The organism is Streptomyces malachitofuscus (assembly GCF_055571035.1).
Window position 1 is genome coordinate 1 of record NZ_JBVIGA010000002.1, and the last position, 115,343, is coordinate 115,343.

The window sequence follows — 115,343 nt, forward strand, 5'->3', positions numbered from 1 at the left end:
TTCGAGACAGCCATGCCCAGGACCAGTGCCGCAGCGGCATGACGCCCTCACGGGACGTCACCGCCCCCGCTTGACAATGTCATTGGGATTCTCCCAGCACCTTCTCTACGAATCCGAGGGACTCTCGCGGAGTGAGAGCCTGACTTCGGATGATCCCATAACGCGCAGAGATGGACCGCACTTCGTTCCGGTCAGTGACTAGGATGCTGCGACCTTGTACCTCCAAGTACGCGATCTGTTCGCCCTTCTTCGGCGTGATCAGCGTGAAGGGGCCATCAACACCAGCGTTGTCCTCCTGGTCGTTCGGCATGACCTGGATCTCGACGTTGCGTCGGCGTCCGATGACCAGGATGTTCTCGAGCACGCCGCGCAGCACCGACCGGCCGCCGAACGGCTTGCGCAGCACGGCCTCTTCGATGACGAAACTCACCAGAGGCGCGGGCCAACGCGCAAAGGTTTCCTGACGCGACAGCCGTGCCGAGACGCGCTGCTCGATTGTGTCCTCGTCCAGCAGCGGTCGCCGCATGGCAAGCAAAGCGCGTGTGTACTCCTCGGTCTGGAGAAGCCCCGGTACTGCCTGTACGGCATAGAGGAAGAGCTCGTGGGCTTCGGACTCAAGCCGTGCCGCGTCCCTGAAGAAGGACGGGTACTGAGCCTTCGCCACCTCCTCCTTCAACGCCGTAAGAACCCCACCCGCCCCCAACACCTCATCCGCCTGCTCGATGAACTGAGGTTGCGGAATCCGCCTCCCCTGCTCAATAGAAGCAACCGTCTCCCCCGAGTACCCCACCCGCTTCCCGAACTCCGCCCGCTCCATCCCCGCCCGCGTCCGCAGCAGCTTCAACTGCCGTCCGAACGCGGTCACCACGCCCGTCCCGGGCTCATCCTCCGGCCGCCGCTGCTGCCGTACCGTCGTCTCCTCGTCCCGCACCCCGGTCACCACCCTTGCCGCCGCTCCCCGCGTACCGTTCCGTACAGCGCCCGCGCCACCCCGTACGAACCCCTGGAAGCAGCGCGTCACCACTGGTCACGCTATGCCACAGGACGCCACCGTGAGTGCATGAACGTCACACAATCACCCCTCACGGTGCACCAGTTCGCAATGCGCTTCAGCTCCACCCCGCGCGGCGCCCGCCTCGCCCGGCGCATGTGCGAGCACTGCCTGGACGCCTGGGGCGTGCCGTACGACAGCGACGCGCACGACGTCGTCACGCTCGTGGCCGCGGAGCTGTGTGCCAACGCCGTACAGCACGGGCACGTCCCGGGCCGGGACTTCCACGTGCGCCTGGCCGCTGACCCGGCCGCCCGCACCGTACGGATCGAGGTCACCGACACCCGCGACGAACGCCTCCCCCACCTCCCCACCACGCCACCGGAGGACGGTGAGAGCGGGCGCGGTCTGCTGCTCGTCGCCGCGCTCGCCGACCGCTGGGGCTGCTCGCCGCGTGCCGGAGGCGGACCGGGCAAGACCGTCTGGGCGGAGTGCACCGCTTACCCCGCCTGACCTGATCACGCAACCAGCACCCGTCCTGGTTGGACGCACACGCCCTCGCCCGGAAGACTGATCCCCGACCACAGCGCAGACCTCTTCGGGCACTCGACGCGAGCGGGGGCGGGACCTGGTGCCGGACGGCGTACGACGGATCGCGGGACGCTACGAACTGCTGGAGCAGTTCAACCACGGCGGTATGGGTGACGTCTGGCGCGGCTACGACGCCGTACTGGACCGGCCGGTGGCCGTGAAGCTGATCCGGCCGCAGGCGGTGACGTCCCCGCACCTGGCGGAGGAGTTCGAGAAGCGGTTCCGGCGCGAGGCTCGCGTCACCGCGCGGATCCAGCACCCGGGTGTGCCGCAGGTGTACGACGCGGTGCTGGACGAGTCGTACGAGCAACTGTTCCTCGTCATGGAGCTGGTCGACGGCGTCCCGCTGACCGCGTACGTGCGGCCCGACCAGCAACCGCCCCTCCCTCTCAGCTGGGCAGTGTCCGTGGCGGCGCAGGTGGCGACCGTGCTGTCGTACGCGCACGACGTGCCCGTCGTCCACCGTGACCTGAAACCGAGCAACATCCTGGTCGCCCGGGACGGCACGGTGAAGGTGCTGGACTTCGGCATCGCGGCGATTCTGCGGACGGACGTCACCAAGCTGACGGCGACCGGCAGTCCGATCGGGACGCACCAGTACATGGCACCGGAGCAGGTGCGCGGCGCCCGGGTCACGCCACGCACGGATCTGTACGCGCTCGGCTGCGTGCTGCACGAACTGCTCTGCGGTCGGCCGCTGTTCGCCGGGGACAGCGAGTGGCAGCTGATGATGCAGCATGTCAACGCGGCTCCGGTGCCGCTGCGGCAGGTGCGTGCCGACGTACCGGAGGCCGTGGAGGAACTGGTCCTTCACCTGCTGCGCAAGGCGCCCGAGTCACGGCCGGCGGACGTGCAGGAGGTGTACGAGCGGCTCCGGCCGTTCCTGCCGGCACCCGGTGCGGAATCCGCTCCGGCGGAGGCCGGTCCCGCCGGGGCGCCCGATCCGACCGGCATCTTCCGTCGGCCCTACGCGCCCCGCTCGCGCAGCGCCACCGGGAGCGCGCGGCCGGCCGAGTCCGCTGCCGCCGCGCCGGACGCGCCGCCCGCCGTCCCCGCGGCCGAGCGGGAGGCGCTCCGGGAGCAGATCCGTGAGGTGTACGCGCACTACGTCGCCCTCATGGAGGAGGAGCGGTACGCGCAGGCGTCCGAGGTGGTGGACGAGATGATCGAGCCGGCCGCACGCGCCCTGGGCTCGGAGAGCAGGGCGGTCCTGCGGCTGCGCACCTGGCGGGCGGTGAGCCGGCAACTGGCCGGTGACCACCGGGCGGCGCTGCCCGAGTTCGAGGCGCTCGCCGACGCCTACGCGCGCGTCGGTGGCCCGAGCAGTCAGGAAGCCCTGGACAGCCGCGCCCAGGCGGCGCGCTGCCGTGGTGAACTCGGCCAGGTCACGGAGGCGTTGGCCGGTCTGAACAGCGTGCTCGACGCCGTCCGCGCCGTCGACGGCGACGTGAGCGCGAACGCGGTGGAGCTGCGCCGCGACATCGGCATGCTGCTGCTGGCCCAGCAGCGGGCGGCGGAGGCGTACGACGTCCTGGAGCCGCTGCACGCGGACCTGTGCGTGGTGTACGGCCCGGACGACGAGCTGACCGCCGAGGTGGCGGAAACCCTGGCGGTGATCCGTCTGGATCTCGACGGCGGTGCATCGGGATCTTCTCCCTGACCTGGCCTTCGTCTCTGTCCCCGCCCGCACGGACGACTAGGATCCACCCATGCCGCGACTCGCCTTCGACATCGGCTTCTTCACCGAACTCCCCAAGCTCCAGCCGCCGGTGAGGAAGGGGGTGCTGGACGCCTGGGAGAAGTTCGACCGGCTCACCCTCGATCAGCTGTTCAAGGACCAAGGGCTGAAGCTGGAAAGTCTGTCGAAGGCCAAGGACAAACAGATCCGGACGATCCGTATCGACCAGTTCTGGCGCGGTGTGGTGCTCGCTCCGCCCACCGGGGACACCTTCGTCCTGCTGCGGGTCCTGCCGCACGACAAGGCCATCGCCTGGGCGATGAAGCAGAAGTCCAGCATCAACGAGGTCACGCGCGCGGTGGAGATCCGGGACGCGGCGACCCTGGACGAGATCACGCCGGCGTACGAGCGGGTGGCGGAGTCGTCGCCGAAGCCGCGGCTGTTCGCGAAGTTCTCCGACGGGGACCTCACCGCGCTCGGCATCGACGCCGAGACACTGCGGCAGGCGCGGTCGCTCGTCGACCAGGAGCAACTGGACGTCTTCGCGCCGCTGCTGCCGCAGGACCAGCGGGAAGTGCTCCAGTATCTCGCCGCGGGGTGCACGGTGGAGGAGGTCTGGCAGGACATCGTCGCGCCCGCCCTCCAGGCATCCACACAGCCCGTGGACACACGGGACTACGAGACGGCGATCCAGCACACCCGGGCCCGTATCGCGCTCGTGACGGCCCCCGAGGAACTGCGGGACATCCTCGAGAAACCCTTCGCGGCCTGGCGGGTCTTCCTGCACCCCTCGCAGCGGAAAGTGGCCTACCGGGCGTCGTACTCGGGGCCGGCGCAGGTCACCGGCGGGCCGGGCACGGGCAAGACCGTGGTCGCGCTGCACCGGGTCAAGCACCTGCTCGGGCATCTGCGCGACGGCGACCGCATCCTGCTCACGACGTACACGAACGCGCTTGCCAACGCTCTCCGTGCGGGCCTGGAGTCCCTCGTGGACGACCCGGAGCTGCGCGAGCGGGTGGACATCTCGACGGTGGACGGCTTCGCCAGCCGTGTCGTCGCCGAGGCGCCGGACGCGGTGGCTCTGCGGCCGCTGATGAGCAACGAGGAGGTGAGCCGGTGGGGCAAGGCGGCGAAGGCGACGGGCTTCACCGGCAGCGCGCAGTTCCTCGCGCAGGAGTACCGGCATGTCGTCCTCGCTCAGGGCATCACCACCCTGGCCGAGTACGAGGCGGCGGACCGGCGGGGGCGCGGCAGCAGACTGACGGCGGCCGAGCGGCCGCTGGTGTGGGAGACCGTGGAACGGTTCACGGCCGGGCTTGCGGCGGACGGGTGCCGTACCTGGCTCCAGACGTGCGCGGAGGCGGCGCGGCTGCTGGAGGCGAAGGGACCGCAGTACCGGCACGTGGTGGTGGACGAGGCGCAGGACCTGCATCCGGCACAGTGGCGGCTGCTGCGCGCGGCCGTTCCGGCCCGGCCGGACGACTTGTTCATCGCGGGCGACCCGCATCAGCGGATCTACGACTCGAAGGTGTCGCTGAAGTCGCTCGGCATCAAGGTGACCGGGCGGTCGGTGAAGCTCCGCAAGAACTACCGCAGCACGCAGGAGATCCTGCGCTGGTCCACGGCCCTGCTGGTCGGTCGGCCGATCGCCCAGCTGGAGGACGAGGGCCGCAACGAGACCCTGCTGGGCTATCGCTCCGCCCTGCACGGCGAGGGCCCGGTGGTGCGGGGCGCTGCGAGCGAGGAAGCGGAACTGGACGCACTCGTCGACCAGGTGCGGGCGTGGATGGACGCGGGCGTCGGTGGCGGGGAGATCGGGGTGAGCGCCCGGTTCAACAAGACGTGCGCGAAGGCGGTGGCGCGTCTCAAGGACGCGGGCATCCCCGCGGCGAAGCTCCGCTCCGCCGATGCCGCCGACAGCGGGGGGACGAGCGTACGAGTGGGCACCATGCACTCCTTCAAAGGGCTGGAGTTCCGCTGCGTCGCGGTCATCGGCGTCAATGACGAGGCGCTGCCGTTCGCGAAGGCGGTCACGCCGTCCGACGTGGACTCCAAGCAGCACGAGACGGACCTGATGTCCGAGCGCTGCCTGCTGTTCGTGGCCTGCACGCGCGCGCGGGACAGCCTCGCCGTGTCCTGGACGGGCACTCCAAGTGCCTTCCTGACCGAGGTCGGAGCAACCACCGTCTGATCCGTCGGCGCCGCGCTACTCCGCTTTTTCCAGCACGTCAACTCAGTGATCGGCATTTTCCTACCTCAACGCGCCAAATGCTAATTTCCGTCACGCACCCATACGGACGGACCAGGCCGCAGGACCCGAGAGGGGCAGAGCCCACGTGCACATCGCGCAGATTTTGGACAAGGTCGACACCGGAGACATCGCGCTGCCCGAGTTCCAACGCGGCTATGTATGGACACGCGACCAAGTGCGCGGCTTCTTCCAGTCGTTGTACCGGGGCTACCCCATCGGCGGATTCCTCACTTGGAGCACCAAGGCCGAGACGGCGCAGACCCGGGGCGAGAGAACGGCGCAGGACGGCACGATCCACCTTTTGCTGGACGGTCAGCAGCGGGTCACCACGCTGTACGGAGTGACGCGTGGCAGACCACCGCGCTTCTTCGAGGGCAAGGCCGACACCCTGAGCGGTCTCCACTTCAACCTGAACACGGAGGCCTTCGAGTTCTACGCGCCCGCGAAGATGAAGGGCCATCCGGTGTGGGTCGACGTGACAGCGCTCTTCCAGGGCGGCCTCGGCAGCCAGTTGCTGGCGGTGACCCAACTCGCCGCAGGTGATGCGGAGCTCCAGGCCACCTACATCGAGCGGCTGAACCGCATTACGCAGATCAAGGACCGCAACGTCCATGTCGACGAGGTCACCGGCGACGACAAGGGCATCGACGTCGTGGTGGACATCTTCAACCGGGTCAATTCCGGCGGGACCAAGCTCTCGAAGGGCGATCTGGCCCTGGCTGCCATCTGCGCGGCCTGGCCGGAGGCCCGCCCCCGGATGAACGAGGCCCTGAGCACATGGTCGGCGGCCGGGTTCGACTTCAAACTGGACTGGCTGCTCCGCAATGTCAACGCCGTGCTGACCGGTGAGGCTCAGTTCTCGAAACTGGCCGACGTACCGGTGTCCGACTTCAGGATCGGGCTCGCGGAGACCGTCGACAGCATCTCCTACCTCCTGAACGCTCTCGGCGGGCGGCTGGGGCTCGATCACGGTCGCGTCCTCGGTGGTCGTGTCGCCTTCCCGGTCATGAGCCGGTTGCTGCACCATCACGGCGGTGCGTTCCCCGACGCGATGACCCGTGACCGGCTCTTCCACTGGTACGTGCAGAGTTTCCTCTGGGGCCGCCACGGCGCTGCCACCGAGACCGCCCTCAACCAGGACCTTCAAGCTCTCGACGAACGTGGCGTCGACGGACTGGTCGACGTGCTGCGTCGCAGCCGTGGGGGCCAACTCGTCGTCAGGCCGGACGACTTCGTCGGGGCGAGTATGGGTGCGCGCTTCTATCCGCTCCTGTACATGCTGACCCGTGTCTACGGTGCTCAGGACTTCGTGAGCGGCGTGCCGTTGCGGGACGGGATGCTCGGCCGGCTCAGCTCACTGCAGGTCCACCACATCTTCCCCCGGGCGCGGCTCTACGAACACGGGTACAGCCGGGCGGAGGTGAACGCCGTCGCGAACTTCTGCTTCCTGACCCAGGACACCAACCTGAAGGTCGGCGCCCAGAGGCCCGCCGAATACCTCGCGGAGATCGAGGACCGTATGCCGGGCGCGTTGTCGTCCCAGTGGATTCCCCTGGACAGGGACCTCTGGAAGGTCGAGAACTACACGCACTTCTTGACCGCGCGTCGTGAACTCCTCGCCCGGGCGGCCAACGAATTCCTTCAGGCCCTCCACGACGGGCCTTCCCCGCTGGACGTCGCCCAGTCGGCGTCGGTTCTCATTCCCCGTCAGTCCACACCCGTGGCCACCGGTGCGCAGACGGGTCCCGAAGCAGACGTCCCAGGTCTCGCGGAGTTGCTGACGGCACTCGACGAGGCCGGGTTCGCCAGGCCCGAGCTGGACAGCGAGGTGAGTGATCCCCGTACGGGAGCCGCGGTCGTCGTCGCCGCCGCGTACTGGCCACAGGGGTTGCAGGAGGAGGTGGGGACGCCCGTGGTCCTGGCTCCGGACACCTCTGCTGAGGAACTGGCCGCACTGGAGGCCGGGGACTACCGGGTCTTCCACAGTGCCGACTCGCTCCGCCAGTTCGTCGATCACGTTCGCGCAGCACGTACCGGCAGTTGACCGGCCTACCGCGCCGAGCCACGGTTCATGCCTCTCCCCGCGGAGGGCGACCGTAGGCTGGCGCCGAAGAAAAAGGGGAGACGATGACAGACGACCGCAAGGGCACGATTCCGGTGTGGACGCTGGCGACCGGTGATGTCCGGGTGCCCGCGCTGACCGGTGACGGGCCGATGACGGCTGAGCGCCTGGCCGAACTGCGCACGGTGCTGGCCGGACTGGCCGAGGAGCCGATCGCCACGCTCGAAGTGCACCCGCTGCCCGACCAGCTCGACCGAGGCCGAGGCATCCCGCTCGATGCCGCGAGTCCCCTGGCCCAGCATCTGTCGCAGCTCATCACTCAGTCAGCGCGTGGTTCCTCCTCGTCGGCGCCGACAGCGACGGCTGTCGGCGAAGGCCTGTACCGCATGGTCATTCCGGCGAAGGTCGCCGCCCGGGTCGGTCAGGGCCTCCTCCGCCCGATGGCGGCGAAAGGGGCGGCCGGTGCCATCCGCGGCCCGCTGGTGGACTCGGCGGGGAAGATCGCCGGCGGCTGCACCTTCGTGCCGGCCGGTCAAGCGGCGGCTGCGGGCGCGGTCGGTGGAGCCGGTGCGACAGCCGGGGCAGCGGTCGGCGGCAGCGTCGCGCTCACCGTGGCCGCGCCGCTCGTCCTCATGGCCGTGGCGGTGGGGGTGAGCGCACACGCCGACGGCCGGCGTCAGCAGGCGATCGCCCACATCACGGAACTGCTGGAACAACTGCAGGAGCGGGAGCTCGAACAGGAGCACAGCGCGCTCGACGGCTGCCGCGACGCCATCGGCAAAGCCACCGCCGTTCTGCTCGATCAGGGCAAGCCCGGTGTCTCGCTGGGTCTGGATTCGGCCGTGCATGCGATCAACTCGGCGCTGGGCGCCGCCGATCGTCGCCTCGCCAAGTGGCGGAGCGCACTCGACAAGCTGCCCGAGGGCGAGCCCGTCGATCTCGGCACGCTGACCAAGGCGTTCCCCGGCATCGACGACAACGGCGGCATCTTCCGCGCCCACCTCGAACTCGCCTCCCTGGCCATCGCCTTGAAGCGGCGGGTCGTCGTCCTCCAGGCCGTCGAGCACGCCCAGTCCGACCCCGGCAACCTGTTCGAGAGTTTCACCCGCGCGCTCAAGGCCGACCAGCAGCGCCTCGACGAGCTGGAGTCGGGCATCGCCGGTGTGCTGGTCCGTCTGTCGACGCTGGAACTGGCCCGCCCGCAGGGCTTGCGGCCCGTCTTCACGACCGCCGAGGTCGACCGTCTGATGCGCGCGGCACACCGGATTCGCCGGCTGGGCGACGGCGTCGTGGTCGACGGCCGTGCGACGGACGTGGCGATCGAGATCGCCCGTGACGAGGACGGCTCGGTACTCGTGTTCCCCGCACAGCCCGCGGCGGCGTAGGCGCGCCCACACCCGCGTCTGCCCGGCCGGAAGGAACCGGGGAGTGTTCGTGGCAGGTGGCCGGCTCACATGGCGTCGGCCGGCCACCACGTTGGCTGCCACCGTTGGAGCACGTCAGTCGTCCGCGGGGCCGGCGCGGGCGCCCGCGCCGTGGTCAGGCCCCGGGCAGCGGGAACAGCATGCACGTGCTGGTGGCGTGGGCGAGCACACGGTCCGTCGCGTCGAGCAACTGGGCCTGGGCGAGGGCAGTGCTGCGGCCGCCGTGGACGACCGTGCCAATGGCGCGGACCCGGCCGGTGTCCACCGTGATCCGTCGGAGGAACTTCACGTTCAGATCGAGTGAGGTGTAGCCCATGCCCGGCGGCAGGGTGGACTGGACGGCACAGCCCGCCGCCGAGTCGAGCAGGGTCGCGTAGATCCCGCCGTGCACGCTGCCGATGGGGTTGTAGTGCTCCTCGCCAGGGAGGAGGGAGAAGACCGCGCGTCCCTTCTCCACCTCGTCCAGGCTCATGCTCAGCGTCCGGCTCACGGGCGGCGCGGGCAGGTTTCCGGCCTGCATTTCACGCAGGAAGTCCAGCCCGGAGGAGAGTCCCACGGCGGCGGCCGAGACCGCGGGATCCTCCCAGTCGTACGTGCGCGTCCGTCCCACAGCCCAGCTCCTCCCGATCTGACTTTCGAAAGCGAAGCTAGCCGTGTCACAGCTGGCTGTCAATCACGAAGTCAGGCTTCTACGATGGCGGTATGGAGTGGCTTGAGACGAGCACGGAGAACTGTCCGGTCCAACTCACGCTCGGCGTGGTCGGCGAGAAGTGGACCCTGTTGATCCTGCGCGACGCCTGCAACGGAGTCCGCCGCTTCGACGAGTTCCGCCGCCACATCGGCCTGTCGGAAGCCGTCCTCAGCGACCGTCTCCGGAAGCTGACCGCCGCGGGCGTCCTGCGCGCCGTGCCGTACCAGGAGCCCGGCAGCCGTGTCCGCCACGAATACCGCGTGACGCGCAAGGGCTGGGACCTGTGGCCCGTCCTGGTGGCGCTCAAGCAGTGGGGCGAGACGCACATGGGGGAAGGGGAGGGGCCGGTCCTCGATCTGCGGCACGAGGAGTGCGGGACCCCCGTACGCGTGGTGGTCGAGTGCGAGCAGGGGCACACCGCTCTGGCCCCCGACGAGGTCACCGCGAAGCCGGGCTCCGGGGCCCGACCGCACGCCGCCTGAACCACGCGCGACCTCACCGACCGCGTTGAGGCCGACCGCCTACGGGCGCGGGCTCTCCGCCACATCCGCAAGAAACACGATCCCGTCCGTGCGCGGCAGATGAGCCGGGTCGAACGGCGCGTAGCCGAACCACGGGGATACCCGGAGCGCGGGGCTCGTGTCGCCGAGCGCGGCGGACAGGCGGGCGGGGTCGATGACGCAGCGGTCCTCTGGGAGGGCGTACAGGAACCCTTCGAGGGTGTCCGGGGGCGGTGCGTCCACCCCGCGGTGCCGGATCGTGCCGAGCGCGGTGGCCAGGAAGGCGTACTGGTCACCGAGGTGCGCGCTCACGAGGGCGCCTGCGCTCCACCACTCCAGGCGCGGATGGTCCCACATGCTCATCGAGCTCTTGTCCCGCTGGAGGTGGCTGTTCTGGGCGTGGACCAGTACCGGGCCGCGCGCGGCGAGGGCGAGGAGGTTGCCGGACATCATCGCGTCCCGCGTGGCCAGCAGGCGTGTCATGCGGGCGGGTGAGGGGTCGGCCATCCAGAAGTGGTAGCGCAGCAGTCCGGTGGCCGTACGCCCGTACAGGCGCGCCCGGTCCCAGTCGTCCCGTGAGGTCACCGTGAGCAGGTGGGGTGTCTGTGTGTCGAGCAGCGCGACGATGTCGTCGGCGAGCAGCCGCAGTTCCTTGGCCTCGGCGGACCGGCCCACGGACCGGGAGGGGTCGGTCATCACGGCCTCGTCGGTCCACGGCTCGTCGGTGCCGAGCAGACGGTCGAGCGTGTCCGCGGTGCACGGAAGCAGGTCCGGGTCGACGTGCGCCGCGAGGTAGTCGTGGAGGGCGGTGAGGCTCTGCCTCGGGCTCGCGGCACCGGTGATCTCCAGCGGGCCGTCCATGCCCGCGAAGCGCAGCTGCTCGGACGCGGGGTGCTCCTCGTTGTACTCCCGCATCCAGCGGACGAGTGCGCGGTTGGCCGCGGACGCGCCCCACCCGTGGCTGAATCCGTGTTCCATGACGTCGTCGAGGCTGCCGGTCCCGGTGGTGACGTACGCGTCCACGACCAGGCCCCTCAGGCAGTCGGTTTCGAGCGCGAGCGTGCGGTAGCCCTCCTGCTGTTCCACGAGCTGCCGGAAGAGCCCGTTGCGTAGGTGGAGCAGTTCGTCCTCGCCGTGGGTGGGCTCTCCGAGGGCCAGTACCTGTGGGCGGGACGGAAGCAGCTTCATCACGGCTGCGGCGTCGACGGAACGGGCGAAGTCCTTGCTGTCGGTTGCCATGGATTCAACGGTATCGTTGAACTTTCGGTGGAAACTTGTGCGGGACAGTGGCGGGCGGCATGGGGCGTAACCTTCAAAGTGTCGGGAAGCTCAGGCCGGTCGACCTGGCACGACGCCACGGTCTGTCCACGCAGGCCGTCAGGAATTACGAGGAGGCCGGCATCCTTCCCCCTGCCGGCCGCACGGTCCACGGCTATCGCACCTACACGGAGCTGCACGCGCAGGCCCTCAGTGCCTTCCTCGCTCTGGTGCCCGCCCACAGTCACCGGACGGCGACGGCGGTCATGCAGGCCGCGAACCGGGGTGCGGTCGACGACGCGCTGCGCCTGATCGACGAGAGCCACGCCGAGTTGCTCGAGGACCGGCGCACGCTTCAGGCCGTGGAGAGTGCTCTGCGCGCCCTCTCGTCGGAGAGGCGGTCCGAGCGCGACACCCCCACGCCCCGCTCCGGTCGTACGTTCATCGGCCCGTTGGCCCAGGAGCTGGGGGTCCGGCCGGCGACCTTGCGCAAGTGGGAGAACGCCGGACTCGTACGCCCGCGCCGAGATCCGGTGACCGGGTACCGGGTCTACGACGACGCCGACGTGCGCGACGCACGGCTGGCGCATCAACTCCGGCGCGGAGGTCACCTGTTGGAGCAGATCGCCCCGCTGATCGCGCAGGTGCGGGAGGCGGGCGGACTGGAGCCGTTGGAGGACACGCTGCGCGAGTGGCACGGCCGGCTGTCCGCCCGTGGACGGGCGATGCTCGCCGGGGCCTCGGAACTGGACGCCTACCTCCGCGCGCGCGAACAGGTCATCGAAAGCGGTGCTCGGGAAAAGCGTTCGACAGACCGACGCTCCCCTCGGTGTGATGGCCCGTGACCGCCCGCCGTGCGCAGCGGGCCGACCACAGGAGCCGCCTTGGCAACCGCTGACGTCGCGGACACCCTGCCCGAGATCGATGAGGCGCTGGTCAGGCGCCTGGTCGACACCCAGTTCCCCCAGTGGGCCACACTGCCACTGGACCTGCTCGACCCAGCCGGTTCCGACCATGTGATCTACCGCCTGGGCGACGAGCTGTCCGTGCGGCTGCCCCGTCACGCCGGTGCGATCGGGCAGGCACGGAAGGAATCCCACTGGCTGCCCCGGCTCGCCCCGCACCTGCCCCTGACGATCCCGGCACCGGTGGGCGTGGGCGAGCCGGACTTCGGTTATCCGTGGCCGTGGGCGGTGTCCCGTTGGCTGGACGGGGAGGTGGCGACCGTCGAGGCCCTGGGTGACTCGGCGACGGCCGCCGTCGCGCTGGCGCGGTTCCTGGCCGCCCTGCAGCGGTTCGCCCCTGAGGACCTGTCCGTCGCTCAGCTCCCCGACGAGCTCACCGGCCGGCCGTTGTCCGACCGGGACCGCGCGACGCGGTTCGCCATCGACCGACTCGGCTCCGTCTTCGACGGGCCCGCGATGACCGCACTGTGGGACGAGGCGCTGAACGCCCCGGGGTGGAGCGGTCCCCCGGTCTGGTTCCACGGCGACTTCCACACCGGAAACCTGCTGACTCGCGAGGGACGCCTCAACGCCGTCATCGACTTCGGCGGTCTCGGTGTCGGTGACCCTGCCCCCGACCTGATGATCGCCTTCACGCTGATGACGGCCGACAGCCGGGCCGTCTTCCGCGACGCACTCGGCGTCGACGAAGCCACCTGGCTGCGGGGGCGCGGCTGGGCCTTGGCCACCGGTCTGAACGCCTACTCCTCCTACGCCGCCGTCAATCCGGTCATCGCCGCCCAGACCACGCGGCAGATCACCGCGGCCCTCGCGGGCTGAGTAGGCGTGCAGGGACCACCGCCGCTGCCCTGTCTCAGAGGCCCGCCCGCTCCAGCAGCACCGGAAGCGCCCCCGGCTTCACCTTCTGCACCGACCGCACCTGCCCGAGCCCCAACTCGTCGCGGCTCACGGGGGCGCGGCACAGCGCCTGCGTCGCATCGTTGAGAAGGGTCGCGCCGACCAGGTAGGAGACCTCGGGGTCCTCCGGGTCGTCCCAGGGCTCCTTGTCGACTTCGGCAACGGCGGCGACCGCCGACTCCGGGTGGGTGAAGAAGAACCAGAGGCGGTCGCCGATCTCCATACGGTTGCGACGGCTGAGCCAGAGTTCGAGTGCGGGCTCCTCCTCCGCCAGTCGGCGCATCGTCTCCTTGTCCGACGGCTCCTCGTCGAGCGTGTCCTTGTTCGGATTGAGGATGTAGATCCAGTCCGCCACTACTCCCCCTCGGGTCGGCACCCACACATCGCCATGGAAGCCCGCGTGCCATCAGGCGCTGTCCGCAGCGGGTTTGCGCACCCCATGGTGCCAAGTCCCTCCTCCGACCGCAGCATCCGGTCCTTCCCATGCATCCTCGAGCCTCAGCGGTGCACGCCCAGCGCCCCGAGCAACATCGGGAGTGAGGCGTGCAGTTCGCGTTCCCAGTAGGGCCAGGCGTGCGTGCCGGGGCCGTAGAAGTGGGTGGTCAGGTGTTTCGCGCCGACGCGCCTCAGCTCCGCGGCCAGGGCGTGGTTCTGGCGGTTGAAGTCGGCCTCCAGGGCGCTGGTGCTGCCCGGCGCGTCCAGGGGGCCGGTGGTGCCGTCTCCGCAGGAGAGGTAGACGGGGGTGTACTTGAGGCGCTTGGCCAGGTGGAAGGGGTCGTGCGCCTGCCAGATGCTGCGTTGGGCGACCGGGTCGCCCCAGACGCGCAGTGGGTCGTTGCCCTGGCCCGCGAAGAAGCCCATGATGCGGTCGACCGACTCGTCGTTGAGCAGCGGGTGCGCGGAGCCGGAGTAGGCGGCGGTGGCCTTGAACATTCCGGGGTGGCGGGCGGCGTACAGCAGGGCCCCCTGGCCGCCCATCGACAGACCGGCCACGACGCGGTTGCGGCCGGCGCCCCAGTCGCGCTCCAGGAGGTGCCGCAGCTCCACGGTGTGGAAGGTCTCCCAGGCGGGGTCGCCGCCCTCGCCGTGGTTCCACCAGTCGCTGTACCAGCCGTTCCAGCCGGCCTCGGGCATGACGACGAGCACGTCGCGCAGGCTGTCGAGGGCCGCGACGTCCGTCCTGGCGGTCCATGACGTGTAGTCGCCGCAGCAGCCGTGCAGGAGCCAGAAGGTGGGCCAGTGCCGGCGTCGGTCGGCGGGGTTCCAGCCGTCGGGGGTGAGGAGACGGACGTTGACCGTCCGGCCGCCCAGGGCCGCGGAGCGGACCGTCAGGTCGAGCTGGCGGTCCGCCACCTGGGTCACCGCGACGACCTCGGCGCCGTGCGGTCCCGCGGCACCGGGGGCGACGGTCGGAGTGTCCGTTCGGAGTGGGGCGGCGGCGAGTGCGGGGGTGGTGGGCACGAGGATGAGGAGGAGGACGGCGAGGACGAGCCGGATGCGGGCTCGGAGGGTCAGGACGGCGGTCACGGCGGCTCCCTGCGGTGCGGTGCGTCGCTTCATGAACGGTTCGACCGGGCTCGGGGACGGACTTGCCTCGGGGAAGGATCCACCACCGGAGCGATCTGCGACAGGGGGGGGTGCTCTCTTTCCGGAGGGGGCGTCCTGAGCCGTGGGGCAGGTGGGGCAGGTGGGGCAGATTCTTCCTTGCTGCTGCGTACAACCTTTTCCTGTCGTCGCAGGTCACCTCCGGTGTGGGCCGTGGCCGGAATCAACCTGCCGCGTCCCTGGCCCGTCGACACCCCCGTTACTGAGGAAGCCCTCGTTGACCGACAGCACCACCCCCCGCCGGGAGGGACCGGCTCCCGTCCCGCCCTCGGCCGCCCCTTCCCCGTCGGAGGTGCGTGCGGAACGCCGCCGGCTCGTCGAGTCGATCGGCGCCCTCCGCCGCCTCCTGTCCAAGCGCCGCGCCTTCGAGGTCGCCGACCAGCGGCGCCTCCAGCACGAGACGAAGCAGCGCAGGCGCGTCGAGACCGCCCACGGCGAGAAGCTGCGGCGCATCGAGGAGGAACGGGCCGTCCAGGAGGCCTCGCTGAACCACCGGATCGGCGCGCTGGACGGAGAGCGCGAACGCCGAGAGGGCCAGGCCCTGTCCGTCCTGCGCGGTCAGTCCGTCGAGCGGGCCCTCGGCAGCACCTACCTCAACGCCCGCGAGGTGAACGGCATCGGCGAAGGCCTCGTCCGCAGCCTGTCGGCGCAGGGCATCAGGACCGCGGCCGACTTCTACGACGTGAGCTGGGGCAAGGCACCGAACGGCAAGGGCGGCGACGTCCTCTACATCCACCGCGCCAAGGGCGGCAAGGTCCACATCAACGGCATCGGCGAGCACCGTGGCCGTCCGCTGCTGGCATGGCGCCGGGCCGTCCTCGCCCGTGCGGAGGCCCGCGCCCCGCGCAAGCTGCCCCCGGACGAACGGCACCGCATCAGCGAGATCATCGAGGACGAACGGAGCCGTCTGCGCCAGGAGCTGGCAGAGGTGCCGGAGACCGCCGAGACGGCCCGCGCGGATGCCGTACGGCTGCACACCGAGGCCCTCGTCCTGCTCGACGGCGCCGCGAGCGAGGCGGCGCGGCTCGCCGCCGAACGCCGGGCGGAGTTCGACACGATGGCCGAGGACCTGAGGAACCTCCAGGACCGGCTGTCCGCCCACATCGAGGCGTACGGCGATGTCGGCCGCCGCGTCCGCCGGGCGCAGAAGCGGGCACTCCGACCGGTCACCGAGGTGCCGTCGTCCCTCCCCGGCATTCCCTCGCCCCGCACTCCGGGCGACGCGGCGCCGGCGGTCGGTCTCGTCAAGGTCACCGGCCAGAACGGTCACCGTCCGGTTCCGGGCGTGCGGGCACACCCCGGCTGGCTGATTCCGGTTCTCTACTTCGGCCTGACGGCCGTCGTGGGTGTGGGTGAGATGGGCGGCAACACGGCTCACCCGTACACGATGGTCGCCTCCCGGCTCGTCGCCCTGGCCGCCGTGGCCGAACTCCTGCGGCTGTGGCTGCCCCGGGTACGCACCCGGTCCGCGGGTCCGATGCCCGACGGAACCGGCCGGCAGACCTCCGGCGTCTTCCTGGCGCTGACGGCGACCGGCATGTTCGAGGACGAGACGTCCGATGTCTTCGGGGCGGCCTGCGTCGTATCGGTCCTTGCCGTCGTGCTCTTCCTGGCGGGGACCGTCAGCCGCATGGTGAAGACGGACGACCGCACCGGCGAGCGTTCCGCTGAGTCCACCTGACCCGACTGGGAGCCCCTCATGACCGAGAGCACGCCCGAGAGACCGGACACCACTCCCCCGCCGCCCCCGGCGGCACCGCCCACTGCCACCCAGGCCTTTCCCACACCCGCCCCGGTCACCGCGACGGGCCGCCGTCCGACCAGGCGCCTCCTCATAGTCGTCTGCGTCGTCGCGTTACTCCTCGCCGGCGGCGGAGTCGCCTGGTGGGCGCTGGCCGACGACGAAGATCCCATCGACCATGTCGAGGTCTCGGGCGGCAAGCTCATCACGGACGACGGTGACGCGTACGAGGACTGCGACGACACCGACGACTACTCGTACAACGACTGCGACGCGGACACCGACGAGACCTACGAGTTCGTCTACAAGATCACCAACGAGGGGGACGGACCCGCCAACTACTCCGTCATCGTCAACGCCTTCGACGAGGACGGCGACTTCGTCGGCCAGACCTACATCGGGTCGACGCATCTGGCCGCCGGCAAGACCGATGCCGACAAGAGCGAGTTCAACGAGTACAGCGAGTTCGAGGACAGGCGTGAGCTGTCCGACATCGCGTCCGTGAAGGTCGCCTACGTGGAGCGCGTCGCGCTGGCCAACTGAGCCGGCGGGCCCGGCGGCTGTCGTCACGCAGCGGCAGTCGCCGGGACACCGGGGCGCGGGAGTGCCCGTAACGCCAACTCCTAGGCCCCTAGGGGTTGAAAGTATCTGCCTCCCCTGTCAGGATCGTGGGGACGCACAGGGCAAAAGGCGCTGTGCGCAGTCATGTTGGGGGACATCATGATTCACATCGCGCTCGGCTCCATGCGTTACGTCAACCCGCAGGAGGACCAGCTGGGCCGCAACCACGTCGGCTGGGACCCGGCCATGGACGACGAAGCCCTGTTCCAGGCCAACCGCGGCTGCTGGGTGCTCGGGGAGCGGGCCGAGAAGGAGCAGTACGCCCTGCTGTCCGCCGAGGGCCAGGTCCGTATGGCCATCGAGATCGACCGGCTGGTGCCGGTGGCCGGAGGGCGCAAGGCCATCGAGGGCCGGTTCCTCAAGCCGGGCGACGAGGTGTACGACGCCTACGTCGGGGGTGAGCCCCCGGTGGCCGCCCACCGCAATCCGATCGCCTACTTCGAGTCGTCCCACGACGCCCGCATGTGTCAGTGCGGCTGCGGGGAGTCCGTCACCACCGGCTGGTTCCTGATCGGACACGACCAGAAGGCCCTGCACGCCAGGGTCTCCAAGATCGGCTCGGTGCGCGAGTTCATCGACTGGTTCGACAACACGTACGTCGAACCGGCGGCAGCATCCGAGTAGCCGCCCGGCGGACCGGGGTCACCCCACGTCCGGTCGAGCGCCCGTCGTGGCGGAGGCGATGCTGCGGTGCCGGGCGGCGCCGTGGGTGAAGTCGGGGACGGTCGAGGTGCCCTCGCGCAGGTCGTCCAGGAACTGGTGGTAGGCGTGGGCGACCGCGTAGGCCGCCGCGTCGGCGCGCGGGTCCAACTGCGGGACGCGGACGTACGATTCCGGCACCGTGAGGGGAGCGAGGCCGGTGGACGTGCCGCGGCCGCCCTCGAGGGTGAGCGGGCTGAGCTGGGGGTGGCCGACCGGGGCGGTGAGGACGAGGTCGCCCTCGGTGCCGTTGATCTCCCAGCGGAAGTTGGTGCCCCGGGACATGCCTCCGCGGTAGTGGAAGCTGACCACCGCGCCGCCGGGGAGCCGTCCCGAGGCCACGACCTGGTCGGCGGCGGTCATGGGCACCGGCTGCCCGCTCCCGGTGTCCACGGCCGACGTGCGGCGCGACGCCAGCCGGATCCGCAGGTCCTCGGGCTCCCCCAGCACGGACGCGAGTCCGTCGAGGGCGTGACTGAACGGAATGGTCAGCAGGGTCGCGCCGTTGGCGGCGTCGAGCATGTAGTGACCACCGGGGCCGACGGTGGCGCCCCAGGCGCCGCCGGACCCGACGACCGTCGTGGACAGCACCTCCCCCACGTATCCGTCGGCCACGAGATCCCGTACGTGGGCGAGGGCGGGGTGCAACCGTGCCTGGAGTCCGACGGCGGTCGGCACGGCGCGGCTGCGCGCCAGCCGGGCCATGTCCTCTGCCTCCGCGAGCCCGTTGCCCAGCGGCCATTCGCACAGCACGCTCTTGCCCGCGCTCAGCGCCGTGTCCACCAGTTCCCGGTGGTGCGGCACCTTCACCGCCACAACCACGAGGTCCACTTCGTCGCAGGCGGCCAGCTCGGCCGCGGTCCCGAAGGCGCGGGGCACGCCGTGCTTCCGTCCGGAGCGCTCCGCCGACTCCCGCGAGCTCGCGCTCAGTGCCCTCAGCTCGTAGCCCGGGACGGAACGCAGGGCGGGCAGGTGAGCACGCTCGGCCCAACTCCCCTGCACCCCCAGTCCGATGATGCCCACTCCGATCGGCTTCTCCGACCGGGCCAGCTCGGCGAGCGGCAGGGGAGATGTGTTCATGACTCGCAGCCTTCTTCACGTGGAGACGCCCCGACGCACGTGCGGGCGGACGGCGAGGCGCCGCCTGTTAGTGTTGACATCTCAACACTAGGAAGGGTGCGTTGACATGTCAACACGCGGCGACGGGGCCGGCGGGCCGGACGAGTCCATGGGGTACACCGCACCAGGGCCCGTGGACCTCTGGTCCGCCTTCAAACGCGCCCACGAGGTCGTGCGCGCCCGCGTGATCGCGGACACCGCCGAGGCGGCGGACTTGTCCGAGGCGGACCTGACGATCCTCGTCAGCCTCGACAAGGCGGGGGGCACCCAGCGCCAGAGCGAACTCGCCACGGCGCTCGGCTGTGACCGCACACGCGTCTCCCACCAGCTCACCCGCATGGAGAAGCGCGGACTCGTCACGCGCGAACGCGCCGCCGGTGTCACGGTCGTCCTCACCGACGCCGGGCGTCAAGCCGTCGTAGCCGTCCGCCCCGGCCTGGAGGCCGCCGTGCGCCGCCACTTCACCGACAAACTCTCGGCGCAGGAGATCGAAACGCTGAGCTCCGTGCTGCGCCGGCTGTAACCGCCGGAGCACGGTCCCGGCGGCTACAGCCGACCGGGGCAGGATCAGCGGCCCTGCGCCTCCGCCGTCCGCCGGTCCCTGCCGGGGAGGATCAGCAGCGCGTCGCCGACCGGGCGTTCTCCCGCCGCGTCCGACGGGTCGTTGATCACCTGGCCTTGCGCCACCATCGTCGTCGAGCCGCCACCGTCGAGGTTGACCGCGTCGCGCAGACCGAGGGAGCGGGCGACCCCCGCCGCCTCGGTGATGCTCAGGCCGAGGGCGTCGGTGCTGCGGCCGTCGGCGGTGACGAGCACCGTGCGGCCGGCTCCGTCGACTCCGGCCAGGGTGCGCGGGTTGCGCTTGTGCACCCAGCCGTAGTACCAGCTCGGGTCGCCCGGACGCACCATGCCGTCGGTCCTGGGGGTGACGTGGAGGCGGCCGTCGCGGACCAGTTCGGGGCCCGCGTTGACGATGTTCGTCCCGCGGGACGGCGTGACCCGGTGTCCGCGGTCGTTCAGCAGGGTGGTGGTGATGCGCAGGCGGCCGCCCGGTCGCGCCAACTCCGCCAGTTCGGCGACACGTTGACCGGTCGCCTGGACGGAGCTGCCGCCGGGCGGGAGCGGCCCGCCGCGCGGGGAGCGCAGCTCGACGACCCGGTCGCGGGAGTCCAGCACGGCTTCCGTGCCGTCGCCCTGCGGTGTGCTCGTGCCGTAGTCGGGTGTGAAGGCGATGAGTTGGTCGGGGTTGCTGCACGTCACATCGTGCAGCGGCAGCGCGGTCGGGGTGTCACCCTCGCTACCGCCGCAGTTCCTGATCAGGCCGGGTACCCGGTTGATGCCGTTCAGGGACAGCGAGCTGCGGCCGGCGGTGACGCGGCCCTGCCAGGTGAGGCGGGAGACGTCGGTACGGCGGCCGTCGTCGTGGACGATCAGGGCGGGGCGTGCGCCGACCGGTTCGCTCAGCAGGCGGCCGTCGTACACGCCGACGCCGGCCGGGTCGCCAGGGGCGCCCGCACGGGGGTCGAGGACGAAGAAGCCGGCGTTGACCGCAGCCGTCGCGCCCGCGGCGGCGGACAGTTCGCTGGTGGTCTCGCGGGTCTCCAGGTCGGGGCCGTAAGAGGCGTCGAGGGTTCCGCGGAACCTGCGCGGGTCGACGGTGAGGACGTCGACGCGCCAGGGGCCGCGGTCGGTGGTGACGCCGTCCCAGCCGGTGTAGGTGACCGATCCGGTGAATCCGGCCGCTCTCAGCCGTGTGCGTTCCGCCGTCGCGGCGGACTGCGCGTCGAAGGTGCCGATGCGGACCCGCCAGCCCAGGGTGCCGCCCGCGTAGTCGGCCGTCCTCGGTGTCGTCACCCGTTCCGCCCGCGCCTCGAAACCCTGGTGTCGCAGGTCTCCGGCGAGTTCGTCGGCGCTCGCCCTGTCCTTGAGGGTGGTCGGGGGTGCGTCGGGGTCCGGTGAGGTGTCACCGCCGGGGATGGACGCCTCGACCGTCCAGTGGTGTGCCGGGTCGACGGCCCCGCGCACGATACGGGTGAGGGTGACGCCCGGCTGCAGGGTCCGCGTCGTGCGGGTCTCCGCCAGGTCGGACGCGCCCAGGGGCAGCGCCGGGGGGCCGCCGGATGGCCGGGAGTCGGCGGATGCCTGGACCGGCAGTACGGTCAGCGACACCGCCAGGACGGTACCGAGGACGGCGCCGGCGCCGTGGAGTCTCTTCGTCAGCTGCACACGCGTCACTCTCCCACCCCGCACCGACAGGGACACGAACGGTCACTTGACGCACGGTGGACAAGTATCGACCGGTTCCGCCGCACGTCAAGGGCGCCTCGCGGGGGCCGGGTCCGCGTCCGGACGGCGTTGTCAGTGGTCGTCGATAGATTCCTTTCCGTCCCGCCGGTCCGGCGAGGACATCCCCTTTCGCATGCATGGGAGATGGTGCGTTGTCCGTACGGGAGAGGTCGAGCACGGCGCGGGTGGTGCCGTCCGCGCGGCCGCGGAAGCTTGCCAAGGTGCCGTTCGTCGAGTTGGCCGACGGGCGGTTGCAGGGGGTGGTGTCCAGTGGGTCGGACATCGGGCGGGTGTACGTGTCGTCGGTCGCGGCGGGGACGTACGCGTTCGCGTGCAGCACCAACAACAACCGGCCCTGCGGCGGGGCGCGGGGCGGTTTCTGCAATCACATACGCGCGCTGGTCGACGAGGCCGTGCTGCAGTACGGCGTCGCGCGTGTGGCCCGGTATCTGAAGGCCGAACTCACAGGTGAGGACCCGGACGCGCACACCGTCTTCAGCGCCATGTCCTCCACGCGGCCCGCGCAGGGGGACAGTTCGGCGGCGGCTCAGGTGTTCAGCCGGTTCCTGCGGCATCTGGCCTATCTCGAACTCGCGCCGACCACCGCCCCGTTGCCCGAGATGCAGTGGTTCCCGACGACGAGGGCGGTGGCCTGATGCGTGCCGATCTGCTGACCGACGCCGTAGAGGGGCTCGACGAGGCGCTCGCCGCCGTGGACGGTTTCGACGACGCTCTCGTGGAGGGCCTGCTGCGTCCGCAGCCCGACCAGGCGGCCGGTCTGGCGGGGATCGCCGACGCCGTCGCAGGGTCGCCGCTGGCCGGGCGGGTCGCCGAGGCGGCCGAGAAGACGGCCGCCGGTGCCGCCGGCGAGGACCACTTCGTCGCGCTCGCCGCCGCGCGCACCGCGCTCCTCGGTTCCATGCACGACGCGCTGGTGGCGCGGGTCGAGAAGGCCGTCGGGCGGCCGCGCGCGGAGGAGACCGGCACCGCCCCGGCCGACTGCGCGGAGCCCGCGGTCAATCTGCTGGTCGCCGCCCGCAGTTGGCTGTGCGATCTCGCGCGTGCCGGATGGCGCGGTATCGACCACGAGCTGGTCGCGGGGGCCTCGGCCGTCGTGTCCGCGATGCTGCCCGAGCCGGGGCTGCGCCGGCTTGCCGCGCTGCTCGACGGCTTCGCCGCCGAACTCGCCGCGTCCTGTCCCGGCGCGACGCTGGAGCAGGTTCCCGTACGGCGGTGGGCCGACCTGTGGTCGCGGGCCGTGCTGCTCACGCTGCCGGGCGCCGCTTCCGTCCCCGCCGTCGCCGAGGTCACCGGACGACTGCTGCCGCTCGGGGTGGACCTCCACGAGCATGCCACCGCCGTACAGGCGCAGGTGCACGCCGTGTTCGAGCCGGACGGCGGCGGGACGCCGCGGCTGGTGCGGGCCAGTGTGTCGGCGCCGAAGCCCGACACCGTGGTCGGGGCGGGGCTGTGGCAGCTGCTCCGGCCCTCTATGTCGCTGCTGGCCGCCGTGAGCGAGGGGCGTGCCATGGAGCTCGACGGCATGCCGGTCACCGGTGAGGGCGATCTCGTGTGGGAGGACGCCCGGGCCCGGATGGGCGAGCCCGCCGATGTCTTCGCCACCGCGCGGGTGGCGCTGCCCGCCGCGGCTGCCGCTCCCACCGCGCCGCTGGACCGCCATCCCGCCCGGATCGCCGTACCCGTGCTGCTGGAGGGGTACGCGGTGGAGGAGGGGGACGGTCGGGTGGCCTTCCAGGTCGCCGGGGAGCGTCTCGCCGTCGACGTCGACCGGGTTCCGGCGGCCGGTCCGCTGACGCCCGAGGCCGTCGCCTCGTCCGGGGCGTGTGTCGGGCTGCTGCGCTGGGACGACGGGGAGTTCCTGCTCCAGCCGCTCGCCGTCGAGCGGACCGTACGGAAGAAGGCCGTCGCCGTGCACGCCGGGGCCTGGGCCGGGGGCACGGCCGACAAGGCCGGTGTGCGGGCCGAGAAGGCGGCGACCGATGCCGTCACCGTGCTGCGCGAGCGGGCCGGAAGGCTGCTGAGGAAATGAGCGAGGAGAGCATCGGAGGGGTCCCGGCGCCCGACGCGGACGAGAACCGGCGGCAGGTGCTCTACTGGCGTCTGCTGGCCCGGCTCTTCGATCCGGAGGAGCAGGCGTCGCTGGAGTCGGCGAGTCTCGCCGTGGTCGAGGACATCGGTCTGCCGTCGGCGCTGCTCGATCCCGGGGCGTCGGTCGATTCCGTGGTGCAGCGGCATCCGGAGCTGGCGGCCGAGTTCGACGGGCTGATGACACCCGGGCCGGAGGAGGACGGGGAGCGTGACCGGGCGGCGGAGGTGCGGCGCGCGGCGCTCGTGTCGAAGGTGCTGCTGAACGTGTTCGCCTCCGGCTCCGGCACCGTCACCGCCGAGCAGCTGGCCCGCTGGCAGTCCGACGCGGGGTGGCTGGAGCGGGCGCTGGGCTGCCGGCCCGGTGACCTGCGCGGCGGGCGGGGTGGCGGCGTTGCGGGGCCGGGTGCCGGTGGAGGCGTCTCCCCGACCGGTACGGGGGTCGGCGGGCCCACGCCCGACCTCAGCCGGCTCATTCCCGAGATCGGACCCGAGCTGGGATCGATCGAGGCCGGTCTCGTCCAGCGGATGCATCTGCGCGAGGTACTGGCCGACCCGGCCCTGGCGTCCCGGCTGACGCCGAGCATGTCGCTGATCGAGCAGTTGCTGCGGGACAAGGACAATCTGTCCGGGGTGGCCCTGGCCAACGCCAAATCGCTGATCCGGCGTTACGTCGACGAGGTCGCCCAGGTGCTGCGCAGCCAGGTGGAGAAGGCGACGGTCGGCGAGCTCGACCGGTCCGTCCCGCCCAAGCGGGTGTTCCGCAACCTCGACCTGGACCGCACGATCTGGAAGAACCTCACCAACTGGAGCCCGGAGGAGGAGCGGCTCTACGTCGACCGGCTCTACTACCGGCACACCAGCCGCAAGACGATGCCGCAGCGGCTGATCGTGGTCGTGGACCAGTCGGGCTCGATGGTGGACTCGATGGTCAACTGCACCATCCTGGCGTCCATTTTCGCCGGGCTGCCGAAGGTCGACGTGCACCTGATCGCGTACGACACCCAGGCGCTGGACCTCACGCCGTGGTCGCACGACCCGTTCGAGACGCTGCTGCGCACCAAGCTGGGCGGCGGCACCGACGGCACCGTCGCCATGGCGCTGGCCCAGCCGAAGATCGCCGAGCCGCGCAACACGGTCGTGGTGTGGATCTCCGACTTCTACGAATGGCGCACGGACGAGCTGTTCGAGAGCATGGCCGCCATCCACCGTTCAGGGGCGAAGTTCATCCCGGTGGGTTCGGTGACCAGCTCCGGACGCGGCAGCGTCAACCCCTGGTTCCGGGAGAAGTTCAAGGACCTCGGTACGCCGGTGATCTCCGGCCACATCAAGAAGCTCGTGCACGAGCTCAAGACGTTCCTCACCTGAGCGACGCGGCGGCGTCACCCGTTTCCTCCCGACCACCGTACGAAAGGCCTTTTCCTCATGTCCGACCTGCTGCGCGCTCCCGCCGAGATCAAGTACGCCGAGGAGCTCGACTGGCTGGAGTCGATCGACGACAACCCCAAGCCGTTCTCGTGGCGCCTGTCGCCCAAGATGGTCCGTCTGTTCATCCTCGGCTCCGAACGGGCCGACGGACTGGACCGGAAGGTGTCGCAGAAGTGGTTCGGTGACCGCAGCTTCGTGGAGCGGTCCATCGTCACCCTCGCCTCCGACCGCGGTCTGCTGCTCATCGGCGACCCCGGCACGGGCAAGAGCTGGCTGGCGGAGCTGCTGTCCGCCGCGATCTGCCGCAACTCCACGCTGGTGGTGCAGGGCACGGCCGGCACCACCGAGGACCACATCAAGTACTCGTGGAACGTCTCCATGGTCATCGCCAAGGGGCAGTCGCGGGAGTCGATGATCCCCTCACCGATCATGACCGCGATGGAGAGCGGTGCCATCGGCCGGTTCGAGGAGCTCACCCGGTCCACGAGTGATGTGCAGGACGCGCTGATCTCGATCCTCTCCGAGAAGTACATCTCCGTTCCCGAGCTGGAGAGCGGGGGCGGCGACGACAACATCGTGTTCGCCAAGCCCGGCTTCTCGATCATCGCCACGGCCAACAGCCGCGACCGGGGGGTCAACGACCTGTCGTCCGCGCTGAAGCGCCGCTTCAACTTCGTCCGCATCCCGGTGGTGACGAACAGGAAGAGCGAGGCGGAGATCGTCCGCTTCCGCACCGAGGAGCTGCTGCGCCGGCACTCGATCGACCTGGACGTGCCGCCGACCCTGCTGGACGTGCTGCTGCAGAGCTTCGCCGATCTGCGGGCCTCCGCGGCGGCGGCCGGCAGCGACGACGAGAAGCTGGAGTCGGCACTGTCGACGGCCGAACAGATCGGTGTGCTGGAGGACGCGGTCCTGCACGGCAACTTCTTCGGCGAGCGCGCCCTGACCGCCCGCACCCTGGCCTCCTCGCTGGTCGGCTCGCTGACCCGGCGCGAGCCCGAGGACCTGGCCATCCTCAACAAGTATCTGCACGGGGTCGTCGAGCCGCGCAGCAAGGAAGAGGGCGGCTCCTGGCCGGAGTTCCTGGAGGGCGGCCGCGACGCGATCGCCACCCTGTCATGAGCGGGCACCCCGAGAGCACGCAGGACACGTCGTTCGCCGCGCTGCGCGGTCAACTGCAGGAGGCCGCCGCCGCGTTCGCGGGCGGGCCGGACGCCCTGGAGGGCATCCTCCTCGGCATGGTCGACGACGTGGACCGCGCGGTGCGCGAGCCGCTGGAGATCTTCCCCGTCTGTCACCACTCCCCCGCCTCCGCGCTCGCCATGGCGCGCAGGCTGCGGGAGAAACAGCCGAAGGTCGTGTACCTGGAGCTGTGCGAGGACATGGCTCCGCTGCTGACCGAGCTGCGCAACTGCCGGCTGCCGGTGGCGGTTCAGGCGTTCGCCGGCGAGGTCGACGGCTTCCCGAAGGAGTGGGCGCCGCTGTCGGTCGTCGCGCCGATCACCGAGGCGTCGGCCGAGTACCAGGCCATCGCGTACGCGCTGGACACCCCGGGCGTGGACCTGGTGCTGGTGGACCGGTCCTCGGACCATGTCTTCCAGTGGGACAGGAGGAGCGAGCGGCACGAGGAGGAGAGCGGCTCCTCCCAGGAGGCCGAGGCCGCGCTGCACGGTGAGGCCGTCGGGGTCGAGATCGGTGATCTGCGGCCGCGCTTCGCGGAGCTGGAGGAGCATCTGCTGCGCCACGGCAAGGTGCGGCACTGGTCGGAGTGGTGGCACCAGTACGTCGAGGTGCCGCTCTGCGACGGCACCGCCGACCATGACACCTACCGTCAGGTCATGTTCCTCATCGGCAGCCTGTTCCGGCGGCTGGCCCCCGGCGACGGCGACCGGGTCCGGGTGGACGAGGACCGTGAGCGGTACATGTGGACGCGGATGCGGGAGCACCTGGCGGCGACGGGGACGGACCCGGAGGACTGTCTGTACGTGTGCGGGGCGTTCCACGCGGCCAGCCGAGTCGAGGAGTTCGGGGTGCACGGCAGCACGGACACGTTCACCGTGCCGCCGCGTACCGCGACCGTCTGGCAGTACGGGCTGATCCCGTCCAGCCACGCCGCCATCGAGGCGCAGTTCGGCCTCGCGGCGGGCTCGGTGTCGATCGCGGCGACGCAGTGGGCGAAGAGCCTGAAGCGGACCCGGGTGAAGCCGTACCGGCTGGAGGGCCAGGCGGGGGCGAAAAGGAGCGGGAAGAAGGCGGTCGCCGCCGCGGCCGTTCCGGCGCGGCCGTCCGCGGACGCCGGGGACCGGCTGTCCGGGTTCCTGCGCCGGCCGCCCGTGCTCGACACGCTGGACGAGGCGGAGCTGCTGGGCTGGTCGGTGGAGATCGTGCGCGCGGCCCGGCGCAACGGTTATCTCGCCTCCACCGCCGACGCCATCGCCGTGTTCGAGACGTCGATCCTGCTCGCCGGTATGCGGGACCGGGCCAGGCCGACGCCGTACGACTTCCAGGACGCGGCGGTCACCTGCATCGAGAAGGACAGCGTCCCGGGGCGGCGGGACGTACGGCGCCTGGTCGAGATCATGATGGGCGGCGACCGGATCGGGCAGGTGGGCTACGAGGCGCTGCCGCCGCTCGCCCGGGACGTGTACGACCGGCTCGAACCGCTGGGGCTGAAGCTGCAGCAGCGCGGTGTGCGGCGGGCCCTGTTGGACATGACGTCACGGCCGGAGCTCGAGGCCTGCTCCGATGTGCTGTGGATGCTGCGGCGGCTCATGCCGCACGGGGCGGCGCGGCCGATCATGGGTGAGCGGCGGCTCGGCGAGCGCTCGATCCAGGAGTCCTGGGACCTGGCGATCGGCACCCATCAGCGGGCCCTCATCGAGCTCGGGTACGAGGGCGTCAGCATCGAACAGGTGCTGGAGCAGCGGCTGCGCCGCGACGCGTACGGGCCGCAGGCGACGACGTCGACGGTGCTGGCGGCGGTCGAGGACACGCTGCTGTACCTGCGCGGCCGCCGTCTCGCCGACGAGCTCGGTACGCACGCGCTGAAGGTGCTGGCGGCGGAGCGCAGCGTCGACGGGGCGCCGGAGGTGCTGCGCCGGGCGCGTGGGCTGCTGGCGTACTACCGCACCGCCGAGCCGGTGCTGCCGGCGTGGATCGAGTCCTTCGTCAAGACGGGGTACGCCCACTACTGCACGCTGCTGCCGACGGCGTTCCGGGACGAGGACGCGACGGTGGGGCAGGTCGCGGCGATGCTCGGCTTCCTGTTCTCCATGGAGAGCCTGGCGCTGTCGCTGGGCTGCGACCGGACCCAGCTGGAGCTGGCGGTGGCCCAGTCGCATCCCGACGACCCGGCGAAGACGGCCCTGCTGTGGGCGGCGCAGGTGCAGCTCGGCACGCTGTCGCGGGCGGAACTGCGGGGGCGGTGCGCTCAGTTGCTGGACAACCCGCTGGTGGTGCCCGCCTACCCGCGTTATCTCAGCGGCTTCGTGCACGCGCTGGAGCCGGTGCCGGGGCTGGCGGACGTGGTCGTGGAGGCGGTGTCGAACGCGTTCGGGCGGCTGCCGGACACGGTGCTGCTGCCGTGGCTGCCGCTGCTGATCACCACCCTGCGCAAGGGCGCGGCGGACCTGGCCCCGCTGCTGATCCGTGAGGCGGGCCGGGTCTTCCCGGGCCGGCTGACGGCGCTGGACGCGTGGACACCGCCGTGGCGGATGCCGGAGGTGGATCCGTTCGCGGCCCGTCGGCCGGGGCCGGAGGCCGTGGCCCGCCGGGGCGTCGGGTTGCTCGCGGCCCATCCGGCGGCGTGTGACGCGGTGGCGGAGCTGCTGGGCTGCACGGAGGGGTGGGTGCGCACCGGTGCGCCGGCCCCGTCGGGCGTGGGGCTGCTCGCGGCGCACCCGGCGGCGTGTGACGCGGTGGCGAAGGTGCTGGGCTGCGACGGCGTGTGGGAGGCGGCGGGCGGTGAGGCACTCCCGGGGGCGGTGCTGCCGGCACGCCATCCGGGCACCTCACGGGCGCTGGAGTCGCTGCTCTCACGCGTGTGACCGACAGCGGCCGGGCACCGGGGTCACCGGTGCCCGGCCTCGGCCGTGTGGCGGCGCCCGACGGGGGGGAAGGGTGCCGGTGGCGTGCGGGCGTCACGCCACCGGACCCGCCGTCAGTCGAACGGGATGGTCAGCACCGAGCCCTTGCCCACCTGGAGGGTGGAGGGGCCGTTGCCCAGGGCGCTCCAGACCTCGACGCGGACTGTGCCGCCGTTCAGGTCGCCCAGGGTGCCCGTGGCGGAGTGCACCCCCTGCCTCGCCGAGGAGTACTCCTCCCAGCCGGGAACCGGGTCGGTGGCGAAGTAGCGGAACGTTTCCACCCGGTCGAACGTGCCGTCACCGGTCAGGTCGTACGACACGCGGGCCTGCTGCGCGTACCCGACGGAGGTGCCCGCGTCCACCTTGAACGTGAAGGCCGTGGCGGAGCCCGGCTTCAGGTCGCCCGTGACGTTGCGCACCTGGTAGACGAGGGGGTTCTTCGGGGTCCCGTCGTTGTTGGTGCCGCCGGCGGAGGGGATGGTGTCGGAGCTGTCCGACGCGGCCGCCTCGGTGGCGAGACCGCCGCCCGGCTGCGGGTGGAAGGTGTCTCCGGTGACGTCCGGAGGGCCACCGTCACCGGTGGTGGTGACGGTCACCGTGCCGCTCGCCGGGCCGACCTGCCCCGAGGTGTCGCGGGCCCGGACGCTGTAGGTGTACTCGGTGCCGGGGTTCAGCCCGGTGTCGGTGTGCGTGGTCCCGGTGACGGTGGCGACCTTGGCGGTGCCGCGGTACACGTCGTAGTCCTTGACGCCCTTGTCGTCGGTCGCCGCGGTCCAGGTGAGTGTGACGGAGGTGTCGGTGACGTCGCTCGTGGCCGGGGTGCCGGGGGCGGTGGGCCGCTCGTCGTCCGGCGGCGGTTCCTCGCCGCCGACGGCGCCGCAGAGCGTGCCGAGCCGGGCGTCGTCGCCCGCTCCGGACGCGGTCGACCGCGCCGGGACGTTCAGCACACCGCCGTCGGAGAAGAGCACCGAACATTCCTCGGCGCCGTAGTTGTGCGCGGCGTAGGTGGTGGTGCCGTTCTTGTCGAAGGCGACGGCCGTCGGCGTGTTGGCGGTGACGGTCATGTCGGGGGCGCCGATGGAGTTCAGCGTGGCGACCCAGTCGTAGGTGTGGGCCTTGGTCTCGCCTCCCTCGGGCGTGTACCCGCCGTTGCCCTGGTCCCAGTTCCGCATCGCGGCGGCCGGGTCGTAGAGGGCCTGGACCTCCCAGAAGATGTCGCGCCACTCGACGGCAGGTCCGCCGTTCTCCCTCTCCATCTCCGCGACGCTGCGGCGCAGCATCTCCTTCTCCCGGGCCAGGTGCAGCGAACCACCGGTCACGGGGAGGAAGTTGATGCCGTGGATCTCCTCGGGGTTGGCGGTCCACCAGGTGGAGTAGGCGCCGCCGCTGCTCCAGACCATGCCCACGATGTCGTGGGTGAAGTTCTCGGGGTAGACCTCCTGGTCGGCGTCGAACCAGTACTGCGCGATCGACTCCGACTCGGTCATCATCATGTAGACGCCCTGGTCGCGCAGCGCCTTGTCACCGGTGGCCGAGCCCCAGAGGATCAGACCGGCGCTGAGGTTGATCGACTCCGAGGACGACTCCTGGTTGTTGCCCGCGGCGAAGGCCTGGTGGCCGGCGGCCCAGCTGTGGCCGGCGTAGACGTCGAAGCCGCGCAGGAACGGGTACTTGGTGTCGTTCCTGGCCGGGTTGGCCGCGTCCTTGATGAGTTCCCCGACCATGCCGCCCCACTCCGATTCGGCGGCCCACTGCGGGTCGTACTGCGCGACGATCGCCGCAGCCATCACATAATAGGAGTAGTGGAAGTGGTGGTCGTTGAGCTCCTTGTCACTGCCGTAGGAGGCCGGGTAGCCGATGAGGGTGCGCCACTGCTGGTCGTAGGAGAACTCCGTGGCTCCGCCTGCGGTGAACCATTCCTGCAGCCGGCCCTTGAGCAGGCCGAGCAGCCTGTCGCGGTCGGCGGTCTCGCCGATCCGGTCGGCGAGGGGCACGAGCTGGGCGAGCTTGCCGAGGGCCTTGCCGGTCCAGTAGGTGTCGACGGCACCGCTGAACGGATCGGACTGGCTCAGCACGTCGTCGATGTAGGACGCGATCCTGTTCCGGTCGACGCCGGGGGCGCTCGGCAGTCCCGGAAGGACTCCGTTCACCTTCTGCACGGTGGTGAAGGAGGTGCCCTCGCGCACCTTCATCTCACCGCGCGGCGAGACGTAGCGGTGGCCGGTCAGCTGGTCGGAGGTGTGCAGCCACTGGTGACGGTAGAGCGCCTGGAGGGTGCCGGTCTCCTGGCCCTCCTTGGCCTCGGTGGTCAGCCGGTAGGTCGCGGCGACCTCGCCGTCGCCCTCCCGGTAGTCCCACTCGACCTCGGAGCCGGTGACGAAGCTGAAGGCGTACTTCTGGAAGTCGGAGAGCGCGTCCCGGTCCGGCAGGACCGCCAGGGAGAAGTAGTCCTTGGAGCCGAGGTCGGCCCGCAGGGTGTTCCCGGACACGGTCCAGTCGCTGCCGCTCGGCGCGAACAGACCGTAGTGGTGACCCGAGATGGTGACGCCGAGGACGTTGCCGCGGTCCGCGAAGACGGTCGGCGCGGTCGCGGCGCTGATCTGCGCGGCGCCTCCCGTGCCCTCGGCGTACACGTACGGCATGCCGTGGCCGATGGTCGTCCGCAGGGTGCGCGATCCGTCGCTCCAGTACGGGGTGACGGTCCAGTCGCTCCACCGGTCCGCCTTGGCGTCGGGTGAGTTGAGGCCCGCGAGTCCGAGGGTCAGGTCGGCCTTGTGGGGGAACTCGTACTGGCGGCCCGCACCGACAATCTGATGCGCGGTCGGATAGCCGACCTCGAGTCCGCCGGACACCGCCTTGTAGGTGAGGGGGTGTCCGTACATGTTCTCCGAATAGGGGTTGCCGGCGAACCGCTGGAACGCCAGCGAGGACCACCAGTCGTTGGTCGGCACCGGCCGGTCCGCGGCCGCGGACGTGACCTTCGGTCTGACCGCCTGACCGTCACTGTTGGACGGTCCCTGCGTCCCGGCGGGCCGGGCGTCGCTGTAACTCCCCTTGCCCACGGGCACGGTGGCGGCGGAGGCGACGCCGGCACCGGCCGTCGCCACCAGGCCCGTGGCGGCCAGCGCGGCCGCCGACAGGAGGGCGAGACGTCTACGGAATCTCATGAGCCACCTTTCTGAGAGCGCTCTCACGAGTCCCGTCAACGTAGGGGCATGACAATGAACGGTCAATAGTTGTAACCAAGAACGATCCGCCGGGCGGCGTGAGTTCAAGCGCTGACGCCCTCGGCGCACCGTCTCCGCGCGCTCAGCGGCGGGCGGGACGGTAGGCGTCGTTGACGTCCACCGGGGCGCCACCGCCCAGGACGCCGCCGCCGGGGATGTGGATGGTGCCGCGCACGGCGACGGCGGCCGTGCCGTGGCGCGGCACCGGCATGGGGGCCAGCCGCTCCCAGCGGTCGCGCACGGTGTCGTACGCCTCGGTCTCGTCGAAGACCGTGTTCGGGTTCGCGCCGTCGTGCCGGCCCTCGCCCCCGAAGGTGTAGATCCTCGTCCCCACGGCGGCGGCCGCGATGCCGCCGCGGGCGGTGGGCATCGGTGCCCGCTCGGTCCAGCGGCGGGTGCCCGGGTGCAGTGCGTAGACGGTGTCCCGCACGTTGACCTGGCCCCGGTCCCGGCCGCCGAGCACGTAGAACGTCCCACCGACGACGGCTCCGCCCACGTGGTCGCGGGCCTGCGGCAGCGCCGGCAGGCTCTCCCACCGGCCGGTCACCACGTCGTACGCGGACACGGTGTCCACCGTGTCCTGGAGGCCGCCCGCGCCCGGCACCAGGACGCGCATACCGCCGGCCAGGAGGATCCTCCTCCCGAGTACGCCGATCGCGGCGCTCCCCCGCTCGATGCCCGAGGGCATGGACGGCAGCCGCCGCCACCGGTCGGCGCGCGGGGAGTAGACGAAGCAGTCGGGCAGAGCCTGCCATGCGGATCCGCCGGACAGCCCGCCGAGGACAAAGATCCTGCCGCGGACCACGGCCACGTTGGGATGGTTCATCGCGACGGGCAGCGGTGCCGCCTGCGACCAGGTGTCGCGGCGTGTGTCGTAAACGTCGACCCGTCCAGTGGTGGTGACGCCGCCGGACTCCCCGGGGACGATGCCGCCGATGACGTAGACGTCGTCGCCGATCGCGGCGACGCTGTGCTCCTGGCGGGGACCACTCGCGATCGGCGCCAACGGCCGCCATCCCCTGCCGTAGGTCCCCGGTTCCGGGTGCGTGCCGCCGGGTGCCGCGGGATGGTCCGGATGCGCGTGGGCCTGGACGGCCGGGGACACCGCCAGGGCGGCGCCGAGAAGCAGAACTGTCCGCCGCTGCATGAGAAACTCCTTGTCACAGGGCCTTGTCGGGCGCGGGAAGCGGGTGGCTTCGGCCCGTTCAGTGTTTCTGTGCGGCGGCACCGGAACCAGGGGATGTCATCCCCCGGGTGGGCATCCCCTGCTTGGCCGGGAGCGGGTCAGGACGTGGAGTCGACGACGTCCTGGGTGCCGAGGACGGCGAGCAGGTCGAGCAGGTCGGCGCTGTCGGTGCCCAGGGCGGGGGTGAACCAGAGCAGCCGCTGCCGTCCGTCCTCGCTGAACAGGTTGAGGCAGTTGACCTCGACGACCCCGAGCGCGGGATGGCGGATGCGTTTGCGGTCGTCGCGCCGGAAGGCCACGTCGTGCTCGGCCCACAGCGCGGCGAACTCGGCCGAGGTGTCCAGCAGCGAACGGATCATCGACGTGACCTCCGCGTCCTTCGCGTCCCGGCGCGCGGCGGCCGCCCGCAGGTCGGCGACGAACGCACGGGACTGGATCGGGTGGTCGGCCTCGGGGTACAGGTCCCGGGCCTCCGGTTCGGTGAACCACCGGTGCACGAAGCTGGCCCGCGTACCCCGGTAGCCGGACTGGTCCCCCAGCAGCGCCACCGCCAGCGGGTTCTGCACCAGGGTGACGTGCAGGTCGGTGATGACCTGTGCGGGGGTCGAGGGCATCCGCTGGAGCAGATCGAGCATGCCGGGGTGGATGTGGGAGGCCGCGCCGCCCGACACGGGCACGGGTCGGCCCGCCAGGTGGTACAGGTAGGCACGCTCGTCGGCGGTCAGGCGCAGCGCCCTCGCCAGCGCGGCGATCATCTGCTCCGACGGCTGGGACCCGGCGCCGCGCTCGAGCTCGTTGTAGTAGTCCACCGATGCCCCGGCGAGCTGGGCGACCTCGTCCCGGCGGAGCCCCGGCACGCGGCGCCGCGGCCCGGCGGGAAGTCCTACGTCGGCCGGGCGGATGCGGTCGCGCCGGGACCGCAGGAACGCGCCGAGCTCGGTGTATTTCACAGCAGCCATGTCCTCCATTGTCCGCGGCTCCGGGGCACCGGGGCACCGGGGCACCGGGGCACCGGGGCACCGGGGCACCGGGGCACCGGGGCACCGGGGCACCGGGGCACCGGGGCACCGACCCAGGGGATGACATCACCTGGCTCCGCCGTCCGGCCCGGCGCATCGTGAAGGACATGACTACCAACGACCCGACTTCCACACCGGCACCCGAGCGGGTGGCCGTCGTCACCGGTGGATCACGCGGCATCGGCCGCGCGGTCTCTGTCGAGCTGGCCCGCAACGGTCTGGCCGTGGTGGTGAACTACGCCGGCGACACGGCCGCGGCCGAGGAGACGGTGAAGACGATCACCGCCGCCGGCGGGCGGGCGATCTCCGTGCGGGCGGACGTGGCGGACGAGCACGCGGTCGCCGCGCTGTTCGACCGGGCGGAGCAGGAGTTCGGCGGCGTGGACGTCGTCGTGAACTCGGCCGGCCGGCTCGCCCTGTCACCCATCGCCGACCTCGACCTGTCGGTGCTCGACGCCGTGCACCGCACCAACATCCGCGGCGCGTTCGTCGTCGCCCAGCAGGCCGCGCGGCGGCTGCGCGCGGGCGGCTCCTTCCTGGGCGTGTCGACCTCCGTGGTCGGAGCGCAGTTCCCCGGTTACGGCGCGTACGTGGCGAGCAAGGGCGCCGTCGAGGCGATCACGCTGATCCTCGCCCGCGAGCTGCGGGGGCGGGACGTCACGGTGAACACCATCGCCCCCGGCCCCACGGCCACGGACCTGTTCCTCGACGGCAAGACGCCCGAGGAGATCGACAGGCTCGCGAAGACCCCGCCGCTGGAGCGGCTGGGCACCCCGGAGGACATCGCCCGGGCCGCCGCCTTCCTCACCGGACCCGAAGGCCACTGGATCAACGGGCAGGTGCTGCGGGCCAACGGCGGCATGGTGTGAGCACGGGCACGACCAGCGCACCGACACGGACCATCTGAGGAGAACAGCCATGCCTTTCGCCCACTTCAAGGTTCCCGCCGGCACCGTCACCGCCGAGGACAAGAAGAAGATCGTCGAGCGCACCACCGAGCTGTACGTGGAGATCTACGGGGAGCGCGCCCGCGCCACCACCGTGGTGCTCGTCGACGAGGTCGCCGACGGGGGCTGGGGGGTGGCCGGCAACGTCCTGACCGCCGCCATGCTGGGCGGCGACGGCTGACGCACGGCACCGGTGGGCGCGGGGTCGTGGCCCCGCGCCCACCGGCGTGTCAGGCCGCCCGCCGGGCCAGGTCCCGGTGGCGGCGGATGAGGTCCGCGTAGTGGTGGCCGGAGCCCTTGATCGTGCGGACCTGGGTGTCGTAGTCGACGTGGACGAGGCCGAAGCGCTTGTCGTAGCCGTAGGCCCACTCGAAGTTGTCCAGCAGCGACCAGGCGAAGTAGCCGGCCAGCGGGGCGCCCTTGCGGGCGGCGTCGGCGCAGGCGGCCAGGTGCCGGGTCAGATAGTCCCGGCGTTCCGGGTCGTCGACGGTGCCGTCGGGGCGGACCACGTCGGGGAAGGCGGAGCCGTTCTCGGTGACGTAGAGCTTGCGGGCGCCGTACTCGTTCGTCAGGCGCAGCAGCAGCGTCTCGATGCCGCTCGCGTCGATCTCCCAGTCCATGCCGGTGCGCGGCACGCCGTCCCGGCGCACGAACGCCGCGTGGGGGGCGGGGCCCTCCGGGTCGGCGGTCACCACCTGCGGGAAGTAGTAGTTCAGGCCGAGCCAGTCGAGCGGGGCCGCGATGGTCTCCAGGTCGCCCTGCCGCTCGGGGAGGTCGACGCCGTAGACCTCGCGCATGTCCTCGGGGAAGCCGCGGCCGTGGACGGGGTCGAGCCACCAGCGGTTGGTGTGTCCGTCCATGCGGACGGCGGCGGCCCGGTCCTCGGGGCTGTCGCTCCCCGCGTGAATGGTGGAGAGGTTGTTGACGATGCCGACCTGGGCGCCCGGTGCCGCGGCGCGGATGGCGCGGGCGGCAAGACCGTGGCCCAGCAGGAGGTGGTAGGAGGCGCGGACGGCCGCCGCGAGGTCCCGGCGGCCCGGGGCCATCTTGCCCTCGAGGTGGCCGATCCAGGCCGAGCACAGGGGTTCGTTGAGCGTCGCCCAGTGCCGCACGCGGTCGCCGAGGCGGTCGGCGACGACGGAGGCGTACGCGGCGAAGTGCTCGGCGGTGTCCCGCTCGGGCCAGCCGCCGCGGTCCTCGAGAGTCTGCGGCAGGTCCCAGTGGTAGAGGGTGACCGACGGGGTGATGCCGGCCTCGAGCAGGGCGTCGACCAGCCGGTCGTAGAAGGCCAGGCCCTTGTCGTTCACCGGGCCGTCGCCGCCCGGCACCACGCGCGGCCAGGCGACGGACAGCCGGTAGGCGTTGGTGCCGAGGCGGCGCATCAGGGCGATGTCCTCGCGCCAGCGGTGGTAGTGGTCGCAGGCGACGTCGCCGTGGTCACCGTTGTCGATGGTGCCGGGGGTGTGCGAGAAGGTGTCCCAGATCGACGGAGAACGGCCGTCCTCCGCCACGGCTCCCTCGATCTGGTACGCCGAGGTGGCCGTGCCCCACAGGAAGTCGTCGGGGAGGGCGGCGTAGTCGATGGTCACGGAATTCCTTTCGGGAGGGGGGAAGGTCACTTGACGGCTCCCGCCGTCAGTCCGGCGACGAGGTAGCGCTGCAGGAGCAGGAAGCCGCCGACCACGGGGACGCTCACCACGAGGGAGGCGGCCATGATCTGGTTCCAGTACACGTCGTTGAGGGTGGAATAGCCCTGGAGGCCGACCGCCAGGGTGCGGGTGGTGTCATTGGTCATCACGGACGCGAAGAGGACCTCGCCCCACGCGGTCATGAAGGCGTAGACGGCGACCGCGACGATCCCCGGGACCGCCGCGGGGACGACGACGCGGAACAGCGCGCCGAGCGGGCCGCAGCCGTCCACCAGGGCCGCCTCGTCCAGGTCGCGCGGGACCGAGTCGAAGTAGCCGATCAGCATCCAGATGGAGAACGGCAGCGAGAAGGTCAGGTACGTCAGGATCAGTCCGCCGCGGGAGCCGAACAGGGCGATGCCGGTGGCGTTGCCGATGTTGACGTAGATGAGGAACAGCGGCAGCAGGAACAGGATGCCGGGGAACATCTGCGTCGACAGCACCGTCACCGTGAAGACGCGCTTGCCGCGGAAGCTGTATCGGCTGACGGCGTAGGCGGAGAACACGGCGATGACGACCGAGCAGACGGTCGCGGCGCCCGCCACGATGAGCGAGTTCACGAAGTAGCGGCCCAGCGGGACGGTGGACCAGATGTCGATGTACGGGTCGACGGTCAGCTCGGTGGGCAGCCAGCGGAAGGTGCCGGTGACGTCGGCCAGCGGCTTCAGCGAGCTGGAGATCATGACGTAGACCGGGACCAGCACGAAGCCGGTCAGCAGGGTGAGGAAGATCCGCCGGGTCCACAGGAACGAGCGGGGCGGGGCCATCGGGGAGGCCGGCGCGGTCGTCGGGGTGCTAGGCATGCGAGGCCCTCCGCTCGCGCGAGGTGAGTGCGAGGTAGACGCCCGTGACGACGAGCAGGAACAGCAGGAGCAGGACGGACATCGCGGAGCCGGTGCCGAAGTTCCAGGTGACGAAGGACGCCTGGTAGATGTGGACCGAGATGAGGTCCGCCGCCTCGGGCGCCGTTTTGCCGAACATGACGTACGGGGTGTTGAAGTCGTTGAACGTCCACAGGAACAGGACGAGGACCAGTACCTGGTTGACGGGGCGGAGCGAGGGCAGGGTGATGCGGCGTATCTGCTGCAGCATTCCGGCGCCGTCGAGGGCGGCGGCCTCGTACAGCTCGCGGGGGATGTTCTGCAGACCGGCCATCACGATGAGGAAGGCGAACGGCCAGCCCTTCCACACCGACACGGTCAGGAGCGCGAAGAAGCTGTTGTCGCCGATGAGCCAGAAGGACGGCTTGTCGGTGATGCCGAGCTGGTCGTGCAGGACGTGGTTCACCAGGCCGTTGTCGTGCTGGAACATGAACACCCAGGTGATGACGGCCGCGTAGACCGGCAGGGCGTACGGGACCAGGAACAGGGCGCGCAGCAGGCCGCGGCCGCGGAAGGTGTCCTGCATGCAGATCGCCGCGGCCGTGCCGATCAGCCAGCACAGTCCGACGGAGAGCAGGGTGAAGCCGATGGTGACGAGGAACGAGTCGAGCAGGGCCCTGCCGACGGGGGCGTCGAAGTCCACCGACACCTTGTAGTTGTCGAGGGCGGCCCAGGGGGCGGTGCCCCAGTCGCGGATGTAGAACTGGGTGAGTTCCTTGAAGCTCATCACGATGCCGATGACCATCGGCACCAGGTGGACGAGGAGTTCGAGGAGCAGGGCGGGCAGGAGGAGCAGGTAGGGCAGTCCGATGCGGCGGATCCGCCCGGGGCGGCGGCGGGGTTCGCGCGCCGCACCGGGGGGGCTCTTCCGCACGTCGGCCTCCGCCGCGGGAGCAGTGGCAGTCATGGCGGTGTCGGGGCTCACTTCTTGGGCATCTGCTGCTGCGCCTTGGTGAGCGCGGCCTTCACCGAGCCGGTGGTCACCTCGCGTCCGGCGGCGGCGTCGGCGAACAGTTCCTTGATGGCCGTGCCGACGGCGGTCTCGAACTGGGACTCGTCCGGCACCTGTGGCAGGGCGACGGCGCTCTTGGCGAGGGTGTCCTTGAGGACGGCGTTGGCCGGGGAGTTGAAGGCCGGGTCCTCCTGGGCGGCCTTGACGGGCGGGATGGAGCTGTACGCCGTGTTGAGGATCTTCTGCTCGGCGTCGCTGGTCATGAACTTCACGAACTCGGTGGCGCCGTCGAGGTTGTCGCTGTTCTTGAAGACGGTGAGGTTGATGCCGGCGACCATCGAGTTGACCTGCTTGCCGGTGCCGGGGGTGCCGGACTGCACGGGCACGGGGGCGATGCCGTAGGCGTCCTCGCTCATGCCCTGGGACGTGAGGTTGGCGGAGGCGGACTGCCACAGCAGCATGCCGGTCCTGCCCTTGGCGAAGTCGCTGACCGACTGGTTCTGGGCGTACTCGGCGTTGCCCGGGGCGATGATCTTGTCCTTGGCCATGAGGTCGACGTACTGCTTGACGGCGGTGACCGCGCCGTCGTTGGTGAAGTCGGCCTTGCCGTCGGCGGTGAAGAAGTCGGCGCCGTGCTGCTTGGCGAGGACGAAGGCGTGGTGGATGTTCTCGGCGGGGTTGGACCCCTCCATGCCGATGCCCCACGTGCCGTCCCCGGACAGCTTCTTGCCGGCGGCGACCAGCTCGTCCCAGGTGGCCGGCGGGCCGTCGATGCCGGCGTCGGCGAACATCTGCTTGTTGTAGTAGAGGGCGTACGCCATCGAGTACAGCGGGACGGCGGCCGGATCCTGGCCCTCGGCGCCGGTGGAGCCGAGCGCGGAGTCGACGAAGCGGTCCCTGCCGCCGATCTTGTCGAAGTTCTCGTCGTTCCACGGCAGCAGGGCGCCGGTCGCCTGGAGCGAGGCGGACCAGGTGTTGCCGATGTTCAGCACGTCCGGGCCCTGGCCCGAGGTGGTGGCGGTGAGGATCCGGTTGAGCAGATCGGACCAGGGGACGACCTCGAGCTTGACCTTGATGCCGGTCTCCTTCTCGAACTTGTCGAGTTCGGGCTGGAGGACCTTCTTGTCGATCTCGATGCCGGCGCCCTGGTTGGAGGCCCAGTACGTGAGTTCCTTCGGCGAGTCGTTGGACCCGCCGCCCGTGCTCGAGCCGCCTCCGCAGGCCGAGGCGGCGAGTGCGAGAGACAGCATGACGGCGCCTGTGGCCGCGGCTCGGATTCTGCGCATGGCTCCTGGTGTCCCTTTCCGGGGAAGTGCGTAGGGGCGGGGCAGGGTGGCACCCCGGGAGTGCCTCATGGCTTAATTTAGGACGTGAGTTAAACCCTCCCGAGGCGGCACGTCAAGAGTTTGGACGGACTCGCCCAACTCCCGCCGCACCTCTTGACTCATACGTTCCAGGGATGAACCATTCAGCGGCGAGAGAGCGCTCCCACCACCCCACGCCGTTCACTTCCCGAACCAGGAGAGCCGCCCCATGACGTCCGACTCCCCGTCGTCCTCCCGGCCGCCCGCCCTCGGCCGCCGCACCGTCCTCGGCGCCGCGGCAGCCGCCCCCGTGCTGGCCGGACTGCCCTCGGCGGCCGCCGCCGCACCCCCGGCTCGGCGCCGAAAGCCGCGCCGGCTCAAGGGCGGTGGCGATCTCGGCCCCAACGTGCTCGTCTTCGACCCGTCCACACCGGGCATCCAGGCCCGGCTCGACGAGGTGTTCGCCCGCCAGGAGTCGGCCCAGTTCGGCACCGGCCGCTACCAACTGCTGTTCAAGCCGGGCACGTACGACGGGCTCAACGCCCAGATCGGTTTCTACACCTCCATCTCGGGGCTCGGCCTCTCCCCCGACGACACCACCATCAACGGCGACGTGACGGTCGACGCCGGCTGGTTCGAGGGCAACGCCACGCAGAACTTCTGGCGTTCGGCGGAGAACCTGGCGATCGTCCCGGTCAGCGGCACCAACCGGTGGGCGGTCGCGCAGGCCGCCCCGTTCCGCCGGATGCACGTACGCGGCGGGCTGAACCTCGCGCCGTCCGGCTACGGCTGGGCGAGCGGCGGCTACATCGCCGACAGCCGGATCGACGGCACGGTCGGACCCTACTCGCAGCAGCAGTGGTACACCCGGGACAGTTCGGTCGGCGGCTGGACCAACGCCGTGTGGAACATGGTGTTCTCCGGCGTCGAGGGCGCCCCCGCGCAGAGCTTCCCCGACCCGCCGTACACCACGCTCGACAGGACGCCCCTCTCCCGCGAGAAGCCCTTCCTGTACCTCGACGGCGACCGGTACCGCGTCTTCCTGCCCTCCCTACGCAGGGACGCGCGCGGTGTCACGTGGGGCAACGGCACCCCGCGCGGCACCTCCCTGCCGCTGGAGCGCTTCTACGTCGCGAAGCCCGGCGACTCGGCGGCGACCCTCAACCAGGCACTCGAGCAGGGCCTCAACCTGCTGCTCACACCGGGTGTCTACCGCGTCGACAGGCCCGTGCGCGTCAACCGTCCGGGCACGGTCGTCCTGGGACTCGGCTACGCCACACTGATCCCCGACAACGGCGCCACCGCCCTGAAGGTCGCCGACGTCGACGGCGTACGGCTGGCCGGCTTCCTGATCGACGCCGGGCCGGTGAACTCGCCCGTTCTGCTGGAGGTCGGGCCCCAGGGCTCGCGCCGCAGCCACGCCGCGAACCCCATCACCGTGCAGGACGTGTTCATCCGCATCGGCGGGGCGGGCCCCGGCAGGGCCACCACCAGCATGGTGGTCAACGCCCGGCACACCATCATCGACCACACCTGGGTCTGGCGCGCCGACCACGGCGACGGCGTGGGCTGGGAGACCAACCGCTGCGACTACGGAGTCGTCGTCAACGGCGACGACATCCTCGCCACCGGTCTGTTCGTCGAGCACTTCAACAAGTACGACGTGCAGTGGAACGGCGAACGCGGCCGCACGATCTTCTTCCAGAACGAGAAGGCGTACGACGCCCCCGACCAGGCCGCCGTCCAGAACGGCTCGATCAAGGGCTACGCCGCGTACAAGGTCGGCGACCGGGTCACCACCCACGAGGGCTGGGGCATGGGCAGCTACTGCTACTACAACGTCAACCCGAGCATCGTCCAGCACCACGGCTTCGCCGCTCCAAACCGTCCGGGCGTGCGCTTCCACCACCTGCTGGTCGTCTCGCTGAGCGGACACGGGCAGTACGAGTGCGTCATCAACGACACCGGAGCCCCGACGTCGGGCAGCACCACCGTGCCCTCCACGGTGGTGTCGTACCCCTGACCCCGGCGCCGGGGGGCACGCCATGGCCGACGCCGACGGCCGGGCGCGCCCCGCGGCACCGGTGGCGGCCTCTCCCGGCTCCGGGGACGGGAGGGGCCGCCGTGCACGGCCCTACCGCACGGGTGCGGAAGCCGGTGCGGGAGCGTAGCCGGTGGGCCGGGCGGTGAAGGTGCCCCGGCCCTGGGTGCGGCTGCGCAACCGGGTCGCGTAGCCGAACAGTTCGGCCAGCGGCACGGTCGCGGTGACGACCGTCGCGCCCGCCCGGGCGACGGAGCCGGTCACCCGGCCGCGCCGCGCGGCCAGATCGCCGAGCACCCCGCCCACCGCGTCCTCGGGCACGGTGACCGTCACGTCGACGACCGGCTCCAGCAGGACCATCGTGCAGGCCCGCAGGGCCTCGCGCAGTCCGAACCGGCCGGCGGTGCGGAAGGCCGTGTCCGAGGAGTCCTTCACATGGGTGGACCCGTCGGTGAGCGTGACGCGCAGTCCGGTCACCGGGTGCCCGCCCAGCGGTCCCTCGGCGAGCGCGTCCCGGCAACCGGCCTCCACGGCACGGACGTACTCCTGCGGCACGCGCCCGCCGACGACCGTCGAGCGGAACTCGAAGCCGGACTCCGGGGAGTCCAGTGCTTGCACATCGAGGACCACATGGGCGAACTGGCCCGCCCCGCCGTCCTGTTTGACGTGCCGGAACACGAACCCGGACACTCCCCGGCCGACGGTCTCCCGATGACTGACGCGCGGTCGGCCGACGTTGACGCCAAGGCCGTGGTCACGCCGGATCTTCTCCACCGCGACCTCCAGGTGCAGTTCACCCATGCCGGACAGCACCGTCTGACCGGTCTCCGGGTCGGTGCGCACGGCCAGCGAGGGGTCCTCCTCGGCGAGCCGCGCCAGTGCCGACGCCAGACGCCCGGTGTCGGTGCCCTTCAGCGCCTCGACGGCCACGGAGACGACCGGTTCGGCGACCCCCGGGGGCTCGAGGACCAGCGGGGCGTCCGGCGCGCACAGCGTCGATCCGGCGCGGGCGGACTTCAGCCCGACCACGGCGACGATGTCGCCGGCGGTCGCACGGTCCAGCCGGTCGTGCCGGTCGGCCCGCACGCGCAGGATGCGTCCGATGCGCTCGGCGCGGCGCGCGGTAGCGTCCCACACGGTGTCTCCCTTCTCGATCGTTCCCGCGTAGACGCGCAGGTAGGTCAGCCGCCCGGTGGCGGTGGCGTTCACCTTGAACGCGAGGGCGGCCAGCGGTGCCCCCGGGTCTGCGGCACGCTGCCGCTCGGTGCCGTCGTCGTGCCGGCCGCGCACCGGGGGCACGTCGAGCGGCGACGGCAGGTAGGCCAGTACGGCGTCGAGCAGCGGTTCGATGCCGCGGTTGCGGTAGGCGGAGCCGCACAGCACCACGACGGCGTCACCGCTGCGGGTCAGCTCCCGCAGGGCTTCGGTGAGCGTGCCGGTGCCGACCGCGCCCGCGTCGCAGAACTCCTCCAGCGCCCGCGGATGCAGCTCGGCGACGGCCTCCTCCAGCAGCCGGCGCCGCCGGTGCGCCTCCTGACGCAGTTCCTCCGGCACGGGCGCCGGGTCACGGGCCTCGCCCTCGTCGGTCCAGGTCAGGGCCCGCATGCGCAGCAGGTCGACGACGCCGGTGAAGGTGTCCTCCGCGCCGATCGGCAGCTGCACCGCCAGGGGTGCGGGGTGCAGCCGCTGCCGTATGGAGGCGACGGCGGCGTCCAGCTCGGCGCCTGCCCGGTCCATCTTGTTGACGAACGCGATGCGCGGCACACCGTGCCGGTCCGCCTGCCGCCACACCGACTCGCTCTGCGGCTCGACACCGGCGACGGCGTCGAACACGGCGACCGCGCCGTCGAGGACGCGCAGGGAGCGTTCCACCTCGTCGGCGAAGTCGACGTGGCCCGGGGTGTCGATGAGGTTGATCCGGTGACCGTCCCAGGTACAGCTGACGGCGGCGGCGAAGATGGTGATGCCCCGGTCGCGTTCCTGCGGGTCGAAGTCGGTGACGGTGGTGCCGTCGTGCACCTCGCCACGCTTGTGCGTGGTGCCGGTGGCGAACAGGATCCGCTCGGTGACGGTGGTCTTGCCGGCGTCGACATGGGCGAGGATGCCCAGGTTGCGGACGGTGGCAAGGGGGTTGGTGCGCATGGCCCGTGGCCTTTCGGAGATGAGGAAAGGGGCAGCGCGATTTCCCTGACGCACGGGGGCGCACACGGCCGCGAGGGTCCTCCTGCGTCGGGCTCCCGGGTGCGGCGCGGTTCAGCCGTGCGTCATGGGTGTCCGGTACCGGCCGCGCAGCGGGCACCGGGCGGCCGGAGACACCAGGATCACCTCGGAACGGTGTCCACAGCGGGGGACGACGCAGGCGACGCGGTCACGCACGGCCCGGCTCCCCTCACTCGTCACGGCGGCACTCCGCCGGTGTGGTCCGACGATGTTCCGTGAGTCTACGGAGACATGGGGGACGGGGGCACCGGGTTTTCCCGGAGGGGTGGCGTGAGGTGGCACGGCCGTGGTCACCGGCAGGTGAGGCACCGGGGCCGTCGACGGGAGGGCAAGCGTCCGGTTCTCGGCTCGGTGTGCGCCCGCCGTGCGCACACCCGCGCCCGATTCACTCGATAGCGGCCGTCCGATGGCGCCGTGTTGACTCCCCCGGCGGGTTCGGCGACGCCCTGGGAGGGGCATCGTCTGGGCAAGCGGCACAGCAACGGCGCCGTGCGGCACGACCATGCGGAGCCAGGCTTGTCAACCACCTTGCGAGAGGCCGGTGTCCTGCTTCCGGCACAGTGTGCGGGGCCCCTACGATTCACCTGCCCCGTGGCGCGTGCCGCACGGGCGCGGTGCGGGGATCGCGGAGGAGAGGACGGGCCGCCCGTGCGGGTACGAGGCCTGGACGAAGGGGGGAACGGGCATGACGGCACCACCGGAACGCGCCCGTTCGTGGCGATGGCCGACGGCTCCGCCCACACTGGTGGTCGGCGGAGCGGCCGCTCTGGTGTGCGGTGTGACAGGCGGACTGCTCCTGGACGCCACGGGCGCCGCGGACACCTCTGCCCTGGTGGACTCGGGCGGATATCTGTTCCTCGTGGGTGTGCTGCTCGCCGTCGGCCTCTACGGCAGTACGTACTCGATCGACCTCACAGCACTGCGCCATGATCTGACCGGCGTGATCGCGGCGGTCACGCTCGGCGTCGTCCTCAAAGCCGCACTGATCACCGCGGCTGTGTACGCCGTCGTCCGAGGGCCACAGGCTCTTGTCCTCGGCGTCGCGGTGGCGCAGATCGACCCCCTGTCCGTCGCTGCCCTGGGCCGGAACGGACGGATGTCCCCCCGCGCCCAGTCGCTGTTGAGGGCGTGGGCTTCCTTCGACGATCCGATGACCGTGCTGCTGACGCTGTATCTCGCGGGACTGGCCCACTCCGCGGCGGGCGAGGGGGCCGGGCCCGAGGTCGTCGACGAGGGCGCGGCCGGCTATCTGACGGGTCTGGGGCTCAACGCGGCGCTGCTGACAGGCGTACTGCTGCTGTGGTTCGCGGGCCGGCGGGTCGCGGGGCGGATGTCGGCGACTCCCGCGGTCCGCCGGCTCAAGCACACTGCCGCGGCGCTGCTCCTGATCACCATGCTCCTGCTCGCGGCGGCGGAGCATCTGATGCTCGCGGTGGCGCTGGCCGGCCTGGTGGTGCGCACGGAACTGCTCGGCAGGGCGGCGGACCGTGCTGTCGTCGGGGCCTTCGTCATCGCGTTCGCGGCGCTGGGCCTGCTGCTCGCCCACGACGTGGCCTGGTGGGCGGGGTTCGTCCTGGGACTGGCGGCCTTCGGCGCCCAGGCAGTGGTGGCCTTCGCCGTCATGCCGCTGTTCCTGCGGCGGCTTTCGCACACGGACCGCGTCGAACTGGGCCTGGCACAGCAGAACGGCATCACGGCCGTGCTCATCGCGTTGACCCTGGAACGGGACTTCCCGGGCACGGTGGCCACGGTCGGCCCCGCCATTGTCACCGTGAACGTACTGCACGGCCTCTCGCGGGCGTTGCGGGCACATCCGCCCCGTCCGTGGTCGCGCCGAGCGGTGGAGGAACGCAGTGACGCGGACGGGCGTCGTTCACCGCAGGACAAGCCGCCGGTGGGACATCCGGCGGAGTGCTCTGCGGACGAGCGGTCGATCGTGTAGGCGCGGAGCGGGAGGGTGCCGGCAGCCGTGTGCCGGCCCGGAGACGCACCAGGCGGCGGCCCCGAGAGGCCGGACGGGGAGAGGCGAATGAGACAGTGGACGGTGCAGGGCACGTGCGGGGCGGCGCGTGGCGGCCACCCGCCCGGTGCACGGCTCGCCGGCCGCTGGGCCCTGCCGCGCCACTCGCGGTTACCGGCGCTCCTGATCGCCTGCTCCGCCGTCCTTCTGTCACCGGTCGCCCCGGCGTCGGCCGCACCGTCCGCCACCGAGACGGACGACGTTCAGCTGGTGTACTGCCTGGACTCCGCCCACCGGGACGACCTCGTCGCCGCCGCCCGGCGTCTCGGTCTGCTGGACGCGGGCGGCGGTCAGGGGCCGGATTCCGTGCGTCCGAAGCGCTCCAAGACAACCATAGGGGTGGAGCGGTGGGCCGAGCGGCACAAGAAGGACTTCACCCGTGCCTGCTCCGCTCTCATGGCAGCCGACTCCGACGCGCCGTCCGCCGCCGCACAGGACAAGGGCGGGGACGGCTGGTTGCTCACGTTCGTCAAGGGACTGCCGCTGCTTCTCGCCGGCGCCCTGCTGACGGTCGGCGGCCAGATGTACGAGCGCGTGTCGTCCGAACGGCGACAGATCCGACAGCAGTTGGTCGCCGACGAGGCGGCGTTCCGCACGTCGGCGCGTACGTATCTGGCCGCCTACGAGCAGAACCCGCATGCCGACCACGCGACCGTGCACGCCGCGCGCGAGGCCCTGACCGGGACTCTGTTCCGGGTCCGAGGCCCGGCAGCCCGGCGGCGCGCCGCGCGGCGCGTCGCCGATCGGCTCCCCCTGGCCGAGCCGCTGCCGGCCTCGGAGGGCGGCCGCGTGCTCGGCACGGACGCACGGGCCGGCGAGGCGCGTCGTGCCGCCGAAGCGGTGAACGGCGTGCTGGGCGCCGTGGCGGGCCTGAACCGCTCGCTCTTCCACTGGAGCCTGCTCACCGTGCGGGAGCGGAACGCACGGCACACGACCCGGGGGGCGGCCGCATGACACATTCGGTTCAGGACAACCCGTTCGGCGTGTACGTGCCGCGCAGCAGGTCCCTGTTCCCGTGGATGGCACCGCCGCTGATGGACGACCACCCCTTGGTGCCCTGGGAGGAGGAGGGCCACGCCCGGCAGTGGGTCGACGTCGACCATGCCGAGGAGCAGGTACGCGCCTTCCGGTCGTGTCTGGACCAGCAACTCCCCCAGATGCTCATGCCGGAGGTGGACCGTGGCCATGTGGTGGTGGTCACCGGGCCGATGGGCATGGGGAAGACCACCCTCATACACCGGTGCATCCATCTGACCCGGGAACGTCTGCGGGAACTGCAGCTGGCGGCCGGCGCGAGCGAACTGCCGCCGGGAACCATCCGGCCACCACGCCCCGTGGTGGTGATGACCGGGGGATACGACAACCATGCCGGCACCATCAGCGTCGACGAACGCGGACAGTTCGCCACCACGGACGGCATCAACGGCGCCATCCGCAACAAGATCGTCTCCGAACTGCATCTGCAGTTCACCGAGGTCAAGAACCGGGTGCCGGGTGACGGTGACGTCGGCGAGACCTTCGCGGAAACCAGCCGGCTTCTCGCGGAACAGGACGCGCTTCTGCTGGTTCTCGTGCCGCACATGGACTGGCGGGACGACATGGGGTCGGTGCGCACGGAATTCCTCAAGAGCTGTCTGAGACACGCGCGCAGCAGGATCGTACTGTTCGTCGAGGTGCGTCACCAGGATCCGCGGACGGCACACGAAGACGTGATCAAGGTGCTGGGACGCCAGCCCGCCCTCACTCATCTCTCCCTCGGCAGCCTCACCCCGGAGGACACCGTGAAGTTCAGTCAGGCCGTCCGCTCCGGCCACCCCGATCCCGACGGCCGGGTACCCCCCGTACCGGACGCGCCGCGCGATCCGGACGCCTGGAGCCGGTCCGACGTACGGCAGTTGCGCAAGATGTGCTTCACCCTCGCCGAGCAGCAGCGCACGACGCACGGCCGGGTAAGGGTCACCGCCGCCGACCTGCCCTCGCCCACGCCGGATCTGGCGTCGATGATGCGCAGACCCGCTACGCCGGTGGGCGTGCCGCGGCAGCCCGCTCCACCGCCGGGCACCTGACCGGCTCGCCCACCCGCATCCGCACCCGCACCCGACCGCCGCTCGGAACGCCGCAACCGGACACACGAGGAGTGCCATCGTGGCCCCAGACAGCGACATCTGGCACAGGAACCCGTTCCCGCGCAGCCCGGTCGTGCGTCTCGGGCCCTCATCCAACCTGGGTGATCCGACGGTCCGGGGAGGCGACTCGGGCAATGCCCACCTGCGCACCCCGCTCGTCGCCGAGGTGGACAGGCTGGTCGCCGACTACTTCCCACCGCCCGCCGCCGGCGGCCGACGCGGTGTGGCCGTCGCCCTCGTCGGCGAGTTCGGGCTCGGCAAGAGTCACGCCCTGCGGCGGACGTACCAGACGGTGAGCGCTCAGCACAGCGACGCGGCCCTGTGGATCGTGGACGAACCGGCCCAGGACATGGGGCGGCTCTACCGCGACCGGCTGCGCGGCCCCGGATACACCCGCCAGGGACGCCGGGCGTTCGAGGAACTGGTGCGGGACTACTACGCCTATGTGACAGCAGGCTGGGTCGGTGCCCAGGACGACGATCCCCGTCGGGACGCGCTCCAGGAGATCGCGGCCGGCCTGCGTGACCGTACGCTCGACCCGGACAAGGTGGTCTCCGCCCTGCGGTACGACCCCGAGGTGATCCATGCCGACCTGCGCGGCACCCTGGGAGAAGTGACCGAGCACCGCACGTTCGCCACCGCGCTGGCGCTGCTCCTCGAGACGCCCTTCCAGAGCATGGTGTGGCAGTGGCTCAACGGCGAGGAACCGGCGGCCCCGCTGCGGGAGCGCGGTATCACCGAGCCGATCGGCCCCGCCCAGGGCCGCTCGGACGCCGCCTCCGGCATCGACCGGGTCTTCGACGCTCTCGCGGTGCAGGGCTTCCTGCACGGCAGGGTCGGCACACCCTACGTCCTGCTGATCGATTCCCTCGAGAAGGTGCTCGACTGGCCGGAGGACATCCGGCGCACCTTCATGGACGCCTTCGAACGTCTCGTCAACATCTATACCAGTCACGGTGGTCTGATGGTGTTCTGCACTTCGCCGGGCGGCCTGCGTGCCCTGCGGCCGAGTGTGCACGAGCGGACGGTGCAGATCTGGGCGACCGGGCTGGACGAGGGGCACACCCGGGAACTGGTGGCGCGCTATCTCGCCGCCGACGACGATGCGGCCGAGGCGCCCCGGACCGGCACCGCCCCGTTCGAGAAGGAAGCACTGCGACTGTTGCACGAACTCACGGACGGGGTACCCCGGGAGGTGCTCAAGACCTGCCGACAGGCCTGGCAGCTCAGCGAGGACGCCGAAGGCCTGGTCCGGGTGGTGCGGGGTGCGACGGTGTTGGCCGCGGTGCGCCATCTGCACGAACGGGTCACGTACCGTCAGGTGCTCGGTGAGGTGCACGACGCCCTCGATCTGGGGCAGTGGCGTGTCGCGTCCCGCGACCCCGTGCCGGCCCGGCTGTCCCGCACGCCGGGCGGCCGGGAGGAAGTCATGTACTGGCTGTCGCCGGCGCCGAACACCTATCTGGCGGTGGTCTATGCCCGGTCCGTGCTGCGGGCCGATGACGCCGAGCGGATCACCGCACTGGTGCACGGGCTGCGCGGTGCGGTGCGCCCGGGCCGGATCGAGGCGCTGCTGGTGGTCAACGGCCTGGTGTCGCAGTCGATGCAGGACCGGCTCGGGCGCTCCATCGGGTCACGGCCGCTCGTGTACCGGCCGGGCTGCGCGCAGGCGGTGCACGAGGCTCTGTTGCAGCTCGACCGGCGTCTGGCGGAGCAGGGCCGCGAGGGGGAGCTGATGGAGCTCGGTGAGCGTATGCGACGTGATCTGGAGCAGCAGTCCGCCCACCTCGAGGAGGTGCGGCGCTCCCTGGCGACGCTGACCATGGAGAGCCGTGCGGGCCTGACTTCTTCCCGGCCGGCCCGCACGCACCCTCCGGCTTCCGGTGATCCGTCGCCCGGGGTCACGGAGTTGCCGGGGCCGGTACGGCGGCGGTTCCGCGACGCGCTGGTGATGCTCGAAACCGTGACCCAGCGGGTCGCCGACCGCGCGATGGCCCGGCGCGCCGCGGCAACCGCGGGCGACCTGAGCGCTCTTGGCTGCGCCACGCTGGTGCGGACGCTCACGGAGGAGTTCCGCGGTGCCGTGACGGACTGGGCCGCTGCAGCAGCAAGCGGCACCCCGACGGAGCAGCAACTGGGCGAACTGCGCCGGATCTGCCGTAGTTACGAGTCGGCGGTCGAGATTCTGCCGGTGCATCTGCTGGGCGACTCCACGGCCCGGCATCCGCTGACGCCGGCCCGGACCGTGGAAGTACTGGCGGAGGAGGTGTGGGGAACGCTCAGCGCGGCGGTGGTGTGATGGCGTCCACGGCCGACGCAAGCTCCGCGAGGCGCTGCTCGGCGTTGTCGACCTGCCGTTGATCGAGTGTGACGCCCACCAGGAAGGAACGTGCTGAGGGCCACAGGACGATCACGGCGCCCTCCTGGACGTCCAGGACGAGCCGGTCGAGGTCGGCGTGCCCGGACACGGTGGGCGCCACGAGGCCGAGAGCGTCGGTGAGCCGGACCAGGTGGCCGCGCAGGCTGCGGGACAGGTCGCGGTAGGCGGTGCGCCGGGTGCGCACGCTGACGTCGATGAAGCGCGGGCCGAGTTCCTGCGCCTCGAACACGTCACCGACGCAGACCAGGGTCCAGTCCCGGTAGTAGCCCGCGTAGTGCAGGTCGGTGGTGTTCACGTGGGTGCGCCACAGGTCCCTGATCCGCTCCTCGTGGCCCGTGTCGGGTGACGCGGCCGTGCCGAAGTCGATGCGGGGCGCCTCGGTCCCCTGCTTGCGCGGTCGCGTTCCGGCCGCGTGGGGTTTCGCCGCTGGGTCACCACCGAGCGTTTCGTCGGGCAGGGAGTGCACCTCGGTGCGGATACGGGTGATCAGATGGTTCATCGTCTCGTCCATGGCGGCGACCCCGTCGGGGTCCTCCGCCACAGCGGCGAGGAACTCACCGGGCCGAGCCCGGCCGCCCCACAGGCCGCCGCCGTGGTTGGCCAGCACGGTGCGCATCAACTCGCCGGTGCCGAGCGGGCGCAGTACCGCTCCAAGGTCCTGGGCGCACAGCAGCAGTCGGCTGCCCGGCAGCGCCTCGTTGCGGCACTCGTCGCCCGCCTCGGTGACCAGACTGCTCAGCGGGGACCGGGAAAGGCGCAGGACCGCGAAGTCGAGGATGCCGTTGCTGAAGTGGCACAGGGATCGAATCGAGGGTGTCTCCGCCACCGCCTCCTCGCACAGTGAGGTGATCACGCCGTGGCGTTTGACGGTCCAGTGGGACTCCTTCAGCGTGTGTGTGCGCTGGGGTACTGGTGCTGCCACAGGTGCTCGCCTTTCCGTGGGTGATCAGCGGTGCTGTGTGCCGGAGTTGTCACACGCCGGGCAACTCGAGGTCGATGTCGTAGCCGGAGGGCGGCGCCGGGCGGTTGCCCGAGCCGCCTTGGAGTCGATGCAGGTGGGCGCGGACCCGGCGTCCGTCGGGCCGGTGTGCCACACCCAGGTCGCACAGGCGGGTCAGGGCGGCCTCGGCGAAACCGGCGGCCTCCTCGGTACGGCCTGCCGCCGCCAGAGTGACGGCGAGGGAGTTCTCCGCGGCGGCGACCCACGCGTGGGCCCGGCCGAGTTTGTGCTCGAGCAGGTTCGCCGCGCTCCGGCCGATCTCCTCGGCCGACCGTACATCGCCTGTCGCTCGCAGGTACACGGCGTGGCGGACATGGCAGAGTCCGGCGTAGGGGTGGCCGGGCCCGAACATGCGGGTGAGAGTCTCGGTGCACTGGCGCGCCTGGTGTTCCGCCCCGTCCGCCTTGCCCAGGGCGTGCAGGTCGGCGGCGTAACTGAACTGGCAGCGCAGGGTGTCGTAGCGCTCGGCACCGAACCGGCTGAGGTAGAGGCCCAGGGCCCGCAGGTCGCGCTCGTGGGCGAGTTCGTAGCCGTACCGGGGGTCCCGGACGGCGGGGAAGCCGTCGGCGAGACGGCGTTCGGTCACCGCGAGGCTCACCTCGGTGCGCAGACGCTCCCCGCTCCAGCTGTCGCCCAGCCGGCGCAGCCGCTGGCGCAGCAGGTCCCGGGCCTCGCCGTCGCGTCCCGTGGAGCGGTACAGGTAGGCCAGCAGGTCTGCGCTTTCCCAGGCGAGTTCGTCGTCCGCGCCCCCGACGGCCTGCCGGTGGCGGAAGCGGTTCAGGAGACGGGTCAGAGCGGCGGCGAAGCGGCCGGTGAGAGCCTCGGTGAGGGCCAGATTGTGTTCGATTTGGAGGGTGGCCGGATGTTTCCAGCCGAGGAGCAGGGTCAGTCCCTCCAGTGCGGGCCTGACTTCGAGCAGCGCGTCCTCGAACCGGCCGAGTGCCCTGAGTGTGGCCGCGTAGGAGTCCGCGGACAGAAGCGTGCGCGGGTGGGTGATGCCCAGCAGCCGGCGGTGGCCGCCCAGAGCCTCCTGCGCGAGCTGGCGTGAGCGGTCGTAGTCGCCGCGCAGCCGATGCGCACGGGCGGCGAGGTTCAGCAGGCGCAGGAACTCGGGGGACTGCTCGTCGCCGTCCAGGTGCCATTCCGTACGAGCGCGGGCGGCGATGTCGAGGAGGCGATCGAGGTCGGCGGGCTCGGCCCGTTGGCCGAGGGCCTTCAGATGGCGCAGCAGGGAGCGCCGTACCCGCGGCCGGGTGTCTTCCCACAGGCGCAGGGAATACACCTCGCGGGCCCAGTCGGCCGGCAGGTCCTCGTCCTCGTGGGAGGTGTACTCGGCGAGGACGCTGCGCAGGACCGACTCGATGTGCCGCCGCTCCGCGGGATCCATGCGTTCCCGGATGAGGTCGCGCAGCCCGTGGTGCTGGGCAAGCGGCTGCTGGGTGCGGTCGAAGTCGATGTCGATGAGGCCGACTTGGGCGAGAGACCACAGGGCGACACTGACCATGTGCTCATCGGGCAGCTGGACGTCCTCGTCGTGGTGACGGAGCCCTCCGGGATCCCGGGGTCCGTCGGCGTCGTCGTCCCGGGCGAGCTCGGACAGGATGCGCCGCGAGCGCAGAAGCTCCAGACCCATGCCACGGCCGGTGAGCAGAGAGGCTGCGTCCAGCAGCCAGCCGATGGCGTCCCGGTCGGGACTCTCGGCGCGCCAGGCGACGGCGCCCGGGGTGGTCTGGACGAAGCGCCGGGCCACCTGCACCATGACCGCGACCGAGGTCACCGTCCCGGTGTCGCGCAGCAGTTCGGTCTTGCGGGAGCGGAATTCGGCGATCAGGTCCTCGACGGCGGCGCGCAGACAGGCATCCTGGCTGAGGTGGCCCTCGCGCCGGTGCAGGGAAGTGCGTTCGGCCAGGCAATGGGCGGCGATGCGCAGCGCGTGGGGGACGAAGTCCACGACGCCGGCGACCTGACGGGCTTGTGACTCGGAAATGTCCGGTACCTGCTCGGCGAGCAGCGCGCGGGCCTCGTCAGGGTCCATCGGCGGCATCTCGAACGGGGTGAGGTGAGGTGGCCGTCCCGAGCTCGACCCGTCCGTGCGGCTCGCGCCGTCGGGGGCCGGGGGGAGCCGGCTGGTGATCAGGACGTGGCCGCGCTCATGGGGCACGGGCAGCAGACTGCGCAGGTCGGCAGGGTCGGTGACACCGTCGTAGACGAGAAGCCAACGGCCCGCGTCGGCGCCGGGACGAGACAGCCCGGTGAGCAGGCGGGACACGGTGCGGTGGGACGCGGCGCCGAGGCGTTCCCCGGAAGTGCCGAGCCGCCCTGCCAGCCGGGCGAGGCCGCGTTCCACCCGAGTCCGCTCCCAGGCGCGGACCCACCACACCACGTCGTATCCCGGTCCGATGCGGTGGCACAGCTCATGCGCGGTCTCGCTCTTGCCCCAACCACTGCGTCCGTGGAGAACCAGGCAGGCCCCGTTGGCCCCGGCCGCGCGCAGCCGGTCGTCGAGTGCGGTCAGGACGGCGTCACGGCCGACGATGCCGGGGCTGTGCGGCGCTACGTTGGAGATCTCGGGCAGTCGCGGGAACGGTGCTCCGCCCACCGTGTCGGCGGGGTCGGCGAAGCCGAGTCCCAGACCCGCGTAGAGCAGCCGCAGCGCCTCCTTCTCTCCGGTCCCCCGTAGATCGATCCGCTCGTGATGTGCCGCCGCGGTGTGCGGAAACGCCTCGTCGACCAGGACAATGCGGACGTCGGTGTGGGAGAGCTCGGCGAGCTGGGCGAGCAGCGTGTCGTCGGCGTCGCCCGGTGACAGGAACAGCAGCGCGGTCCCCTGGTCGGGGCGCTCGCCGGTGTAGGTGTCGGTCCTGCGCAATTCCGTGCGGACGTCCTTGGCCGCGAGCCGGTCACGCAGCCAGGCCGCCCAGCCGGCGTGGCGTGCGGAGTGCACGACCACGACGTCGGTGAGGCGGGCGGGGCGGCGGGCGCGCAGCCAGTCGGCGAGCCGCTCGTAGTAGGGGCGCAGCCCCTGCACGGTACCGGCTTCCTCGACCTCCACCGCGAGACTGCGGCTGTCCTCGTACACGGGGTTGTACGGGATCTCGATGAAGGGGACGTCCGGTTCCCCCAGCGCCTGGACGAGCGGGCGGAACCTCCGGCGCACCCGCTCGCGTGCGTCGCGCAGCCTGTCATGGACGCCGACGTAGCTCTTCAGTCCGAGGGTGAGCAGCCGTACGGGTCGGTCGGCACGGCGGGCCGTCACCTCCTCGGCGAGGGCACCGGCGCCGTCGATGGACCAGGCGGTCATCGCGAAGCACAGGACGAAGACGTCGGCGAAGGCGACCGCGTCGGCCGGTTCCGCCGCATCCGGCGCCTCCGGGAACGGCGCCGCGATCAGGACGTGGTCGTAGGACCGGGCGACCGGGTTCTCGGCGAGCGCGGACAGAGCCGCCCTGTCGGGCACGGCGGCTGTGTGTACGCGTCCGGGCTCCGGCGGGGGCAGTGGTGCGCCCGTGGCGGGGATGCCGGAGCGCGCGTCCACGAGGAGAACGCTGCGGTTGCCCTCGGCGAGGATGTCCCCGGCGTTGCGCAGGGTGGTCCGCAGACCGAGGTTCTCCGACGCCGCCAGGAAGACGGCGAAGGGCCCCCGGGGGGCGAGGTGGGCGTCAGGCATGGCCTCTCCGCTCGACGCGGGACGACGGGTGGAACCGAACGAAGCACGACAACCGAGCGCGGCAGGGATAAGGCATTTCTGCGCGAACACTACTAATTCGGCCATTCGGCCACGTCAGTATAGGGAGCGCCCCATAGGCTGCCGTGCGGCCCGGAACCCGTGTCACGCGCGTCATGCACTCTCTTTGTGCCCGGTGACGAACGGGTCGCCGTCCGCGCAACTTTCGTACAGCCGACGCAGGGTCGCCCCCAGTACGGTGTCGGGGAGAGCCGCGACGGCCTCGGGCGGGAGGGCCGCGATGTCGAGCACCACCGACTCGACGTCCGCCGCCCTGCTCCGGTCACCTCCCGTGCCGGCCTCCACCGGGAAGGCGGCCTCGTCAACTGCCATGGTGTCCGCTCCACGGGTCTCGGGTTCTCGGGGCGACGCGCGCCGCCCCGTCACGGGGTGATCGCCGACGTCCGGGACGCCATGGCGGTCCGTCGTCTCAGCGTAGCGCCGCGGAGTGCTCTGACGGCAGCAGACGGAGCGTGCGGACAGCGGTGAACTGCGCCTGGCGCGCCCCCCGTTGTCCAATTCATGATGTTGACGCTCGGGGCACCGCGAACGAATACTGGTCGAACAGAGTGCGCCGCCGACCGCGCCCGGCCCGAGGTCCGCGGCGTACGCCCTCGGGGGGAAGCGGATGAGCCGACCGCGACTGCGTCATGTCGAGCCGCCCTGGCCGAGCGCCGCCGACGTGACGGAGCATCGGGCAGCGGGCTGGACTCCACACCCCTTCCACGCGTTCGTCCTCAAGGTGCACAGCAGGTGCGACCTGGCCTGTGACTACTGTTACATGTACCGGGCGCAGGACCAGAGTTGGCGCACCCAGCCACGCACGATGTCGAAGGACACGGTGCTGCGCACCGCCGAGCGGATCGCCGAACACCTCTCCACACACGACGTCGACGAAGCGGGCGTGGTCCTGCACGGCGGCGAGCCCCTGCTCATGGGGGACGAGGCGCTCACGCGGACGGCCGAGGCGCTGCGCGCCGCTGTCGGCGACGGCGTCCGGCTCCATCTGTCCCTGCAGACGAACGGCACACGTCTGACGGAGGACCGCCTGGCACTGTGCGACACGTTGGGGCTGCGCATCGGAGTGAGCACCGACGGAGGGCGCGCCGCTCATGACCGGCACCGGCGCCGCGCCGACGGACGCGGCAGCCATGCTCGTGTGCGGGCGGCTCTCGAGCTTCTGTCGAGTGAGCGCCACCGGCACCTGTTCGGAGGGCTGCTGTGCACGATCGACCTGCGCAACGACCCCGTCCGCACCTATGAGGACCTGCTCGTCCACCGTCCACCGGTCCTCGACTTCCTGCTGCCGCTGGGCAACTGGGGGACCCCACCGCCGGGCCTGGACCCGGACGGCCGGCGGACACCGTACGCGGACTGGCTCTGGGCGGTGTTCGAGCACTGGTACGGGGCACCGGTGAAAAGGACGGGCATACGGCTGCTGGACGATCTGATGGCCCTGCTGCTCGGCGCCACCCCGCACACTGAAACCTGGGGCCTGTCCCCGGTGCGGTACGCGGTCGTGGACACCGACGGTTCCCTCACCCAGGACGACGCCCTGCGCACCGCGTACGACGGTGCCACTGCCACGGGGCTGGACGTCCGGCGGAACTGCTTCGACGATCTGCTCACGCACCCCGGGGTCGCGGCCCGTCAGTGGGGTGTGGACGCACTGGCCGCTCGTTGCCGTGCGTGTCCCGTACACCGCGTCTGCGGCGGGGGCCACTACGCCACGCGTTACGCACACTCCACCGGGTTCGCGAACCCCAGTGTGTACTGCGCTGATCTGGCCGCGCTGATCCGACGTGTGCGGCGACAGCTCGCGGCGGACCTGTCGCGCTCCGTGTTCCTGTCGCCGGAACCCTGTGGCCGCGAGTCCATGTCTGCGGAGGTGGCATGACGCCGGTGCGGCACCGAATGCCGGGCACGATGTTCGACGAGGTCGCCGCGGGCGGTGGCGGGTCAGCGGCCTGGCGCTTCCTGGCCCGCGCGGAACTCAGCCGGCGTCTGGCGTGCGCCTACGCGCTGACGGTCGTCGCCCGGGAGGCAGGAGGGCGGACGGCCGAGGAGGCCGAGGCCGCCTGGGACCTGCTGTCCGCCGCGGCGTGCGCGAGCGCGGATGGGGCAACGGCAGTCCTGGGCCATCCAGCAGCCGGACCCGTCCTGTCCCGGCTGCTCGCCGACCTGATGCGGGAAAAGGGGCGCGAATCCCCGCGGAACCCGCTGCCGCGGGAGGAAGCACCACAGTGGCCAGGACGTGGGGGCAGTCGTTTGCCGGAGGCGGGACGCCCGGCTCCGGTGCACTGGCTCACCGCGCTGGCCGCCGCGGCCGCTGTCCGTGCGGGCCTGCGGACGCGGGTGGGGTGGCCGGCGGACGGACCGTGGGTGGCCCTTCCGTCGCTCGGCCGGGCCCTGTTCCCGGGCACCGTCGCCGGTCAGCGGGTGGAGGTCGTCGTCGACGTGGGCGGCCGCTCCCGGATCGCGGTCACCGATCCGTGCGGCCGCCGCACGTGTGAACCGGTACCCGTGCCTGTCGACCGCTACGGCCGCACGGGCCACTGGCAGGGGGCCCACCTCCTGAACACTCTGAGCGAGGGTGCTCCCCTCCTGCTCGACGTCATGGACCAGGCACCCTTCCCGAACGCCGCCGGTCCGGCCGACGGCCTCGGGGCCGGGGAGGTCGCGCGGTGGGAAACAATGGCCCGGCGGGCGGCCGGGCTGCTGCGGGCCCACCATCCCGAACCGTACGAGGAGCTGGCGGCAGGCCCGGTGACGTTGGTGCCCCTGGCTCATCCCGGGCCGGGCCAGACCAGCGGGAGCAGCGCCGAGTCGTTCGGCTGTGTGGCGTTGTCCCGTCCGGCGACGGCGACGGGGTTCGCGGTGACCGTGGTCCACGAGATGCAGCACAACAAGCTGGCGGCGCTGCTGCACCTCTTCGACCTGCTCGAACCGGAAGGGGAAGAGAGCTATTACGCGCCCTGGCGTCCCGACCCCCGGCCGCTGGTGGGTCTGCTTCACGGCGCGTACGCGCATCTCGGCGTGGCCCGGTTCTGGGAACGCCGCCGGGAGACGGCAACGGATCCGGAGATGCGCGCCGCCGCGCACATCCAGTTCGCGCGCTGGCGTCTGGCAGCGCGCGAGGCGACGTATGTCGTCCTGTCGTCCGGCCGCTTGACCGGCCTCGGTCGGCGCTTCGCCGAGCAGACGCTCACCGCGCTGGAAACCCTGTGCCGACTGCCGGTTCCGGCAGCGGCCGTCCATCGGGCCGAGTCCGCGGCACGTGCACATCGCGCCGCCTGGCGGGACCGCAACGGGAGCGTCTGCCGTGTGCTGTCGGCCTGACCACGGACCGCCATGCGAAGATCCCCCCGGCCACTGTGTGGCCGGAGGGATCCGCTGGTGTCCGAGGGGGGACTTGAACCCCCACGCCCGATAAAGGGCACTAGCACCTCAAGCTAGCGCGTCTGCCATTCCGCCACCCGGACAAGGTGTCTGCCGCCTCGGCAGGGCATTCCCTCGCGGCGACATGGACCACCATACCAAGCTTTCGCAGTGCCTTTCACCTGCGTTTTCCGCCCCTCCCGGCGGCAGTGCACGGTGTGTGTCCGGCCGGTCACGTGCATCAGGGCCTGAGCCGGTACTCCGGGAAGTCGCCGGGCAGCCGCTCCCCCCCGTTCGCCCCTCCCGCGGCATGCGGGAGGGGCCGCCCGGTCCGTGTGCCGGTCAGCAGCGCCGCTTGCGCAGGGCCGCCATGCCGTCGTAGCTGATCTTCGCCTCGCGCAGCGACTGCGCGGGGTCGGTGGCGCTCGGGGCGTTGTCGTCCTCGACCATCGGGTTGCGGTAGTTGCGCTGCCCGACCCGCGAGAAGAACGTCGTGTAGTCGATGTCCCCGGTGCCGAAGGGCACCATGTCCCAGCCCATGCCGTTGGTGGTGTCGACGACGCCGTCCTTGGCGTGGAACAGCGGGTAGCGCCTGTTGTGGCGGGCGACCAGGGCTGCCGGGTCGAAGACGCTCTTGCGGGTGGAGCCGTCGTGGGCGGTGTAGGTGTGGAACTTGTACTGGGCGACGTGCGCCCAGAAGATGTCCATCTCCAGCCAGACGAGCCGGGGGTCGGTGATCTTCAGGAAGTACTCCAGCTTGCGGATGCCCGAGCTGCGGGTGGGCCGGCCCTGGTCGTCCAGCGGGCCGCCGTCGAGCAGGAAGCCGTAGGCGCTGTCGTGGTTGTGGGTGTAGAGCTTGATGCCCTCGCGGCGGGCGATCTCACCCATGGCGTTCCACTTGTCGGCGGCGACGTCCCAGTCGGCGCGGTAGGAGCTGCCGGTGGGGTCGCCGCCGGTGCCCATGTGGTCCATGCCGAGGATGTTGGCGATCTCCAGGTGCTTCTTGAACGTGTCCTTGTCCGCCTGGGTCAGCGGCCAGGAGGAGGGGATGAAGCCGTGGTTGCCCTGGGCGCGCAGACCGTAGTCGTCGAGCCAGCGGCGCAGCAGCTTCGCCCCCTGCACGGTCTCCAGGTTGTCGCCCCCGGGCGCGTTCGCGTGCTGGCGGTAGCCCGCGAACTCCACCTGGCGGTAGCCGTGGCGGGCCAGCTGCTTGAACACCTCGCGGAAACCGGAGGGCAGGTCGCTCGCGAGCGGGTCGCGGGCGGTGGCGTCACGGACGGTGTAGAGGATGATGCCGCGCTTGTGCGGCGGGACGAGCACATGCCCGTGCCCGTGGCCGTGCCCGTGTCCGTGGTCTCTGTCGCGGTCCTGGGCCAGGGCGGGGGACGCGCCGAAGACGGGGGCCGCGACGGCTCCGGCCGCCACGGCGGTGCATGTGCTGAGGAAGCGGCGCCTGCCCACACCGAGGCTGCGGCGCAGTCCCTCGTCCGGGGCGTCGGCGGTGGCGGCGTCGGTGCGGGTGGGGTCGGAATTCAGGGTCACGAGTGGCCTGCCTTCTCGGTCGTGGCCGGTTCCGGTGCCGCCGGGACCGGCCGTTGTCAGTGCCGTGTGTTTCACTCTCGGTAGTCGGAAGTCGGCGGCCGTGCGTGGTGCGGTGTCAGCCGAGTCCGGCCAGCCGGAGCAGGAGTTGTTTCACATCGGTGGCCGCGACGCGGTCGCCGACAGCGCGGGGGGTGGAGCAGATGAGGAGCGGACCGTCGTCGTCGCTCGCGGGGAGGCGGCCGTGGCTGCCCCGAATAGGTGAGGGGTCCAGGGGCACGACCGCCATGCGGTAGCGCATGCCGAGCTTCTTGCGCGCCAGGGCGGTGGCCGCCTTGACCTTGACGTAGGGGTCGAGGGGATCCATGAACAGTTCGACCGGGTCGTAGCCGGGTTTGCGGTGGATCTCGACGAGCTGCGCGAAGTCGGGCGCGCGGGCGTCGTCGAGCCAGTAGTAGTACGTGAACCAGGCGTCGGGTTCGGCGACGGCGACCAGCTCGCCGGCGCGCGGATGGTCGAGGTGGTGGGTCTTCTTGCCCTCGTCGTCGAGGAGTTGCTCGATTCCGGGCAGTCCCTCGACAGCGGCGCGGGTGGCGTCGAGGTCCTCGGGGCGGCGGACGTAGACGTGGGCGAGCTGGTGGTCGGCGACCGCGAAGGCGCGGGAGGCCATCGGGTCGAGGTACTCCATGCCGTCCTGGGTGTGCACCTCGAGCAGGCCCGCGCGACGCAGGGCGCGGTTGATGTCGACGGGCCGGTTCACGCGGGTGATGCCGTACTCGGACAGGGCGACGACCGTACGGCCCTCGGCGCGGGCGTCGTCCAGCAGCGGGGCCATGGCGGCGTCCAGGTCGGCGGCCGCCCGCAGGGAGCGCGGGTCGTCGGGGCCGAAGCGCTGCAGGTCGTAGTCGAGATGAGGGAGGTAGCAGAGCGTCAGGTCGGGGTGCCGGGTGCGCATGATGTGGCGGGTGGCGTCGATGATCCACTGGCTGGAGACCAGGTCCGCGCCGGGGCCCCAGAAGTGGAACAGCGGGAAGGTGCCCAGCTTCTGGGTGAGTTCGTCGTGCAGGGCGGGCGGCCGGGTGTAGCAGTCGGGTTCCTTGCGGCCGTCGGCGTAGTAGACGGGGCGGGGGGTGACGGTGATGTCGGTGTCCGCGCCCATGGCGTACCACCAGCAGATGTTGGCGACGGTGTAGCCGGGGTGGGCGCGGCGGGCGGCGTCCCAGAGCTTGTCGCCGGCGACGAGGCCGTTGTGCTGCCGCCACAGCAGTACGTCGCCCAGCTCGCGGAAGTACCAGCCGTTGCCGACGATGCCGTGCTCCGAGGGCATGGTGCCGGTGAGGAAGGTGGACTGGGCGGCGCAGGTCACGGCGGGCAGGACGGTGCCCAGCGGGGCGCGGGAGCCGGACTGCCCGAGCGACTTGAGGTGGGGCATGTGGTCGAGCAGACGGGGGGTGAGACCCACGACGTCGAGAACGAGGAGGGGGGTGGGGTCGCTCATGGGAGTTCCTTCAGGCCGAGGTCCGTCAGGAGGTCGCGGGCCAGGGTGAGTTCGGCGGCGATGCCGTCGGCGAGCCGGCCGCGGCCGCGGGGGCGCAGGGCGGGCGGCAGGGCCTGCCAGGTGTAGGTCTCGACCTCGAGGTGGTGGGTGAGCGGGCGCGGGCCGCCGACGAGCCGGGTCAGCACGGATTGCAGGACCGGCAGCGTGGAGGTGAGGGGCGCGGTGGGGGCCGCGTGCAGCGGGACGTGGAAGTGGGCGCGCCAGGGTGCCGCGTCCGGCAGGGTGTCGCCGGCCAGGGCCTCGTCGAGGTCGTCGGTGCCGCGCAGGCCGGCGAGGGTGGAGGTGCGGGTCTGGTGCAGGAAGCGGGGTTCGGCGAAGGTGGCCAGGGCCTCGCGGACCTCGGGGAGGTGGGGCTGTTCGGCGTGCAGTGCGGCGGAGAGCTGGGACTTGACCACGGGCACACCGGCCCGGGTGAGGTCGTCCAGGGCGGTGTGCGGTTCTTCGAAGGAGGTGGCGAGGTGGCAGGTGTCGACGCAGATGCCGATGCGGTCGTGGCCGATCGCGGTGAGCGGGGCGACGGCGTCGCGGGTGGTCTCGACGACGCAGCCGGGTTCGGGTTCCAGGCCGACGCGGATGGAGCGTCCGGTGAGCTCCTGGAGCGCGTCGAGGCGGTCGGCGAGGGTGCGCAGGGCGGTGCGGGCCGTCAGCGCGCGTTGTTCGTCGTAGACCGTGCGCCAGGCGAGGGGCAGGGTGGAGATGCTGCCGTCGGTGACGTCGTCGGGGAGCAGTCCGGCGAGGACCCGGGCCAGCGCGGCGGTGTACTCCAGGCGTTCGGGATCGGCCCAGTCCGGTGTGTAGACGCGGTACTTGACCTCCTCGGCGCCGAAGCCCTCGTAGGGGAAGCCGTTGAGGGTGACGACTTCGAGGCCACGCCGTTCGAGTTCGCAGCGCAGCCCGCGCAGGGCGGACGGGTCGGTGACGAGGGCGTGGGCGGCGTCCTTGGCGAACCACAGGCCGATGCCGAGCCTGTCCCGGCCGAGGCGGCGGCGGACGGGCTCGCAGTGGTCGCGGAGCTGGGCGAGGACGCCGTCGAGGGTCTCGGCGGGGTGGACGTTGGTGCAGTAGGCGAGGTGGACGGTGGAGCCGTCGGGGTGGCGGAAGCGCATGGCTCACGCCCCCGTGGCGGGGGCGCCGGCCGGCCGTGGCTCGTCTCTCGGTGCGCCGCGCAGGATGGAGTTGCCCTCGTGGGTGGCGTCCGTGGCCGCGACGTCGAGGTTCAGGCGTCCGCTGAGGCCGTAGAAGGCGACGGGGTTGCGCCACAGCACCCGGTCGACGTCTTCCTCGGTGAAGCCCTCGGCGAGCATCAGGTCGGCGACCTTGCGGGTCTTGAGCGGGTCGCTTCTGCCCCAGTCGGCTGCGGAGTTGACCAGGACCCGCTCGGGGCCGTGGTCGCGCAGGATCGCGACCATCCGCTCCTCGTCCATCTTGGTGTCCGGGTAGACGGAGAAGCCGAGCCAGGCGCCGCTGTCCTTGGCCTCCTTGACGGTGGTCTCGTTGAGGTGGTCGACCAGGACACGGTCCATCGGCAGCGCGGACTCGCGGACGATGTCGAGGGTGCGGCGCAGCCCGGCGAGCTTGTCGCGGTGCGGGGTGTGCACCAGCGCGGGCAGGCCGTGGTCGGCGGCGAGCTGGAGCTGGGCGGCGAGGGCGGCGTCCTCGGCGGGGGTCATGGAGTCGTAGCCGATCTCACCGACGGCCACCACGTTGTCCTTGACCAGATACCGGGGCAGCGCGTCGAGGACGGGTGTGCAGCGCGGGTCGTTGGCCTCTTTCGGGTTGAGGGCGAGGGTGCAGTGGTGGGCGATGCCGTACTGGGCGGCGCGGAAGGGCTCCCAGCCGAGGAGGGAGTCGAAGTAGTCGAGGAAGGAGGCCGGGGAGGTGCGGGGCTGGCCGAGCCAGAAGGCGGGTTCGACGACGGCGCGGACGCCGGCCGCGTACATGGCCTCGTAGTCGTCGGTGGTGCGCGACGTCATGTGGATGTGGGGGTCGAAGATGCGCATCAGGACTCCTTGCCGTGGGGGTCGTCCGTGCCGTGGGCCGGGGCGGCGGGGGCGGATCCGGTCAGGGCCAGAACGCGGTGCAGGTCCTCCGGTACGGGGCGGCCGGCGGCGCGGCGCTCCTCGGCGTAGTCGCCGAGCATGCGGCCGAGTTCGGCGTCGCCCCGGGCGCGCGGGGCCAGGTCCGCGACCTGGTCCAGGCCGACGCCGGTGAAGAGGCACTTCAGTACGGCGTGCCGCCAGGCGTGGGCGTCCAGGTGGCGGGCGCCGTAGGGGCCGAGGGCGGCGGCGACGAGCCGGGTGTCGTTGGTGCGCAGGGCGTCCTCGACGAGCGGGAGGGCGTCGGGGCTGTCCGGCACGAGGTGTGGCAGGGCGTGCAGCACGGCCCGGCGTTCGTCGGCGGTGCCCTGGTAGTAGACCCGGGTCAGCGCGTCGGCGTCGGCGTGGGCCGCGTGCAGGATGAGCACACGGGCGGCGTCGGCGTGCGCGGGACCGCAGCGGCGGCCGGCCTCGGCCAGACGCAGTTCCCACACCGAGATGGGTCCGTGGGTGCCGGGGTGGGCGGCGGCCTCGTCCAGGGCCTGGTCGAGCCAGGCGCGGGCGGCGCCGCCCAGCAGGCCGGCGAGACGGCCGCGCAGTTCGGCGGGCGGGGTGAGGGCGGGGGTGGTGCCGTCACCGGTGGTCGCCGGTCTGCCGGTGGTGCCGGCTTCCGGCGTGACCTGGGGGTGGTTCATGAGGTGCTGCTCCCTTCGGGGGTGGCGGAGGGATCGCCGTGCGGAGGGACGGGGACGGAGGGGGTCGCGGCCGACGCGAGTCGGCCGGCCCTGCGGAGGAACGGGAGGGAGTGGGCGGCGAAGTGCGGGCCCGCGTGGGAGTGGCGGGGCAGTTCGACGACGGTCAGGCCCTGGTACCCGGTGGCGGCCAGGGCCGCGAGGACGGGCGGGAAGTCGATCTCGCCGTCTCCGAAGGGGAGGTGTTCGTGGACGCCCCGGCGCATGTCCTCGATCTGGACGTGGCGCAGCCAGGGGGCGGCGTCGCGCACGCAGTCCTCGGGAGGGGCGGGTTCGAGGCACTGGCAGTGGCCGATGTCCAGGGTGAGGCCGAGGGGCTCGGGGTCGCCGAGCGTGCGGCGCAGCCGGTGGAAGTCGGCGAGGGTGGCGAGGAGGTGGCCGGGTTCGGGTTCGACGGCGAGGGGGACGCCGGCGGTCGCGGCGGCGTCGAGGACGGGGGTGAGGGTTTCGGCGAGGCGTTTCCAGGCGGTGTCCTCGTCGGTGCCGTCGGGGACGATGCCGCTGAAGCAGTGCACGGCCTGGGCGCCGAGTTCGGCGGCGACACGGACGGCGCGTACGAGCAGGTCGACGCGGCGGGCGCGGTCGTCCGGATCCAGGTCCAGCAGGGACGGGCCGTGCTTGCGGCGCGGGTCGAGCACGTACCGGGCGCCGGTCTCCACGGTCACGCCGAGCCCGAGCTCGTCCAGCCGGTGCGCGACCCGGCGGGTGCGGGCGGCGAGGTCCGGGGCGAGCGGGTCGAGGTGCATGTGGTCGAGGGTCAGGCCCACGCCGTCGTAGCCGAGGTCGGCGAGGAGGGCGAGGGCGTCGTCAAGACGGAGATCGGCGAGGCCGTTGGTGCCGTAGCCGAAACGAAGCGCTGTGCCGGCGCCTTCGCCCCCACCCGGTCCTGGGTTCCCAGCGGGGGCCCCGCCTCCGGTCCGAACGGTGTCCCGGCCGCACACGTTCGCCTCCCGGCTCACGTCCCGGGCCCGGCAGTCGTCTCCCTCCCGGGCCGTGGGCCGGGCCGTGTCCGAACCGCGCACGTGGGCCTCCCGGCTGACGTCCCGTGGCAGGTCCTCGCCCCCGTCGCGGCCCGAGTGCCGGGCCGGGCGGTCGGGCGCGCCCCGGGGCGTGGTCCGGTCTGCGCCCTGGTGCGGATTCCGGCTCACGTGATGCTCACCTTTCTCATGGCGGCCCTCCGGGCGAACGCTCGGCCGGCCGGGACGAGGGCCGCGGTCAGGAGGGAGGTGACGGCCGAGCCGGAGCGTGCGGCGAGCGCGGCCTGGAGCGGGATCGTGGCGCGGATCCCGCCGCCGACGGCGCGTTGGGTGAGCGGGGGTGAGGGGTTGAGCGCGGCATGGACGTAGGGCCGGGCGGCCGTCGCCGCGTAGGCGGCGCCCAGGGCGGTGGCGAGGGCGCCGGTGGTGCTCGGTTCCGCGGCGGGGCTGGAGCCCGGCAGGCCGGGGGCGGCTGCTGCCTGCCGGCCTGCCGGGAGTCGGGTGCGGCGGCGGGTGACCAGCCGGGTCAGCAGCCCCGTGGTCGCGAGCGCCGCCAGGGGGGCCAGGGCCGAGCCGCCGGTGGTTTCCCTGCGGGACACGGCCGTGACCGCCAGGGTGTGGCTGCCGAGCAGTGCGGCGGAGGGCAGCGCGGCCCGGGTGCCGCCGCCGGTCGCGGCCGCGCCCAGGAGGAGGTCCAGCGCGCGGGCCGCGGCCATGGCCACGGGTCCGGCGGGCGTGTGCTTCAGCGCCAGGTCGTAGGACCAGACGGTCGCCGCCAGCGGAGCGGCCACCGCGAGCGCGGGCCGTCCGGCCCGGGCGGCGAGCACCAGACCGGCGCCGGTGAGGCCGCAGGCGGTGGCGAGGGCGGCGGCCGGCTCGACGCGGCCGGAGGGAATCGGGCGGTGCGGGCGCTCGACGGCGTCCTCGGCGCGGTCGGCCCAGTCGTTGAGGGCCATGCCCGCCTCGTACAGGCACAGGGAGGAGCCGATGGCGAGCAGGGTCCGCGGTCCGGGTCGCGCACCGACCGCGGCCGCGCCGGCCAGGGCGTCACCGGGGACGGTGAAGAGGGCGGGCAGCCGCAGCAGTTCGGCCCAGGCACCCGCCCGGCCCGGACGCGGACGCGCGGTACGGGACGCGGCACCGCCGCCGGGCCCCTCCGCCCCCGCGCCCACCAGGGCGGCCCCGGCGACGGCGACCAGCGCCGGCAGACCCACCGGCCCACCCCACGCGCCCGCCCACCCGGAACGGCGACGGGGATCGCGCCACAAGCCACCCTTCTCGGAGACCGGCTCGGACGCCACCGTGTCACCCCGGACCGTGAACCATGCGGGCAGCCGCAGCAGTTCGGCCCAGGCACCCGCCCGGCCCGGACGCGCGGTACGGGATGCCACGCCGTCCCCGGGAGCCGGTCCGCCCGCCCTCGCACCCACCAGGGCGGCCCCGGCGACGGCGACCAGCACGGGCAGGCCCAGAGGTTCGGCCCACGTGCCCGCACCGCCCGAGCGAGGCGCGGTGCCGTGATCGGCACCCGGCCGGCCCGTGCCAGGCGCGACGCCGCCCTCGAGGGCCGGGCCGCCCGCCACCGCGTCGCCCGGGACGGTAGACCGCGCCGGCAGGCGCAGCAGCCCGGTCCGTAGGCCGAAGCGGCGCCGATGGGAGCCGGGGACACGGAGGGCGGTGCCCACCTCAGGGACCGGCCTGCCCGCCACAGCGGTGCCGCGGACGGAGGACAGCGCGGGCAGGAGCAGCCGTTCGGCCAACTCGGCCGCGCGGCCCCGGTGCCGCTTACGGGGCTCGGTGTCGGGTTCAGCGGGCGTGTGCCGGGCCGGGACGGGTGGGCGGTTCATCGCGGGGTCCCGGGGGTGCCGGTGTCGTCGCGCAGCCGTTCGGCGAACCTCCTCAGCTCCGCGTACTGCTCGGCCAGTGACGACGGACCGTCCCCGACGGGGTCCTTGAAGTAGAAGCCCAGTTCGCTCAGGGGACCGGTCAGGCCCTTCTCCCGGGCGCGGACGGTCAGGCGGGCCAGGTCCAGGACGAGCGGGGCGGCGAGGGCGGAGTCGCAGCCCTGCCAGATGGTCTGGAGGATCATGCGGGAGCCGAGGAAGCCGTCGAAGGCGATGTGGTCCCAGGCCGTCTTCCAGTCGCCGAGGGCCGGTACGTCGTCGATGTGGACCTCGCCCTCCGGAGTGGAGCCGAGGGTGTCGGCGAGGACGCGTTCCTTGCCGGCGTTCTTCGCGGCGGCGGCCGCCGGGTCGGCGAGGGCGGCGCCGTCGCCACCGCCCAACAGGTTGGTGCCGGACCATGCGCGCACGGCGAGGGCGCGTTGCTGGAACATCGGGCCGAGTACCGAGCGCAGCAGGGTCTGCCCGGTCTTGCCGTCGCGGCCCGCGTACGGCACGCCCGAGGACGCGGCGAGCGGGGCCAGCGCCGGGTGGTGCAGGCCCGTGGAGGGGGTGAAGTTGACGTAGGGGCAGCCGGCGCGCAGGGCTGCGGCCGCGTAGAGGGAGCTGGGCGGCAGGGAGCCGTCGGCGGGCGCGGGCTCGGTGGAGGCGACGTTGACGACGACGGCGCCCGCGAGGTCCTGGCGGCGGACGAAGTCGCGGATGTCGGCCGCGAACACGTCGATCCAGTCGTCGTCGGTGCGGGCGGGGCCGCCGTCCGTGTCGCCGGGCACGGGACCGCCGGGCCTGATCTCGCGGTCGGCGGCGACGAGCTCGGCGTGCACCGCGGACGGCAGGCCGTGCGGCAGCACACCCCCGTCGGCGAGGTGTTCCGCCCGCTTGGGGAGCGGGCAGTCGACGGTGTCGTGACCGCCGAAGACGAGGGACGACAGCGAGGGCAGGCCGCACGGGGCGAAGTCGGGGGTCTCGGTGACCATGCCGGTCGGCGGGTGGAGCCCGGCGGCGACGGCGGCGCAGCCCGCGATGGCGGTCGTGGCCACGGATCCGCGTGCCCCGATGAGCCAGACGCCGAAGCGCGGGGCCGGGGAGGGGGTGGGGAGGAACGGTTCGGCGGACATGGGCAGCCTCCTTGTCGTACGCGAACCTGGTGCGAGCGCCGGCGGGGGGGGGACGAGCGGGGGTGCCGGGCGGCCGGGCCCGGCGGGACGGCGGGCGGAGGTCCGGCGTCCTCCGCCCGCCGCCGTCTCGTTCGCCCTTAGGAGGGCAGTTCCTTCAGCTGGATGTTGCGGAAGGAGACCTGGTCGTCGGCGCCGTGGTTCTGGAGGCCGATGTAGCCGTCGGTCAGGCTCCGCTCGGGGTCCTTGTTGGTGAAGTCGTTGATCTTGACTCCGTTGAGGAACACCTGGAGGCGTTCCCCGCGGACCTTGATCTCGTAGGAGTTCCACTGGCCGGGCGGCCGCAGGACCTGGTCACGGGCCTTGATGTTCGCCGACTTGAAGGAGTAGACCGAGCCCGTGGTGCGGTCCGGCGCGTCCGTGGCGTCGATCTGGATCTCGTAGCCCTTGTTCACCGCGGACCAGGGGTCGTCGGAGGCGGGGAAGCCCACGAACACACCGGAGTTGTCGTCGCCCTGCATCTTCCAGTCGAGCTTGAGGGAGTACGACTTCAGCTCCTTGGCCTGGTACCAGAGCAGCCCCATGCCGCCCTCGGTCTCCATCACGCCGTCCTTGACGACGAACGTGCCGGGTCCGGCCTGCTTCCAGCCGTCCAGGGTCTCGCCGTTGAAGATCTCCCGGTAGCCCTTGTCCGGCTTGCAGTCCGCCTTGACCTGGCCGGTGGCGTACTGCAGACCGCCGAGCAGGTGGGCCCGGAAGGCCTCGTCGGCGTAGGACTCCTTGGTGTGGCCGCCGCCGGTGTAGAAGGAGCGGCCGCCGCCGTAGCTCTGGCACCAGGCGATCGGGTGGTCGCCCTTCATGTTCCCGCCCTCGTAGGTGGTCTCGTCGAGGGTGGCGAGGACCTTGGCCTGCTCACGCGGGTTGGTGCGGTAGTTGTACCACTCGTCGGTGCGCTCCCAGGTGTCGCCGAGGTGCGCGGTGGACGGGTGGTCATGGTCGTGGACGCGCACGGTGGCCTTCTGGATGGCCGGGTGCGAGTCGAAGTAGGCGCCCACGAGGCCGCCGTAGAACTCCCAGTCGTACTCGGTGTCGGCGGCGGCGTGGATGCCCATGTAGCCGCCCCCGTTCTTGACGTAGTTCTCGAACGCCTTCTGCTGCTCGGCGTTCAGCACGTCACCGGTGGTGGAGAGGAAGGCCACCGCGTCGTACTTGGCGAGGTTGGCGGTGGTGAACTGCCGGGCCTCCTCGGTGGCGGTGACGGAGATGCCGGCCGGGCCGCCCAGCTCCTTCAGCGCGGCGACGCCTTCCGGGATGGAGTCGTGCCGGAAGCCCGCCGTCCTGGAGAAGACCAGGACCTTCTTGCCCTTCTTGAACGGCTCCTTGGAGAACTCGAAGTCGTCGACGTCGTACAGTGCCCCGTCGCCGCCCCGGAAGACCAGGTAGATCTCCGTGGTGCGCTTGGGCAAAGACCGCAGCGGCACGTCGACGTTCTGGAACGTCTCCCAGCTGCCGGTCGGCGGGATGTACGCGGAGCCGTGCAGCTTGCCGTTCGGCGAGCCGGTGCGCAGCTCGATGAAGCCGCCGGAGCCGCCGGAGGAGGCTCGGACGGTCATCTTCTTCTGCCCGTCGAACCGGTAGGGGCCGAAGGAGATCCAGTCGCCGTCGTTGATGTCGCCGACGGTCTTGCCGCCGTTGGCGCCGGTCTTGTCGATCACCGACACGCCCTGCTGGGTGCCGAAGTGCTCGGCCTGGCGGTGCGGCGGCTGGATCACCGTGCGGGCGGTGCCGGTCAGGGCCTCCTGGCCGTTGGCCCCGCCGTCGGTGTAACTGGCGCCGACGACACCGTAGATGTTGGCGTTGGGGTCGTGACCGCCGTCGCCGGGCGGCGGGGTGAGGGTGCCCTCACAGCCCATTTCGCTGGTCAGCTCGTGGGCGTGGGAGTCGTGGCCGAGGCTGTAGGCGACCTTGACCCTGGAGCAGTCGATCGTCTCCTCGGGGTCGGTGACCTTCACCTTGAAAGGGATGGGCTCCCCCATGGGCAGCAGCGTGCCGTTGCCGGGGACCTCGATGGTCACCGTGGGCTCGGTGTTGCCGACCACGATCCGGACGCTGGCGTTACCGGTGTTGCCCTCAGGGTCCTTCGCGGTGAAGGTGGCGGTGTAGGTGCCGGTCTTCTTGTACTTGTGGGTGGGGGTGAGTCCCTCGCCCGTGGTGCCGTCGCCGAAGTCCCAGCTGTAGGTGAGGTCCGGGGAGTCGGCGTCCTTGGCGGAGGCGGTGAACTTGACCTTCAGGCCCGCCGCGCCCGACGTTCTGTCCGCGCCGGCCTCGGCGATCGGGGAGAAGCCGTCCTCGGCGTTCTCGATCCGGTACAGCGCGGAGTGCTCGTCGCCCTGGAACCAGGAGACACCGTAGTCCAGGACGTAGAGCGCGCCGTCGGGGCCGAACTCCATGTCCATGATCTGGGTGCCGGTCCACGGGAAGTCGTTGATCTTCGCGACGGAGCCGTCCTCGTTCTGCTCGATCCGCTTGATCCAGCGGCGGCCGAACTCGCCCGCGAAGAAGTCCCCGTCGTAGGCCTCGGGGAACTTCACCGAGGAGTCGAGCTCGGGGTCGTAGCGGTAGACCGGGCCGGCCATCGGCGACTCGGAGCCGCTGCCGAACTCGGGCAGGGAACCGCCGTCGTAGGGGATCCAGGCGGGCTGCGCGGGCGGCAGGTCGACGAGGCCGGTGTTGTGCCGCGAGGTGTTCTTCGGGGCGTCGCAGTCGAACTTCCCGCCGGAGGCGCCGGTGCCGAAGTCGTAGTCGCTGTAGGCGTCGTTGTCGCCGGTGCAGAACGGCCAGCCGAAGTTGGCAGGCTCGGTGACCTTGGCGAACTCGACCTGGCCGGCCGGGCCCCGGTCGGGGTCGGCGGCGCCGGCGTCGGGACCGTAGTCACCGACGTAGACGATGCCGGTCTTGTCGTCGACGCTCATCCGGAACGGGTTGCGGAAGCCCATCGCGTAGATCTCGGGGCGGGTCTTCTCGGTGCCGGGTGCGAAGAGGTTGCCGTCCGGGACGGTGTAGGAGCCGTCCTCGGCGACCTTGATGCGCAGGATCTTGCCGCGCAGGTCGTTGGTGTTGCCGGAGCTGCGGCGGGCGTCGAAGGCCGGGTTGCGGTCGGCCCGTTCGTCGATCGGCGTGTAGCCGTCGGAGGCGAAGGGGTTGGTGTCGTCGCCGGTGGACAGGTAGAGGTTGCCCTCGGCGTCGAAGTCCATGTCGCCGCCCACGTGGCAGCAGATGCCCCGGGAGGCCGCGACGTCCAGGACCTTCTTCTCGCTGGCCATGTCCAGCGTGCCGTTGGGGTTGAGGACGAAGCGGGACAGGCGGTTGACGCCGTCGAACTTCTTGAAGTCCTCGGCGGTGCCGGTCTCCGGGGCGTCGCCCGCGGGGGTGTCGAGGGGCGGGGCGTAGTAGAGGTAGATCGCCCGGTTGTTCTCGAAGTCCGGGTCGACGCCGACGCCCTGGAGGCCCTCCTCGTCGTGGCTGTACACGTCGAGCCGGCCGGCGACCTTGGTGACGCCGCCCTGGTCGGTGATCCGCAGGGTGCCGTCGCGCGAGGTGTGCAGGACGCTGCGGTCGGGGAGCACGGCGAGCGACATCGGCTCGCCCGTCTCGGGCTCGCCCTTGGCGAGCGGCACCTGCTGGAACTGGCCCTCGGCGGCTGCCGGTTCTGCCGCAGTCGGCTGGGCGCCGGCGACGGTGGCCGGGGTGCCCACGGCCAGCAGCAGGCCGGTGAACAGGGCGAGGGGGGTGCGAAGTCTGTGACGCCTCGTGGCGTTGCTGGATTTGAGTCTGCTTCTGTGCACGAAGTCCCTCCGGGAACGGGGTGGGGCCTTGCGGAACAGGTGCGAAGACGAGTGGCGGGTGCGGTACGTGCGGGCGCCGGGGTGCGCCGTCACCCCGGAGACGTGGGTGTCGCGAACACTTCAGGGACGGTAACCGCGTTCTTCCGGGGCCAACACCCCTTGGAACACTTCTGGTTGAACTTCTTCCCAACTCAGGACAAAGCGGGACGCGGGCAGGGCGGACCGGGGACCGGCGCTGTCGCCGGCCCCCGTCCCCGACCTGCTGTCGGTCCTGCGGTCAGCTGTTGAACGCGGCGTCGAAGGAGGCGCTGGGCGGCTCGAAGTCGAAGGCCTTGAGACGGTTCAGCGCCTCGGGGGCGCCCTGGAGCCGGTCCATGCCCGCGTCCTCCCACTCGACGGACACGGGGCCCTTGTAGTCGATGGAGCGCAGCATGCGGAAGACGTCCTCCCACGGGACGTCCCCGTGACCGGCGGAGACGAAGTCCCAGCCGCGCCGGGGGTCGCCCCAGGGCAGGTGGGAACCGAGGCGGCCGTTGCGGCCGTCGAGGCGCTTGCGAGCCTCCTTGCAGTCGACGTGGTAGATCCGGTCGCGGAAGTCCCACAGGAAGCCGACCGGGTCGAGGTCCTGCCACACGAAGTGGGAGGGGTCGAAGTTGAGGCCGAAGGCCGGCCGCCGCCCCACCGCGTCCAGGGCGCGCACGGTGGTCCAGTAGTCGTAGGCGATCTCGCTGGGGTGGACCTCGTGGGCGAAGCGCACGCCCTCGGCGTCGAAGACGTCCAGGATCGGGTTCCACCGCTCGGCGAAGTCCTCGTAGCCGCGCTCGATCATCGACTCGGGGGCGGGCGGGAACATGGCGACGAGGTGCCAGATGGCGGAGCCGGTGAAGCCGATGACGGTGTCGACGCCGAGGAGGGCCGCGGCGCGCGCGGTGTCCTTGATCTCGGCGGCGGCCCGCTGCCGTACGCCCTCGGGTTCGCCGTCGCCCCAGATACGGGCGGGCAGGATGGCCTGGTGGCGTTCGTCGATGATGGCGTCGCAGACCGCCTGCCCGACGAGGTGGTTGGAGATCGCCCAGCACTTCAGGCCGTACTTGTCGAGGAGCTGGTGCCGGCCGGCCACGTAGGAGGGGTCGGCGAGGGCCTTGTCCACCTCGAAGTGGTCGCCCCAGCAGGCGAGTTCGAGCCCGTCGTAGCCGAAGTCGCGGGCGAGTCGGCAGACCTCCTCCAGCGGCAGGTCGGCCCATTGGCCGGTGAAGAGCGTGAAGTTGCGCGGCATGCGTGTCCGTCCTCTCAGGCGGCGATCGGTGTGTAGACGGAGTTCTTCTCGGCGCTCTCCTCCACCGCCGCCAGGACGCGCTGCACCTGCAGCCCGTCGGCGAAGGAGGGGTCGGGGCCCCGGCCCTCGGCCACCGCGTGGACCAGGTCGCGGGCCTGGTGCACGAAGGTGTGCTCGTAGCCGAGGCCGTGGCCCGGCGGCCACCATGCCTCGAGGTAGGGGTGCTCGGGTTCGGTCACGAGGATGCGGCGGAATCCGGCGTGGGTCGCCGGCTCGGTGCCGTCGTGGAACTCCAGTTCGTTGAGCCGCTCCAGGTCGAAGGCCAACGACCCCCGTTCGCCGTTGAGTTCGATGCGCAGGGCGTTCTTGCGCCCGGTGGCGTACCGGGTGGCCTCGAAGGAGGCGAGGGCGCCGGAGGCGAAGCGGCCGGTGAACAGGGCCGCATCGTCGACGGTGACCTGTCCGGTGCCGGCGGCGGAGACGGCGGCCAGGCCGCTGCTGGGGGCGGTCGGCAGCGGCCGCTCCCGCACGAACGTCTCGGTGAGCGCGGAGACGCCCGCGAGCTGCTCCCCGGCCAGGTACTGCGCCAGGTCGACGATGTGCGCGCCGAGGTCGCCGAGCGAGCCGGAGCCGGCCTGCTCCCGGCGCAGCCGCCAGGTCAGCGGGAAGGCGGGGTCGACCAGCCAGTCCTGCAGATACGCCACGCGCACGTGCCGCAGGGTGCCGATGCGGCCCTCGGCCACCATCCGCCGGGCCAGCGCGGTCGCCGGCACACGGCGGTAGTTGAAGCCGACCATCGCCAGCTGTCCGCGCGAGCGTCCCTCCTCGGCGGCGCGGGCCATCGCCTCGGCCTCGGCGACGGTGTTGGCGAGGGGTTTTTCGCACAGCACGTGCTTGCCCGCGGCGAGGGCGGCCAGTGCGATCTCGGCGTGGCTGTCACCGGGGGTGCAGATGTCGACGAGGTCGATGTCGTCCCGCTGGACCAGGGCGTGCCAGTCGGTCTCGGCCTCCGCCCAGCCGTGCCGGTCCGCCGCCGCGCGCACGGCGTCAACGTCCCGGCCGCAGATCACGGCCAGTTCGGGGCTGAGCGGCAGGTCGAAGACGCGGCCCGCGGTGCGCCAGCCCTGGGAGTGGGCGGCGCCCATGAAGGCGTAACCGACCATGCCGATGCGCAGCGGTGGCTTACCCGTCCGATCCCCTTCGGACGCTTGCGGCTGTGCCATTCGGATGTCCTCCTCGTCGTCGTGTCGGGCGGGGGTGGGCCCCGCCCGGTGGGCTGGTCAGGCCCGTGGGGCGGGGCTCCTCACTTGAAGCCGGTGGACATGTACTGGTCCACGTTCTCCTTGTCGACGACGGCCGAGTAGCAGGTCACCGACGAAGGGATCTCGAACTCGGCGAGACCGCCGACGCCCTTGCCCTGGCCGAGGGCGCGGGCGAGGTCGATCGCGGAGGCGGCCATGGTCGGCGGGTACAGGACGGTGGCCTTCAGGACACCGTTGTCGGCCTTGATGGCCTCGAAGGCGGAGAGCGCGCCCGCGCCGCCCACCATCAGGAACTCGTCGCGCCCGGCCTGGTCGATGGCGCGCAGCGCGCCCACGCCCTGGTCGTCGTCGTGGTTCCACAGCGCGTCGATCTGCGACTGGGCCTGGAGCAGCTGGGCCATCTTGGCCTGGCCGGACTCGACGGTGAACTCGGCGGCCTGGCGGGCCACCTTCTTGATGTTGGGGTAGTTCTTCAGGGCGTCGTCGAAGCCCTGGGTGCGCTGTTTGGTCAGCTCCAGGTTGTCCAGGCCGGCCAGCTCGACGACCTTCGCGTTCTGCTTGTCCTTGAGCTTCTCGCCGATGTAGTGGCCGGCGTTGAGGCCCATGCCGTAGTTGTCGCCGCCGATCCAGCAGCGGTAGGCCTGGGGGGTGTTGAAGATCCGGTCGAGGTTGACGACCGGGATGCCGGCGCGCATCGCCTTCAGACCGACCTGGGTGAGGGCCTTGCCGTCGGCGGGCAGGATCACCAGGACGTCGACCTTCTTGTTGATGAGGGTCTCGATCTGGCCGATCTGCTGGGCGGTGTCGTTGGAGCCCTCGGTGATCTCCAGGGTGACGTCCGAGTACTTCTCGGCGCGCTTCTTGGCGTTGTCGTTGATGGCGTTGAGCCAGCCGTGGTCGGCCTGCGGTCCGGCGAAGCCGATGGTGACCGGCTTGCCGGGCTTGTCGTCGGCGGCGGGCTGGTCGTTCGCGGCCGGTTTGTCGTCGCTGGACTCGTTGCTCGTGCAGCCGGTGACGAACACGCCGGCGGATACGGCGGCCGCTCCGAAGAGCAGTCCTCTGCGGCTGGCGAAAGGTGTCTCTGGCATGGCGGTGAACCCTTTCCTAGGTCGTGCTCGCGGTACGGCGCTGGACCAGCACGGCGGCGACGATGATCGCGCCCTTGGCGATCTGCTGGACGTCGCTCTGCAGGTTGTTCAGGGCGAAGATGTTGGTGATGGTGGTGAAGATCAGGACGCCGAGGACGGAGCCGACGATGGTGCCCCGGCCCCCGGTGAGCAGGGTGCCGCCGATGATCGCGGCGGCGATGGCGTCGAGTTCGTAGAGGTTGCCGTTGGTGTTCTGGCCGGAGCCGGCCAGGACGATCAGCAGGAAGGCCGCGATGCCGCAGCACAGCCCGGACAGCAGGTACAGGTAGAGCTGCTGGCGGCGTACGTCGATGCCGGCGAGCCGGGCGGCCTCCGCGTTGCCGCCGACGGCGACGGTGCGGCGGCCGAAGGTGGTCCGGTTGAGGACCAGCCAGCCGATGACGGTGACCGCGGCGAACACCAGGACCAGCGGCGGTATGCCGAGGATGTAGGAGTCGCGTTCACCGAGGTCGAGGACGCCGTCGACGGTGACGATCTGCGTCCGCCCGTCGGTGATCTGCAGGGCGAGTCCGCGGGCGGAGGCGAGCATGGCGAGGGTGGCGATGAACGGGACCATCCCGCCGTACGCGATGAGCACCCCGTTGACCAGTCCGCAGCCCAGTCCGACCAGTACGGCGGTGAAGAGGATGCCGCCGAAGCCGAACTCCTGGGTGGCGACCGTGGTGGCCCACACCGAGGCGAGGGCGACGATCGCGCCGACCGAGAGGTCGATGCCGCCGGAGATGATGACGAAGGTCATGCCGACGGTGACGACCCCGATGACGGAGGCCTGGGTGAGGACGAGCTGGAGGTTGCGGGTGTCCAGGAACTGGTCCGGTTTGGTGATGCCGCCGATGAGGATCAGTACGGCGAGTACGCCGAGCAGCGACATCGTGCGGACGTCGGCGCGGAACAACACGGCGCGCCAGGGTGGCTGTTCGGCGGCCGACGGCACCTTTCCGGTGCTGTCCCGCGGCGGGGAGACGTTCTGCGTCATGACGCCGGGCTTCCTTCCATGACCAGGTCGAGTACACGGTGTTCGTCGAGTTCGCGGGCGGGCGCGGTGTGGACGACGTCGCCCTCGCGCAGCACCAGGACGCGGTCGGCGAGGCCCAGGACCTCGGGCACCTCGCTGGAGACCAGCAGCACGGCGAGGCCCTCGTCCGCCAGCCGGCGGACGACCGCGTACAGTTCGGCGCGGGCGCCGACGTCGACGCCGCGGGTGGGTTCGTCGAGCAGCAACACCCGGCAGCCGCGCAGCAGCCAGCGGGCGAGCACGGCCTTCTGCTGGTTGCCGCCGGACAGGGTGCGCACGGGTACGTCGGGGTTGTCGGGCCGCAGGGACAGTTCGCGGACCGCCGCGCGCGCCGCCCCCAGTTCGGCGCCGCGGTCGATCCAGCCGGCCCTCGCGAAGCGCGACATGGAGGAGACCGACACGTTGCGGGTGACGGACTCCAGCATGAGCAGGGCCTGCGCCTTGCGTTCCTCGGGGGCGAGCCCGAGCCCGGCGCGTACGGCGGCCCGCACACTGCCCGGCTTCAGCGGCCGTCCGTCGACGAGGACCCGGCCGGTGTCGGGCTTGCGGGCGCCGTAGATCGTCTCCAGGATCTCGGAGCGTCCCGAGCCGACGAGTCCGGCGAGCCCGACGATCTCCCCGGGGCGCACCTCGAGGTCGAGCGGGGCGAACTCGCCCCGGCGGGACAGTCCTTCGACGGTGAGCACCGGTTCGCCCTGCGGTACGGCGCCGGGCCGCTCCGGGAAGACGTACTCGACGTTGCGTCCCGTCATCAGGGCGACCACCTCACGGGTGGGCGTCGACTTGGCTGGCAGTCCGCCGGCCACGGCCCGGCCGTCCTTGAGGACGGTGACCCGGTCGCCGATGCGCCGGATCTCCTCCAGACGGTGCGAGATGTAGACGACGGCGACCCCGTCGGCGGTGAGGTCCCCGACGATCCGGAAGAGGTTGTCGACCTCGTCCGGGTCGAGCGCGGCGGACGGCTCGTCCATCACGATGAGCCGTACGTCGTGGGAGAGCGCCCGTGCCATCGACACGATCTGCTGCTGGGCCGCGGACAGGTCCCCGACCAGCCGGGCCGGGTCGACCTCCGGGTGTCCGAGCCGCTTGAGGAGTTCGGCGGTCGACGCCCTGGCGGCCCTTCCCCTGACGACGAAGCCGGCGGTGGTGGGTTCGTGGCCGAGGTGGACGTTCTCGGCGACGGACAGGTGTTCCACCAGGTCGAGTTCCTGGTAGATGGTGGCGATGCCGAGACGCATGGCGGCGATCGGCGAGCGCAGGGTGACGTCGTCGCCGCGCCAGCGGATGGTGCCCGAGTCGGGCTGGTGGGCGCCGGCCAGCACCTTGATCAGGGTGGACTTGCCGGCGCCGTTCTGGCCGAGCAGGCAGTGCACCTCGCCCGCCTGGACGTCGAGGTCGACGCCGTCCAGGGCCCGGACTCCGGGGAAGGACTTGGTGATGCCGGACATGCTGAGCAGCGGTGGTTCTGGTGCCATGCGGATTCCCCTCGGCGGGCGTACGGGCCGGTGTCAGGGCGATCCCCTTGCGGGGCAAGCGCTTTCAGGCAGGGCGGAGCAGAGCGTTGGCGGGCGCTTGTTGACGGTGGTGGACACGGAGGTGACGGGGCGGTGCTGTGCCGTGCGGTGGAGCGGGTGGGGCGGGGTGCGGTGCTGCTTACGCGGGCGAGAACAGGTGGTCGCTGATGAGCCGGGCTCCGCCGATGACTCCGGCGCTGGGGCCCAACTCCCCCAGGACAATGGGCAGGTTGCCCGTGGCCAGGGGCAGCGACCCGCGGTAGACCTGGGTGCGGATCGCGGCGAGCAGGGTGTGGCCGAGGCCGGTCACCCCGCCGCCGATCACCACCAGGCCGGGGTTGAAGAAGCTGACCAGGCCGGCGATGACCTGGCCGGTGCGGTTGCCGCCCTCGCGGATCAGATCGAGGGCGGTGGCGTCACCGGCCGCGGCCGCGGCGGCGACGTCGACGGCGCTGAGCGTGCCGTTCGCCTCCAGCCGGCTCGCGAGTTCGGCGGAGAGCTGCTGCTGGGCGGCCTCGGTGGCGTCCCGGGCGAGGGCCGCTCCGGAGAAGTGCGCCTCCAGACAGCCCCGGTTGCCGCAGGCGCACGGACGTCCGTCGGGCACGGCCTGGATGTGCCCGATGTCGCCCGCGCTGCCCGTCGTACCGCGGTAGACCTCGCCGCCGACGACGATGCCGCAGCCGATGCCGGTGCCGATCTTGACGACGAGGAAGTCGTGCACGGTGCGGGCGACGCCCGCGTGCTGCTCCCCCATGGCCATCAGGTTCACGTCGTTGTCGACCATGACCGGACAGCCGAGGTCCTGGCTGAGCGCCTCCCGCACGGGGAAGCCGTCCCAGCCCGGCATGATCGGCGGAGCCACCGGGACGCCCTCGGGGAAGCGGACCGGGCCCGGGACGCCGATGCCGGCGCCGTCGAACCCCTCCGCGAGCCCCGAGGCCTTCAACTTGGCGGCCATGGACAGTACTTGCTCGAAGACCGCGACCGGTCCCTCGCGTACGTCCATGGGCTGGTTGATGTGCCCGAGGATCTCCAGTTCGGCGTTGGTGACGGCGACGTCGACCGAGGTCGCGCCGATGTCGACGCCGAGGAACCGCAGATGCGGGTTGAGCCGGATGTTGTGGGAGCGCCGGCCGCCGCGCGAGGCGGCGAGTCCGTCGGCCACGACCAGTTCCGTCTCCAGCAGCCGGTCCACCTCCACGGCCAGTTTCGACCGGGAGAGGTCGACCTGGTCACCCAGCTGGGCACGGGAGTTGGGGCCACCGTCGCGCAGCAGCCTGAGCAGTCGTGCCTGGTGGGCGTTGGCGGGTCGCGCGGTCATACGTCTCACGAGCCCCTCCCCGCCTCATCGGCCTGTGCGCGCCGGATTCCGGCCACGTGTGTGGCGTTCCTTCGGATGGGAAAGTAGCAGCGCTTGCCGGAGGTGGGAAGAAGTCTCGCAGGAATTGGCCCCTACTTTTTCCACTCACAGGACAAAGAGCGCCCGCGCGGCACCCCGGGCGACCGTCGCCGGGGGAACGGACGGGACCTCGGGTGCGGAAATCCACCGGTGCGCGGACACCGACGGCACCGCAACCGCGGCGGCCGAAAGTGTGTCTGTCATCGCGAGGGCCGGATGCCCCGGAGTGGCGCGATACTCCTGGGGGACGGAGACCGGCCCCGGGGGGATCTCGATGAGCACATGGACGGTTCCGGGGTACACCGAGTCGCTGGAGCTCGGCGCAGGTGCGAGCGGACGCGTGGTGCTGGCGGTGCACGAGGGGACCGGCGTCCCGGTCGCGGTCAAGTACCTCAGCGAGTCGCTGCACACCCGCCCGGGCTTCGTGCACGGCTTCCGCACCGAGGCGCGGCTGCTCGGCGGTCTGGACAGCCCGTATGTCGCCGGGCTGTACGAGTACGTGGAGAGCCCGGCCGGGGCCGCCATCGTGATGGAACTCGTGGACGGGGTGTCGTTGCGGGCCGTGCTGGCCGGCCAGGGGCCCCTTGATCCCGAGGCCGCGCTGCTGATCCTGAAGGGTTCGCTGCTCGGCCTCGCCGACGCGCACCGGGCCGGTGTGGTGCACCGCGACTACAAGCCGGAGAACGTCCTGGTCACGCCGGACGGCGCGTCCAAGCTCGTCGACTTCGGGATCGCCGTCGGCACGAGTGCGCGCGCCGGGGTGGCGGGCACGCCGGCCTACATGGCGCCGGAACAGTGGCGCGGCGAACCCGCCTCCCCGGCCACCGACGTGTACGCCGCCACGGCGACCTTCTTCGAGTGCCTCACCGGCCGCAAGCCGTACGCGGGCGACAACATCGCCGAGCTCGCCCTGCGGCACGTCGACGCGCCGGTCCCGGCGGCGGAGGTGCCCGAGGCGGTGCGGTCACTGGTCCGCCGGGGACTCGCGAAGGAACCCGTGGGGCGGCCGGCCGACGCCGAGGCGTTCGTCGCCGAGCTGGAGGCGGTCGCGGGCACGGCGTACGGGCCCGGGTGGGAGGAGAGGGGCCGCGGGCGGCTGGCCGCCCTGGTGGCGCTGCTCCCGCTGCTGCTCCCGTCGGCGCGCACTCCGGGGCAGTCGACGACCGACACCGCCCGTACGGTGCTGCGGCAGGCGCCGGACCGGGGCTGGGCGGGGGCCTGGAAGCCCACGGGGCCGGGGATGCTGGCCGCCGCCGCGGCGGCCCTGCTGGCCGTCCTGCTGGCCTACGCCGCGCCCCCGGGCTCCGTCGGGCCGCAGGAGCGTACGGCCGAGGCCCTGGCCACCACGAGCGCCCACCCGGACGTGACCTCAGGCCCGACCGCCCCGTCGGCGTCCGCGTCCCCGACGGCCGGCGCTCCCACGGCGTCCCCGTCCGACCCGGCCTCCGCGGGCCCCGGCGCACCCTCGGCCTCCGCCACGGCAACGGCGCCGGACCCGGGCACGGACCCGGCCACCGGCACCGGGACGGGCCCCGGGACGGATCCGGGCACCGACCCCGGACCCGGCACACCCGCCGGCCCGGCCACCGAGCCCGGCTCCCCGGCCGCCTCCCCCACGGACACCGCCCCGGCCGCGCCCTCGGTCAAGGACGTCACCGTGGCGGAGTTCCGGCAGACGGGCCCCACCACCGCCACCACCACGGTCACCGTCGTCACGGACGGCACCGGACCGGTGTCGATCGACCTCCGGTGGCTCACGGGCGACACCCCGGGCGGACCGGGGTCCCCGGACGGCGCCGGACAGGTCTTCCGGCGCAGCGGAGCCACGCAGTACACGGTGACCGCCGAGCACGTCTTCCAGCAGCTCGGCTGCTACTGGACGGTGACGGCGACGACCGCCCCGGCGTCCGCCGACGGGGGCGCGTCCGGGCAGCTCCTCACCAGGCGGTGCGATCTGCGATGAAGGCGACCGATGAGCCCGGCGGGGGCGCGCGGCCGGGAAGCGACGACGACTACAGCGCCACCGTGCTCGCGAGCCACTGGATCCAGCGGCCGGAGCCGGACACCACGACGACGGTGACCGCCACGGCGCACGACGACGCCGTCCGGCCGGACCGGAGGGAAGGTGCCGTGCTGCGCTTCGGCCCCGGCGTGCCGGGCGCCCTCGCACACCGCACCGCCCGGACGCCGCTGCCGCCGCCGTCCCCGCCCCGGCGGCAAGGTCTCCGCCGGCACGCGCTGCCCGCCCTCGTCGTGCTCGCCGTCCTCGTGCTGCTGGCCTGGCAGCGGGTCGGCCCGCTCACGGTGCGGGCGGCGACGGTCACGGCCCCGCCCACCGCGGTGGAATGCGACGGCACCGCGGACCTGGTGGGCACCGTCACGACGAACGGCCGCCCGGGCACCCTGACCTACCGTTGGATACGCAGCGACGGCACGCGGTCCGACCTGCTGCGCGAAAAGGTGGCGCGGGGTCAGCGGCAGGCGCGTCTGCACCTGCTGTGGACCTTCGAGGGCCCCGGCCGCTACGAGGCGACGGCGGAGCTCCGGGTCCTGTCCCCTTCCGGCCGGGCGGCAACGGCCCGCCTCGTCTACGACTGCTCCTGAGCCGCGGCCGCTCGGGCACGCGTCCTGGGCCGCCAGGTGGAACCCGCGAGCCCACCCGGCACCCCCGCGCGAGCACCCGGCCGCGACACCGGATCCCTCTGCCCCCTGCTGCGGTCCCAGGGGGTGTCTGACACATGAGCGCGGGAGAAGGAGCGGCGTCCGGTGCGTGCGATCGCAAGGCGGCAACGCGGCGAGCGTGCGTGCCAGACGCCGCGACGCCGCGACGCCGCGGGCATGTGTCAGACCCCCCTAGGAGTCCGCCCGGGCGTGGTAGGAGCGGCGGGTGTGTTCGGTGTGCTCGCGCATGAGGCGGGTGGCCAGCTGCTCGTCGCGGGCCGTGATGGCGGCGATCAGTTCGCGGTGCTCGGCCCAGGACTGCGCGCCGCGCTGCCGGGCGACCGGTGTGTGGTACCAGCGCACACGCCGGTCGACCTGGCCGGCGAGTTCGGCGAGCACGGCGTTGCCCGCCAGTTCCATGACCTTGGCGTGGAAGCGGGCGTTGAGGACGACGGCGGCGTCCACGTCGTCGGCGTCGACGGCCTCGAGGCCCCGGGCCAGGATCTCCTGCAGCGCCTCGATGCCCGCGCGGTCGGCGTTGCGCGCGGCGAGCCGGGCCGCCTCGGCCTCCAGCAGGGTGCGGACGGTGAGGAGCTGGTCGGCCTCCTCCTCCGTCGGCTCATGCACGAACGCGCCCTGTGCGGGACGGAGATCGACCCAGCCCTCGGTGTTGAGACGCTGGAGCGCCTCGCGCACCGGCTGGCGTGAGACGCCCAGGTGACCGGCGAGCTCGCTCTCGACGAGATGCCGGCCGGGCTGCAGGGCGCGGGTGGTGATGAGTTCGAGCAGTGCCTCGTAGACGCGGTCGCGCAGCGGGCCCGGCCGTTCGAGCTTCGGCACCGCCCCCTGGGGCAGTCCTGTCGACACCTTCGCGGTCCCCCTCCTCGGCAGCGCCGTGCACCACCTCGAACGCCGGTGTCACCGCGGACGCCCGTAGTGATTGTCTTTTGTCCACAGCCTACGGCGGCACGCGTGCCGGGGGCCGACGAGTCGGCCTCGTCACTTCCGTCCGGAGGACGGGGAGCTCACGGGCAGCGTACGACCTGGCCGGCGTACGACAGGTTCCCGCCGAAGCCGAACAGCAGCACCGGGTCGCCGCTCGACAGCGCGCCCTGCTCGACGAGTTTGGAGAAGGCCAGCGGGATGCTCGCGGCCGAGGTGTTGCCGGATTCGGTGACATCGCGGGCCACGACGGCGTTGACCGCGCCCAGCCGGCGGGCGAGGGGTTCGATGATGCGCAGGTTGGCCTGGTGCAGCACCACCCCGGCGAGGTCCTCGGGCACCAGTCCCGCCTTCTCGCAGGCCTGGCGGGCCATGACCGGCAGTCGGGTGGCGGCCCAGCGGTAGACGCTCTGCCCCTCCTGCGCGAACCGCGGCGGCGTCCCCTCGATCCGCACCGCGTGGGCCATCTCGGGCACCGAACCCCACAGCACCGGTCCGATCCCGGCCTCCTCGCCCGGTACGCAGGCCTCCACCACGGCCGCGCCCGCCCCGTCGCCGACGAGGACGCAGGTGGAGCGGTCGGTCCAGTCGGCCACGTCGGACATCTTGTCGGCGCCGACGACCAGGACCCGGCTCGCGCCGCCGGCCCGCACGGTGTGGTCGGCGGTGGCGAGGGCGTGGGTGAAGCCCGCGCACACCACGTTGAGGTCCATGACGGCGGGGCCGGGCATGCCGAGGCGGGCGGCGACCCGGGCGGCCATGTTGGGCGAGCGGTCGATCGCGGTGGACGTGGCCACCAGGACCAGGTCGATCTCGTCGGGCGTGCGGCCGGCCGCCGCCAGAGCCTTGGCGGCGGCGTGCGCGGCCAGCTCGTCGACGGGTTCGCCGGGGCCGGCGATGTGACGGGTGCGGATGCCCACCCGGCTCGTGATCCACGCGTCGCTGGTGTCGACCATGCCCGCCAGATCCTCGTTGGTGAGGACCCGGGCGGGCTGGTAGTGGCCGACGGCGGCGATGCGCGAGCCGATCATGGGTGATCCCCCTCGTTTCCGGTTGCGGGATGCACCAGTCTGATCAGTGACTCACCGGTACGAGGGCAGGTGGAGCGACAGGAAACGGGCGTCTGGCTTGTCGGCTTCCCTCAGCCTCCTCGAGCCGGTCCCGGGCGTCCGCGGTCAGCCCGTGAACAGTTGTGTCGCCTTGCGCACGAGCTCGTACACACCGTAGCCGAGCGGAACCCCCACCCAGAGCCAGGAGAAGGCGATGAGACCACGGCGGTCCCCGCTATGCGGATTCCGACTGCTGTCGCCGGTCATCGGCGGCCTCCTTCGGCGTCCCGGGAACGGGCTCGTAATGACGGGGATGGACGGGCCGGACCAGTTCGTTGGCGACGAAGCCGATGACGAGCAGTCCGATCATGATGACCAGCGTCGTTCCGTAGAGGGACGGTCCGTGCTTGCCGGCCTCCTCCTGGCGGTCGGCGACCCAGTTCACGATCAGCGGCCCGAGCACCCCGGCGGTGGACCAGGCGGTGAGGAGCCGGCCGTGGATGGCACCCACCTGGTAGGTGCCGAACAGGTCCTTGAGATACGCGGGGACGGTGGCGAAGCCGCCGCCGTAGAAGGAGAGGATCACCAGGGCGCAGAGCACGAAGAGGGGCTTGGAGGTGTCGCCCAGCAGCCAGATGAGGGCGTACATCAGCGCGCCGACGCCGAGGTAGACCCGGTAGATGTTCTTGCGGCCGATCAGGTCGGAGGTGGTCGACCAGCCGATGCGGCCCGCCATGTTGGCCGCCGACAGCAGGGCGACGAACCCGGCGGCGGCGGTCGCCGACACCGGAGCGGAGGTGTCCGCGAAGAAGTCGGTGATCATCGGGGCGGCTTTCTCCAGGATGCCGATGCCCGCGGTGACGTTCAGGGTGAGCACCAGCCACAGCAGCCAGAACTGCGGGGTGCGCACCGCGGAACGGGCCGACACCTGCGGCCCGTGCGACACCGCGGGCGTCCCGGCCACCGGGCGCGTGGTGCGCGGCACCCGGACCAGCAGCACGCCGAGCAGCATGAACACGGCGTAGGTGAGCCCGTGCACGAGGAAGGCGAGCGCGATGCCAACGTTGTCGTCACCGAAGGACTCGAGCATCTGCGCCGACCACGGCGAGGCGATCAGCGCACCGCCGCCGAAGCCCATGATGGCGATGCCGGTGGCCATGCCGGGCCGGTCGGGGAACCACTTGATCAGCGTGGAGACGGGTGAGATGTAGCCGATGCCCAGGCCGATCCCGCCGACGAAGCCGTAGCCGAGGACGATCAGCCAGTACTGCTCGGTCGCCGCGCCCAGCGCGGAGAGCAGGAAGCCGGAGGAGAAGCAGACCAGGGCGACGGTCATCGCCCAGCGCGGGCCGCGGCGTTCGACGAGGGTGCCGCCGAACGCGGCGGACAGGCCCAGCATCACGATGCCGAGCTGGAAGGGCAGCGCGCTCTGGGTGCCGCTGAGGCCGAGCGCGGACTCGAGCGGCGGCTTGAACACGCTCCACGCGTAGGCCTGGCCGATGGACAGGTGGACGGAGAGGGCGGCGGGCGGGACGAGCCAGCGGCTCCAGCCCGGGGGTGCGACGGGGGGACTCATGAGTCCACAACCGTAGGGAGACGACCGGCCGTTGAGAAGACAGTTGAGCAGACAACCACTGGTACTGCACAAAGCCTTGCTACGGCCCTCTCCATACTGTGGACAATATTTCGTCGACAGAGACGCGGCGATTCCCCTGGTCCTGCGCGTACCGCGGTGGGGACTTCAACCTCACGCTCCATGTGCAGGACAATGAGATCGTGAAGGTCACCTCGCCGCACGACAATCCGGTGGCCCACGGCAATCTGCGCATCGAGGGCCGCTGCGGCTTCACGCACGTACAGAACCGGGACTGAGCGGAACTGGTAGGGACATGGGACGAGTCACGGAACGACGCAAGGTGCTCCGCATCCGGGACGGGGCGGTCTCCAGCCGTCCGGACACGCTCGTCGCCGAGGAACCCCTGGAGATCCGGCTGAACGGCAGGCCGCTGGCGATCACCATGCGCACGCCCGGGGACGACTTCGCGCTCGCCGCCGGCTTCCTGGTCAGCGAGGGGGTGCTGGCCGACGCCTCCGATCTGCAGAACATCGTCTACTGCGCGGGGGCCACCGTCGACGGTTCGAACACCTACAACGTGGTCGACGTGAAGACGTCCCCAGGCGTGGTCGTCCCGGACGTCACGCTGGAGCGCAACGTCTACACCACCTCCTCCTGCGGCCTGTGCGGCAAGGCGAGCCTGGACGCGGTGCGCACCACCACCCGCCACCCGATCGCGGACGCGCCCCCGCTGACGCTGGCGCCGGAGCTGCTGGCGAGCCTGCCGGACCGGCTGCGCGCGGCCCAGCGGGTCTTCGACCGCACCGGCGGCCTGCACGCGGCGGCCCTGTTCGACGAGCGGGGCGCGCTGCTCGACGTACGGGAGGACGTGGGCCGGCACAACGCGGTCGACAAGCTGGTCGGCCGGGCGCTGCAGAGCGGCGGCCTGCCGCTGTCCCGGACCGTCCTGCTGGTCTCCGGCCGGGCCTCGTTCGAGCTGGCGCAGAAGGCGGTCATGGCCGGCATACCGGTGCTGGCGGCGGTCTCGGCGCCGTCCTCGCTGGCGGTGGACCTGGCGGCGGAGACGGGGCTGACCCTGGTGGGCTTCCTGCGCGGCAGTTCCATGAACGTGTACGCGGGTGAGGACCGCATCGCCCTGCGGGCCGCGGCCGCCCGGGGCTGACCGGTCCCGCTCGCTGCACGGCGGCAAGGCCCCTGCCGGCGGGGAGCGCCCCCTGCGCCGCGGGGCCCCGCCTCGGCCCCGTACCGCGCCGCGCCCTGACGTCTCCCGCCGGGCCCCTGGTCGATTGCGGTCGACGACGGATGATCAGTAGGTTCGAGCCGTCGAAGACCGGGTCGGACATCGAACGGCACGCCGTTCCGGCGTGCCAGGGGGCAGGGGGGGGCTCGCACATGCGTAGGCGATTTCGGAACTCGGACCGTTCGGCCCGGCCCTTCCGCAGGCCCCGCCGCGCGGCCGCGTACCTGCTCGCCCTCGCGGTCGTGTGCGTGACGGCCGCGGGCGCCGGATGCGATGTCGTCGCAGGCCCGGACCCGGGCCCGTCCGCGTCCTCCGAGGGCGGTGACGCGCCCGGCCGGGACGGAGGCAGGGCGACGAATCCGCCGCCGGGGCTGCCCGCGGCCTTCACGACCCGCCAGCGGCTCGACTGGTCGGCCTGCCCGGCGCCCTCGGGGGCTCAGGGGGACGGTGACGCCCCGGGCGACGGCTGGGAGTGCGCCACGATGAAGGCGCCGCTGGACTACGAGCGGCCCGGCCGCGACACGATCGACGTCGCCATGATCCGCAAGAGGGCCACCGGACCCGAGCGGAGGCGGATCGGATCGCTGCTGCTCAACTTCGGTGGTCCCGGCCAGTCCGGCGTCGTGGGGCTCCCCGGGTTCGCGAGCGACTACGCCGCGCTCGGCGAGCAGTACGACCTCGTGAGCTTCGATCCGCGCGGCGTCGGCGGGACGGCCCCCGTGATCTGCGGGGAGAAGGAGTACGAGGGGGCCGCCGCCTGCGAGAAGCACTCCGGTGAGCTGCTGCCGTACGTCGGCACCTCCCACACGGCGCGGGACATGGACCTGATGCGCTATCTCCTCGGTGACGAGCAACTGCACTACTTCGGCGTCTCCTACGGCACCAGGCTGGGCGGCGTCTACGCCCATCTGTTCCCCCGGAACGTGGGCCGGCTCGTGCTCGAGGCCCCGGTCGACCCGACGCTGGACCGGCAGCAGGAGGATCTCAGCCAGGTCAAGGCCCTCCAGGGCGCCTTCGACCGCTTCGCCGCACACTGCGCGGAGGCCTACGACGACTGCCCGACCGGCAGCGGCCGCGAGGTGGCCCGGCAGCGCGTCACCGAGCTGCTGGACGGGCTCGCGGAGAAGCCCGCGCCCACCGACGGCGGAGAGGAACTCGACGACGGTCTCGCCGCCCACGCCATCGCCAACCACCTGGACAGCGGCAAGGAGGGCTGGAAGCCGCTGGCGAAGGCGCTCCGCGAGGTCATGGAGCGGGGCGACGGCACCGCGCTGATGGAAGAGGCGTACGACCACGGCCCGGAGACCCAGGCACGCGGCACCCGGGCCGGCGCCGTGGTCCGCGCCGGGGCCTCGGGCGGCAACGGCACGTCCGCCTTCGTGGCGATCACCTGCGCCGACTCCGACCTGCGTCCCGGCTCCGGCGACGACGAGGCGCTGACGAAGCGGATCGAGGCGGCCTCCCCCGTCTTCGGCAGGACATGGTCCGACGGCAGCTACCTCTGCTACGAGTGGCCGTACGACGGCGAGAGCGCCACCCCCGACGTCGGCGCGGACGGTGCCGCTCCGATCCTCGTCGTCGCCAACACCGGCGACCCGACGACGCCCTACGAGGGCGCCGAGCGGATGGCGGCCGAGCTGGGCGAGGGGGTCGGTGTGCTGCTGACGGTGCGGGAGGAGGGTCACGGGTCCTACCCCTTCAACCGGTGCGCGACGCACACCGTCGACACGTACCTCCTGCACGGCACGGCTCCCCCGGCCGGCACGACGTGCTCATGATGCCGGTTCCCCACCGGGAGTGATCTCCGAGGGCTCCGAGGCGCCATGGACCCGGGCCGCGACACCCGCTAGCGTCCCCGACCATGCCCGACGGGACAGCCGGTGCACGGCGGCGGACGGGGACCGGGATCGCGCTGGCGCTGGCCCTGGTCCTCGCGGCCGTGCTGGTCACCGGGTGGCCGGACGGGGACGACGGGGCGCGCGACGACGACTGCCGGCCGCGCACGGTCACGTCCTGGGCCCCCGACGACACCCTCACCGCCGAGTTCGCCCGCTACGGCGACGACCCCGGCCGCACCGACGACTGGACCGGCGGCGACGGCACCCACTCGGTGCGCCTGCCCGACGGCCGGCTGCTGTGGCTGTTCTCCGACACCTACCTGGGCCGGGTGCACCGCCCGCCGAACCCGGTCGGCGAGTCGCACGCCTGGCGGGACACCACCGCCCCACTGGTGCGCAACTCGGGTGTGCTGATGCGGGACGGCCGCCTGGAGGGCACCCTCCCCGCGCCGCTGTTCCCGGACCCGGCGCCGCACCGGTGGCGCTGGCCCGTCGCCGCCCGGGTCGAGCCCCGCTCCCCCGGCTCCGCCGAGCAGGTGCTGCGGGTCCTGCTGTGGGTGCGTGACTCCGCACAGCCACCGTGGATCTACGGCATGCCCACGGCGACCGAGGTCGCCACCCTCTCCCTGCCCGGTCTGCGTCTCGAGTCGGTCGCGACGGTGCTCGACCAGCGGGGGGTCGCCGATCCGTCCCGGCGGGTGCTGTTCGGGACGACGCTGGTCGAGGAGGACGGCTGGACGTATGTCTTCGGCGGTGACGACGGCCGGCCCGCCGCCCGCCCGGCCTCGCACGCGTACGTGGCCCGTGTCCCGGAGGGCGGGCTCGCCGATCCGGCGGCCTGGGAGTACTGGAACGGCTCGGCCTGGCAGACCCGCGCCCGTCCGCGCCCCGTGCTCGGCGACGGGCGGCGCACCGGCGTGGGCAGCGCGTTCTCGGTGGTGCGGGACGAGCGGACGTATGTGCTGTTCACCATGGCCGCGGGTGCCGAGGGGCTGACCACGGTGGCGTCGTACTGGGCCTGCTCCCCGACGGGTCCGTGGCACGGACCGGCGCGGCGGTTCACCCCCGCGCTGCCGCAGGGCGGGACCGCCGCCTACAACCCGCAGACGCACCCGGAGCTGAGCGACGACGGGCGGCTGGTGCTCAGCTACGACGTGAACTGGCTGGAGACGGCCGGAGCGGCCGGGATGCTCAGCCGGAACGTGTCCCTGTACCGGCCCCGGTTCGTGAGCGTCCGGCTCGGCCCGGGACGGTGACCTCCCCGGCCGCCGCGTCGACCGGGTCGTGCGACCGGCGTTTGGCGATCACCGCGCACACCATGAGCTGCATCTGGTGGAACAGCATCAGGGGCAGCACGGCCAGCGAGGCCTGCGCCCCGAACAGGACGCTCGCCATGGGCAGACCGGCGGCCAGGGACTTCTTCGAACCGGCGAACTGGATCGCGATGCGGTCCTCCCGGCCGAACCGCAGTGCCTTGGCGCCGTACCAGGTCAGCAGTAGCATCACCGCGAGCAGCACGGCCTCCACCGCGAGCAGTCCGCCGAGCCGGGCGGGGCTCACCTGCTGCCAGATGCCCCGGACCATGCCCTCGCTGAACGCGGTGTAGACGACGAGCAGGATCGAGCCCCGGTCGACCAGCCCCAGGACCTTCCGGTGCCGGGCGACGAACCCGCCGATCCAGCGGCGCAGCAGCTGCCCGGCGACGAACGGCACGAGCAGCTGGAGCACGATCCGCATCATGGAACCGGCCGAGAACCCGCCCCCGCTGCTGCCCAGCAGCGTCGCCGCGAGCAGCGGGGTGAGGACGATGCCGACCAGCGACGAGAAGGAGCCGGCGCAGATCGCGGCGGGCACGTTGCCGCGGGCGATCGAGGTGAACGCGATCGACGACTGGATGGTGGACGGCACAAGGGTGAGGAAGAGCAGACCCTGGTACAGCGGGTCGGTCAGCAACACCGGGACGAGTCCGCGAGCGGCCAGGCCGAGCACCGGGAACAGGACGAAGGTGCAGGCCAGCACGGTGACGTGGAGCCGCCAGTGCTTGAGCCCGTCCAGGGCCTCGCGGGTGGAGAGCCGGGCGCCGTAGAGGAAGAAGAGGAAGGCGATCGCGGCGGTGGAGGCGCCGGAGGCGAGGTCCGCGCCCGTGCCCCGTGCGGGCAGCAGCGCGGCGACGCCGACCGTCCCGAGCAGGAGCAGGATGTACGGGTCGATCGGCAGCCGGCTCGGCCAGTGCAGGCGTTTCACTGTGCTCCACTTGCTCGTGCTCGTGCTCGTGCTCGCGCGGTGTCCGGGGAAGCCCTCGTCCGGTGGTCACGGGTGTCCCCCTCTCCATCCTGCTTTCCGCGCCCGTGATCGGGAATCCGGTATACCGCTCTCACTGTCATCATGTTCCGCGATGACACGGTTACGCTGACGGCATGTACGACCCGACGCAGCTGCGGACGTTCCTGTCGGTGGCGCAGACGCTGAGCTTCACGCAGGCGGCGCGGCGGCTCGGGCTGCGTCAGTCGACCGTGAGCCAGCATGTGCGGCGGCTGGAGGAGGCGACCGGACGGCAGTTGTTCACCCGGGACACGCACTCGGTGGAGCTGACCGAGGACGGCGAGGCGATGCTCGGCTTCGCGCGGCGGATCCTGGACGTGCACGAGCAGGCGACCCAGTTCTTCACCGGCACCCGGCCGCGCGGGCGGCTGCGGTTCGGGGCGTCGGAGGACTTCGTGCTGACGCGGCTGCCGGAGATCCTCGAACGGTTCCGGCACGAGCACCCGGAGGTCGATCTGGAACTGACGGTCGAACTGTCGGGCATCCTGCACGAGCGGCTGGCCGCGGGCCGGCTGGACCTGGTGCTGGCCAAGCGGCGGCCGGAGGACCCGCGCACGGATCCGCACCGCCTGGTCTGGCACGACGAACTGGTGTGGATCGGGGCGCCGGGGCTGCGGCTGGACCCCGGCCGTCCGGTGCCGCTGATCGTCTACCCGCCGCCGGGCATCACCCGGGCCCTCGCGCTGCGGGCGTTGGAGCGGGAGGGCCGGGAGTGGCGGATCGTCTGCACCAGCGGCAGCCTGAACGGTCTGCTCGCGGCGGCCCGGGCCGGGCTCGGGGTGATGGTGCACTCGCGCGGGCTGATCCCGCCGGGGCTGGCGCGGGTGCCGGAGCGGGCGGGGCTGCCGGAACCGGGCGAGGTGGACTTCGTGGTGGCGCACGGGCGGCGCCGGCCCTCCGCCCAGGATGCGGCCGACGCCCTGGCGGCGGCGATCCTCGCGGGCGGTGACCGGCTGCACCGCGGCGGGCGGGGGTGACGGTACGGAGCGCGCGCACGCTGGGACGAGTGGGGCCGTCCGGCCGCCCCAAGGCACGGTCACGGGCTCGTACAGATTCCGTGGAGATTGCTCCACCGAAACTTACTCTCCGGTCAGGTTTCTGTCCGACCCTTCCGCATGTGAGCGCATTTTCCGTCCCTGACCAGCGCGAACGAGAGCCGCGCTCATCTTTTCGCCCCCTCCCGGCGCGCGGCGCCGTGGGGTAGCTTTCACGGCGCTGTGCGGGACGACGTGGTCCCGCCCCAGTCCGAGCGCTCAGGAGCGGGAGCGGGATTGCGCGAGTTCACCAACCCTCCGTTGGCCCTGGAGCCTCCGGTGGGCGGTCTGGCCGACGTGGTCTTCCGGTATGCCGAGGAAGACCCGTTGCGCGTCGCGCTCGGCCGCAAGGACGACACCGGCGGCTGGCGGGACGTGTCCAGCGCCGAGTTCCGCGACGAGGTGCTCGCCCTCGCCAAGGGCCTGCTGGCGGGCGGCATCCGGTTCGGCGACCGGGTGGCGATCATGTCCCGCACCCGCTACGAGTGGACCCTCTTCGACTTCGCGCTGTGGACGGTCGGCGCGCAGGTCGTCCCCGTCTACCCCACCTCCTCCGCCGAGCAGTGCTTCTGGATGCTGCACGACGCCGAGGTGACCGCCGCGATCGTGGAGCACGAGGACCACGCGATGACGATCGCCACGGTCATCGACCGGCTGCCGCGGATGCGCAGGCTGTGGCAGCTGGACGCGGGCGCCGTGCAGGAGCTGTACGACGCGGGCGCGCACCTCGACGACGAGGTGGTGCACCGGCACCGTCAGGCGGTCACGCCCGACTCGGTGGCGACGATCATCTACACCTCTGGCACCACCGGCCGCCCCAAGGGCTGTGTGCTCTCGCACGGCAACTTCATGTACGAGGCGGACACCGTCATCCAGCGCTGGGAGCCGGTGTTCCACTCCCGCAGGGGCGACGAGGCGTCGACGCTGCTGTTCCTGCCGCTCGCGCACGTCTTCGGGCGGATGGTGGAGGTGGCGGCGATCCGCGGGAGGGTGAAGTTCGGCCATCAGCCGCAGCTGAACGCGGCGGCGCTGATGCCCGACCTGGCCGCCTTCCGGCCGACGTTCTTCCTGGGCGTGCCGTACATCTTCGAGAAGGTGTTCAACGCGGCGCGGCGCAAGGCGGAACGGGAGGGCCGCTCGGGGCCGTTCGAGAAGGCCGTCGACGTGGCCGTGAAGTACGCGGACGCGACGGAGGCGAAGGCCTGGGGCGACGGTCCCGGACCGTCCGCGGCGCTGCGGATGCAGCACCAGCTCTTCGACAAGCTCGTCTACTCCAAGATCCGCGCGGCGATGGGTGGCAGGATCCGGCACGCCATGTCGGGCGGCTCCGCGATGGACCGCCGGCTCGGGCTGTTCTTCGCGGGCGCCGGTGTGCACATCTACGAGGGGTACGGACTCACCGAGTCGACGGCGGCGGCCACCGCCAACCCGCCCGAACGCACCCGTTACGGCACCGTCGGCCAACCCGTCCCGGGGGTCACCGTGCACATCGCGGACGACGGCGAGATCTGGCTGCACGGCGACAACGTCTTCGAGGGCTATCTCAACAACCCCAAGGCCACCGACGAGGCCCTTCACGACGGCTGGCTGGCCACCGGGGACCTCGGTTCCCTGGACGAGGACGGCTATCTGACCATCACCGGGCGCAAGAAGGAGATCCTGGTGACCTCGGGCGGCAAGAGCGTGTCGCCGGGGGTGCTGGAGGAGCGGGTGCGCGACCATCCGCTGGTCAACCAGTGCATCGTGGTCGGCAACGACCGCCCGTACATCGCCGCCCTGGTCACCCTCGACCAGGAGGCGGTGGAGCACTGGCTGACGATGCGCGGCAAGCCGCAGCTGCCGCCGGCCGAGCTGGTGCGGGACGCGGACCTGGAGACGGAGGTGCGGCGCGCCGTGGTCGCGGCCAACACCCTGGTCTCCCAGGCGGAGTCGATTCGTACGTTCCGCATCCTGGCGCAGCCGTTCACCGAGGAGCACGGGCTGCTCACCCCGTCACTGAAGCTGAAGCGCAAGGCGATCGAGAAGGCGTACCTGGAAGAGGTCGAGGCGCTCTACCGCGTGTGAATACGGCGGTCAGGAATGCGGCGCGGGCAGTGATCGTTGACGATGGGGTAACACCTGACCACAAACGAAGGATCGAGAGCTCGTGAGCAAGGTCCCCCCGATCATCCTGAACAACGGCGTCGAGATGCCTCAGCTGGGGTTCGGCGTCTGGCAGGTACCGGACGCGGAGGCCGAGACGGCCGTGGCGACGGCGCTGGAGGCGGGCTACCGCAGCATCGACACCGCGGCGATCTACGGCAACGAGGAGGGCACCGGCCGGGCCGTCGCCGCGTCGGGCATCCCGCGCGAGGAGCTCTTCGTCACCACCAAGGTCTGGAACAGCGACCACGGGTACGACGCCACGCTGCGCGCCTTCGACACGTCCCTGGCGAAGCTCGGCCTCGACCACGTGGACCTGTACCTCATCCACTGGCCCACGCCCGCCCGCGACCGGTACGTCGACACGTACAAGGCGTTCGAGAAGCTGTACGCCGACGGCCGGGTCCGTGCCATCGGTGTGTCGAACTTCCTGCCGGAGCACCTGGAGCGCCTGATCGGCGAGACGTCGGTCGTCCCGGCGGTCAACCAGATCGAGCTGCACCCGCATCTGCAGCAGCACGCCGCGCGTGAGTACCACGCCGAGCAGGGCATCGCCACGGAGGCGTGGTCGCCGCTGGGTTCCGGCAAGGGCATCCTGGAGATCCCGGCGATCGTCGCGATCGCGCAGAAGCACGGCCGTACGCCGGCCCAGGTGGTGCTGCGCTGGCACCTCCAGCTGGGCAACATCGTCATCCCGAAGTCGGTGACGCCGTCCAGGATCGCGGAGAACATCGACGTGTTCGGCTTCGCTCTGGACGCCGAGGACCTCGCCGCGATCAGCGCGCTGAACGAGGACCGGCGGCTGGGTTCGCACCCGGCGGAGTTCAACGCCGGCTGACCCGCCCGGCACCCGACGGCCTCCCCGGACCCGGGGAGGCCGTCGGACCGCTCAGGGCCTTTCGCCGGGATCGCCTGGCCGTGGCCGACGGTGCATCTCGGCCGAGCCGGCCCCGCGACGCCAGGGCGATCCACATGACAGGCCCCAGTGGGGCCGGCCGACGGGGCGGCCCGACCACGGTGTTGACGTCGACTCCCTCCGACTGGTCCAGGGCCCGCACCACCGAGTCGGCGATCCGGTCGGCGGTGAGCAGATGCCCGGGTGGAAGGCTGCCGTGGGCGTCCCCGAACGGGGTTTCCACGCGGCCGGGTGTGACGCCGACGTCCCAGTCGGCGACCTGCCGCCGGGTGTTCTCGGCGAGCCCGGTCACCGCGTACTTGGTCGCGCCGTACGGATTGCCCGGCATGGGCACGAACCCGGTGACGCTGCCGACCAGCACGATCCGTCCGCGGGTCTCCTTCAGGGCGTCGATGGAGGCGCGGATCGGCAGGGCGGGGCCGAGGACGTTGGTCAGCACCCTCTCGGTCCATCGCCGGGAGAGCCCTCCGTCAAGCCGTCACACGGGCCGCACCGCCGTGTGGACGGTGTGGGCGGCCAGGACGAACACGTCAGGGCGGTGGTGCACGCTCGCCGTGTCGTCGGGGTCGAGGAGGCGGTCGAGGGCGGCGCGGTCGTCGGCGTCCAGGTCCTCGGCCATGATCTCGCGAGCGCGGGTGAGGACGGCGACCGCGTAGGCGCGGGCGCGGTCCGTGGCGGGGGCGGGCAGGTCGAGGAGGAACGTGCGCGTGCGAGTGTGGTGCAGACCGGCCGAGGCCAGCAGCGCGGGCCAGTCCTCCACGACGGCCACCGAGCCCGGCAGCTCGGCGCGCATCCGGCTGAACCGCTCCTCCTCCGCCGCGTCGAGGCGCGCCTGGAGCCCCGGCCGGCCGAACCCGATGTCACGGGGCAGGAAGCGGGCGGGCAGGCCGCCCTCCATCACCGCCAGCGTGCCGCCGGGCGCCAGACGCTCGGCGCAGGCGGCGAGCGCGGCGCTCTGGTCCCCCAGGTGGTGGATGCTGCGGCTGGCCCACAGCAGGTCGGCCGGGTAGTCCAGTTCGTCGAGCACGCCGGGGAGTTCACCGGCGAGGGTGCCGAAACGGTCGGCCGCCCCCTGCCGCTCCGCCCGCGCGCGGGCCCGCTCCAGCAGCGGCTCGGAGCCGTCGACGGCCATGACCCGGGCCCCCGGGAACGTCTCGGCGAACAGCGCGGCGATGACGCCGGGACCGCTGCCCGCGTCCACGATCAGTCCCGGTTCGGTCACCTCCTTCGCAAGCCAGCTCAGGGCGCGCTCGTACAGCGGGGTGAACAGCTCCGCCTGCGATTCGAGCAGGGGCGCCAGCTCGGCCCAGTCGATGTCGTCGTGCCCGTGCCCGTGCCCGTGCCCGTGGCCGTGTCCCTGCTCGTGCTCGTGGTGGTGCGCCATGGTGTCAGCCTCTCCGCTCGGATGCCGTCAGGGTGCGACGACGCACCGGACCGGAGCAACCGTTGTTGCCGGTCGCGCAAAAAGGCGGGCCGGGGAGAGACGCGCGGCGGTCCGCCGGGTCCGGGCCTGGACGGCCCGGACCCGGCGGACCGGTGGTCAGCCCGTCACGACAGCGGCGGGTACGCGTTCTTCATCAGCTCCTGGAACTGGGCGGAGAACCAGTGTCCGGAGATCGGGGCGTTCGGCAGCGCCCCCGACATGCTGTTGCCGTTGCGCGGGTTGCCCTCGTAGGTCGGGTCGCACATCCGGTCGAAGCCCTTGCCCTCGTCGTTGTCGATGACCTCGCTCGCCCCGTCGGACTCGCCCGGGGGCTTCATCCACACATAGGCGTCGATCCCGGGCTCCGGGGAGGCCTGGGGCCGCTCACCGAGTCCCGCACCCGACTGGTTGCACCAGTTGCCGGTGTTGAAGCGGCGGTCGTAGCGGCCGCCGTCGACGTAGGTGTTCACGTCGGTGGTGGCGCCGGGGCCGGTGGGCCGGTCCGCGCCGCCCCAGCCGTTGCGGGAGGTGTCGATCAGCATGCCGATGCCGGAGTCGAAGCCGATCGAGACCAGTTCCTCACGCAGCGCCTGGGCGTACGACAGCTCGTCGACGTAGCGGTTCCAGCTGACCCAGTCCGACTCGCGCACCGACTTGCCGGCCACGTTGTCGTTGATGGAGAAGTTCTCCTCCTTCAGGGCGCTGTAGTTGGCCGTGTTGGCGATGAAGCCGTGCACGTCGGCGACGGTCGCGCCCTCGGCGTTCGCGGCCTGCTTGAACAGCTCCGCCGAGGGACCGAAGTTGTCGTCCCAGCCCAGCCAGCCGTGGTGGCCGGCGTCCACGTAGTTGTAGACGTTGGGGGCGTCGCCCAGCTTGTTCAGGGCGTAGCCGACGCCCTTGATGTAGTTGCCGTTGGCCTTCATGATGTCGCAGTTCTCGGTCACGGTCTCCCGCGGCGACACGTTGGTGACCAGGTTGGGGAGCGAGTCGATCTCGACCGTGGTGACGATCCGCAGGTCGGCGTACTTCGAGTCGGAGAGGATCTCCGCGATCGGGTCGATGTAGTCGGTCTTGTACTTGTCGATCTCCGTCGGGCCCAGCTCGCCGTTGGAGGCGAGGGCCGCGCAGTCACGGCCGGGCAGGTTGTAGATGACGAGCTGGACGACGAGTTCGCCGGAGCCCTTCTGCTCGAGCGCCGCGTCGAGATGGTCGCGCAGGCTCATCTTGCCGCCTGCGCCGTTGATGGCGGCGATGCGGTCCAGCCAGACACCGGTGGGCTGGTCGGCGATGCGGTCGCCGCCCGGCTCGGCGGCGGCGTTCGCGGACCATTCGGGGTTCACGTACACCTTGGCGCCGTCATAGGGGTTGTCCACCCGGTCGCCCTCGGGCGGGTCGGTCGGGTCCGGCGGATCGGTCGGGCCGCCGGAGTCGACGTTGCAGGTCACGCCGTCGAGGGTGAAGGTGGCGGGGACCGCGTTGCTGCCGCTGTAGGTGCCCTGGAAGCCGAAGGTGGCCGAACCGCCGTTGGCGAGCGTGCCGTTGTAGGACTCGTTGGCCGCGGTGACGTTCGCGCCGGACTGGGTGATCTTGGCGTTCCAGCCGCTGGTGACCCTCTGGTTACCGGCGTAGGACCACTTCACCGCCCACGACGACTTCGCGGCGCCGTTGTTGGTGACCGTCACGGACGCGGTGAAGCCGGTGTCCCACTGGTTCTGCACCTTGTAGTCCACGGTGCAGGGGACGGCGGCCGCGCCGGCGTCGCCGGGGACGGCGGCGATCGCCGTCCCGGTGGCGCCGGCGACCAGCGTCATGGCGGCGAGGAGCGCGGTTCTGGTGCGACTCATGGTGCGGGTTTCCTATCCGTAGGGGGCTGTCCTTCTGGGCCGCGGGAACGAGCGCGCGGCCTGGTGCCTTACGGGTGGGGGTACCGTCCGGGCCTGGTCGGGACAGGCCGCGGGGCCGGCCGGACATTCCGGACGGCACGCACGGCACAGGGGATCCCACGGGAACGAGCGACCCCGCGTCAGGTGCTCCACGTGTGCTCGGGGATGGCTCAAAGTACTGAACGCGGGGGGTGGCGCATCGAGCGACTCCTTGCAGCTCGGACGCGTCGCAACGGACGCGTCGACTGATGGAACCGCTCCCACTGGTGCACATGAAGCTAGCGCCAAGTGACGGCGAAGAACAGGGGGACTGCTGACATTCACTCAACTCGAAGCGTCGAATCTTTTCGATTCTCCACAAGGCTTGACCGGTCATCACCCCGTCCCCACTATGGGAGCGCTCCCACTGGTTCAAGGCTTGACATGACGAGTCGCAGGAGGAACCAGCACCATGCATCCCCCACCCAGGAGACGCAGGGGCGTGCGACGGCTGTTAACGGCCGCCGCGGCAGCTCTGGCGCTCCCGCTCACGATGCTCTCGGCGGGCTCGACTGCCGCTCAGGCGGCCGCCGTCCAGTGCAGCGTCGACTACAAGACGAACGACTGGGGGTCCGGCTTCACCGCCGACCTGACCCTCACCAACCGCGGCACCGACGCCATCGACGGCTGGACCCTGACGTACGACTACGCGGGCAACCAGAAGCTCTCCAACGGCTGGAACGGCACCTGGTCGCAGTCCGGCCGGACCGTGACCGTGAAGGACGCCGGGTACAACGCCCGGATCGCCGCCGGCGGCGCGGTCACGACCGGCGCCCAGTTCACCTACAGCGGCAGCAACGCCGCCCCCACGTCCTTCGCGATCAACGGCACCACCTGCACCGGCGCCCACCAGCCGCCGATCGCCGTGCTGACCAGCCCCGAGGCCGGCGCCGTCTACACCCAGGGCGAGACGGTCCCGCTCGCGGCCACCGCCGCGGCGGCCGACGACGCCACGATCACCAAGGTGGAGTTCTACGACGACACCGAGCTGCTGGGCACCGACACCAGCGCGCCCTTCACGCTCTCGGTCGCCGACTTGACCGTGGGCAGTCATTCGCTGGTGGCGAAGGCCCACGACAGCATGGGTGCCTCCGCCGACTCCACTCCGGTGGGCATCACGGTCGCCTCGGGTCCCGCCGTGGTGGCGACGCCGTCCCAACTCGGCGTTCAGCAGGGTGAGTCGGGCACCTACGAGGTCAAGCTGTCCAAGCAGCCGACCGGGAGCGTGACCGTCACCACGACGCGCGCGAGCGGCAACTCCGGGCTGTCGGTCTCCGGCGGCGCCTCGCTCACCTTCACGGCGTCGAACTGGAACACCGCGCAGACGGTGACCATCTCCGCCGACGACTCCGGCAGCGGCTCGGCCGTCTTCGAGTCCTCGGCACCCGGCCACGCCAAGGCGGCGGTCACGGTGACCCAGCTCGGGGCGGAGAAGACGTACGACGCCCGCTTCCTGGAGCTGTACGGGAAGATCACCGACCCCGCGAACGGCTACTTCTCCCCCGAGGGCATCCCGTACCACTCCGTCGAGACGCTGATCGTCGAGGCACCGGACCACGGTCACGAGACGACCTCGGAGGCCTACAGCTACCTGCTGTGGCTGCAGGCGATGTACGGCAAGGTGACCGGTGACTGGTCGAAGTTCAACGAGGCCTGGGAGATCATGGAGCAGTACATGATCCCGACCCACGCCGACCAGCCGACCAACTCCTTCTACAACGCCTCGAAGCCGGCGACCTACGCGCCCGAGCACGACACCCCGGACGAGTACCCGTCGCAGCTGGACTCCGGTGTCTCCGTCGGCCCCGACCCGATCGCCGCGGAACTGAGGAGCGCGTACGGCACGGACGACGTCTACGGCATGCACTGGATCCAGGACGTCGACAACGTGTACGGCTACGGCAACTCGCCCGGCAAGTGCGAGGCGGGCCCGTCGGACACCGGGCCGTCGTACATCAACACCTTCCAGCGCGGCCCGCAGGAGTCGGTCTGGGAGACCGTCCCGCAGCCCACCTGCGACGCCTTCAAGTACGGCGGCACCAACGGCTACCTGGACCTGTTCACCAAGGACGCGTCCTACGCCAAGCAGTGGAAGTTCACCAACGCCCCGGACGCCGACGCGCGTGCGGTGCAGGCCGCCTACTGGGCGGACCTGTGGGCGAAGGACCAGGGCAAGGGTTCCCAGGTGTCCGCGACCGTCGCCAAGGCCGCGAAGATGGGTGACTACCTGCGCTACGCCATGTACGACAAGTACTTCAAGAAGATCGGCAACTGCTCCAGTCCCTCGTGCCCGGCCGGCACCGGCAAGGACGCCTCGCACTACCTGCTGTCCTGGTACTACGCCTGGGGCGGTGCCACCGACACCTCGGCGGGCTGGGCCTGGCGCATCGGCTCCAGCCACGCGCACGGCGGCTACCAGAACCCGCTCGCCGCGTACGCGCTGAGCGAGTACGCGCCGCTGAAGCCGAAGTCGGCGACGGGCGCGGACGACTGGGGCAAGTCGATGCAGCGGCAGCTGGAGTTCTACCGCTGGCTGCAGTCCGACGAGGGCGGCATCGCCGGCGGCGCGACCAACAGCTGGGCGGGCCGGTACACCTCCCCGCCGTCGGGCACGCCGACCTTCTACGGCATGTACTACGACGAGAAGCCCGTCTACCACGACCCGCCGTCCAACCAGTGGTTCGGCTTCCAGGCGTGGTCGATGGAGCGGGTGGCGGAGCTGTACCAGCAGACGGGCAACGCGCTCGCCAAGTCCGTCCTCGACAAGTGGGTGGACTGGGCGCTCTCCGAGACCACGATCAACCCCGACGGCTCCTTCCGGATCCCGTCGACGCTGCAGTGGTCGGGCAAGCCGGACACCTGGAACGCGTCGTCCCCGGGCGACAACGGCGATCTGCACGTCACGGTCGCGGACTACACCAACGACGTCGGGGTGGCGGCGGCCTACGCCAAGACGCTGACGTACTACGCCGACCGCTCCGGTGACACCGAGGCGGCGTCCACGGCGAAGGCGCTGCTGGACGGCATGTGGGAGAACAACCAGGACGCGCTGGGCATCGCCGTCCCGGAGACCCGCGCCGACTACAACCGCTTCGACGACCCGGTGTACGTCCCCAGCGGCTGGAGCGGCACCATGCCGAACGGCGACCGGATCGACTCGTCGTCGACCTTCGCCTCGATCCGGTCCTTCTACCAGGACGACCCGGCCTGGTCGAAGATCGAGAGCTATCTCGAGGGCGGCGCCGCGCCGACGTTCACGTACCACCGGTTCTGGGCCCAGGCCGACATCGCCCTGGCCATGGGCTCGTACGCGGAGCTTCTCGAATAGTCCCCGCCGAGGCTCCGTGTACCGGCCCCGGCACCTGACGCCGGGGCCACCATCCGGCCGGGCGGCCCTCTCGCGCACGGAGGGCCGCCCGGCTCCCGCACGCCCGTCCCCGGTTCGCCGGGAACCCGCTGGTGGTCGACGAGGGCTCGGCCGACGAGCGGGCCCTGGGGCGCCGGCCGCTCAGGGCGTGAGCACGGGGTCGCCGGGTGCCGGCTTGCGGTAGGCGCGGAGGCGGAACACGGGGTCGGGGCGGGGCCGGTCCTGGTCGGGGAGCTCGGACAGCCGGGCGGCGAACTGCTCGGCGATCGGTTCCCCGGGCGGCAGCGTGACGAACCAGCCGCGGCGCAGGTCCGTGATGGTGCGACGGGGGCTGCGGCCCTGACCGTGCCCCCGGAAGCGGGCCTGTCCGGCGGGGAGCAGTCCGTGCCCCGCGGCCCAGGCCGTCACATCGGCGGGGGCGTCGGGCACCGGGCTGGGCGGGCGGGCGGCGAGGACCGCGTCGATGTCGCTGCCCACGTTGTGGGAGGCACCCTTGTGGACGGTGGTGATGTAGACCCCGCCGGGCCGCAGCACGCGGGCGCACTCGCCGACGACCGTGCGGACCTCCTCCGGGCCGGACAGCAGATGCAGCAGCCACACACTGACCACGGTGTCGAACCGGGCGTCGCCGAAGGGCAGTCGGCGGCTGTCCGCGCGGACGACGGCGCCCGGCAGGCGGGCGGCGGCCATCCGGGTCATCGACGGGGCGAGGTCGGCCCCCGTCACCCGCAGGCCGGCGCGGGCGGCGGCGAACCGCCGGGTCACGATGCCGGTGCCGCAGGCGACGTCCAGCAGATCGCGCGCACCGCCCGGCACGAGACTCAGCACGGCCTCGGCGGCGGCCGCCGCCCGGGCCTCACCGCCGCGCAGGGCGTCGTACCGTTCCGCTTCCTCGTCGTAGTCCAGCACGTGCCTCAGTGTGCACCGTGTCCGGGCGCCACGTCCTCCACCCTGCGGGCGAGCTCGAGGTCCTTGGCGGTGACGGCGCCGCCCGCGCTGTGGGTGTGCACGGACAGGGACACGGTGTTGTAGCCGAGGGTGAGGTCGGAGTGGTGGTCCAGTTCCTCCTGCACCTGGGCGATGTGCACGACCATCGCCGTCGCCGCGAAGTGCGAGCCGAGCCGGTAGGAACGGGTGAGGCGGCCCTCCTCGAGCGACCAGCCCGGCAGTTCCGCCAGCCGGTCCTCGATCTCCTTCTGCGACAGCGGTTCGACGGGCATGGGCTGCGCTCCTTCGCCGGGTTCGGGTCTCGTGCCGGATTCCCAGGCTGCCACAGAAGGGGCCCCGGGACCCTGGTCGCACACGGGCGGCTCCCCGGGACGGCCGCCTGTCGACTACGGTCCTGACATGACCACAGTCCCGTCCGAAGCCACCGCCGGCACCGACGGCGTGGGCCCCTTGCTGCGTGCCTGGCGGGAGCAGCGGCGGGTCAGCCAGCTGGAGCTGGCCCTGCGCGCCGACTCCTCCGCCCGGCACATCAGCTTCATCGAGACCGGCCGCTCCCGGCCCAGCGAGGAGATGGTGCTGCGGCTGGCCGAGGAGCTGGACGTCCCGATGCGGGAGCGCAACGCCCTGCTGCTCGCCGCGGGGTACGCTCCCCGGTTCCCGCACACCCCGTTGGACGACCCCGCGCTGGACGCGCTGCGGGACGGCATCGAGCGGCTGATCAGCGCCTTCGAACCGTATCCGGCGCTCGTGGTGGACGCGATGTACGACGTCGTGGCGGCCAACCGGGGGGTGATGATGCTGTTCGACGGCGTCCCGGAGTCGCTGCTGACGCCGCCGCTTAACGCGGTGCGGCTCACCCTGCACCCGCAGGGGCTGGCACCGCGGATCCTGAATCTGCGGGAGTGGCGGGGGCATCTGCTGGAGCAGATGCGGCGGGACATCGCGCTGCGCCGCTCCGAGCCGCTGCGGGCGCTGTACGAGGAGGTCGCGGCGTTCCCGGTCCCGGACACCGGCGAGCGGCGGCCGGAGGAACAGGACGCGCCGGTGGCGTACTTCGCGCTGCCGATGGTGATCGAGCACGAGGGCCGGCGGCTGTCGTTCGTGTCGTCGATCTCCACCTTCAACACACCCATGGACGTGACCGTCGCCGAGCTGGCCGTGGAGACGCTGCTCCCGGCGGACCCGGCGACGGCCAAGTACCTTCAGTCCTGGCTGAGCTGACGCGCCCTCAGCGCCATGTGCTGCAGTACGGCGAAGCCCGCCACGGTGAGCGCCTGGAGGACCGTCCACACCGCGCCCGCCGTGGTCGGGGTGAGCCACAGCGCGAGGGCGGCGAGACTCACGACGGCCCAGGCGAGGTTGGCCTCGACGACGATCCGTACGCCCGCCGTGGGCGGGTGGCGGCGGGCGGCCAGCAGGCCCACGCCGGCCGCGTAGACGGCGAGGAAGGCGCCGAGGCCCAGCAGCAGGCCGGAGCCGGCGCCGAGGAAGCGTCCGAGGGGGCCGAAGAGGGCGAGATAGGCGAGCGCGTTGGCGCCGGTCACCGCGGCGTCCAGGGCCAGGAAGCGGCGCAGCATCAGCTGCGGCTCCACGGTCCGGGCGAGCGCGGCAAGCTGGGTCGCGGACATGACGAATCACCCTCCGTCGGGATCGGTGGCGGCGGCCGGTGCCGGGTCCCGGGCCGGAGTGCGAGCCGGCCCGGGACCCGGTGCGTCCACGATCCCGTGGGGGCGGCGGCAGGTCGATTACCTGCCGGGTAATACGGCTGAGGGAGCAGGGAAACAAGGCGGTTCACCGCGGCCCGTGAGAGTGTCGGAGGGACATGAAAGACTGAGCGCATGCCCGGGCGCGTTGGGGAGGCGTGGCGTGAGTGAGCGGCGGGCCGCACCGACCGTGGGCCAGGTGGTTCTGGGAAGGCGGCTGCATGAGCTGAGGGAGGCCGCGGGCCTCTCGCGGGAGGAGGCGGCCCGGATCCTGCGGGTGGCGCCCGCGACCGTGCGGCGGATGGAGACGGCCGAGGTCGCGCTGAAGATCCCGTACGTCCAGCTGCTGCTGACCGCGTACGGGGTGCCGGACAGCGAGTCCGTCGCGTTCGTGGAGCTCGCCGAGGAGGCGAACCGGCCGGGCTGGTGGCAGCGGTACCACGATGTGCTGCCCGAGTGGTTCAGCATGTATGTGAGCCTGGAGGGCGCCGCCCGGATCATCCGGACCTACGAGCCGCACTTCGTGCCGGGGCTGCTGCAGACCGAGGACTACGCGCGCGCCGTCCTGAAGGCGGGGACGATCGGCAACGCGGGGCGGGAGGCCGTCGAGCGGCATGTGTCCCTGCGCATGGAGCGTCAGCGGCTGCTGGAGCGCAGCGATCCCCCGCACCTGTGGGTGCTGATGGAGGAGACGGTCCTGCGGCGCCCGGTGAGCGCCGACGGCCGGGTGATGCGGGACCAGCTCGACAAGCTTCTCGAGTACGCCGAACGGGACCGCGTCACGCTCCAGATCGCCGAGTTCGCGGACGGTCCGCACCCGGGGACGTACGCGCCCTTCTCGCTGTTCCGCTTCGCCGAGCCGGAGCTGCCCGACATGGTGTTCACCGAATATCTGACGGGGGCCCTGTACCTGGACTCCCGCAAGGAGGTCGCGGTGCATCTGGAGGTCCTGGACCACATGACGGCGCGGGCGGCCTCGACGCAGCGCACGGAGAAGCTGCTGCGGGAGTGCCGGGAACACTACTGAGCCCCGCGCCCGCCACGGGGGTCAGGCCGCGCCGTCCTTGCGTTCGCCGGTGTCGGTGTCCTTGTCGTCGTCGACGATCTCCGCGTCGACGACGCCGTCGTCGTCCTGCGGTGCGGTGTCCTGTCCGGCGTCCTCGGTGGGGCCCGTCGAGGTCTGCGCGTACATCGCCTGGCCCATCCGCTGGCTGACCGAGGCGAGTTTCTCGACGCCGGCGCGGAGTTCGGCCGTTTCGGTGCCCTCCCGCTCCAGCAGCTGCTTCAGCTCCGTGACGGCGGACTCGACCTCGCCCTTGGTGTCGCCGGGCACCTTGTCGCTGTTGTCGCGCAGGAACCGCTCGGTCTGGTAGACGAGTTGCTCGGCCTGGTTGCGGGTCTCGGCGGCCTCCCGGCGCTTGCGGTCCTCCTCGGCGTACTGCTCGGCGTCGCGCATCATACGGTCGATGTCGTCCTTGGGCAGGGCCGAGCCGCCGGTGACGGTCATCTTCTGCTCACGGCCCGTGGCGAGGTCCTTGGCGGACACGTGCATGATCCCGTTGGCGTCGATGTCGAAGGCCACCTCGATCTGCGGGACGCCGCGCGGGGCCGGGGGAAGGCCGGTGAGGTCGAAGACGCCGAGCTTCTTGTTGTAGGCGGCGATCTCACGTTCGCCCTGGTAGACCTGGATGCCGACCGAGGGCTGGTTGTCGGTGGCGGTGGTGAAGATCTCCGAACGCCGGGTGGGGATCGTGGTGTTGCGTTCGATCAGCTTGGTCATGATGCCGCCCTTGGTCTCGATGCCCAGGGACAGCGGGGTGACGTCGAGGAGCAGCACGTCCTTGACGTCGCCGCGCAGGACGCCGGCCTGCAGCGCGGCGCCGAGGGCCACGACCTCGTCGGGGTTGACGCCCTTGTGCGGCTCCTTTCCGGTGAGCTCGCGGACCAGGTCGGTGACGGCGGGCATACGGGTGGAGCCGCCGACGAGGATGACGTGGTCGATGGCGGAGAGTTTCACACCGGCGTCCTTGACGGCCTGGTGGAAGGGCGTCTTGCAGCGTTCCAGCAGGTCCTCGGTGAGCTCCTGGAACTGGGCGCGGGTGAGTTTCTCGTCGAGGTGCAGGGGGCCCTCGGAGGATGCCGTGATGTAGGGCAGGTTGATGGTGGTCTCCGTGGAGGAGGACAGCTCGATCTTCGCCTTCTCGGCGGCCTCCCGCAGCCGCTGCACGGCCATCTTGTCCTGCGCCAGGTCGACGCCGTACTGCCCCTTGAAGCGTTTGGCGAGGTACTCGACGACACGCTGGTCCCAGTCGTCACCGCCGAGGTGGGTGTCGCCGTTGGTGGCCTTCACCTCGATGACGCCCTCGCCGATGTCGAGCAGCGACACGTCGAAGGTGCCGCCGCCCAGGTCGAACACGAGGACGGTGTGGTCGTTCTCCTTGTCCAGGCCGTAGGCGAGGGCGGCCGCCGTGGGCTCGTTGATGATCCTCAGTACCTTGAGGCCGGCGATCTCCCCGGCCTCCTTGGTGGCCTGCCGCTGGGTGTCGTCGAAGTACGCCGGTACGGTGATGACGGCGTCGGTGACGTCCTCGCCGAGGTACGCCTCGGCGTCCCGGCGCAGCTTCTGCAGCACCCGGGCGGAGAGTTCCTGCGCCCGGTAGCGGGTGCCGTCGACGGATCCCTCCGAGGGGAAACGCCACTGTGCGTCGCCCATGTACCGCTTGACCGAGCGGGCGGTGCGGTCGATGTTGGTCACGGCCTGCCGTTTGGCGACCTCGCCGACCAGCACCTCGCCGTTCTTGGCGAAGGCCACGACCGAGGGGGTGGTGCGCGCCCCCTCCGCGTTGGCGATGACGGTGGGCTCACCGCCCTCCAGCACGGCCACCACCGAGTTCGTGGTTCCCAGGTCGATTCCGACGGCACGTCCCATCGCTGTCCCCTTCCGCCAGGGCACCTCTCCGGACTTCCAGCACAAAACTTGAGCGCCCTGTTGTCAATAGTGTGAACGGGTGGTTGTCAACGGCGGGTGTGGGCGTCCGTGTGCCCGCGCAGTTCCAGCGCGCGCCGGGGACGGTCGGTGATCAGCACGTCCACCCGCGGGTCACCGAGGAAGTTCCGCAGCGCCCCGTCCTCGTTGACCGTCCACACCATGGTGAACAGTCTGTTACGGGCGGCCTCGCGCAGCACGGTGGCGCGGGCCAGACGCTGGTGCACGGCGACCCCGTGGGCGCCGCAGGCGCGGACCCGGCGCATGGGGAGCAGTTCGCTGAGCCGGGTGGCCAGCAGTCGGCGCCGGTCGATGTCCCGGCCGTCGCGGCCGAGGGACAGGACGGTGCGCACGCGCGGGTGGGCCGCGGTGATCGCGGCGACGGAGCGGTCCTCGAGGGTGGTGGCGACGAAGCCGTCCTCGCCGAGGAGGGCGACGGCGCGGCCGATCAGCTCCCGCTCGTGGCCGGTCTCCTTCAGGTCGAGATGTCCCACGAGCCTCCCGGAGATCAGCTCCATGACCTCGTCCACGACGGGCACCCGGTGGCCGGCGCGCGCGTTGAGCTCCGCGTGGGTGAGCGTGGACAGGTGCGGGCCGGTGCGGCCCACCCGGGGGTCGTGGTGGACGACGAACACGCCGTCGGCCGTGCGCCGGACGTCGAACTCGACGTACTCCGCGCCGGACGCGAGCGCGTCCTCGTACGCCTCCCAGGTGGCCGGTCCTGCGCGCTCGGAGCCTCCCTGGTGGGCAGAGACGGCGGGTCGTGGCGTCATGGTGGTCGCTCCCGGAGGGGGACGTGCCGCAGGCCGCTCCCCGGGGAGCGGCCTGCGGTGGCTCGGCGCGGCGAGCCGGTCAGGCGAGCTTCGCCGTCAGGGTGATGTTCGTGCCCTTCAGCGCCTGGCTGACCGGGCAGTTCACCTTGGCGTCCTCCGCGGCGGCGACGAAACCGGCCTCGTCCAGGCCGGGGACGGTGCCCTCGACGGTGAGGTGGATGCCGGTGATGCCCTCACCCGGCACGAAGGTGACGTCGGCGGAGGTGGTCAGCTTGGTCGGCGGGGTGCCGGCCTTGTCGAGACCGTTGGAGAGGGCCATCGAGAAGCAGCTGGAGTGCGCGGCGGCGATCAGCTCCTCGGGGCTGGTCCTCCCGTTCGCCTCCTCGGCACGCGACGCCCAGGTGACCGGCTGCTCGGCGATGCTGCCGGAGGAGTCGAAGGCGACGACCCCGCTGCCCTTGAAGAGACTGCCTTCCCAAACGGTGTGTGCGGAGCGCGTGGCTGCCATGACGCATCCTTTCGAAAATGTCCGGCCGTGTGTCCGGCGGTGCTCGGTCCGGGCCCCCGTGTCACCGGGTGCCCTCCCCCATCCGATCACATCACGGCTCAACTCACCCGGAAGACGGGCCCTCTCGCGGTGAACGGCAGCCGCGCGCCCTGCGGGATCAGGTAGGCGTGCTCGCGGCGCACCCGCAGCACGTCGCACCACCCGTCGGTGATGACGAGGACCGGCGCGGTGGGCGGGAAGTCGTCGGCGCGCTGGAGGAGGTCGATGCCGGGCTGCAGGACCGTGCCGCCCCGTCCGTGCACCCGCACCCTCCCGGCGATGTCGGTGACCGGCACATAGCCGGCGTCGTGCGGGGCCGCGTCGCAGAACACCACGCGCGCGGCGGGTACGTCGCGGGCCTCGGCGTAGGAGGCGATGGCGCCCAGTGCCTTGCCGAGCAGCACCCGGTTCATGGAGCCGGAGGTGTCCAGCACGACGCCGAAGGTGCAGCGGGCGATCTCCTCGGGCGGGAAGTACCGTCCCGCGCGGGGGATGTCGGGGGTGGACGCCTGGCGCCGGGAGGGCCGCGCGTACGAGCGGACCGGCTGGGGGCTCGGTACGTACTCGTCGAACCAGCGGGCGAGGCGGGCGTCCCAGGGCACCGGCGGATGGCTGAGCGCGCGGATCTCCTCGACCAGACCGCCGGGCAGGAAACCGCGTCCCTGCCGGTCGTGCAGGTCGAGGCCCTGGGCGAGGCCGCGGCGGTAGAAGCCGTCGAGGTCGACGCAGTCGCGGGGCGGGCCGAGGGGGCCGCCCAGCATGTCGCCGAGGCCCTTGCCGCGCAGGGTGGCGAAGCGCCGCATGCGGCGCAGGCCGGCGGCGATGCGGTCGTAGACCTCCTCGGCGGACAGTCCGGCGAGCTCCTTGTCGTGCAGCAGGCCCTCGGGCATGGTGCCGACCTGCATCTCCTCCAGCCAGCCGTTGACGACGAAGTCGCAGGCGACGTTGAACAGGTACGGGTCGCGTCCGCCGCAGCGGTCGCCGTGGCGCAGGGCGGCGTGCAGCATCTCGTGGGCGAGGACGAACCGCCATTCCTCCTCGTCCAGCCGCCGCAGCGGGTTGACGTAGATCTCGCCGGCCACGGCGTTGACGGCGGCGACGGAGATGCCGTGCGCGCGGGCCAGCTCGGCGTCGGCGACGAGGGTGATGCCGGAGGCGATGCCGCCGAGCAGCGGGTAGGACGAGACGAACCAGCCGAGCGCCCGCTCCCAGGGGCGCCGTGGGGCCGGCTTTCCGTCCAGGCTGTCGAGGCGGCCGCCCGCCATGTCCATCGCGGCGGACACGGTGCGGGTGAGGGCGGTGGCGAAGGCCAGCTGGTGGTCGGGCGGGCTGCCGTACCAGCCGTACCACTCCTGGAGGTAGAGGTCCGCCTCGCCGCCCGCGGTGCCGCAGCGCTCGTACACGGCCGGCACCCCGTCCCGGCGCCAGCGCGCGGCGAGCCGCTCCTCGTCGCCGTCGGGGTAGGCGGCGGGCAGGTGGTCGGGCGTGCTGCCGATGGGGAAGCCGAGCAGGAAGCGGTTGACGACCACGCAGCGGGCGGCCAGCTCGCAGTGGTCGGGCTGCTCGCGCGTGCCCCGGGCGGCCGGGACGTGGCCGAAGCCGAGGTGGAGGACGGCGTGGGCGAGGGCCCACGCCCAGGCGTCCGGGTCGGCCATACGGTCCGGGTGGGCGTGCAGGACGGCCCCTGAGTCGACCCGCACCAGTCCCTCGCGCGGCGCCAGCGCGCAGTTCTCCAAGCGGCACACCTCGAACTCGACGGCCGCCAGGGCGGGGTTGGCCCGTACCAGCGCCAGTCCCGCGTCGAACGCCTCCTGTGCGAGGTCCCGCTTCTTCGGCCCCTTCGTCCGGCCGCGACTCACCGGCGCGCCTCCACCAGCCGGGGCATGTCGCGGGCCGCCTCGACGAGGAACCAGGACGGCAGGACGGGGTTGCCGTCGCTGTCGGAGGCGATGACCGTCTGGGCGACCTCCACGGAGATCTCGGCGAGCTGCACCAGCAGCGACTTGGCGCGGTACGCGGTCTGCCGGCCGTTCGCCGACATGTGCTCCTTGGTCGCCGGCAGCTCCTTGACGAGGCGTCCGCGGAACGATTCGGCCAGGTAGTAGAGCAGGTCGCGGTCCTCAAGGCGGTGCGGCCAGCGGGCCTCGCCCTTGATGACGGCGTCGATGCCGAAACGGCTGCGCACGATCTTGACGTAGCCGCAGAAGGCGGTGGCGTGCGCGGGGGTGAGCGTGCCGTGCGCGAGCACCTTCAACGTGTCCTCGTCGAGGTCACGGCCGAAGGAGTGCAGCGCGTCGGAGAGCATGTGCCAGGACCGGGGCGTGGAGAACGGCTCCTCGGTCTTGGGCGGCTTGGACCACAGGTGGTCGGGGCGGTCGGTGAGGTGGTCGGTGATCCACGGGTGGATGCCGTTGTTCGCCGCCCAGACCAGCCAGTCCTTCGGGGACGCCTCCAGATGGACGTGGGTGAGGCGGTTGACGAGCGCGGAGGCGATGGGGCGGGCGAGCGCGTTGTCGGTGGCACGGTTGCCCGCGCCGATGACGATGGAGCCCTTGGGCAGCTCGTAGTCGCCGATCCGGCGGTCCAGGATCAGCGAGTAGAACGCCTTCTGCACGTCCGGGGTGGCCGCGTTGAGCTCGTCCAGGAAGAGGCAGTAGGGCTCGTCCCGGGCGATCGACTCCGGCGGGCAGAACACCGAGCGGCCGTCGCGGATCTGCGGGACGCCGATGAGGTCCTCGGGAGCGAGCTGGGTGCCCAGCAGACTCACGCACTCCAGCCCGAGCGACTCGGCGAACTCCCTGACCAGGGAGGACTTGCCGATGCCCGGCGCACCCCAGAGGAACACCGGCCGCACGGTCGCGAGACCGAGCAGCAGCTCCGGGACACGGGCGGGGGTGACGGTGACGGCTGCCTGCACGCAAGGGCTCCTGAGGGGTTCTGGGAGGCGGAAGGGGCGCGCGCTGCTCCGGCGGTCGAACCGGGGCACACGGATCATCAAGGGCGCCGGGACCAGTGAACTGCGCACAGCCGCAACAGGGCAACGCGTTTTCGCGCGGTCACTCCCGCCGGGCACGGTCGAGGGTCTCGGCCACCCAGTCGTGGAGAACGAGCCGGGGGAAGAAGCGGCCCTCGGTGTCGAAGGGGAAAGAGAAGGACGTCCCCCGGCGGAGGTCCCGGTGCGCCACGCGGACATGGGCGCGGGTGTCCGGAACGAAACGGGCCGCTCCGAAGGGGCCGAATTGGTTGATCCTCGCGTGGATGCGGTCGCCGTACACCAGGGCGGCGCAGCCGTGCTCCCGCGCCTTCTGTGCCGGGACCCCGCCGACCCACCGGTGGAACTCGTCCAGGTACCCGTGCCGGGCCAGCTCCCGCAGGTCGGTGCGCTCCGTCCGGGCGCCGCCGTCGCCGTCGAGGAACACCATGAGCTGGGGTATGCCCGCGCGGCGGCTCCAGTGGGCGGGGAGGTCCCGGGCGACGCGGTCCAGCACACGGAGCACGTCCGCGCGCACCGCCGGGTCCAGGGCACGGAGTTCTCGCAGTGTGTACGCGGCGGCCTGGTTCACCGTGCCATCGTCCCCGAGGGCGGCCGGCGGCTCAACGGTCCGCTCAGGCCGCGCGCCTGCGGTCCGGGGCCGCGGCCGCTTCCGCCTCGTCGGACTCCGTGAGCCAGCGGCGCAGGACCCGGTGGATCTGTTCGGCGCCGGCGAGTTCCGCGCGGCCGACGGCCGGTGGGGACAGGGTGAGGGGGGACAGCAGGAACGGGCGGGACTGGGCGCCGCCGAGGCCGCCGTGGGACCCGATCTGCTCCTCGAAGGCGAGCACCTCCCCGTCCGCCGGGTCGTGGAAGGAGTTGACCATGATGTCCGCGGTGTGCGGGAAGGTGTGGGTGCGTCGTACGACGTCCGCGGCGCCGGGCCCGAAGGCCGTGAGGGGCCCGGGGTTGTCGTCCAGCTCCTCCAGCGGGATCTCGGCGCCGTACGCGCCGAGCACCACCCCGCCGTGGCGTTCGCTGCGCACCAGGAGGAAGCCGATGCCGGGGTGGTTGGCGAGGGTCGGCAGCAGCGCGGGGTGGCGGGCGTCGATCTCCTCCTTGGTCATCCGGTGCGGCACGTCCGGGAAGGAGACCAGGCCCAGGTTGCCGGAGGCGAGCACGACGGGTTCGGAGCCGCGGGAGGGGCGGTAGTGCTCGGCGCCCTCCTCGACGGGCCGGCGCAGCGCCGCCCGGACGGCGGCGCGGGCCTCCGCGCCGCTGTGGGTGCGCCGGGCGCGGCGCGGCACGGGCAGTCCGCAGCCGGCCCGCACCAGGTCGCCGAGGGTGAGGCCGTAACGGGAGCGGAAGGTCTCGCCGGGGCTCTGCCCGTGGTCGGACAGGACGACGATCCGGTACGGGCGGGGGGCGTGCTCGGCGACGTTCTCGATCAGGGCGAGGGCGCGGTCGAGGCGCTGGAGGACCTTCTCCGTGTCGCGGCTCGCGGGTCCGGAGTGGTGGGCGACCTCGTCGTAGGCGACCAGGTCCGCGTAGACGGCGGTGCGGCCGGCCAGCAGGTCGCCCGTCACGGCGGCCACCACGACGTCCCGTTCGACGACGGTGGCGAAGGCCCGAACGAACGGGTAGAGCCCGCCGCGCGAGACGCGCGGACGCTGTCCCCGGATCCGGGCCCGGGTGGACTGGCCGATCTCGCGGCCCGCCTCGGCGACGAAGGACAGCGCGGTGCGCACGGCGTTGGCGGGGTCGGAGAAGTAGGCGAAGTAGCCCGCGCGGGAGCGGGCGGCCGGGCCGCGGCGGCGGGTGGCGATGGACAGCACGAGGGCCTGCTCGTCGGCGCCGCCGCTGAACAGGTTGCCTCGGCTGGCGCCGTCGTGGGCCAGCAGCCCCGCGTGGCCGGAGTACTCGATGGCGCGGGCCTGGAGTTCGGCGGCACTGGTGGGCCGGTTGCAGACCATGACCTCGCGGCGGGCCTTCTCGTACCAGCGGAAGGCGGGGACGTCGTGGTTGCTGCCGTGGAGGATGCCGAGCTGGCTGGCGCCGGTCTGGCTGGACCAGTCGGTGCGCCAGGGGGTGAGGCGGTGGCTGGGCCGGTCGCCGGCGGTGCCGGTGCCGAGCCAGCGGGCGACGGTGGGCATCAGCCCCTTACCGACGGCGTCCAGCAGGACGTCGTGGCCGACGCCGTCGAGCTGCACGAAGACGGTGCCGGGCGTGGTGGGGCAGGGCGGGGCGGAGCCCCGGCGGCGGTCGGCGAGGCGGTACAGCCGACGGCGGTAGGCGTCGTCGTCGCGTACGGCGAGGGCGGCGCCCGTGGCGGAGGCGACCGCGGACATGACCGCGGCGACCACCACCGCCGTCTCCGGCGCGGCGGAGCCCCGCTCGACGGGGTTGACGTACAGGGCCAGCCAGAGCAGGGCGCCGTTGAGGAAGAACACCAGCAGGCCCAGGACGAGCGCCGGTACGAGCAGCAGGAGCCGCACCAGCAGTGGCCAGACGAGCGCGGACAGCAGACCGAAGGCGCCGGCGCCCAGGGCGGCCGTG

The 115,343-nt window shown here is 71.8% G+C and carries 87 protein-coding genes, 1 tRNA gene and 2 pseudogenes (1 of these 90 running past the window's edge); 38 read left to right on the forward strand and 52 right to left on the reverse strand.

What is annotated here, in order from left to right; translation table 11 throughout:
* Positions 1-79: 79 nt before the first annotated feature.
* Entirely contained in the window at positions 80-943 is an 864-nt protein-coding gene (locus ACZ44S_RS02540; RefSeq protein WP_466923668.1) for a helix-turn-helix domain-containing protein, read from the reverse strand.
* Between the two features lie 117 nt (positions 944-1,060).
* On the opposite strand from ACZ44S_RS02540, the gene ACZ44S_RS02545 reads away from it, so the two are divergent.
* The 5 genes from ACZ44S_RS02545 (at position 1,061) to ACZ44S_RS02565 (ending at position 8,958) form a co-directional block, all read left to right on the forward strand.
* On the forward strand, positions 1,061-1,504 hold the full coding sequence (locus ACZ44S_RS02545) for an ATP-binding protein (RefSeq protein WP_466923671.1): 444 nt from the start codon (positions 1,061-1,063) through the stop codon (positions 1,502-1,504).
* A 184-nt stretch (positions 1,505-1,688) separates the two neighbouring features.
* Positions 1,689-3,242 carry a serine/threonine-protein kinase gene (locus ACZ44S_RS02550; protein ID WP_466924359.1) on the forward strand — a complete coding sequence of 518 codons (1,554 nt, stop codon included), beginning with the start codon at positions 1,689-1,691 and terminating at the stop codon, positions 3,240-3,242.
* A gap of 49 nt (positions 3,243-3,291) precedes the next feature.
* On the forward strand, positions 3,292-5,451 hold the full coding sequence (locus tag ACZ44S_RS02555; RefSeq protein ID WP_466923673.1) for a UvrD-helicase domain-containing protein: 2,160 nt from the start codon (positions 3,292-3,294) through the stop codon (positions 5,449-5,451).
* 145 nt (positions 5,452-5,596) lie between these two features.
* On the forward strand, positions 5,597-7,555 hold the full coding sequence (locus ACZ44S_RS02560; protein ID WP_466923676.1) for a GmrSD restriction endonuclease domain-containing protein: 1,959 nt from the start codon (positions 5,597-5,599) through the stop codon (positions 7,553-7,555).
* 83 nt (positions 7,556-7,638) lie between these two features.
* Positions 7,639-8,958 (forward strand): hypothetical protein, encoded by a 1,320-nt coding sequence (locus ACZ44S_RS02565; RefSeq protein ID WP_466923679.1) that lies wholly within the window; start codon positions 7,639-7,641, stop codon positions 8,956-8,958.
* Positions 8,959-9,112: 154 nt separating this feature from the next.
* Here the strand turns inward: ACZ44S_RS02565 and ACZ44S_RS02570 are convergent, their stop codons facing one another.
* Positions 9,113-9,607, reverse strand: coding sequence for a PaaI family thioesterase (locus tag ACZ44S_RS02570; RefSeq protein ID WP_466923683.1), 495 nt, complete (start codon positions 9,605-9,607; stop codon positions 9,113-9,115).
* Positions 9,608-9,699: 92 nt separating this feature from the next.
* Between ACZ44S_RS02570 and ACZ44S_RS02575 the strand changes: the two genes are divergently transcribed.
* Entirely contained in the window at positions 9,700-10,170 is a 471-nt protein-coding gene (locus ACZ44S_RS02575) for a winged helix-turn-helix transcriptional regulator (protein WP_466923686.1), read from the forward strand.
* Positions 10,171-10,209: 39 nt separating this feature from the next.
* On the opposite strand, the gene ACZ44S_RS02580 is transcribed toward ACZ44S_RS02575, so the two are convergent.
* Positions 10,210-11,427 carry an erythromycin esterase family protein gene (locus ACZ44S_RS02580; protein ID WP_466923689.1) on the reverse strand — a complete coding sequence of 406 codons (1,218 nt, stop codon included), beginning with the start codon at positions 11,425-11,427 and terminating at the stop codon, positions 10,210-10,212.
* A gap of 59 nt (positions 11,428-11,486) precedes the next feature.
* On the opposite strand from ACZ44S_RS02580, the gene ACZ44S_RS02585 reads away from it, so the two are divergent.
* Together ACZ44S_RS02585 and ACZ44S_RS02590 are read left to right on the forward strand one after the other, a co-directional pair.
* On the forward strand, positions 11,487-12,290 hold the full coding sequence (locus ACZ44S_RS02585) for a TioE family transcriptional regulator (RefSeq protein ID WP_466923691.1): 804 nt from the start codon (positions 11,487-11,489) through the stop codon (positions 12,288-12,290).
* A 39-nt stretch (positions 12,291-12,329) separates the two neighbouring features.
* Positions 12,330-13,229, forward strand: a complete 900-nt coding sequence (locus ACZ44S_RS02590) for an aminoglycoside phosphotransferase family protein (protein ID WP_466923694.1) — start codon at positions 12,330-12,332, stop codon at positions 13,227-13,229.
* 34 nt (positions 13,230-13,263) lie between these two features.
* Here the strand turns inward: ACZ44S_RS02590 and ACZ44S_RS02595 are convergent, their stop codons facing one another.
* The gene (locus tag ACZ44S_RS02595; RefSeq protein ID WP_466923697.1) at positions 13,264-13,662 is read right to left on the reverse strand and encodes a hypothetical protein; all 399 of its coding nucleotides are present in this window, start codon (positions 13,660-13,662) and stop codon (positions 13,264-13,266) included.
* Between the two features lie 143 nt (positions 13,663-13,805).
* The gene (locus ACZ44S_RS02600; RefSeq protein ID WP_466923701.1) at positions 13,806-14,867 is read right to left on the reverse strand and encodes an alpha/beta hydrolase; all 1,062 of its coding nucleotides are present in this window, start codon (positions 14,865-14,867) and stop codon (positions 13,806-13,808) included.
* 262 nt (positions 14,868-15,129) lie between these two features.
* On the opposite strand from ACZ44S_RS02600, the gene ACZ44S_RS02605 reads away from it, so the two are divergent.
* The 3 genes from ACZ44S_RS02605 (at position 15,130) to ACZ44S_RS02615 (ending at position 17,898) form a co-directional block, all read left to right on the forward strand.
* Complete coding sequence (locus ACZ44S_RS02605; RefSeq protein WP_466923703.1) at positions 15,130-16,593, forward strand: hypothetical protein; 1,464 nt, start codon at positions 15,130-15,132, stop codon at positions 16,591-16,593.
* Positions 16,594-16,611: 18 nt separating this feature from the next.
* Positions 16,612-17,196 (forward strand): hypothetical protein, encoded by a 585-nt coding sequence (locus ACZ44S_RS02610; protein WP_466923706.1) that lies wholly within the window; start codon positions 16,612-16,614, stop codon positions 17,194-17,196.
* A gap of 177 nt (positions 17,197-17,373) precedes the next feature.
* Positions 17,374-17,898 carry a hypothetical protein gene (locus tag ACZ44S_RS02615; protein ID WP_466923709.1) on the forward strand — a complete coding sequence of 175 codons (525 nt, stop codon included), beginning with the start codon at positions 17,374-17,376 and terminating at the stop codon, positions 17,896-17,898.
* Between the two features lie 18 nt (positions 17,899-17,916).
* Here ACZ44S_RS02615 and ACZ44S_RS02620 read toward each other — a convergent pair whose 3' ends face one another.
* Entirely contained in the window at positions 17,917-19,053 is a 1,137-nt protein-coding gene (locus tag ACZ44S_RS02620; protein ID WP_466923712.1) for a Gfo/Idh/MocA family protein, read from the reverse strand.
* A gap of 106 nt (positions 19,054-19,159) precedes the next feature.
* On the opposite strand from ACZ44S_RS02620, the gene ACZ44S_RS02625 reads away from it, so the two are divergent.
* On the forward strand, positions 19,160-19,615 hold the full coding sequence (locus tag ACZ44S_RS02625; protein WP_466923715.1) for a MarR family winged helix-turn-helix transcriptional regulator: 456 nt from the start codon (positions 19,160-19,162) through the stop codon (positions 19,613-19,615).
* 44 nt (positions 19,616-19,659) lie between these two features.
* Here ACZ44S_RS02625 and ACZ44S_RS02630 read toward each other — a convergent pair whose 3' ends face one another.
* Positions 19,660-21,312 carry a phosphodiester glycosidase family protein gene (locus tag ACZ44S_RS02630; RefSeq protein ID WP_466924362.1) on the reverse strand — a complete coding sequence of 551 codons (1,653 nt, stop codon included), beginning with the start codon at positions 21,310-21,312 and terminating at the stop codon, positions 19,660-19,662.
* A 203-nt stretch (positions 21,313-21,515) separates the two neighbouring features.
* Between ACZ44S_RS02630 and ACZ44S_RS02635 the strand changes: the two genes are divergently transcribed.
* Genes ACZ44S_RS02635 through ACZ44S_RS02655 form a run of 5 tightly spaced genes read left to right on the forward strand, consistent with a single transcriptional unit; the run spans position 21,516 to position 28,958 of the window.
* Entirely contained in the window at positions 21,516-22,034 is a 519-nt protein-coding gene (locus ACZ44S_RS02635) for a hypothetical protein (RefSeq protein ID WP_466923718.1), read from the forward strand.
* A complete protein-coding gene (locus ACZ44S_RS02640; RefSeq protein WP_466923722.1) occupies positions 22,034-23,428 on the forward strand; it encodes a hypothetical protein in 1,395 nt (464 codons plus the stop codon). The genes ACZ44S_RS02635 and ACZ44S_RS02640 overlap by 1 nt, the downstream gene beginning before the upstream one ends.
* Positions 23,425-24,852, forward strand: a complete 1,428-nt coding sequence (locus ACZ44S_RS02645) for a vWA domain-containing protein (protein WP_466923725.1) — start codon at positions 23,425-23,427, stop codon at positions 24,850-24,852. Before ACZ44S_RS02640 ends, ACZ44S_RS02645 begins: the two co-directional genes overlap by 4 nt.
* A 57-nt stretch (positions 24,853-24,909) precedes the next feature.
* Complete coding sequence (locus tag ACZ44S_RS02650; RefSeq protein WP_466923728.1) at positions 24,910-26,034, forward strand: ATP-binding protein; 1,125 nt, start codon at positions 24,910-24,912, stop codon at positions 26,032-26,034.
* Positions 26,031-28,958 (forward strand): DUF5682 family protein, encoded by a 2,928-nt coding sequence (locus ACZ44S_RS02655; RefSeq protein WP_466923730.1) that lies wholly within the window; start codon positions 26,031-26,033, stop codon positions 28,956-28,958. Before ACZ44S_RS02650 ends, ACZ44S_RS02655 begins: the two co-directional genes overlap by 4 nt.
* 113 nt (positions 28,959-29,071) lie before the next feature.
* On the opposite strand, the gene ACZ44S_RS02660 is transcribed toward ACZ44S_RS02655, so the two are convergent.
* The 3 genes from ACZ44S_RS02660 to ACZ44S_RS02670 all read right to left on the reverse strand — a co-directional run bounded on the left by ACZ44S_RS02660 (position 29,072) and on the right by ACZ44S_RS02670 (position 34,378).
* Positions 29,072-32,164, reverse strand: coding sequence for a glycosyl hydrolase (locus ACZ44S_RS02660; protein ID WP_466923733.1), 3,093 nt, complete (start codon positions 32,162-32,164; stop codon positions 29,072-29,074).
* Positions 32,165-32,306: 142 nt separating this feature from the next.
* Positions 32,307-33,371 carry a Kelch repeat-containing protein gene (locus ACZ44S_RS02665; protein WP_466923736.1) on the reverse strand — a complete coding sequence of 355 codons (1,065 nt, stop codon included), beginning with the start codon at positions 33,369-33,371 and terminating at the stop codon, positions 32,307-32,309.
* A gap of 137 nt (positions 33,372-33,508) precedes the next feature.
* Positions 33,509-34,378: a helix-turn-helix transcriptional regulator gene (locus ACZ44S_RS02670; RefSeq protein WP_466923739.1), complete on the reverse strand. Its 870-nt coding sequence runs from the start codon at positions 34,376-34,378 to the stop codon at positions 33,509-33,511.
* Positions 34,379-34,536: 158 nt separating this feature from the next.
* On the opposite strand from ACZ44S_RS02670, the gene ACZ44S_RS02675 reads away from it, so the two are divergent.
* Complete coding sequence (locus ACZ44S_RS02675; RefSeq protein WP_466923741.1) at positions 34,537-35,298, forward strand: SDR family oxidoreductase; 762 nt, start codon at positions 34,537-34,539, stop codon at positions 35,296-35,298.
* Between the two features lie 49 nt (positions 35,299-35,347).
* Positions 35,348-35,557 (forward strand): 4-oxalocrotonate tautomerase family protein, encoded by a 210-nt coding sequence (locus ACZ44S_RS02680; protein WP_466923744.1) that lies wholly within the window; start codon positions 35,348-35,350, stop codon positions 35,555-35,557.
* A 49-nt stretch (positions 35,558-35,606) separates the two neighbouring features.
* Here the strand turns inward: ACZ44S_RS02680 and ACZ44S_RS02685 are convergent, their stop codons facing one another.
* Genes ACZ44S_RS02685 through ACZ44S_RS02700 form a run of 4 tightly spaced genes read right to left on the reverse strand, consistent with a single transcriptional unit; the run spans position 35,607 to position 40,183 of the window.
* Positions 35,607-36,965 (reverse strand): GH1 family beta-glucosidase, encoded by a 1,359-nt coding sequence (locus tag ACZ44S_RS02685; protein ID WP_466923747.1) that lies wholly within the window; start codon positions 36,963-36,965, stop codon positions 35,607-35,609.
* Between the two features lie 26 nt (positions 36,966-36,991).
* The gene (locus tag ACZ44S_RS02690) at positions 36,992-37,831 is read right to left on the reverse strand and encodes a carbohydrate ABC transporter permease (RefSeq protein ID WP_466924365.1); all 840 of its coding nucleotides are present in this window, start codon (positions 37,829-37,831) and stop codon (positions 36,992-36,994) included.
* Between the two features lie 28 nt (positions 37,832-37,859).
* Entirely contained in the window at positions 37,860-38,852 is a 993-nt protein-coding gene (locus ACZ44S_RS02695) for a carbohydrate ABC transporter permease (protein ID WP_466923749.1), read from the reverse strand.
* 14 nt (positions 38,853-38,866) lie between these two features.
* A complete protein-coding gene (locus ACZ44S_RS02700) occupies positions 38,867-40,183 on the reverse strand; it encodes an ABC transporter substrate-binding protein (protein WP_466923752.1) in 1,317 nt (438 codons plus the stop codon).
* Positions 40,184-40,430: 247 nt separating this feature from the next.
* Here ACZ44S_RS02700 and ACZ44S_RS02705 point away from each other — a divergent pair, with 247 nt between their 5' ends.
* Positions 40,431-42,224 (forward strand): coagulation factor 5/8 type domain-containing protein, encoded by a 1,794-nt coding sequence (locus ACZ44S_RS02705; RefSeq protein ID WP_466923754.1) that lies wholly within the window; start codon positions 40,431-40,433, stop codon positions 42,222-42,224.
* Between the two features lie 111 nt (positions 42,225-42,335).
* Here the strand turns inward: ACZ44S_RS02705 and fusA are convergent, their stop codons facing one another.
* Positions 42,336-44,384 (reverse strand): elongation factor G, encoded by a 2,049-nt coding sequence (fusA, locus tag ACZ44S_RS02710; RefSeq protein WP_466923757.1) that lies wholly within the window; start codon positions 44,382-44,384, stop codon positions 42,336-42,338.
* 763 nt (positions 44,385-45,147) lie between these two features.
* Between fusA and ACZ44S_RS02715 the strand changes: the two genes are divergently transcribed.
* The 4 genes from ACZ44S_RS02715 to ACZ44S_RS02730 all read left to right on the forward strand — a co-directional run bounded on the left by ACZ44S_RS02715 (position 45,148) and on the right by ACZ44S_RS02730 (position 50,907).
* Complete coding sequence (locus tag ACZ44S_RS02715; RefSeq protein ID WP_466923759.1) at positions 45,148-46,404, forward strand: cation:proton antiporter; 1,257 nt, start codon at positions 45,148-45,150, stop codon at positions 46,402-46,404.
* 87 nt (positions 46,405-46,491) lie between these two features.
* Positions 46,492-47,436 carry a hypothetical protein gene (locus ACZ44S_RS02720; protein WP_466923762.1) on the forward strand — a complete coding sequence of 315 codons (945 nt, stop codon included), beginning with the start codon at positions 46,492-46,494 and terminating at the stop codon, positions 47,434-47,436.
* Positions 47,433-48,548 (forward strand): P-loop NTPase family protein, encoded by a 1,116-nt coding sequence (locus ACZ44S_RS02725; protein ID WP_466923766.1) that lies wholly within the window; start codon positions 47,433-47,435, stop codon positions 48,546-48,548. Before ACZ44S_RS02720 ends, ACZ44S_RS02725 begins: the two co-directional genes overlap by 4 nt.
* A 79-nt stretch (positions 48,549-48,627) precedes the next feature.
* The gene (locus ACZ44S_RS02730; protein WP_466923769.1) at positions 48,628-50,907 is read left to right on the forward strand and encodes a hypothetical protein; all 2,280 of its coding nucleotides are present in this window, start codon (positions 48,628-48,630) and stop codon (positions 50,905-50,907) included.
* On the opposite strand, the gene ACZ44S_RS02735 is transcribed toward ACZ44S_RS02730, so the two are convergent.
* The 3 genes from ACZ44S_RS02735 to fxsA form a co-directional block, all read right to left on the reverse strand.
* The gene (locus ACZ44S_RS02735; RefSeq protein WP_466923774.1) at positions 50,888-51,910 is read right to left on the reverse strand and encodes a hypothetical protein; all 1,023 of its coding nucleotides are present in this window, start codon (positions 51,908-51,910) and stop codon (positions 50,888-50,890) included. The genes ACZ44S_RS02730 and ACZ44S_RS02735 overlap by 20 nt on opposite strands.
* 49 nt (positions 51,911-51,959) lie before the next feature.
* Positions 51,960-55,655 (reverse strand): FxSxx-COOH system tetratricopeptide repeat protein, encoded by a 3,696-nt coding sequence (gene fxsT, locus ACZ44S_RS02740; protein ID WP_466923777.1) that lies wholly within the window; start codon positions 55,653-55,655, stop codon positions 51,960-51,962.
* 171 nt (positions 55,656-55,826) lie between these two features.
* Entirely contained in the window at positions 55,827-56,045 is a 219-nt protein-coding gene (gene fxsA / locus ACZ44S_RS02745; protein ID WP_466923780.1) for an FxSxx-COOH cyclophane-containing RiPP peptide, read from the reverse strand.
* Positions 56,046-56,340: 295 nt separating this feature from the next.
* Here fxsA and ACZ44S_RS02750 point away from each other — a divergent pair, with 295 nt between their 5' ends.
* Positions 56,341-57,609, forward strand: coding sequence for an FxsB family cyclophane-forming radical SAM/SPASM peptide maturase (locus ACZ44S_RS02750; RefSeq protein WP_466923783.1), 1,269 nt, complete (start codon positions 56,341-56,343; stop codon positions 57,607-57,609).
* Positions 57,606-59,051 carry an aKG-HExxH-type peptide beta-hydroxylase gene (locus ACZ44S_RS02755; protein WP_466923786.1) on the forward strand — a complete coding sequence of 482 codons (1,446 nt, stop codon included), beginning with the start codon at positions 57,606-57,608 and terminating at the stop codon, positions 59,049-59,051. Before ACZ44S_RS02750 ends, ACZ44S_RS02755 begins: the two co-directional genes overlap by 4 nt.
* A gap of 55 nt (positions 59,052-59,106) precedes the next feature.
* On the opposite strand, the gene ACZ44S_RS02760 is transcribed toward ACZ44S_RS02755, so the two are convergent.
* From ACZ44S_RS02760 to ACZ44S_RS02835, 16 genes are all read right to left on the reverse strand, one after another.
* Positions 59,107-59,194, reverse strand: a tRNA-Leu gene (locus tag ACZ44S_RS02760).
* 238 nt (positions 59,195-59,432) lie between these two features.
* A complete protein-coding gene (locus ACZ44S_RS02765) occupies positions 59,433-60,632 on the reverse strand; it encodes a sugar phosphate isomerase/epimerase family protein (protein WP_466923789.1) in 1,200 nt (399 codons plus the stop codon).
* 115 nt (positions 60,633-60,747) lie between these two features.
* Entirely contained in the window at positions 60,748-62,127 is a 1,380-nt protein-coding gene (locus ACZ44S_RS02770; protein ID WP_466923793.1) for a nucleotide pyrophosphatase/phosphodiesterase family protein, read from the reverse strand.
* Entirely contained in the window at positions 62,124-63,293 is a 1,170-nt protein-coding gene (eboE, locus tag ACZ44S_RS02775; protein WP_466923795.1) for a metabolite traffic protein EboE, read from the reverse strand. The genes ACZ44S_RS02770 and eboE overlap by 4 nt, the downstream gene beginning before the upstream one ends.
* Before the next feature lie 3 nt (positions 63,294-63,296).
* Positions 63,297-64,187: a TatD family hydrolase gene (locus ACZ44S_RS02780; protein WP_466923798.1), complete on the reverse strand. Its 891-nt coding sequence runs from the start codon at positions 64,185-64,187 to the stop codon at positions 63,297-63,299.
* Positions 64,187-64,918 carry an EboA domain-containing protein gene (locus tag ACZ44S_RS02785; RefSeq protein WP_466923801.1) on the reverse strand — a complete coding sequence of 244 codons (732 nt, stop codon included), beginning with the start codon at positions 64,916-64,918 and terminating at the stop codon, positions 64,187-64,189. Before ACZ44S_RS02785 ends, ACZ44S_RS02780 begins: the two co-directional genes overlap by 1 nt.
* On the reverse strand, positions 64,915-65,916 hold the full coding sequence (locus ACZ44S_RS02790; RefSeq protein WP_466924368.1) for a sugar phosphate isomerase/epimerase family protein: 1,002 nt from the start codon (positions 65,914-65,916) through the stop codon (positions 64,915-64,917). Before ACZ44S_RS02790 ends, ACZ44S_RS02785 begins: the two co-directional genes overlap by 4 nt.
* 203 nt (positions 65,917-66,119) lie before the next feature.
* The gene (locus ACZ44S_RS02795) at positions 66,120-67,124 is read right to left on the reverse strand and encodes an SCO3242 family prenyltransferase (RefSeq protein ID WP_466924370.1); all 1,005 of its coding nucleotides are present in this window, start codon (positions 67,122-67,124) and stop codon (positions 66,120-66,122) included.
* A gap of 671 nt (positions 67,125-67,795) precedes the next feature.
* Positions 67,796-68,971: an inositol-3-phosphate synthase gene (locus ACZ44S_RS02800; RefSeq protein WP_466923804.1), complete on the reverse strand. Its 1,176-nt coding sequence runs from the start codon at positions 68,969-68,971 to the stop codon at positions 67,796-67,798.
* Between the two features lie 137 nt (positions 68,972-69,108).
* On the reverse strand, positions 69,109-72,813 hold the full coding sequence (locus ACZ44S_RS02805; RefSeq protein WP_466923807.1) for a ThuA domain-containing protein: 3,705 nt from the start codon (positions 72,811-72,813) through the stop codon (positions 69,109-69,111).
* A gap of 277 nt (positions 72,814-73,090) precedes the next feature.
* Positions 73,091-74,089, reverse strand: a complete 999-nt coding sequence (locus tag ACZ44S_RS02810) for a sugar phosphate isomerase/epimerase family protein (RefSeq protein WP_466923810.1) — start codon at positions 74,087-74,089, stop codon at positions 73,091-73,093.
* Positions 74,090-74,103: 14 nt separating this feature from the next.
* Positions 74,104-75,312: a Gfo/Idh/MocA family protein gene (locus ACZ44S_RS02815; protein ID WP_466923812.1), complete on the reverse strand. Its 1,209-nt coding sequence runs from the start codon at positions 75,310-75,312 to the stop codon at positions 74,104-74,106.
* A gap of 80 nt (positions 75,313-75,392) precedes the next feature.
* Entirely contained in the window at positions 75,393-76,439 is a 1,047-nt protein-coding gene (locus tag ACZ44S_RS02820; RefSeq protein ID WP_466923815.1) for a substrate-binding domain-containing protein, read from the reverse strand.
* A 16-nt stretch (positions 76,440-76,455) separates the two neighbouring features.
* Positions 76,456-77,475: an ABC transporter permease gene (locus ACZ44S_RS02825; RefSeq protein ID WP_466923818.1), complete on the reverse strand. Its 1,020-nt coding sequence runs from the start codon at positions 77,473-77,475 to the stop codon at positions 76,456-76,458.
* A complete protein-coding gene (locus ACZ44S_RS02830; protein WP_466923820.1) occupies positions 77,472-78,989 on the reverse strand; it encodes a sugar ABC transporter ATP-binding protein in 1,518 nt (505 codons plus the stop codon). Before ACZ44S_RS02830 ends, ACZ44S_RS02825 begins: the two co-directional genes overlap by 4 nt.
* 178 nt (positions 78,990-79,167) lie before the next feature.
* Positions 79,168-80,349, reverse strand: coding sequence for an ROK family protein (locus ACZ44S_RS02835; RefSeq protein WP_466923823.1), 1,182 nt, complete (start codon positions 80,347-80,349; stop codon positions 79,168-79,170).
* Positions 80,350-80,701: 352 nt separating this feature from the next.
* Between ACZ44S_RS02835 and ACZ44S_RS02840 the strand changes: the two genes are divergently transcribed.
* Positions 80,702-82,390: a serine/threonine-protein kinase gene (locus ACZ44S_RS02840; RefSeq protein WP_466923826.1), complete on the forward strand. Its 1,689-nt coding sequence runs from the start codon at positions 80,702-80,704 to the stop codon at positions 82,388-82,390.
* Positions 82,387-83,031 carry a hypothetical protein gene (locus tag ACZ44S_RS02845; RefSeq protein WP_466923828.1) on the forward strand — a complete coding sequence of 215 codons (645 nt, stop codon included), beginning with the start codon at positions 82,387-82,389 and terminating at the stop codon, positions 83,029-83,031. Before ACZ44S_RS02840 ends, ACZ44S_RS02845 begins: the two co-directional genes overlap by 4 nt.
* A gap of 249 nt (positions 83,032-83,280) precedes the next feature.
* Here ACZ44S_RS02845 and ACZ44S_RS02850 read toward each other — a convergent pair whose 3' ends face one another.
* The 4 genes from ACZ44S_RS02850 to ACZ44S_RS02865 form a co-directional block, all read right to left on the reverse strand.
* Positions 83,281-83,955, reverse strand: coding sequence for a GntR family transcriptional regulator (locus ACZ44S_RS02850; protein ID WP_466923831.1), 675 nt, complete (start codon positions 83,953-83,955; stop codon positions 83,281-83,283).
* Positions 83,956-84,113: 158 nt separating this feature from the next.
* Positions 84,114-85,061 (reverse strand): beta-ketoacyl-ACP synthase III, encoded by a 948-nt coding sequence (locus ACZ44S_RS02855; protein WP_466923834.1) that lies wholly within the window; start codon positions 85,059-85,061, stop codon positions 84,114-84,116.
* 144 nt (positions 85,062-85,205) lie between these two features.
* Positions 85,206-85,346, reverse strand: a complete 141-nt coding sequence (locus tag ACZ44S_RS02860) for an MFS transporter small subunit (RefSeq protein ID WP_466923836.1) — start codon at positions 85,344-85,346, stop codon at positions 85,206-85,208.
* The gene (locus ACZ44S_RS02865; protein ID WP_466923838.1) at positions 85,315-86,655 is read right to left on the reverse strand and encodes an OFA family MFS transporter; all 1,341 of its coding nucleotides are present in this window, start codon (positions 86,653-86,655) and stop codon (positions 85,315-85,317) included. Before ACZ44S_RS02865 ends, ACZ44S_RS02860 begins: the two co-directional genes overlap by 32 nt.
* 143 nt (positions 86,656-86,798) lie before the next feature.
* Here ACZ44S_RS02865 and ACZ44S_RS02870 point away from each other — a divergent pair.
* From ACZ44S_RS02870 to ACZ44S_RS02885, 4 genes and pseudogenes are all read left to right on the forward strand, one after another.
* Positions 86,799-86,951 (forward strand): annotated as a pseudogene (locus ACZ44S_RS02870) (2Fe-2S iron-sulfur cluster-binding protein); the annotation flags it as partial.
* A gap of 17 nt (positions 86,952-86,968) precedes the next feature.
* Entirely contained in the window at positions 86,969-87,817 is an 849-nt protein-coding gene (fdhD, locus tag ACZ44S_RS02875) for a formate dehydrogenase accessory sulfurtransferase FdhD (RefSeq protein WP_466923840.1), read from the forward strand.
* A 230-nt stretch (positions 87,818-88,047) separates the two neighbouring features.
* On the forward strand, positions 88,048-89,673 hold the full coding sequence (locus ACZ44S_RS02880; RefSeq protein WP_466923843.1) for an alpha/beta hydrolase: 1,626 nt from the start codon (positions 88,048-88,050) through the stop codon (positions 89,671-89,673).
* 83 nt (positions 89,674-89,756) lie between these two features.
* The gene (locus tag ACZ44S_RS02885) at positions 89,757-90,989 is read left to right on the forward strand and encodes a DUF4185 domain-containing protein (protein ID WP_466923846.1); all 1,233 of its coding nucleotides are present in this window, start codon (positions 89,757-89,759) and stop codon (positions 90,987-90,989) included.
* Here ACZ44S_RS02885 and ACZ44S_RS02890 read toward each other — a convergent pair.
* The gene (locus ACZ44S_RS02890; RefSeq protein ID WP_466923848.1) at positions 90,925-91,977 is read right to left on the reverse strand and encodes a bile acid:sodium symporter family protein; all 1,053 of its coding nucleotides are present in this window, start codon (positions 91,975-91,977) and stop codon (positions 90,925-90,927) included. The genes ACZ44S_RS02885 and ACZ44S_RS02890 overlap by 65 nt on opposite strands.
* Positions 91,978-92,150: 173 nt before the next feature.
* Between ACZ44S_RS02890 and ACZ44S_RS02895 the strand changes: the two genes are divergently transcribed.
* The 3 genes from ACZ44S_RS02895 to ACZ44S_RS02905 all read left to right on the forward strand — a co-directional run bounded on the left by ACZ44S_RS02895 (position 92,151) and on the right by ACZ44S_RS02905 (position 96,069).
* The gene (locus tag ACZ44S_RS02895) at positions 92,151-93,032 is read left to right on the forward strand and encodes a LysR family transcriptional regulator (protein WP_466923852.1); all 882 of its coding nucleotides are present in this window, start codon (positions 92,151-92,153) and stop codon (positions 93,030-93,032) included.
* Between the two features lie 294 nt (positions 93,033-93,326).
* Complete coding sequence (locus ACZ44S_RS02900; RefSeq protein ID WP_466923855.1) at positions 93,327-95,153, forward strand: AMP-dependent synthetase/ligase; 1,827 nt, start codon at positions 93,327-93,329, stop codon at positions 95,151-95,153.
* 124 nt (positions 95,154-95,277) lie between these two features.
* A complete protein-coding gene (locus ACZ44S_RS02905; RefSeq protein WP_466924372.1) occupies positions 95,278-96,069 on the forward strand; it encodes an aldo/keto reductase in 792 nt (263 codons plus the stop codon).
* Positions 96,070-96,216: 147 nt separating this feature from the next.
* On the opposite strand, the pseudogene ACZ44S_RS02910 reads toward ACZ44S_RS02905, so the two are convergent.
* The 3 genes and pseudogenes from ACZ44S_RS02910 to ACZ44S_RS02920 form a co-directional block, all read right to left on the reverse strand.
* Positions 96,217-96,598, reverse strand: a pseudogene (locus ACZ44S_RS02910) (SDR family oxidoreductase); the annotation flags it as partial.
* Between the two features lie 27 nt (positions 96,599-96,625).
* Positions 96,626-97,531, reverse strand: a complete 906-nt coding sequence (locus ACZ44S_RS02915) for a class I SAM-dependent methyltransferase (RefSeq protein ID WP_466923857.1) — start codon at positions 97,529-97,531, stop codon at positions 96,626-96,628.
* Positions 97,532-97,695: 164 nt separating this feature from the next.
* Complete coding sequence (locus ACZ44S_RS02920; protein ID WP_466923860.1) at positions 97,696-99,414, reverse strand: glycoside hydrolase family 6 protein; 1,719 nt, start codon at positions 99,412-99,414, stop codon at positions 97,696-97,698.
* A 490-nt stretch (positions 99,415-99,904) separates the two neighbouring features.
* Here ACZ44S_RS02920 and ACZ44S_RS02925 point away from each other — a divergent pair, with 490 nt between their 5' ends.
* On the forward strand, positions 99,905-102,820 hold the full coding sequence (locus ACZ44S_RS02925; RefSeq protein WP_466923862.1) for a glycoside hydrolase family 48 protein: 2,916 nt from the start codon (positions 99,905-99,907) through the stop codon (positions 102,818-102,820).
* A gap of 180 nt (positions 102,821-103,000) precedes the next feature.
* On the opposite strand, the gene ACZ44S_RS02930 is transcribed toward ACZ44S_RS02925, so the two are convergent.
* Entirely contained in the window at positions 103,001-103,768 is a 768-nt protein-coding gene (locus ACZ44S_RS02930; RefSeq protein ID WP_466923864.1) for a class I SAM-dependent methyltransferase, read from the reverse strand.
* A 5-nt stretch (positions 103,769-103,773) separates the two neighbouring features.
* Complete coding sequence (locus tag ACZ44S_RS02935; protein WP_466923866.1) at positions 103,774-104,079, reverse strand: 4a-hydroxytetrahydrobiopterin dehydratase; 306 nt, start codon at positions 104,077-104,079, stop codon at positions 103,774-103,776.
* A gap of 127 nt (positions 104,080-104,206) precedes the next feature.
* On the opposite strand from ACZ44S_RS02935, the gene ACZ44S_RS02940 reads away from it, so the two are divergent.
* Positions 104,207-105,028, forward strand: coding sequence for a helix-turn-helix domain-containing protein (locus tag ACZ44S_RS02940; RefSeq protein ID WP_466923868.1), 822 nt, complete (start codon positions 104,207-104,209; stop codon positions 105,026-105,028).
* On the opposite strand, the gene ACZ44S_RS02945 is transcribed toward ACZ44S_RS02940, so the two are convergent.
* Positions 105,010-105,435, reverse strand: coding sequence for a hypothetical protein (locus ACZ44S_RS02945; protein ID WP_466923870.1), 426 nt, complete (start codon positions 105,433-105,435; stop codon positions 105,010-105,012). The two genes, ACZ44S_RS02940 and ACZ44S_RS02945, sit on opposite strands and share 19 nt — an antisense overlap.
* A gap of 238 nt (positions 105,436-105,673) precedes the next feature.
* Here ACZ44S_RS02945 and ACZ44S_RS02950 point away from each other — a divergent pair, with 238 nt between their 5' ends.
* Positions 105,674-106,537, forward strand: a complete 864-nt coding sequence (locus tag ACZ44S_RS02950) for a helix-turn-helix domain-containing protein (protein WP_466923873.1) — start codon at positions 105,674-105,676, stop codon at positions 106,535-106,537.
* 21 nt (positions 106,538-106,558) lie between these two features.
* Here the strand turns inward: ACZ44S_RS02950 and dnaK are convergent, their stop codons facing one another.
* The 7 genes from dnaK to ACZ44S_RS02985 form a co-directional block, all read right to left on the reverse strand.
* Entirely contained in the window at positions 106,559-108,439 is a 1,881-nt protein-coding gene (gene dnaK, locus ACZ44S_RS02955; RefSeq protein WP_466923875.1) for a molecular chaperone DnaK, read from the reverse strand.
* 86 nt (positions 108,440-108,525) lie between these two features.
* Positions 108,526-109,269, reverse strand: coding sequence for a glycerophosphodiester phosphodiesterase family protein (locus ACZ44S_RS02960; protein ID WP_466923878.1), 744 nt, complete (start codon positions 109,267-109,269; stop codon positions 108,526-108,528).
* A 79-nt stretch (positions 109,270-109,348) separates the two neighbouring features.
* Positions 109,349-109,777: an OsmC family protein gene (locus ACZ44S_RS02965; protein WP_125502873.1), complete on the reverse strand. Its 429-nt coding sequence runs from the start codon at positions 109,775-109,777 to the stop codon at positions 109,349-109,351.
* Between the two features lie 98 nt (positions 109,778-109,875).
* The gene (locus tag ACZ44S_RS02970; protein WP_466923881.1) at positions 109,876-111,675 is read right to left on the reverse strand and encodes a vWA domain-containing protein; all 1,800 of its coding nucleotides are present in this window, start codon (positions 111,673-111,675) and stop codon (positions 109,876-109,878) included.
* Positions 111,672-112,733 carry an ATP-binding protein gene (locus ACZ44S_RS02975; protein ID WP_466923884.1) on the reverse strand — a complete coding sequence of 354 codons (1,062 nt, stop codon included), beginning with the start codon at positions 112,731-112,733 and terminating at the stop codon, positions 111,672-111,674. Before ACZ44S_RS02975 ends, ACZ44S_RS02970 begins: the two co-directional genes overlap by 4 nt.
* Positions 112,734-112,872: 139 nt before the next feature.
* The gene (locus tag ACZ44S_RS02980; protein WP_466923886.1) at positions 112,873-113,379 is read right to left on the reverse strand and encodes a hypothetical protein; all 507 of its coding nucleotides are present in this window, start codon (positions 113,377-113,379) and stop codon (positions 112,873-112,875) included.
* Between the two features lie 43 nt (positions 113,380-113,422).
* Positions 113,423-115,343, reverse strand: the 3' portion of a protein-coding gene (locus ACZ44S_RS02985; protein ID WP_466923888.1) for a phage holin family protein. 155 nt of this gene lie beyond the right edge of the window; 1,921 of the gene's 2,076 nt are visible here — the last part of the coding sequence; the start codon falls outside the window, past its right edge; the stop codon is at positions 113,423-113,425.

What these genes read in the sequence shown, in the direction of transcription:
- ACZ44S_RS02575 (WP_466923686.1), top strand. Translation starts at nt 9,700, where the DNA reads ATGGAGTGGCTTGAGACGAGCACGGAGAACTGTCCGGTCCAACTCACG.
- ACZ44S_RS02820 (WP_466923815.1), bottom strand. Translation starts at nt 76,439, where the DNA reads ATGCCAGAGACACCTTTCGCCAGCCGCAGAGGACTGCTCTTCGGAGCG.
- ACZ44S_RS02835 (WP_466923823.1), bottom strand. Translation starts at nt 80,349, where the DNA reads ATGACCGCGCGACCCGCCAACGCCCACCAGGCACGACTGCTCAGGCTG.
- eboE (WP_466923795.1), bottom strand. Translation starts at nt 63,293, where the DNA reads ATGCGCTTCCGCCACCCCGACGGCTCCACCGTCCACCTCGCCTACTGC.
- ACZ44S_RS02545 (WP_466923671.1), top strand. Translation starts at nt 1,061, where the DNA reads ATGAACGTCACACAATCACCCCTCACGGTGCACCAGTTCGCAATGCGC.
- ACZ44S_RS02945 (WP_466923870.1), bottom strand. Translation starts at nt 105,435, where the DNA reads ATGTCCGCGACCCAGCTTGCCGCGCTCGCCCGGACCGTGGAGCCGCAG.
- ACZ44S_RS02865 (WP_466923838.1), bottom strand. Translation starts at nt 86,655, where the DNA reads ATGAGTCCCCCCGTCGCACCCCCGGGCTGGAGCCGCTGGCTCGTCCCG.
- ACZ44S_RS02855 (WP_466923834.1), bottom strand. Translation starts at nt 85,061, where the DNA reads ATGATCGGCTCGCGCATCGCCGCCGTCGGCCACTACCAGCCCGCCCGG.
- ACZ44S_RS02810 (WP_466923810.1), bottom strand. Translation starts at nt 74,089, where the DNA reads ATGCCGCGCAACTTCACGCTCTTCACCGGCCAATGGGCCGACCTGCCG.
- ACZ44S_RS02915 (WP_466923857.1), bottom strand. Translation starts at nt 97,531, where the DNA reads ATGGCGCACCACCACGAGCACGAGCAGGGACACGGCCACGGGCACGGG.
- ACZ44S_RS02620 (WP_466923712.1), bottom strand. Translation starts at nt 19,053, where the DNA reads ATGAACACATCTCCCCTGCCGCTCGCCGAGCTGGCCCGGTCGGAGAAG.
- ACZ44S_RS02625 (WP_466923715.1), top strand. Translation starts at nt 19,160, where the DNA reads ATGTCAACACGCGGCGACGGGGCCGGCGGGCCGGACGAGTCCATGGGG.
- ACZ44S_RS02860 (WP_466923836.1), bottom strand. Translation starts at nt 85,346, where the DNA reads ATGACCGGCGACAGCAGTCGGAATCCGCATAGCGGGGACCGCCGTGGT.
- ACZ44S_RS02800 (WP_466923804.1), bottom strand. Translation starts at nt 68,971, where the DNA reads ATGTCCGCCGAACCGTTCCTCCCCACCCCCTCCCCGGCCCCGCGCTTC.
- ACZ44S_RS02665 (WP_466923736.1), bottom strand. Translation starts at nt 33,371, where the DNA reads ATGCAGCGGCGGACAGTTCTGCTTCTCGGCGCCGCCCTGGCGGTGTCC.
- ACZ44S_RS02885 (WP_466923846.1), top strand. Translation starts at nt 89,757, where the DNA reads ATGCCCGACGGGACAGCCGGTGCACGGCGGCGGACGGGGACCGGGATC.
- fdhD (WP_466923840.1), top strand. Translation starts at nt 86,969, where the DNA reads ATGGGACGAGTCACGGAACGACGCAAGGTGCTCCGCATCCGGGACGGG.
- ACZ44S_RS02845 (WP_466923828.1), top strand. Translation starts at nt 82,387, where the DNA reads ATGAAGGCGACCGATGAGCCCGGCGGGGGCGCGCGGCCGGGAAGCGAC.
- ACZ44S_RS02940 (WP_466923868.1), top strand. Translation starts at nt 104,207, where the DNA reads ATGACCACAGTCCCGTCCGAAGCCACCGCCGGCACCGACGGCGTGGGC.
- ACZ44S_RS02645 (WP_466923725.1), top strand. Translation starts at nt 23,425, where the DNA reads ATGAGCGAGGAGAGCATCGGAGGGGTCCCGGCGCCCGACGCGGACGAG.
- ACZ44S_RS02580 (WP_466923689.1), bottom strand. Translation starts at nt 11,427, where the DNA reads ATGGCAACCGACAGCAAGGACTTCGCCCGTTCCGTCGACGCCGCAGCC.
- ACZ44S_RS02610 (WP_466923706.1), top strand. Translation starts at nt 16,612, where the DNA reads ATGACCGAGAGCACGCCCGAGAGACCGGACACCACTCCCCCGCCGCCC.
- fusA (WP_466923757.1), bottom strand. Translation starts at nt 44,384, where the DNA reads ATGCGCACCAACCCCCTTGCCACCGTCCGCAACCTGGGCATCCTCGCC.
- ACZ44S_RS02965 (WP_125502873.1), bottom strand. Translation starts at nt 109,777, where the DNA reads ATGGCAGCCACGCGCTCCGCACACACCGTTTGGGAAGGCAGTCTCTTC.
- ACZ44S_RS02825 (WP_466923818.1), bottom strand. Translation starts at nt 77,475, where the DNA reads ATGACGCAGAACGTCTCCCCGCCGCGGGACAGCACCGGAAAGGTGCCG.
- ACZ44S_RS02690 (WP_466924365.1), bottom strand. Translation starts at nt 37,831, where the DNA reads ATGGCCCCGCCCCGCTCGTTCCTGTGGACCCGGCGGATCTTCCTCACC.
- ACZ44S_RS02650 (WP_466923728.1), top strand. Translation starts at nt 24,910, where the DNA reads ATGTCCGACCTGCTGCGCGCTCCCGCCGAGATCAAGTACGCCGAGGAG.
- ACZ44S_RS02840 (WP_466923826.1), top strand. Translation starts at nt 80,702, where the DNA reads ATGAGCACATGGACGGTTCCGGGGTACACCGAGTCGCTGGAGCTCGGC.
- ACZ44S_RS02680 (WP_466923744.1), top strand. Translation starts at nt 35,348, where the DNA reads ATGCCTTTCGCCCACTTCAAGGTTCCCGCCGGCACCGTCACCGCCGAG.
- ACZ44S_RS02640 (WP_466923722.1), top strand. Translation starts at nt 22,034, where the DNA reads ATGCGTGCCGATCTGCTGACCGACGCCGTAGAGGGGCTCGACGAGGCG.
- ACZ44S_RS02615 (WP_466923709.1), top strand. Translation starts at nt 17,374, where the DNA reads ATGATTCACATCGCGCTCGGCTCCATGCGTTACGTCAACCCGCAGGAG.
- ACZ44S_RS02785 (WP_466923801.1), bottom strand. Translation starts at nt 64,918, where the DNA reads ATGAACCACCCCCAGGTCACGCCGGAAGCCGGCACCACCGGCAGACCG.
- ACZ44S_RS02935 (WP_466923866.1), bottom strand. Translation starts at nt 104,079, where the DNA reads ATGCCCGTCGAACCGCTGTCGCAGAAGGAGATCGAGGACCGGCTGGCG.
- ACZ44S_RS02815 (WP_466923812.1), bottom strand. Translation starts at nt 75,312, where the DNA reads ATGGCACAGCCGCAAGCGTCCGAAGGGGATCGGACGGGTAAGCCACCG.
- ACZ44S_RS02675 (WP_466923741.1), top strand. Translation starts at nt 34,537, where the DNA reads ATGACTACCAACGACCCGACTTCCACACCGGCACCCGAGCGGGTGGCC.
- ACZ44S_RS02770 (WP_466923793.1), bottom strand. Translation starts at nt 62,127, where the DNA reads ATGAGCGACCCCACCCCCCTCCTCGTTCTCGACGTCGTGGGTCTCACC.
- ACZ44S_RS02720 (WP_466923762.1), top strand. Translation starts at nt 46,492, where the DNA reads ATGAGACAGTGGACGGTGCAGGGCACGTGCGGGGCGGCGCGTGGCGGC.
- ACZ44S_RS02660 (WP_466923733.1), bottom strand. Translation starts at nt 32,164, where the DNA reads ATGAGATTCCGTAGACGTCTCGCCCTCCTGTCGGCGGCCGCGCTGGCC.
- ACZ44S_RS02695 (WP_466923749.1), bottom strand. Translation starts at nt 38,852, where the DNA reads ATGACTGCCACTGCTCCCGCGGCGGAGGCCGACGTGCGGAAGAGCCCC.
- fxsT (WP_466923777.1), bottom strand. Translation starts at nt 55,655, where the DNA reads ATGCCTGACGCCCACCTCGCCCCCCGGGGGCCCTTCGCCGTCTTCCTG.
- ACZ44S_RS02780 (WP_466923798.1), bottom strand. Translation starts at nt 64,187, where the DNA reads ATGCGCATCTTCGACCCCCACATCCACATGACGTCGCGCACCACCGAC.
- ACZ44S_RS02755 (WP_466923786.1), top strand. Translation starts at nt 57,606, where the DNA reads ATGACGCCGGTGCGGCACCGAATGCCGGGCACGATGTTCGACGAGGTC.
- ACZ44S_RS02565 (WP_466923679.1), top strand. Translation starts at nt 7,639, where the DNA reads ATGACAGACGACCGCAAGGGCACGATTCCGGTGTGGACGCTGGCGACC.
- ACZ44S_RS02905 (WP_466924372.1), top strand. Translation starts at nt 95,278, where the DNA reads ATGCCTCAGCTGGGGTTCGGCGTCTGGCAGGTACCGGACGCGGAGGCC.
- ACZ44S_RS02750 (WP_466923783.1), top strand. Translation starts at nt 56,341, where the DNA reads ATGAGCCGACCGCGACTGCGTCATGTCGAGCCGCCCTGGCCGAGCGCC.
- dnaK (WP_466923875.1), bottom strand. Translation starts at nt 108,439, where the DNA reads ATGGGACGTGCCGTCGGAATCGACCTGGGAACCACGAACTCGGTGGTG.
- ACZ44S_RS02635 (WP_466923718.1), top strand. Translation starts at nt 21,516, where the DNA reads ATGGGAGATGGTGCGTTGTCCGTACGGGAGAGGTCGAGCACGGCGCGG.
- ACZ44S_RS02925 (WP_466923862.1), top strand. Translation starts at nt 99,905, where the DNA reads ATGCATCCCCCACCCAGGAGACGCAGGGGCGTGCGACGGCTGTTAACG.
- ACZ44S_RS02705 (WP_466923754.1), top strand. Translation starts at nt 40,431, where the DNA reads ATGACGTCCGACTCCCCGTCGTCCTCCCGGCCGCCCGCCCTCGGCCGC.
- fxsA (WP_466923780.1), bottom strand. Translation starts at nt 56,045, where the DNA reads ATGGCAGTTGACGAGGCCGCCTTCCCGGTGGAGGCCGGCACGGGAGGT.
- ACZ44S_RS02655 (WP_466923730.1), top strand. Translation starts at nt 26,031, where the DNA reads ATGAGCGGGCACCCCGAGAGCACGCAGGACACGTCGTTCGCCGCGCTG.
- ACZ44S_RS02670 (WP_466923739.1), bottom strand. Translation starts at nt 34,378, where the DNA reads ATGGAGGACATGGCTGCTGTGAAATACACCGAGCTCGGCGCGTTCCTG.
- ACZ44S_RS02895 (WP_466923852.1), top strand. Translation starts at nt 92,151, where the DNA reads ATGTACGACCCGACGCAGCTGCGGACGTTCCTGTCGGTGGCGCAGACG.
- ACZ44S_RS02600 (WP_466923701.1), bottom strand. Translation starts at nt 14,867, where the DNA reads ATGAAGCGACGCACCGCACCGCAGGGAGCCGCCGTGACCGCCGTCCTG.
- ACZ44S_RS02920 (WP_466923860.1), bottom strand. Translation starts at nt 99,414, where the DNA reads ATGAGTCGCACCAGAACCGCGCTCCTCGCCGCCATGACGCTGGTCGCC.
- ACZ44S_RS02960 (WP_466923878.1), bottom strand. Translation starts at nt 109,269, where the DNA reads ATGACGCCACGACCCGCCGTCTCTGCCCACCAGGGAGGCTCCGAGCGC.
- ACZ44S_RS02880 (WP_466923843.1), top strand. Translation starts at nt 88,048, where the DNA reads ATGCGTAGGCGATTTCGGAACTCGGACCGTTCGGCCCGGCCCTTCCGC.
- ACZ44S_RS02715 (WP_466923759.1), top strand. Translation starts at nt 45,148, where the DNA reads ATGACGGCACCACCGGAACGCGCCCGTTCGTGGCGATGGCCGACGGCT.
- ACZ44S_RS02550 (WP_466924359.1), top strand. Translation starts at nt 1,689, where the DNA reads ATGGGTGACGTCTGGCGCGGCTACGACGCCGTACTGGACCGGCCGGTG.
- ACZ44S_RS02725 (WP_466923766.1), top strand. Translation starts at nt 47,433, where the DNA reads ATGACACATTCGGTTCAGGACAACCCGTTCGGCGTGTACGTGCCGCGC.
- ACZ44S_RS02555 (WP_466923673.1), top strand. Translation starts at nt 3,292, where the DNA reads ATGCCGCGACTCGCCTTCGACATCGGCTTCTTCACCGAACTCCCCAAG.
- ACZ44S_RS02830 (WP_466923820.1), bottom strand. Translation starts at nt 78,989, where the DNA reads ATGGCACCAGAACCACCGCTGCTCAGCATGTCCGGCATCACCAAGTCC.
- ACZ44S_RS02700 (WP_466923752.1), bottom strand. Translation starts at nt 40,183, where the DNA reads ATGCGCAGAATCCGAGCCGCGGCCACAGGCGCCGTCATGCTGTCTCTC.
- ACZ44S_RS02585 (WP_466923691.1), top strand. Translation starts at nt 11,487, where the DNA reads ATGGGGCGTAACCTTCAAAGTGTCGGGAAGCTCAGGCCGGTCGACCTG.